The sequence below is a fragment of the Pseudoxanthomonas sp. UC19_8 genome, assembly GCF_042700505.1.
In the GTDB taxonomy this organism is placed as follows: Bacteria; Pseudomonadota; Gammaproteobacteria; order Xanthomonadales; family Xanthomonadaceae; genus Pseudoxanthomonas_A; species Pseudoxanthomonas_A winnipegensis.
The window spans coordinates 4128074-4238639 of the sequence record NZ_CP170559.1 but is presented as its reverse complement, the minus strand read 5'-3'; the positions used below and the strand labels follow the sequence as shown (position 1 = coordinate 4238639).

General features: G+C 70.9%; 98 protein-coding genes and 7 pseudogenes (2 of these 105 cut by a window edge). 41 read left to right on the top strand and 64 right to left on the bottom strand.

Going from position 1 to position 110566, the window contains the following annotated elements; genetic code table 11:
* Positions 1-905 carry the 3' portion of a YeiH family protein gene (locus ACFJIT_RS18645; protein ID WP_379654556.1) on the top strand. The gene continues 151 nt to the left of window position 1, outside the view, so only the last 905 of its 1056 coding nucleotides appear in the window; the start codon falls outside the window, past its left edge; its stop codon occupies positions 903-905.
* A 366-nt stretch (positions 906-1271) separates the two neighbouring features.
* On the opposite strand, the gene ACFJIT_RS18640 is transcribed toward ACFJIT_RS18645, so the two are convergent.
* The 6 genes from ACFJIT_RS18640 to ACFJIT_RS18615 form a co-directional block, all read right to left on the bottom strand.
* Entirely contained in the window at positions 1272-2351 is a 1080-nt protein-coding gene (locus ACFJIT_RS18640; protein ID WP_379654555.1) for an acyltransferase family protein, read from the bottom strand.
* Between the two features lie 16 nt (positions 2352-2367).
* Complete coding sequence (nagA, locus tag ACFJIT_RS18635; RefSeq protein ID WP_131659170.1) at positions 2368-3513, bottom strand: N-acetylglucosamine-6-phosphate deacetylase; 1146 nt, start codon at positions 3511-3513, stop codon at positions 2368-2370.
* A complete protein-coding gene (locus ACFJIT_RS18630; protein WP_379654554.1) occupies positions 3510-4553 on the bottom strand; it encodes an SIS domain-containing protein in 1044 nt (347 codons plus the stop codon). Before ACFJIT_RS18630 ends, nagA begins: the two co-directional genes overlap by 4 nt.
* 4 nt (positions 4554-4557) lie before the next feature.
* On the bottom strand, positions 4558-5616 hold the full coding sequence (locus ACFJIT_RS18625) for a LacI family DNA-binding transcriptional regulator (RefSeq protein ID WP_130521697.1): 1059 nt from the start codon (positions 5614-5616) through the stop codon (positions 4558-4560).
* Between the two features lie 41 nt (positions 5617-5657).
* Positions 5658-6935: a sugar MFS transporter gene (locus ACFJIT_RS18620; RefSeq protein ID WP_306995193.1), complete on the bottom strand. Its 1278-nt coding sequence runs from the start codon at positions 6933-6935 to the stop codon at positions 5658-5660.
* 91 nt (positions 6936-7026) lie between these two features.
* Entirely contained in the window at positions 7027-7782 is a 756-nt protein-coding gene (locus ACFJIT_RS18615; protein WP_130521695.1) for a GntR family transcriptional regulator, read from the bottom strand.
* A 345-nt stretch (positions 7783-8127) separates the two neighbouring features.
* On the opposite strand from ACFJIT_RS18615, the gene ACFJIT_RS18610 reads away from it, so the two are divergent.
* The 3 genes from ACFJIT_RS18610 (at position 8128) to ACFJIT_RS18600 (ending at position 14349) form a co-directional block, all read left to right on the top strand.
* Entirely contained in the window at positions 8128-9120 is a 993-nt protein-coding gene (locus tag ACFJIT_RS18610) for a glucokinase (RefSeq protein WP_379654553.1), read from the top strand.
* A gap of 157 nt (positions 9121-9277) precedes the next feature.
* Positions 9278-11935, top strand: coding sequence for a TonB-dependent receptor (locus ACFJIT_RS18605; protein ID WP_379654552.1), 2658 nt, complete (start codon positions 9278-9280; stop codon positions 11933-11935).
* A gap of 119 nt (positions 11936-12054) precedes the next feature.
* The gene (locus ACFJIT_RS18600; RefSeq protein ID WP_379654551.1) at positions 12055-14349 is read left to right on the top strand and encodes a beta-N-acetylhexosaminidase; all 2295 of its coding nucleotides are present in this window, start codon (positions 12055-12057) and stop codon (positions 14347-14349) included.
* Between the two features lie 225 nt (positions 14350-14574).
* Here ACFJIT_RS18600 and ACFJIT_RS18595 read toward each other — a convergent pair whose 3' ends face one another.
* Together ACFJIT_RS18595 and ACFJIT_RS18590 are read right to left on the bottom strand one after the other, a co-directional pair.
* A complete protein-coding gene (locus ACFJIT_RS18595; RefSeq protein ID WP_379654550.1) occupies positions 14575-14970 on the bottom strand; it encodes a VanZ family protein in 396 nt (131 codons plus the stop codon).
* Positions 14967-16148 carry a class I SAM-dependent methyltransferase gene (locus tag ACFJIT_RS18590; protein ID WP_130521690.1) on the bottom strand — a complete coding sequence of 394 codons (1182 nt, stop codon included), beginning with the start codon at positions 16146-16148 and terminating at the stop codon, positions 14967-14969. Before ACFJIT_RS18590 ends, ACFJIT_RS18595 begins: the two co-directional genes overlap by 4 nt.
* A 354-nt stretch (positions 16149-16502) precedes the next feature.
* Here ACFJIT_RS18590 and ACFJIT_RS18585 point away from each other — a divergent pair, with 354 nt between their 5' ends.
* On the top strand, positions 16503-17342 hold the full coding sequence (locus ACFJIT_RS18585; RefSeq protein WP_130525202.1) for a 20S proteasome subunit A/B: 840 nt from the start codon (positions 16503-16505) through the stop codon (positions 17340-17342).
* Positions 17343-17390: 48 nt separating this feature from the next.
* Here the strand turns inward: ACFJIT_RS18585 and ACFJIT_RS18580 are convergent, their stop codons facing one another.
* Positions 17391-18332, bottom strand: a complete 942-nt coding sequence (locus ACFJIT_RS18580; RefSeq protein WP_379654549.1) for an alpha-E domain-containing protein — start codon at positions 18330-18332, stop codon at positions 17391-17393.
* Positions 18332-19777, bottom strand: a complete 1446-nt coding sequence (locus ACFJIT_RS18575; protein ID WP_131659174.1) for a circularly permuted type 2 ATP-grasp protein — start codon at positions 19775-19777, stop codon at positions 18332-18334. The genes ACFJIT_RS18580 and ACFJIT_RS18575 overlap by 1 nt, the downstream gene beginning before the upstream one ends.
* Positions 19778-19940: 163 nt before the next feature.
* Here ACFJIT_RS18575 and ACFJIT_RS18570 point away from each other — a divergent pair, with 163 nt between their 5' ends.
* Entirely contained in the window at positions 19941-20690 is a 750-nt protein-coding gene (locus tag ACFJIT_RS18570; protein ID WP_379654548.1) for a pteridine reductase, read from the top strand.
* 92 nt (positions 20691-20782) lie between these two features.
* Here the strand turns inward: ACFJIT_RS18570 and ACFJIT_RS18565 are convergent, their stop codons facing one another.
* The 9 genes and pseudogenes from ACFJIT_RS18565 to rhlB form a co-directional block, all read right to left on the bottom strand.
* The gene (locus ACFJIT_RS18565; protein ID WP_379654547.1) at positions 20783-20908 is read right to left on the bottom strand and encodes a hypothetical protein; all 126 of its coding nucleotides are present in this window, start codon (positions 20906-20908) and stop codon (positions 20783-20785) included.
* A gap of 30 nt (positions 20909-20938) precedes the next feature.
* On the bottom strand, positions 20939-21064 hold the full coding sequence (locus ACFJIT_RS18560; RefSeq protein ID WP_379654546.1) for a hypothetical protein: 126 nt from the start codon (positions 21062-21064) through the stop codon (positions 20939-20941).
* 30 nt (positions 21065-21094) lie between these two features.
* Positions 21095-21220: a hypothetical protein gene (locus ACFJIT_RS18555; protein ID WP_379654545.1), complete on the bottom strand. Its 126-nt coding sequence runs from the start codon at positions 21218-21220 to the stop codon at positions 21095-21097.
* A 30-nt stretch (positions 21221-21250) separates the two neighbouring features.
* On the bottom strand, positions 21251-21655 hold the full coding sequence (locus ACFJIT_RS18550; RefSeq protein ID WP_379654544.1) for a 2-amino-4-hydroxy-6-hydroxymethyldihydropteridine diphosphokinase: 405 nt from the start codon (positions 21653-21655) through the stop codon (positions 21251-21253).
* Entirely contained in the window at positions 21652-22008 is a 357-nt protein-coding gene (gene folB, locus ACFJIT_RS18545; protein WP_130525206.1) for a dihydroneopterin aldolase, read from the bottom strand. The genes ACFJIT_RS18550 and folB overlap by 4 nt, the downstream gene beginning before the upstream one ends.
* A gap of 5 nt (positions 22009-22013) precedes the next feature.
* Entirely contained in the window at positions 22014-22856 is an 843-nt protein-coding gene (locus ACFJIT_RS18540) for a response regulator (RefSeq protein WP_130521684.1), read from the bottom strand.
* A gap of 14 nt (positions 22857-22870) precedes the next feature.
* Positions 22871-23836 (bottom strand): permease-like cell division protein FtsX, encoded by a 966-nt coding sequence (gene ftsX, locus ACFJIT_RS18535; protein WP_379654543.1) that lies wholly within the window; start codon positions 23834-23836, stop codon positions 22871-22873.
* 37 nt (positions 23837-23873) lie between these two features.
* Positions 23874-24560 (bottom strand): cell division ATP-binding protein FtsE, encoded by a 687-nt coding sequence (gene ftsE, locus ACFJIT_RS18530; protein WP_130521682.1) that lies wholly within the window; start codon positions 24558-24560, stop codon positions 23874-23876.
* A gap of 135 nt (positions 24561-24695) precedes the next feature.
* Positions 24696-26485 (bottom strand): annotated as a pseudogene (rhlB, locus tag ACFJIT_RS18525) (ATP-dependent RNA helicase RhlB).
* 226 nt (positions 26486-26711) lie between these two features.
* Here rhlB and trxA point away from each other — a divergent pair.
* Both trxA and rho read left to right on the top strand, forming a co-directional pair.
* The gene (gene trxA, locus ACFJIT_RS18520; protein ID WP_130521680.1) at positions 26712-27053 is read left to right on the top strand and encodes a thioredoxin TrxA; all 342 of its coding nucleotides are present in this window, start codon (positions 26712-26714) and stop codon (positions 27051-27053) included.
* 756 nt (positions 27054-27809) lie between these two features.
* Positions 27810-29046: pseudogene (rho, locus tag ACFJIT_RS18515) on the top strand (transcription termination factor Rho).
* An 875-nt stretch (positions 29047-29921) separates the two neighbouring features.
* Here the strand turns inward: rho and ACFJIT_RS18510 are convergent.
* Entirely contained in the window at positions 29922-30794 is an 873-nt protein-coding gene (locus ACFJIT_RS18510; RefSeq protein WP_379654542.1) for an energy transducer TonB, read from the bottom strand.
* 160 nt (positions 30795-30954) lie between these two features.
* Here ACFJIT_RS18510 and ACFJIT_RS18505 point away from each other — a divergent pair, with 160 nt between their 5' ends.
* A complete protein-coding gene (locus tag ACFJIT_RS18505; protein ID WP_130521677.1) occupies positions 30955-32778 on the top strand; it encodes a monovalent cation:proton antiporter-2 (CPA2) family protein in 1824 nt (607 codons plus the stop codon).
* A gap of 14 nt (positions 32779-32792) precedes the next feature.
* On the opposite strand, the gene ACFJIT_RS18500 is transcribed toward ACFJIT_RS18505, so the two are convergent.
* From ACFJIT_RS18500 to ACFJIT_RS18490, 3 genes and pseudogenes are all read right to left on the bottom strand, one after another.
* Positions 32793-33149, bottom strand: coding sequence for a tRNA-binding protein (locus ACFJIT_RS18500; RefSeq protein WP_379654541.1), 357 nt, complete (start codon positions 33147-33149; stop codon positions 32793-32795).
* 37 nt (positions 33150-33186) lie between these two features.
* A pseudogene (locus ACFJIT_RS18495) lies at positions 33187-36572 on the bottom strand (ankyrin repeat domain-containing protein).
* The gene (locus ACFJIT_RS18490) at positions 36565-36825 is read right to left on the bottom strand and encodes a YcgL domain-containing protein (RefSeq protein WP_379654540.1); all 261 of its coding nucleotides are present in this window, start codon (positions 36823-36825) and stop codon (positions 36565-36567) included. The pseudogene ACFJIT_RS18495 and the gene ACFJIT_RS18490 overlap by 8 nt, the downstream one beginning before the upstream one ends.
* 178 nt (positions 36826-37003) lie before the next feature.
* Here ACFJIT_RS18490 and ACFJIT_RS18485 point away from each other — a divergent pair, with 178 nt between their 5' ends.
* The 4 genes and pseudogenes from ACFJIT_RS18485 to ACFJIT_RS18470 all read left to right on the top strand — a co-directional run bounded on the left by ACFJIT_RS18485 (position 37004) and on the right by ACFJIT_RS18470 (position 41414).
* Entirely contained in the window at positions 37004-38197 is a 1194-nt protein-coding gene (locus tag ACFJIT_RS18485; RefSeq protein WP_379655807.1) for a beta-ketoacyl-[acyl-carrier-protein] synthase family protein, read from the top strand.
* Entirely contained in the window at positions 38194-38979 is a 786-nt protein-coding gene (locus ACFJIT_RS18480) for a beta-ketoacyl synthase chain length factor (protein ID WP_379654539.1), read from the top strand. Before ACFJIT_RS18485 ends, ACFJIT_RS18480 begins: the two co-directional genes overlap by 4 nt.
* Positions 38976-39789, top strand: a pseudogene (locus ACFJIT_RS18475) (glycosyltransferase family 2 protein). The gene ACFJIT_RS18480 and the pseudogene ACFJIT_RS18475 overlap by 4 nt, the downstream one beginning before the upstream one ends.
* Before the next feature lie 2 nt (positions 39790-39791).
* Positions 39792-41414 (top strand): NAD(P)/FAD-dependent oxidoreductase, encoded by a 1623-nt coding sequence (locus tag ACFJIT_RS18470; RefSeq protein WP_379654538.1) that lies wholly within the window; start codon positions 39792-39794, stop codon positions 41412-41414.
* 313 nt (positions 41415-41727) lie between these two features.
* Here ACFJIT_RS18470 and fabG read toward each other — a convergent pair whose 3' ends face one another.
* From fabG to ACFJIT_RS18425, 9 genes are all read right to left on the bottom strand, one after another.
* The gene (fabG, locus tag ACFJIT_RS18465) at positions 41728-42474 is read right to left on the bottom strand and encodes a 3-oxoacyl-ACP reductase FabG (protein ID WP_379654537.1); all 747 of its coding nucleotides are present in this window, start codon (positions 42472-42474) and stop codon (positions 41728-41730) included.
* Positions 42475-42690: 216 nt separating this feature from the next.
* Positions 42691-43134 carry a phosphotransferase gene (locus tag ACFJIT_RS18460; protein WP_379654536.1) on the bottom strand — a complete coding sequence of 148 codons (444 nt, stop codon included), beginning with the start codon at positions 43132-43134 and terminating at the stop codon, positions 42691-42693.
* Complete coding sequence (locus ACFJIT_RS18455; RefSeq protein ID WP_379654535.1) at positions 43127-45487, bottom strand: MMPL family transporter; 2361 nt, start codon at positions 45485-45487, stop codon at positions 43127-43129. The genes ACFJIT_RS18460 and ACFJIT_RS18455 overlap by 8 nt, the downstream gene beginning before the upstream one ends.
* Entirely contained in the window at positions 45484-46164 is a 681-nt protein-coding gene (locus tag ACFJIT_RS18450; protein ID WP_306995138.1) for a LolA-related protein, read from the bottom strand. The genes ACFJIT_RS18455 and ACFJIT_RS18450 overlap by 4 nt, the downstream gene beginning before the upstream one ends.
* Positions 46058-47041 carry an acyltransferase gene (locus ACFJIT_RS18445; RefSeq protein WP_379654534.1) on the bottom strand — a complete coding sequence of 328 codons (984 nt, stop codon included), beginning with the start codon at positions 47039-47041 and terminating at the stop codon, positions 46058-46060. The genes ACFJIT_RS18450 and ACFJIT_RS18445 overlap by 107 nt, the downstream gene beginning before the upstream one ends.
* Positions 47038-47319 (bottom strand): hypothetical protein, encoded by a 282-nt coding sequence (locus ACFJIT_RS18440; protein ID WP_340649829.1) that lies wholly within the window; start codon positions 47317-47319, stop codon positions 47038-47040. The genes ACFJIT_RS18445 and ACFJIT_RS18440 overlap by 4 nt, the downstream gene beginning before the upstream one ends.
* An 8-nt stretch (positions 47320-47327) precedes the next feature.
* Entirely contained in the window at positions 47328-48080 is a 753-nt protein-coding gene (locus ACFJIT_RS18435; protein ID WP_379655806.1) for a lysophospholipid acyltransferase family protein, read from the bottom strand.
* Positions 48081-48206: 126 nt separating this feature from the next.
* Complete coding sequence (locus tag ACFJIT_RS18430; protein WP_379654533.1) at positions 48207-48935, bottom strand: ketosynthase; 729 nt, start codon at positions 48933-48935, stop codon at positions 48207-48209.
* A 23-nt stretch (positions 48936-48958) separates the two neighbouring features.
* A complete protein-coding gene (locus tag ACFJIT_RS18425; RefSeq protein ID WP_130521821.1) occupies positions 48959-49228 on the bottom strand; it encodes a phosphopantetheine-binding protein in 270 nt (89 codons plus the stop codon).
* Between the two features lie 233 nt (positions 49229-49461).
* Between ACFJIT_RS18425 and ACFJIT_RS18420 the strand changes: the two genes are divergently transcribed.
* Both ACFJIT_RS18420 and ACFJIT_RS18415 read left to right on the top strand, forming a co-directional pair.
* A complete protein-coding gene (locus ACFJIT_RS18420; protein ID WP_379655805.1) occupies positions 49462-50745 on the top strand; it encodes an NAD(P)/FAD-dependent oxidoreductase in 1284 nt (427 codons plus the stop codon).
* A gap of 9 nt (positions 50746-50754) precedes the next feature.
* Positions 50755-51757, top strand: a pseudogene (locus ACFJIT_RS18415) (pteridine-dependent deoxygenase).
* A gap of 380 nt (positions 51758-52137) precedes the next feature.
* On the opposite strand, the gene ACFJIT_RS18410 reads toward ACFJIT_RS18415, so the two are convergent.
* From ACFJIT_RS18410 to ACFJIT_RS18400, 3 genes are all read right to left on the bottom strand, one after another.
* Positions 52138-53160: a hypothetical protein gene (locus ACFJIT_RS18410; RefSeq protein ID WP_379654532.1), complete on the bottom strand. Its 1023-nt coding sequence runs from the start codon at positions 53158-53160 to the stop codon at positions 52138-52140.
* Positions 53157-54494, bottom strand: a complete 1338-nt coding sequence (locus ACFJIT_RS18405; RefSeq protein WP_379655804.1) for an AMP-binding protein — start codon at positions 54492-54494, stop codon at positions 53157-53159. The genes ACFJIT_RS18410 and ACFJIT_RS18405 overlap by 4 nt, the downstream gene beginning before the upstream one ends.
* A 79-nt stretch (positions 54495-54573) precedes the next feature.
* Positions 54574-55920, bottom strand: coding sequence for an AMP-binding protein (locus ACFJIT_RS18400; RefSeq protein ID WP_379654531.1), 1347 nt, complete (start codon positions 55918-55920; stop codon positions 54574-54576).
* Positions 55921-56081: 161 nt separating this feature from the next.
* Between ACFJIT_RS18400 and ACFJIT_RS18395 the strand changes: the two genes are divergently transcribed.
* The 3 genes from ACFJIT_RS18395 to hemF are packed head-to-tail and all read left to right on the top strand — an operon-like array spanning position 56082 to position 60056.
* A complete protein-coding gene (locus ACFJIT_RS18395) occupies positions 56082-58460 on the top strand; it encodes a prolyl oligopeptidase family serine peptidase (RefSeq protein ID WP_379654530.1) in 2379 nt (792 codons plus the stop codon).
* Positions 58457-59059, top strand: a complete 603-nt coding sequence (locus tag ACFJIT_RS18390) for a hypothetical protein (protein ID WP_379654529.1) — start codon at positions 58457-58459, stop codon at positions 59057-59059. The genes ACFJIT_RS18395 and ACFJIT_RS18390 overlap by 4 nt, the downstream gene beginning before the upstream one ends.
* Before the next feature lie 31 nt (positions 59060-59090).
* Positions 59091-60056: an oxygen-dependent coproporphyrinogen oxidase gene (gene hemF, locus ACFJIT_RS18385; protein ID WP_379654528.1), complete on the top strand. Its 966-nt coding sequence runs from the start codon at positions 59091-59093 to the stop codon at positions 60054-60056.
* A gap of 225 nt (positions 60057-60281) precedes the next feature.
* On the opposite strand, the gene ACFJIT_RS18380 is transcribed toward hemF, so the two are convergent.
* On the bottom strand, positions 60282-60767 hold the full coding sequence (locus ACFJIT_RS18380; protein WP_130521815.1) for a DUF421 domain-containing protein: 486 nt from the start codon (positions 60765-60767) through the stop codon (positions 60282-60284).
* A 189-nt stretch (positions 60768-60956) separates the two neighbouring features.
* Between ACFJIT_RS18380 and ACFJIT_RS18375 the strand changes: the two genes are divergently transcribed.
* The 4 genes and pseudogenes from ACFJIT_RS18375 to ACFJIT_RS18360 all read left to right on the top strand — a co-directional run bounded on the left by ACFJIT_RS18375 (position 60957) and on the right by ACFJIT_RS18360 (position 65089).
* Positions 60957-61655 (top strand): HAD-IB family phosphatase, encoded by a 699-nt coding sequence (locus ACFJIT_RS18375; RefSeq protein ID WP_379655803.1) that lies wholly within the window; start codon positions 60957-60959, stop codon positions 61653-61655.
* Between the two features lie 35 nt (positions 61656-61690).
* Positions 61691-63098 (top strand): annotated as a pseudogene (locus ACFJIT_RS18370) (aspartate aminotransferase family protein).
* 51 nt (positions 63099-63149) lie between these two features.
* Positions 63150-64214 (top strand): GNAT family N-acetyltransferase, encoded by a 1065-nt coding sequence (locus tag ACFJIT_RS18365; protein ID WP_379654527.1) that lies wholly within the window; start codon positions 63150-63152, stop codon positions 64212-64214.
* On the top strand, positions 64211-65089 hold the full coding sequence (locus tag ACFJIT_RS18360; protein WP_379654526.1) for an arginase family protein: 879 nt from the start codon (positions 64211-64213) through the stop codon (positions 65087-65089). The genes ACFJIT_RS18365 and ACFJIT_RS18360 overlap by 4 nt, the downstream gene beginning before the upstream one ends.
* Positions 65090-65109: 20 nt before the next feature.
* Here ACFJIT_RS18360 and ACFJIT_RS18355 read toward each other — a convergent pair.
* The 7 genes and pseudogenes from ACFJIT_RS18355 to polA form a co-directional block, all read right to left on the bottom strand.
* Positions 65110-66313: pseudogene (locus tag ACFJIT_RS18355) on the bottom strand (DegT/DnrJ/EryC1/StrS family aminotransferase).
* Positions 66297-66695: a DMT family transporter gene (locus ACFJIT_RS18350; protein WP_379654525.1), complete on the bottom strand. Its 399-nt coding sequence runs from the start codon at positions 66693-66695 to the stop codon at positions 66297-66299. Before ACFJIT_RS18350 ends, ACFJIT_RS18355 begins: the two are co-directional and overlap by 17 nt.
* A complete protein-coding gene (locus ACFJIT_RS18345; RefSeq protein WP_379654524.1) occupies positions 66692-67054 on the bottom strand; it encodes a hypothetical protein in 363 nt (120 codons plus the stop codon). Before ACFJIT_RS18345 ends, ACFJIT_RS18350 begins: the two co-directional genes overlap by 4 nt.
* Positions 67051-67917, bottom strand: coding sequence for a carboxylesterase (locus ACFJIT_RS18340; protein ID WP_130561742.1), 867 nt, complete (start codon positions 67915-67917; stop codon positions 67051-67053). Before ACFJIT_RS18340 ends, ACFJIT_RS18345 begins: the two co-directional genes overlap by 4 nt.
* An 82-nt stretch (positions 67918-67999) precedes the next feature.
* Positions 68000-69424, bottom strand: a complete 1425-nt coding sequence (locus ACFJIT_RS18335; RefSeq protein WP_130561741.1) for a sensor histidine kinase — start codon at positions 69422-69424, stop codon at positions 68000-68002.
* Between the two features lie 17 nt (positions 69425-69441).
* Positions 69442-70131 carry a response regulator gene (locus ACFJIT_RS18330; protein ID WP_379654523.1) on the bottom strand — a complete coding sequence of 230 codons (690 nt, stop codon included), beginning with the start codon at positions 70129-70131 and terminating at the stop codon, positions 69442-69444.
* A 969-nt stretch (positions 70132-71100) separates the two neighbouring features.
* Positions 71101-73866 (bottom strand): DNA polymerase I, encoded by a 2766-nt coding sequence (polA, locus tag ACFJIT_RS18325; protein WP_379654522.1) that lies wholly within the window; start codon positions 73864-73866, stop codon positions 71101-71103.
* A 119-nt stretch (positions 73867-73985) separates the two neighbouring features.
* Here polA and ACFJIT_RS18320 point away from each other — a divergent pair, with 119 nt between their 5' ends.
* Positions 73986-74297 (top strand): DUF2782 domain-containing protein, encoded by a 312-nt coding sequence (locus ACFJIT_RS18320; protein ID WP_130561758.1) that lies wholly within the window; start codon positions 73986-73988, stop codon positions 74295-74297.
* 152 nt (positions 74298-74449) lie between these two features.
* Here the strand turns inward: ACFJIT_RS18320 and ACFJIT_RS18315 are convergent, their stop codons facing one another.
* Positions 74450-75511 carry an acyltransferase family protein gene (locus ACFJIT_RS18315; protein ID WP_379654521.1) on the bottom strand — a complete coding sequence of 354 codons (1062 nt, stop codon included), beginning with the start codon at positions 75509-75511 and terminating at the stop codon, positions 74450-74452.
* 587 nt (positions 75512-76098) lie between these two features.
* On the opposite strand from ACFJIT_RS18315, the gene ACFJIT_RS18310 reads away from it, so the two are divergent.
* Both ACFJIT_RS18310 and ACFJIT_RS18305 read left to right on the top strand, forming a co-directional pair.
* Positions 76099-77778, top strand: coding sequence for a GMC oxidoreductase (locus ACFJIT_RS18310; RefSeq protein WP_379654520.1), 1680 nt, complete (start codon positions 76099-76101; stop codon positions 77776-77778).
* Positions 77779-78031: 253 nt separating this feature from the next.
* A complete protein-coding gene (locus ACFJIT_RS18305) occupies positions 78032-78925 on the top strand; it encodes a ketopantoate reductase family protein (RefSeq protein ID WP_379654519.1) in 894 nt (297 codons plus the stop codon).
* Between the two features lie 9 nt (positions 78926-78934).
* Here ACFJIT_RS18305 and ACFJIT_RS18300 read toward each other — a convergent pair whose 3' ends face one another.
* From ACFJIT_RS18300 to ACFJIT_RS18285, 4 genes are all read right to left on the bottom strand, one after another.
* A complete protein-coding gene (locus ACFJIT_RS18300; RefSeq protein ID WP_130521653.1) occupies positions 78935-79171 on the bottom strand; it encodes a hypothetical protein in 237 nt (78 codons plus the stop codon).
* A 208-nt stretch (positions 79172-79379) separates the two neighbouring features.
* A complete protein-coding gene (locus tag ACFJIT_RS18295; RefSeq protein WP_379654518.1) occupies positions 79380-79610 on the bottom strand; it encodes a hypothetical protein in 231 nt (76 codons plus the stop codon).
* Positions 79611-79749: 139 nt separating this feature from the next.
* A complete protein-coding gene (locus ACFJIT_RS18290; RefSeq protein WP_379654517.1) occupies positions 79750-80847 on the bottom strand; it encodes a DUF1615 domain-containing protein in 1098 nt (365 codons plus the stop codon).
* A gap of 266 nt (positions 80848-81113) precedes the next feature.
* Entirely contained in the window at positions 81114-81698 is a 585-nt protein-coding gene (locus tag ACFJIT_RS18285; RefSeq protein WP_130521651.1) for a phosphatase PAP2 family protein, read from the bottom strand.
* Positions 81699-81841: 143 nt separating this feature from the next.
* On the opposite strand from ACFJIT_RS18285, the gene ACFJIT_RS18280 reads away from it, so the two are divergent.
* Together ACFJIT_RS18280 and ACFJIT_RS18275 are read left to right on the top strand one after the other, a co-directional pair.
* Complete coding sequence (locus tag ACFJIT_RS18280; protein WP_379654516.1) at positions 81842-82963, top strand: NAD(P)/FAD-dependent oxidoreductase; 1122 nt, start codon at positions 81842-81844, stop codon at positions 82961-82963.
* Positions 82964-83030: 67 nt separating this feature from the next.
* A complete protein-coding gene (locus tag ACFJIT_RS18275; RefSeq protein WP_130521649.1) occupies positions 83031-83420 on the top strand; it encodes an MAPEG family protein in 390 nt (129 codons plus the stop codon).
* A gap of 12 nt (positions 83421-83432) precedes the next feature.
* Here the strand turns inward: ACFJIT_RS18275 and ACFJIT_RS18270 are convergent, their stop codons facing one another.
* Positions 83433-84272 (bottom strand): DUF1932 domain-containing protein, encoded by an 840-nt coding sequence (locus ACFJIT_RS18270; protein WP_379654515.1) that lies wholly within the window; start codon positions 84270-84272, stop codon positions 83433-83435.
* Positions 84273-84491: 219 nt separating this feature from the next.
* The gene (locus tag ACFJIT_RS18265) at positions 84492-85055 is read right to left on the bottom strand and encodes a hydrolase (protein WP_130521647.1); all 564 of its coding nucleotides are present in this window, start codon (positions 85053-85055) and stop codon (positions 84492-84494) included.
* On the opposite strand from ACFJIT_RS18265, the gene ACFJIT_RS18260 reads away from it, so the two are divergent.
* The 3 genes from ACFJIT_RS18260 (at position 84973) to ACFJIT_RS18250 (ending at position 87497) form a co-directional block, all read left to right on the top strand.
* Positions 84973-85734, top strand: a complete 762-nt coding sequence (locus ACFJIT_RS18260) for a TetR/AcrR family transcriptional regulator (protein WP_379654514.1) — start codon at positions 84973-84975, stop codon at positions 85732-85734. The genes ACFJIT_RS18265 and ACFJIT_RS18260 overlap by 83 nt on opposite strands.
* A gap of 118 nt (positions 85735-85852) precedes the next feature.
* Positions 85853-86572 carry a hypothetical protein gene (locus tag ACFJIT_RS18255; protein ID WP_306995089.1) on the top strand — a complete coding sequence of 240 codons (720 nt, stop codon included), beginning with the start codon at positions 85853-85855 and terminating at the stop codon, positions 86570-86572.
* Positions 86573-86924: 352 nt separating this feature from the next.
* Positions 86925-87497, top strand: coding sequence for a DUF2058 domain-containing protein (locus ACFJIT_RS18250; RefSeq protein ID WP_130532400.1), 573 nt, complete (start codon positions 86925-86927; stop codon positions 87495-87497).
* A gap of 12 nt (positions 87498-87509) precedes the next feature.
* On the opposite strand, the gene ACFJIT_RS18245 is transcribed toward ACFJIT_RS18250, so the two are convergent.
* Both ACFJIT_RS18245 and ACFJIT_RS18240 read right to left on the bottom strand, forming a co-directional pair.
* Positions 87510-87890, bottom strand: coding sequence for a VOC family protein (locus ACFJIT_RS18245; protein ID WP_130521643.1), 381 nt, complete (start codon positions 87888-87890; stop codon positions 87510-87512).
* Positions 87891-87952: 62 nt separating this feature from the next.
* Positions 87953-88855 carry a cyclase family protein gene (locus tag ACFJIT_RS18240; protein WP_379654513.1) on the bottom strand — a complete coding sequence of 301 codons (903 nt, stop codon included), beginning with the start codon at positions 88853-88855 and terminating at the stop codon, positions 87953-87955.
* A gap of 90 nt (positions 88856-88945) precedes the next feature.
* Here ACFJIT_RS18240 and ACFJIT_RS18235 point away from each other — a divergent pair, with 90 nt between their 5' ends.
* Together ACFJIT_RS18235 and ACFJIT_RS18230 are read left to right on the top strand one after the other, a co-directional pair.
* Positions 88946-89788 (top strand): helix-turn-helix transcriptional regulator, encoded by an 843-nt coding sequence (locus tag ACFJIT_RS18235; RefSeq protein ID WP_379654512.1) that lies wholly within the window; start codon positions 88946-88948, stop codon positions 89786-89788.
* 247 nt (positions 89789-90035) lie between these two features.
* Positions 90036-91028 (top strand): MBL fold metallo-hydrolase, encoded by a 993-nt coding sequence (locus tag ACFJIT_RS18230; RefSeq protein WP_379654511.1) that lies wholly within the window; start codon positions 90036-90038, stop codon positions 91026-91028.
* Positions 91029-91217: 189 nt separating this feature from the next.
* On the opposite strand, the gene ACFJIT_RS18225 is transcribed toward ACFJIT_RS18230, so the two are convergent.
* Together ACFJIT_RS18225 and ilvD are read right to left on the bottom strand one after the other, a co-directional pair.
* Positions 91218-91568, bottom strand: a complete 351-nt coding sequence (locus ACFJIT_RS18225) for a hypothetical protein (RefSeq protein ID WP_379654510.1) — start codon at positions 91566-91568, stop codon at positions 91218-91220.
* Between the two features lie 488 nt (positions 91569-92056).
* Positions 92057-93895 carry a dihydroxy-acid dehydratase gene (ilvD, locus tag ACFJIT_RS18220; protein WP_379654509.1) on the bottom strand — a complete coding sequence of 613 codons (1839 nt, stop codon included), beginning with the start codon at positions 93893-93895 and terminating at the stop codon, positions 92057-92059.
* 162 nt (positions 93896-94057) lie between these two features.
* Between ilvD and ACFJIT_RS18215 the strand changes: the two genes are divergently transcribed.
* From ACFJIT_RS18215 to ACFJIT_RS18205, 3 genes are read left to right on the top strand one after another with little or no spacing between them, the layout of a single operon-like run.
* A complete protein-coding gene (locus ACFJIT_RS18215; protein WP_130521638.1) occupies positions 94058-94594 on the top strand; it encodes a DUF1190 domain-containing protein in 537 nt (178 codons plus the stop codon).
* A 1-nt stretch (position 94595) separates the two neighbouring features.
* Entirely contained in the window at positions 94596-95774 is a 1179-nt protein-coding gene (locus tag ACFJIT_RS18210; RefSeq protein ID WP_379654508.1) for a glutathionylspermidine synthase family protein, read from the top strand.
* 50 nt (positions 95775-95824) lie between these two features.
* Positions 95825-96262, top strand: a complete 438-nt coding sequence (locus ACFJIT_RS18205) for a hypothetical protein (protein WP_379654507.1) — start codon at positions 95825-95827, stop codon at positions 96260-96262.
* 232 nt (positions 96263-96494) lie between these two features.
* On the opposite strand, the gene ACFJIT_RS18200 is transcribed toward ACFJIT_RS18205, so the two are convergent.
* The 6 genes from ACFJIT_RS18200 to ACFJIT_RS18175 form a co-directional block, all read right to left on the bottom strand.
* Positions 96495-97796: a DUF58 domain-containing protein gene (locus ACFJIT_RS18200; protein WP_379654506.1), complete on the bottom strand. Its 1302-nt coding sequence runs from the start codon at positions 97794-97796 to the stop codon at positions 96495-96497.
* Positions 97797-98028: 232 nt separating this feature from the next.
* Positions 98029-99015 carry an AAA family ATPase gene (locus ACFJIT_RS18195; RefSeq protein ID WP_379654505.1) on the bottom strand — a complete coding sequence of 329 codons (987 nt, stop codon included), beginning with the start codon at positions 99013-99015 and terminating at the stop codon, positions 98029-98031.
* On the bottom strand, positions 99012-100172 hold the full coding sequence (locus tag ACFJIT_RS18190) for a DUF4350 domain-containing protein (protein ID WP_379654504.1): 1161 nt from the start codon (positions 100170-100172) through the stop codon (positions 99012-99014). The genes ACFJIT_RS18195 and ACFJIT_RS18190 overlap by 4 nt, the downstream gene beginning before the upstream one ends.
* Positions 100169-101680 (bottom strand): DUF4129 domain-containing protein, encoded by a 1512-nt coding sequence (locus ACFJIT_RS18185; RefSeq protein ID WP_379654503.1) that lies wholly within the window; start codon positions 101678-101680, stop codon positions 100169-100171. Before ACFJIT_RS18185 ends, ACFJIT_RS18190 begins: the two co-directional genes overlap by 4 nt.
* Complete coding sequence (locus ACFJIT_RS18180) at positions 101670-102671, bottom strand: stage II sporulation protein M (protein ID WP_286575745.1); 1002 nt, start codon at positions 102669-102671, stop codon at positions 101670-101672. Before ACFJIT_RS18180 ends, ACFJIT_RS18185 begins: the two co-directional genes overlap by 11 nt.
* Positions 102668-103384 carry an RDD family protein gene (locus ACFJIT_RS18175; RefSeq protein ID WP_379654502.1) on the bottom strand — a complete coding sequence of 239 codons (717 nt, stop codon included), beginning with the start codon at positions 103382-103384 and terminating at the stop codon, positions 102668-102670. The genes ACFJIT_RS18180 and ACFJIT_RS18175 overlap by 4 nt, the downstream gene beginning before the upstream one ends.
* A gap of 134 nt (positions 103385-103518) precedes the next feature.
* On the opposite strand from ACFJIT_RS18175, the gene ACFJIT_RS18170 reads away from it, so the two are divergent.
* Positions 103519-103785, top strand: coding sequence for a YkgJ family cysteine cluster protein (locus ACFJIT_RS18170; RefSeq protein WP_379654501.1), 267 nt, complete (start codon positions 103519-103521; stop codon positions 103783-103785).
* 2 nt (positions 103786-103787) lie between these two features.
* On the opposite strand, the gene ACFJIT_RS18165 is transcribed toward ACFJIT_RS18170, so the two are convergent.
* Both ACFJIT_RS18165 and ACFJIT_RS18160 read right to left on the bottom strand, forming a co-directional pair.
* Positions 103788-104681, bottom strand: coding sequence for a DUF2167 domain-containing protein (locus ACFJIT_RS18165; RefSeq protein WP_379654500.1), 894 nt, complete (start codon positions 104679-104681; stop codon positions 103788-103790).
* An 82-nt stretch (positions 104682-104763) separates the two neighbouring features.
* Complete coding sequence (locus ACFJIT_RS18160) at positions 104764-105306, bottom strand: gamma carbonic anhydrase family protein (RefSeq protein ID WP_130532013.1); 543 nt, start codon at positions 105304-105306, stop codon at positions 104764-104766.
* Between the two features lie 75 nt (positions 105307-105381).
* Here ACFJIT_RS18160 and xth point away from each other — a divergent pair, with 75 nt between their 5' ends.
* Complete coding sequence (gene xth, locus ACFJIT_RS18155; RefSeq protein WP_130521613.1) at positions 105382-106149, top strand: exodeoxyribonuclease III; 768 nt, start codon at positions 105382-105384, stop codon at positions 106147-106149.
* 100 nt (positions 106150-106249) lie between these two features.
* Here xth and ACFJIT_RS18150 read toward each other — a convergent pair whose 3' ends face one another.
* Positions 106250-106501 (bottom strand): GlsB/YeaQ/YmgE family stress response membrane protein, encoded by a 252-nt coding sequence (locus tag ACFJIT_RS18150; RefSeq protein WP_130521611.1) that lies wholly within the window; start codon positions 106499-106501, stop codon positions 106250-106252.
* Between the two features lie 212 nt (positions 106502-106713).
* Here ACFJIT_RS18150 and ACFJIT_RS18145 point away from each other — a divergent pair, with 212 nt between their 5' ends.
* From ACFJIT_RS18145 to ACFJIT_RS18130, 4 genes are read left to right on the top strand one after another with little or no spacing between them, the layout of a single operon-like run.
* Positions 106714-107361 carry a 4'-phosphopantetheinyl transferase family protein gene (locus ACFJIT_RS18145; RefSeq protein ID WP_379654499.1) on the top strand — a complete coding sequence of 216 codons (648 nt, stop codon included), beginning with the start codon at positions 106714-106716 and terminating at the stop codon, positions 107359-107361.
* A gap of 11 nt (positions 107362-107372) precedes the next feature.
* A complete protein-coding gene (rsmG, locus tag ACFJIT_RS18140) occupies positions 107373-108011 on the top strand; it encodes a 16S rRNA (guanine(527)-N(7))-methyltransferase RsmG (protein WP_379654498.1) in 639 nt (212 codons plus the stop codon).
* Positions 108012-108066: 55 nt separating this feature from the next.
* Entirely contained in the window at positions 108067-108867 is an 801-nt protein-coding gene (locus ACFJIT_RS18135) for a ParA family protein (protein WP_130532011.1), read from the top strand.
* A complete protein-coding gene (locus ACFJIT_RS18130) occupies positions 108867-109766 on the top strand; it encodes a ParB/RepB/Spo0J family partition protein (protein ID WP_130521603.1) in 900 nt (299 codons plus the stop codon). Before ACFJIT_RS18135 ends, ACFJIT_RS18130 begins: the two co-directional genes overlap by 1 nt.
* A 332-nt stretch (positions 109767-110098) precedes the next feature.
* On the opposite strand, the gene ACFJIT_RS18125 is transcribed toward ACFJIT_RS18130, so the two are convergent.
* Positions 110099-110566, bottom strand: the end of a protein-coding gene (locus ACFJIT_RS18125) for a serine hydrolase (protein WP_379654497.1). 1032 nt of this gene lie beyond the right edge of the window; only the last 468 of its 1500 coding nucleotides appear in the window; its start codon lies off the right edge, out of view — the gene reads right to left on this strand; it ends in the stop codon at positions 110099-110101.

The following is a 110566-nucleotide window of genomic DNA, read 5'->3' as shown; positions in this document are numbered from 1 at the left end:
TGACGCTGGCGATCGTGCTCGGCATCGTGCTGGGCAACAGCGTGTTCCCGGCCGTGGCCGCGCAGGCCGGGGCCGGCGTGGACCTGGCCAAGGGCACGCTGCTGCGCGCCGGGATCGTGCTCTACGGCCTGCGCGTGACCTTCCAGGATCTGATGGGCGTGGGCCTGGCCGGGCTGGCGATCGATGTGGCTGTGGTGGCCGGCGTGTTCGGCGCTGCGACGTGGTTGGGCACGCGCGTGCTCAAGCTGGATCGCCAGAGCGCCATGCTGATCGGCGCCGGCAGCGCGATCTGCGGCGCGGCCGCGGTGCTGGCCACCGAGCCGGTGCTCAAGGCGCCGGCGCACAAGGTGTCGGTCGCGGTGGCCACGGTGGTGGTGTTCGGCACGCTGAGCATGTTCGTGTATCCGCAGCTGGCGCCGTATCTGCCACTGGATGCGCATGCCTACGGGCTCTACGCGGGCTCGACCATCCATGAGGTCGCCCAGGTCGTGGTAGCCGGCCGCGCCGTCGGCGAGGCGGCGGCGAACGCGGCGGTGATCGAGAAGATGCTGCGGGTCATGCTGCTGGCGCCATTCCTGCTGGCCCTAGGCGCGTGGCTGCGCCGCGGCCAGGCACGCGCCGATGCCGGGGCGATACCGCTGACCATTCCCTGGTTCGCATTGGGCTTCGTGGCGGTGGCCGGCTTCAATTCGCTGCAGCTGCTGCCGCCGTCCGTGGTCGCGGTGGCCAACGGCCTGGACACGCTGCTGCTGGCCATGGCGATGGCGGCGCTGGGGCTGCGCACGCAGTGGGGGGCGATCCGGCAGGCCGGGGCCAGGCCGCTGCTGCTGGCCGCGCTGTTGTGGGGGCTGTTGCTGGTAGGCGGCTATGCGCTCAATCGTGGGGTGATGTTGCTGTTGGCATAGCAGTGGCTTGCGCAGCCGCGGTTGGCTTCGGCTGTTCCCGCTTTTGAGCAGACGCGGGCAAGTGTGGGAGCAACGCGCTTGCAGCGCGCCAAGTGCAAAGCTTTCGCGCCTGCGGCGCGACTTCCTTTTGTCTTGTCAAAAGGAAGCAAAACCGCTTCTCGCCGGGACGCACGCCGATGCTGCGCATCGGTCCCCTGCGCTCCTCGCAAAGCAGGGCATTTATCCCCTTTTAGGGACGGCGCCCAAACTCGCTTCGCTCAAACAGGGCGCCTCTTCGGCCCTGCTTTGCTGCGGTGCTCGGCGTGCTTTACGGCTCAGACAGGTAAAGCAAGTGCAAAGGCAGAGGCAAAGACCACTGCGTCGCCGCTACACCTTGATCACGATCCCCTTCCGCTCCATCGCCTTCGCAATGCCCCACCACAGCCCGGTGAACACCAGGCCGAACGCCAGCGATGGCGCATACGGCCCGAACTTCGGCGTCATCCAGCCCGCGAATCCGATCCGGTAGATCGCCTCCCACACCCCCACCGCATACAGCAGCAGGAACATCAGCGCCGAGCCTGCGTAGACCGTGATCGCGTTGATGCCCAGCGACCGGCCCAGCGCGGGCCAGCCGTGGCGATCGATGAGTTGATGGAACAGCCACAGCACGGCCATCGCCCAACCTGCCGTCCACAGCACGAACGAGGGCGTCCACAGGTTCTTGTTCCAGGGCAGCACGGCAGACCACAGCCAGCCGACCATCAGCCCGGCCAGGGCGCCGGGCAGCAGGCGATGGGCGCGGGCACGGCGCAGCCAGCCGCCGGCGTGCAGGCCCAGTAGGGTGGTGACGATGGACGGCAGCGTGGACAGCAAGCCTTCGGGGTCGTGGCCGCGGCCGGTGGCCGGATCGAGCTCGTACACCAGCGGCCCCAGCAGCGCGGTATCCACGCGGCTGGCCAGATTGGTCCACGGCGCATAGCCGCCGCCGAAGGCCAGCAGCGCCCAGTAGCCCAGCAGCAGCCCCGCGGCCAGCAGGCCCAGCCAGGCGCGCGACCTGGGCAGGGTGGCCAGCCAGCCAACCACGAAGAAGCAGATCCCGATCCGCTGCAGCACGCCCCACGGGCGGAAGTGCGGCTTGTCCAGCAGCCACCACGCCACCAGGTTGATCGCCAGGCCAATGCCGATGATGCGCAGCGCGCGCACGGCGATGCTGCGGCGGATCGGCGCGGGATCGGCGCCGGCCTCGATGCGCGGCACGATCCCCAGCGCGATCGACACGCCGACGATGAACAGGAAGAACGGGAACACCAGATCGGTCGGCGTGCAGCCGCTCCACTCCGAGTGCAGCAGCGGCGCATACACATGCGCCCAGTCGCCCGGGTCGTTGACCAGCAGCATCAAGGCCACCGTCAGTCCGCGCAGGGCGTCGACCGAGGCGAAACGGCGGGTGGCGGGGGCGTTCATGGCGCTGCAGTGTCGCTCAGAGCGAGGGCTTCCCGCCAATCCAGGTCTCGACCACGCGCAGGTCCTCGTCCAGCGCGACCAGGTCGGCGCGCAGGCCCTCGGCGATCGCGCCGCGCTCGTGTTCCAGCCGCAGGAACTGCGCCGGGTACAGCGTCGCCATGCGCAGCGCCTCCTCCAGCGGCAGGCCGAGCAGGTGCACGGCGTTGCGCACCGCGCTGGCCATGTCCAGCGCGGAACCGGCCAGCGAGCCGGCGGCGTTGCGCACCACGCCGTCGACGGCGGTGATGGTCTCGCCATACAGGTCGAAGCTGGGGCGCTCGTCGCCGACCATCGGCATGGCGTCGGTGACCAGCACCAGCTTGCCGCGCGGCTTGGCCGCCAGGGCCACGCGCAGCGAGGCCGGGTGCACATGCACGCCATCGACGATCATCCCGCACCAGCTGTGCGGATCTTCCAGCGCCGCGCCGACCGCGCCGGGCTCGCGGCCCTGCAGCGGGCTCATCGCGTTGTAGAGATGGGTGAAGCCGCGCAGGCCGGCGTCCAGCCCGGCGCGCACCTGTTCGTAGCTGGCCGCGGTGTGCCCGGCCACCACGATCGCCCCGCGCGCGACGAGCGCGGCGATGCGTTCGGGGCCGATGGCCTCCGGCGCCACGGTCATCAGGGTCAGGCCGTTGTCCAGCGCGGTGACCATGGCGATCTCCTCGTCGCCAGGCACGCGGAACTGCTGCGCGTCGTGGGTGCCCTTGCGCGCCGGCGCCAGGTACGGCCCTTCCAGGTGGATGCCCAGCACGCCGTCCACGCCGTCGGCGATGGCCTGGCGCGTGGCGGCGATGGCCGTGTCCATGACCTCGGCGCGGTCGCTGATCAGGGTCGGCAGGAAGGCGGTGGTGCCGTACCTGCGATGCGCGCGGCCGATGCGGTCGATGCCTTCGGCCGTGGGCGTGTTGTTGAACAGCACGCCGCCGCCGCCGTTGACCTGGATGTCGATGAAGCCCGGCGCCAGCCAGGCGCCACCAAGATCGCGCAGATCCTCGGTGAAGGCCTTGGCGCCGGCGCGGTCGGTGATCGCGGCGATGCGGCCGTCGCGCACCACCACGGCGCCGTCCTCGATCAGGCCCTGCGCGGCGAACACCCGCGCGTTGACCAGGGCAAAGATGCTCATACGGTTTCGGTGACCTTGTTCAGATGCGGCGGCACGTCCGGGTTGTGGCCGCGCGCCAGGGCCAGGGCGTTGATCGCCTTGTAGAAGCTCTGGATGGTCAGCAGCGGCGCGCACGCCGGATGAGGCACATCCACCAGCGGCAGGTCGCCATCGTGCGTGGCGGCCACCCACACCTGCGCGCCGCGTGCGCGGAACTCCCCGGCCAGCGTCAGCATGCCTGCCTCGGTGCCGTCGGGCTGGGCGAAGCACAGCACCGGGAAGCCAGGGCCCACCAGCGCCATCGGCCCATGCTTGACCTCGGCCGAGCTGTAGGCTTCGGCATGCAGGCCGCAGGTCTCCTTGAACTTCAGCGCCGCCTCCTGCGCCGCGGCCAGACCCAGGCCGCGGCCGAGCACGAACAGGTTGTGCGCATCGACCAGGCCCTCGGTGACGCTGGACCAGTCCGCGTCCCAGGCCTGGCGCAGCGCGCCGGGCAGCGCGTCGAGCGCGGCCAGCAGCGCTGCGTCCTGCGACCAGTGCGTGGCCAGCTGCAGCAGCGCGGCCAGCGAGGCCAGATAGCTCTTGGTCGCCGCGACCGACTTCTCCGGGCCGGCGCACAGCGGGATCACCACCTCGGCCAGCTGCGCCAGCGGCGAGTCCTCCACGTTGACCAGCGCCACCACGCGCGCGCCGGCGGCCTTGGCCGCCTCGGCGTTGCGCAGCAGGTCCGGGCTCTTGCCGGACTGGGAGATGACGATGAACAGCGCGCCGGCCAGCTGCAGCGGCGCGCCGTAGACCGAACCGATCGATGGCGAGGCCGAGGCCGTCACTACGCCGAGCTGGGTCTCGAACAGGTACTTGCCGAAGGTCGCGGCATGGTCGGAACTGCCGCGCGCGCAGGTGGCCACGAACGGCGGGGGGTTCTGCCTCAGCGACTGCGCCAGCGCCACCACCGTGGCGTGATTGCGGGCGAACTGGGCGGCGACCACCTGCGCGGTGGAGGCGGCTTCGTTGTACATCAAGGTGTCGGCCGGGGCCGGCAGCGAAACGTCGGACGTCATGGGATCAGGTCTTGGACTCGGCGCGCGAAGGGCGCATGGGAGCGGTGGAACCGCGCACGACCAGCTGCGGCGTGAAGCCCTGGTTGTGCATGGCGATGGGGGAATCGTCGTAGGCGTCCTGGCGCAGGCGCGCGATCAGCAGGCGCGCGGCGTGCTTGGCGATGTCCTCGGTGGCCTGCTTGGCCGTGGTCAGCGCCGGCCAGGACTGCTTGGAGAACGGGCTGTCCTCGAAGCCGGCGATGGACAGGTCGTAGGGCACGTTCATGCCGGCCGACTTGGCCGCGGCCAGCACGCCGGCGGCGATCTCGTCGTTGGAACCGAAGATCGCCGTGGGCGGCTCGCGCAGCGCCAGCAGGCGGCGCGCACCGCGGAAGCCGTCGTCGAAGGTGTAGTCGCCCGGCACCACCAGATGCTTGTCCAGGGTGATGCCGTAGTCCTTCAGCGCCTGCTCGTAGCCGGCGTAGCGTTCGGTGGACGAGCGATGCGCCGGCCCGCCCATCAGGAAGCCGATGCGCTGGTGGCCCAGCTGGATCAGATGCTCGGTGATCTCGTAGGCCGCGTCGCGGTCGTCCACGTAGACGCACGGCGGGCCCTCGCCCGGGTCCTCGGTGGCGGCGATGATGCGCACCAGCTGCACGCCGCGCGCGGTGAGCGTGGCGATCAGCTCGGGCCGCTCGGACATCGGCGCGGTCAGCACCAGCCCGGCCAGGCGCGAGCGCTGCACGAACTCGGCCAGCTCCTCGGCCAGCAGCGGCGAGGTCGAATCGCAGGGCTGGATCTGCAGGCCGAAGCCGGTCTCGCGGCACGCCGCCAGCACGCCGTTCTGCACGCCGATGATGTGGTACGGGTTGGGGTTGTCGTAGACCAGGCCGATCACGAACGGCGTGCCGCTGCGCAGGTTGCGCGCGGACGGATCGGGCTCGTAGTCCAGTTCGGCGATGGCGCGCAGCACGCGCTGGCGCGTGGCCTGCATGACCGAAGGCTCGTTGTTGATCACGCGCGAGACCGTCTTGAGCGAGACCTTGGCCCGCTCGGCGACGTCCTTGATGGTGGGTCGGCGCATGTGCTGGTTCCTGCGTCAGTCCGGAAGAAGGGGCGGCGGGCTCAGCGCGATCCGGCGCCGTGACCGACGCGGTAGCCGCGCACGGCGAAGAACAGGATGTACAGATAGCAGGGCACGGCCAGGCACGCGAACACCACCTGGAAATCGGCGTGCTGCTTGAGGATGGCGAAGCCCTGCGAGAGCACCGCGCCGCCGGCGATGCCCATCACCAGCAGCGCCGAGCCGGTCTCGGTGAAGCGGCCCAGGCCCTTGATCGCCAGCGGGAAGATCGCCGGCCACATCATCGCGTTGGCGAAGCCCAGCGCGGCCACGAAGCCCACCGACACATAGCCGTGGGTCAGCAGCGCGCCCAGCGCGAACACCACGCCCAGCACCGCCGACATCGCCAGGTAGGCCTGCTGCGAGAGCAGGCGCGGGATCGCCACCAGCCCGGCCAGATAGCCCAGCAGCATCGCGCCCAGGGTGAAGGAGGTGAAGAACTTGGTCTCGTCGAGCGGCAGGCCGAAGCCGTTGCCGTAGGTGCCGATGGCATCGCCGGCCAGCACTTCCACGCCGACATAGCAGAACAGGCACAGCACGCCCAGCAGCAGGTGCGGGAACTGGAAGATGCTGCCGCGCGCCACACCGCTCCTGGCGGCCACCTCGGCGTTGGCCTCGCTGCCGCGCAGCTCGGGCAGCGGCGAGAACAAGATGCCCAGCGCTACCACCACCAGCACGCCGGCCATGGCCAGGTACGGGCCGTGGATCTTGGCGGCGAACGCGTCGAGCAGCTGCTCCTTGGTGGCAGGGTCGGCGGCGGCCACCTGGGTGGCGATGTCGCCCACGCCGTGCAGCACCAGCGAGCCGATCACGATCGGCGCCAGGATGCCGGCCACCTTGTTGCAGATGCCCATCAGCGCGATGCGGCGCGCGGCGGTCTCGATCGGCCCTAGGATGGAGATGTAGGGATTGACCGCCGTCTGCAGCATGGCCAGGCCGCCGCCGATCACGAACAGCCCCGACAGCGCGCCGGCGTACCAGCGATGGGTGGAGAACTGGCCGAACATCGCCGCGCCCACCGCCATCAGCCCAAGGCTCAGCGCCAGGCCCTTCTTCATGCCGGTGAGCTTGAGCACCGCCGCCGCCGGCAACGCCAACAGGAAATAGGAGATGTAGAAGACGAACACCACCAGGAACGCCTTGACCTCATCCAGGTCGAAGGCCAGCTTGACGAAGGTGATCAGCGGGCCATTGATCCAGGTGAAGAACCCCATGATGAAGAACAGCAGGCCGGTGATGGCCAGCGAGGTGGCGAAGCGTTTGCTCTGGTCGGACGACATGGACGCGCAACTCCGAAGGTTCGATGGTGAGAGCGTGCTGGGTGGATGACACCCGCCGCGCCCCGGACACGCCCGGGCGCGGCGGACGGGTTCAACGTCGCAGTTCGGCGACGAAATCGTAGAAATCGTTGTGGCAGTAGGTGTGGCTCAACTCGATGGCGCTCCCGTCGCGGCCATAGCCGACCCGCACCACGTGCAGGATGGCATCGCCCTGCGCCATGCCCAGGTGCTCAGCCATCGCCGCGCTCAGGTTGACCGCGCGGAAATACTGCAGCGCGCGCACGACCGGCGTGCCCTGCGCATCCAGGTGGGCATAGAGCGAATCGCCCATGGACAGCGGCTCGGGCAACAGCCGCTCCGGCACGATCGTGTGCTCGTAGGCCATGACCCGCTCGTCGGCGCTGCGCAGTCGCGTGAGCGAGGCGACCTGCGCGTCCGGCGAGAGCCCCAGGCGCAGGATCTCCTCGCCCAGCGCCGGGCGCACGCGCCGCTCCAGCCAGCGGCTGCCCGGCTGGTAGCCCTTCATCCGCAGGGTCTCGCTGAAGCTGGTCAGGCCGCTGAGCGGATGGGTGATCTGCGAGGTGACGAAGGTGCCGGCGCCCTGCCGGCGCACGACCAGGCCCTGCTCGACCAGCGCATCCATGGCCTGACGCAGCGTGACGCGAGACACCTTCAACCGCTCGCACAGCACCCGCTCGGCGGGGAGCGCTTCGCCCGGCTTCCACTGCTCGCCCCGGATCGCATCGATCAGCTGGGCGGTGAGCTGCAGGTACAGCGGGGTGGGCGCCTTGGCGTCCAGCGCGATCGCGCGCAGCCGCGGGTCGACCACGGGCTTGGCGCGCGCCATCAACCTGCGACCTGCGGCGGTGGATTGAAATTCATTGGGTCCAATTTAAAACCAATTTTTCGGAAGTCCGCAAGCCCGACGCTCGCTTCTCCGGCACGGGCGCGCGCCGAAACGGAGAAGAGAGCCCGTCATTTCAGGGCTTCTGCGCAGCGCGCGTGGCATCGAATCGCCCCGAAATCACGCCGCGGCGCAGCAATACCACTGATTTGAAAAACTTGCTCGCCCCCTGTTGACATCGTTGTCATCGCCAAGGGAGACTCACCGCAAGCCACGGTGGTCTGTGAAATCGCCGTGACGCCATGGGGGCAGTTCGTGGAAGCAGATCTCGCACCGCTGAGCCATCGTGTGTTGAACGGCGCATCGCCCTTCATCGCGGCCGACGTGGGCGGCACGCATGTGCGCCTGGGCCTGGTCCGGCCGACCGGACACGACCTGCAGCCGGTCGAGATCCTCAGCTACCGCAAGTACGCCTGCGCCGATTACGGCGGGCTGGCCGAGATCATCGGCAACTTCCTCGATGGCCTGGACGGCCCGCGCGTGCGCCGGGGCGTGATCGCCAGCGCCGGCTTCCCGCTGGAAGACGGCACGGTGATCACCGCCAACTTGCCCTGGCGCCTGTCCCCGCGCGAGATCCAGGGCACGCTGGGCCTGGACGATCTGCGCCTGGTCAACGACTTCGAGGCCGTGGCCTATGCCGCCGCGCTGGTCGGCGACCAGGAAGTGCTGCGCCTGACTGGCCCGGCCACCGTGTCCGAGCGCGGGCCGACGCTGGTGCTCGGCCCCGGCACCGGCCTGGGCGGCGCGGTATGGATCCCGACCGGACGCAGCGCCACCGTGCTGGCCACCGAAGCCGGCCAGGCCGCGCTGAGCGTGGGCACCGAGCTGGAGATGCGCCTGCTGGCGCAGATGCTGAAGAAGCAGCCGCACGTGCCGGTCGAGCACGCCCTGTCCGGCCCCGGCCTGCTCAACCTCTACCGCACGCTGTGCGAGGTGCGCGGCGTGGCGCCCGAGCATTTCGCGCCCAACGCGGTCACCGCCGCGGCCGGCCACGACCCGCTGGCGCGCGAGGCGCTGGAGGTGTTCTGCGGCCTGCTGGGCAGCACGGTGGGCGACATGGCCCTGCTGTACGGCATCACCGGCGGGGTCTACCTGGCCGGCGGCATCCTGCCGCGCATCCGCGAGTTCCTGCTGCAGAGCAGCTTCGTCGAACGCTTCCTCAACAAGGGGCCGATGCGAGCGGCGCTGGAGCGCATTCCCGTGCGACTGGTCGAGCACGGGCAGCTGGGCGTCCTGGGCGCCGCCAACTGGTACCTCGGCCAGACACAACAACCGCACTGACGTCCTTCGCACGCCGCCCTTTGGCGATCGCGCTGGACGGGACATTCGGCATCCGCATCACCTTGTCGTCCTTGAACACTGCTCGTTTTTCGCACCGCACCGATGTAAGGCCTGGCAGCCCACTGCCACAACCCAACTTCTAGACCGGGGAAGCATCATGACCTGCAAGAAATCCCTCCTCAGCGTGGCCATCCTGACCAGTCTGAGCTTCGCCGCTCAGGCCCAGCAGACCGACAGCAGCCAGACCGCCACCGACCTGGACACCGTCAAGGTCGTCGGCATCCGCGGCAGCCTGGAGCAATCGCTCAACACCAAGCGCGACGCCAGCTCGCACGTGGAAGCCGTCAGCGCCGAAGACATCGGCAAGCTGCCCGCCAAGAACGTGGCCGATACCCTGCGCGAACTGCCGGGCGTGAACATCGCCTCGTCCTCGGCCAGCGAAGGCGCCTTCGACGAAGCCGACCGCGTGTCCCTGCGCGGCACCAGCCCCAGCCTGACCCAGACCACCCTCAACGGCCACGGCATCGCCACCGGCGACTGGTTCGTGCTCTCGCAGGTGCAGACCGTCGGCCGCAGCGTCAGCTACTCCCTGCTGCCCTCCGAGATCGTCGACCAGGTCGTGGTGCACAAGTCCTCCGAGGCCAAGCTGGTCGAGGGCGGCGCGGCCGGTTCGGTCGACATCATCACCCGCAAGCCGCTGAACTTCGACAAGCCGCTGACCCTGGAAGGCTCCTTCGGCGCGGTCTACTCCGACCTGCCGGGCGACACCAAGCCGCAGTTCAGCGGCCTGCTCAACTGGAAGAACGACGCCGACACCTTCGGCATCCTGGTCCAGCCGTTCTACGAGAAGCGCAGCCTGCGCCGCGACGGCCAGGAAGTGGTCGGCGGCTACGGCACCGCCACGGTCGGCGGCCAGAGCGTGCTGTATCCCAACCTGATCGGCGCCACGCTGTTCACCCAGGAGCGCGAGCGCCAGGGCGGCACGGTCGACCTGCAGTTCAAGGCCTCCGACGACCTGACCTTCGACCTCAACGGCTTCTACTCGAAGATGAAGGCGGACAACTACAACCGCAACTTCATGATCTGGGGCAGCCAGTTCGTCGGCGCCCAGACGCCGGACAGCTACACCGTCAACAAAGGCGTGCTGACCAGCGCCAGCTACACCCCCAACGGCACCACCCCGTACGGCGTGTACGACATGATCTCGCGCCCGGGTGCCGAGTCCTCGACCAACTACGTCGCGCTCAACGCCGACTGGCACGTCAACGACAGCGTGGCGGTGAAGTTCGAGGCCGGCAGCAGCCACGGCGTGGGCAAGAGCCCGCATCAGAACGTGCTGGAGACCGGCATCTCGCCCACTGGCGGCACCGTCGGCTGGCAGATGCACGGCATCGGCAGCGTCATCGACGCCTCGCTGGGCACCGGCAACACGCCGACCACCCAGGTGCCGTCGGCCGGCTGGATCTTCGGCGACCAGGGCATCGAGGTGAAGGACAAGGAGAACTGGTTCGCCGCCGACAGCAGCTGGACCAACACCGAAGGCGTGTTCAGCTCGCTGGACTTCGGCGTGCGCTACACCGAGCACGAGCGCCACAACGACTTCGATATCGGCCAGGGCCCGCTCAACGGCATGCCGCCGCTGTCGGCGCTGCCGACCACCGGCGGTTCCTACCCGAGCGACTTCGGCGACGGCATCGGAGGCAACCTGCCGAGCGGCATCTGGTACTACACGCCCGGCCAGCTGGCCGCGATCGACGCCGCCTACGCCAACCGCGACCCGGTGACGCGCTTCAACTGGCAGAACGTCTACGGCGTGAAGGAAAACAACGGCGCGGTCTACCTGCAGGGCAACTTCGAGGGTGAGCGCTGGAGCGGCAACATCGGCGTGCGCTACGTCAGCACCTCCAGCACGGTGCGCTACAACCAGGGCGTGGCCGCCACCATCCCGGGCGCGATCACCGGCTCGGCCTTCGGCGCCTACCTGCCGATCGAGGCCAAGAACAGCTACAGCAAGCTGCTGCCCAGCGCGAACTTCAAGTTCGACTTCAGCGACGACCTGGTCGGCCGCGTGGCCGCGTCCAAGACCCTGACCCGCCCGGATTACTCGGCGCTGGCCGGCTCGCTGTCGCTGGATGACCTGACCCACACCGGCAGCGGCGGCAACCCCTACCTCAAGCCGCTGGTGTCGACCAACTTCGACCTCTCCCTGGAGTGGTACTTCATGCCGCGCGGCCTGCTGGCCGCCAGCGCCTTCTACATGAAGATGAAGGACTACATCGACGTGGGCGGCTCGCAGACCATCCAGTACAAGGACCAGCAGGCCAGCTTCGACCAGGGCACCGACGTCTACGCCAACTACCAGGTCACCGTGCCGGTCAACACCGACGCCAAGGTCAAGGGCGTGGAGCTGACCTACCAGCAGCCGATCGGCGAGCACTTCGGGACCAGCATCAACTACACCTACACCGATGGCGACACCGACACCGGCACGCCGATGTTCGGCACCTCGAAGAACACCTACAACGTGGCCGGCTATTTCGAGAACGACCTCTTCAGCGCGCGCGTGTCCTGGAGCTACCGCGACAGCTTCTACGCCGGCGCCAGCCGCGCCACGCCGTTCTACCAGGACGACTTCGGCACGCTGTCGGCCTCGCTGGGCTGGAAGTTCAACGACCACCTCTCGCTCAGCCTGGACGGCCTGAACCTCAACAACCCCAAGGCCAAGTACTACACCGACAGCACGGTGGGCTTCCTTCCCTACGCGGTGTACTCCAACGGGCGCCAGTACTACCTCAACCTGCGCGCCAAGTTCTGATCGGCGCCAAGTTGTTGCATGCTTGACCCTTGAACGGGCCCGGACATGTCCGGGCCCGTTCACTTTTCGGCGGATCGCGCCCCGGCGCGGTCCCATGTCACGCACGAGGTGTTCAGAAGATGTCCCTGCCCCGCCGTCTTGGTCCTGTCCTGCGCGCCGCCGCCCTGCTGCTGGCCCTGGCCGCGCCCGCCGCGCTGGCCGCGCCGCTGCCGCTGATTCCCGCCCCGCAGTCGGCCGTGGCCGGCCAGGGCCGCTTCGCCCTGGCCGCCGGCATGCGGGTCGGGGCGCAGGGCGAGCCCGCGCGCCAGGCGGCCGAGCAGTTCATCGACCTGCTGCACAACAGCGGCGGCCCGGCGCTGGAACTGGCCGAGGAAGGCGAGGCGGCGCAGGCCCCGATCCAGTTCGTGCTCGATCCGGCCGCCGGCCCGGCCGAGGGCTACCGCCTGCAGGTCACGCCCGAGCGCATCAGCATCCGCGCCGCCGACGGCGCCGGCCTGTTCTACGGCGGCGTCAGCCTGTGGCAGCTGCTGCCGGCCGGCAAGGGCGCCACCGGCCTGGCCGCGGTGGACATCACCGATGCGCCGCGGCTGAAGTGGCGCGGGCTGATGCTCGATTCGGTGCGCCATTTCCAGAGCGTGGAAGAGGTCGAACGCCTGCTCGATGCGATGGCGGTGCACAAGCTCAACACCTTCCACTGGCACCTGGCCGACGACCAGGGCTGGCGCATCCAGATCGACCAGTACCCGCTGCTGACCCAGGTCGGCGGCTGCCGCATCCCGCTGGGCGAGGCGGGCGTGGGCGAGGACGGTCAGCCGATCCAGGAATGCGCCTTCTACACCAAGGAGCAGATCCGCGCGGTGGTGCGCTACGCCGCCAAGCGCCACATCACCGTGGTGCCGGAGATCGACATCCCCGGCCACGCCACCGCCGCCATCGCCGCGTATCCGGAGCTGGGCGTCGACCGGCCGCAGCTGCAGGTCGCCAACGGCGCGGGCGTGTATCCCAACCTGTTCAATGCCGACGAGGCCACGCTGACCTTCCTGGAGAACGTGCTGGGCGAGATGCTGCCGCTGTTCCCGGGCACCTTCTTCCACATCGGCGGCGACGAGGCGGTCAAGGATCGCTGGAAGGCCTCCAAGCACATGCAGGCGCGCATCAAGCAGCTAGGCCTGAAGGACGAGGAGGCCCTGCAGGGCTGGATGATCGATCGCCTGGGCACCTGGCTGGCCCAGCACGGCAAGCGCATCATCGGCTGGGACGAGATCCTGCTGGGCGGCCCGCTGCCCGAGGGCGCGGCGGTGATGTCCTGGCGCGGCACCGAGGGCGGCATCGAAGCGGCGCGCAAGGGCCACGACGTGGTCATGACCCCGGCCTCGCACCTGTACCTGGACTACCTGCAGACCGCCTCGCCGGCCGAGCCGCCGGGCCGGCCGCTGCAGATCCCGCTGCAGAAGCTGTACGCCTTCGACCCGGTGCCGGCCGAGCTGGACGCCAGCCAGCGCCAGCACATCATCGGCGTGCAGGCCAATGTCTGGACCGAGCACATGCACAACTTCGCGCGCGTCGAACACGCGGTGTTCCCGCGCCTGGCGGCGCTGGCCGAGGTCGCCTGGTCGCCGCAGGCCAGCCGCAACTTCGAAGACTTCAAGGCGCGCCTGCCCAACCTGCTGGCGCATTACCGCGCGCTGCACATCGGCTACGCGCGCACGCCGTTCCAGGTGCTGTTCGACACCCAGGCCAACGACGCCGGCACCCAGGCCACGGTGGCCCTGTCCGACCCGCTGGGCTATCCCGACATCCGCTACACCCTGGACGGCAGCGTGCCGGCGGCCGACTCGCCGGCCTATACCGTGCCGTTGACCGTGCCGGTGCCGACCACCGTGCAGGCGGCGGTGTTCTTCGACGGCAAGCCGCTGGCGCCGCCGACCGTGCTGGGGCTGACCACCGAGGCCCTGCGCACGCGCAGCGACGAGCAGTTGGCCATGTGCACCGACCAGCTGATGCTGCGGCTGGAGGACGACGGCCCGCGCGAAGGCGCGCGCGCGGTCTTCAACGTGGACATCTTCAACCCGTGCTGGCTGTGGAAGGGCGCGCCGCTGAGCGGCATCGGCAAGGTGACGGTGCGCGCCGGGCGCATGCCGTACTTCTTCGAGCTGGCCCACGATGAGTCCAAGCGCAAGTTCAAGCCGGCCAGGACACCCTATGGCGAGCTGGTGATCCGCAACGGCTGCGACGGCCCGACCCTGGCCAGCCTGCCGCTGCCCAAGGCGCCGGCGGCCGACGGCTTCCTGACCCTGGAGGCGCCGCTGACCAACGCGCCGGCCAAGGCCGACCTGTGCGTGTACTTCACCGGCGACACGCGTCCGGAGATGTGGGTGCTGGATCGGATCACGCTGCAGCCCGCCGCGCCTTAAGGCGGCGGCGCTGCCGCCGCGGCGGAGCGAGCTCCGGGCGAGCCCTTCGCCACGGTAGGGCTTCCGAACCGCCGAGGCAACGGTGCTCGGCGGGAGCGACTGTGCCCAAAATCTCGCACCAGCCTGCCTGTAGAGCGGAGCTTGCTCCGCTGAGGCCTTCCCCGCGAACCGAACGAAGAGCAGCGGAGCAAGCTCCGCTCTACAGGTGGGAGCCTTGCTTTTTAGTTAGCGGCGCGGGAACAAGCGCAGCAGCAGATCGCGCGCCGGCGTCCTGGCGACCAGCAGGCCCAGCGCCACGCCCAACGCATCGGCCAGCGCATCGAAGGCATCTGGCGTGCGATCGACGGTGAACCAGCCCTGCAGGAACTCGATCAGCACCCCCAGCATCACCAGGCCTGCCCCGGCGCGCAGCAGCGCGCGCCGCGTGGCGAACAGCTGCACCGCGCATACGGCCAGCACGAAGAACGCGCTTGCATGCTGCAGCTTGTCCACGCCCGGCGCGACCTGGGGAATGTCATCGCCCGGCAGCAGGCAGGTGGTCACCACCACCGCCATCGCCAACACCCACAGGCCGACCCAGAAGGCCGGCCAGCGCAGCGGCTTCAGGGCCGGCGCGCTCACAGGCGCCACGTCAGATCGCCGGTGAGGAAGGCCGCGTCGAAGTTGCAGTCGCGCGCGAAGCCCATGCACTGGAAGCGCTCGCCCATCTCGTTGGGCAGGGTGAGCTTCTTGAACGCATTGCGCAGGCGCAGCGCGCCGGCCTCGTCGGCCTGCGCCTCGGCCTCGGCCAGGCGGTCCATCAGGCCGTTGCCGAGCAGGAAGCCGGCCTGCGTGGCATAGCCGGCCAGTTCGAAGCCGGCCCCGGTGCCGGCCTCGGCCAGCGCGGTGAAGTCCACCGACGCGGTCAGGTCCTGCAAGCCCGGCCAGCGGAAGACATCGCCATGCATGCGATGCCGGTAGAACGCCCGCAGCGTGCCGCTGCTGCGCTGGTCCAGGTAGTACTCCTTGCGCGGATAGCCGTAGTCGCAGAACAGCATCGCGCCGGACTTCAGGCCGCCGATCACCGCCTGCACCCAGTACGGCAGCTGCGGCAGCAGCTCGGAGCGGTAGCCGTCCTCGAACAGCACATCGCGATAGCGCTCCACGTGGCGCACCGCCGCGGCCAGCAGCGGATCGGCCGGCCGGTCGGTGGTGACGAAGGCGCCCTGCCCGTCCAGCGCCACATGCTCCTCGAACACCTCGCCCTCGCGCAGCACGAAGCGCGGCGTGGGCAGCGCATCGATCACCTCGTTGGCGAACACCACCCCGTTCCAGTCCTCGCCCGGCGGACCATCCAGCCATTCCACGCAGTCGAATACCGGCGGGATCAGGCGCTTGCCCAGGCGTTCGCGCTGGCGCTGGCGCAGGTCGGCGCTGGGCTCCAGGATCCAGTACTTGTCCGGCATCGCGTCCAGCTGCAGCAGGCGCTTGAGCATGACCTCGGCGAACGCGCCGCTGCCGCCGCCGATCTCCAGGAAGCAGGCCTGCGGCCCCAGCTGCTGCAGCACTGGCGCCAGCGCCCCGGACACGGCCGCGGCGAACAGCGGCCCCAGCTCCGGCGCGGTGACGAAGTCGCCGGCCTCGCCGAACTTGGCCGCCCCGGCGCTGTAATAGCCCAGCCCCGGCGTGTACAGGCAGCGCTCCATGAAGCGCGAGAACGGGATCGAACCGCCGGAAGCGGCGATTTCGCCGCGGATCAGCGCGGCCAGCTGCTCACTGTGCGCCAGGGCGTCGGCATCGGGCGTCGGCAGGTCGGTCATGCGGAAGGGAGGGCCTGATGGGAGAGATCGGCCATGGTACCTGCCCGGTCCTGAGGGCCCGCCCACACGCGGGCCGATGCTGTCCGCAGTTCGTCCGCCTGCGACCTGGTCGTTGCTGGGGTGCGCATCCGTCACGGTGCTGTCTTGACGTTGCTGACTGCGAAGCGCAACGGCGGATGGGCGCCTGCGTCGACGCAGATCGAGGCGATCGCCCGTCGCATCAGGCGTGGAGATGCCCGTGAAGACCGCGACCTGCACATGAAACGCACTGGTTCCTCGTGCAACCACCGCGCGGCCCTAGCCAGCACCGGCGGGGCTGCCTATGATCGTGAAGCCTATTTCCCCGGTTTCCCCATGACCTATTGCGTCGGCATCGAAGTGGACGAAGGCCTGGTCTTCGCAGCGGACACCCGCACCAGCGCATCGTTCGACGATGTGCGCGTCTACCGCAAGATGCATGTGTTCGAGTATCCGGGCGACCGGGTGTTCGTGCTGCTCTCGGCCGGCAACCTGGCCACGACCCAGCTGACCATCTCGCGGCTCAAGCGCGACGCCGAGGATCCGGACTGCACGCGCAGCCTGCGCACGTTCAAGCATCTGTTCGAGGTGGCCGAGTACGTGGGCGAGGTGCTGGTGGCCAGCCAGGCCGCGGTGACCGACCAGGCCCAGCAGAGCGGCGTCAGCGTGCAGTCCACGCTGGTGCTGGGCGGGCAGATCGCCGGCGAGCGCCCGGGCCTGTACATGGTCTATCCGCTGGGCAACTGCATCGCCACCTCGCCCGAGACGCCTTACCTGCAGATCGGCGAGTCCAAGTACGGCAAGCCGATCCTGGACCGCATCCTGCGCCCCGGCACCACGCTGGAGGACGCGGCGCGCTGCGCGCTGGTCTCGCTGGATTCGACCATCCGCTCCAATCTGTCGGTGGGCATGCCGCTGGACATGGCGATCATCCGCGCCGGCGATCTGCGGATCAGCCAGCAGCTGCGCCTGGAAGCCGACACGCCGCTGTACGCCGAGATCCACGACACCTGGTCGCGCAAGCTGGAAAACGCCGTGCGCACGCTGCCGCGCTTCCCCTGGGAGCCGCCGCGCGCAGGCGACGAGGCCGAGGAACGCGGCCCCGCGCCGGTCACCGCCCCGCCGCGGCGCATGGCGGCGCGCCTGGATCCGGGCGACGAGGCCGGGCAGCAGTAAGCGTAGCGAAGAGAGTCGAAGCAGCGCACTAGGCGCTGCATTCACTCCTCAGTTGTAGAAGTAGCCCTCGACGATGGCCTGATGCAGATCGCTCAGGCGCGTCTGGATATCGTCCATGAACGAGGCCGGATTCTGCGCGGCCAGCCACACCGGATCTGCGTTGCGGGTCATGCCGACCACGCGGTTGAGATGACGGTCCACGCTCGGGCGCGGGGGCATGGTCGGCAGCACGTGCTGGGCGCGGGTCAGGCAGAACTGCACGCTGCGCGGAAATTCGGTGTTCTGCAGCAGGAAGCGCAGCGCATGCTCGCCGGTGACGCGCTGGCGGATATGGCGGCGATACATCTGGTAGGCGGCCAGCGAGCGCAGCACCGCCATCCACTGCATGTTGCGGAAGGCCTCGCGGTCTTCCTCGGTGCGCGGTGTGATCAGGCCCGAGGCGCCGGCATCGATGATGCGCGTGGTCATGTCGGCCTGTTCGATACCGGTGCCCAGGCGCAGGAACTGGTAACCGATGTCGCGGCTGACGTTGGCCGACAGCAGGCCGGAGACCTTCAGGCAGCCATCGACGGTGCGGTTGATGAACTCCTCGCGGTAGCGCCGCTGCAGCGCGCGCTCGCCGCTGGCGCCCACGTACAGGTGCAGATCGTTGACCGCCTCCCACACCTCCTGCGGCAGCGCATCGCGGATGCCGCGCAGGATCTCGCGCGCCTGGGTCAGGGTGACGCGCAGCGAGGACGGATTGAGCTCGTCCAGCAGCAAAAAGCGCACCACCTCGGCATCGGCCACATCGGTGCCGGCGTCGGGATGCAGCGCGTTGAACACCTCGCCGGCGCCGACCGTGTCGATCATCGGCCGCCAGGTGAAGCGCACCGAGCGCGGCAGGTCCAGCTGCAGCATGCTGCCCACGCCGACCAGGCGCGCGGTGTTCTCCGCGCGGCGGATGTAGCGGCTGAACCAGTACAGGTTGTCTGCGACGCGCGAGAGCATCAGGCGTCCCCCTCCTCGTCGACCACCCAGGTGTCCTTGGCGCCGCCGCCCTGCGAGGAATTGACCACCAGCGAGCCGGGCGTCATGGCCACGCGCGTCAATCCGCCGGTGGTCACGTAGGTGTCCTGGCGCGAGAGGATGAAGGGGCGCAGGTCCAGGTGTCGCGGCGAGGGGCCTTCGTCGGTGACGATCGGCGCGGTGGACAGGTTGAGCGTGGGCTGGGCCATGTAGTTGCGTGGATCGTCCTGGATCAGCCCGCGGAACTTCTCGCGCTCGGCCGCGCTGGCGCGCGGGCCGATCAGCATGCCGTAGCCGCCGGACTCGTTGGCCGGCTTGACCACCAGCTGGTCCAGGTGCTCAAGCACGTACTTGCGATCGGCCGCGTCGTGGCACAGATAGCTGGGCACGTTGGGCAGGATCGGCTCCTGGTCCAGGTAGTACTTGATCATCTTGGGCACGTAGGCGAAGACCACCTTGTCGTCGGCCACGCCGGCGCCCGGCGCATTGGCCAGCGCCACCTTGCCGGCGCGCCAGCTGCGGATCAGGCCCGGCACGCCCAGCATCGAATCGGGGTGGAACACCTCCGGATCGATGAACAGATCGTCCACGCGCCGGTAGATCACGTCCACGCGCTGCGGGCCGTACACGGTGCGCATGTAGGTGCAGTCGTCGTCGGCGACGAACAGGTCCGAGCCCTCGACCAGCTCGATGCCCATGGCCTGGGCCAGATAGGCGTGTTCGAAGTAGGCGCTGTTGAACACGCCCGGCGTCAGCAGCGCGATCACCGGCGCATCGCCCGGGCGCGGCGACAGCGCGGCCAGGGTCTCGTAGAGCTGGCTGGGGTATTCGTCCACCGGCAGGATCGAGCTGGTCTCGAACAGCTCCGGGAACACGCGCTTGGCCACCATGCGGTTCTCCAGCATGTAGCTCACGCCGGAGGGGATGCGCAGGTTGTCCTCCAGCGCGTACAGCGTGCCGTCGGCATCGCGCACCAGGTCCGAGCCGCAGATGTGCGCCCACACGCCAAGCGGCGGGGTGATGCCCACGCACTGCGGACGGAAATTGACCGAGTCGGCCAGCAGCATCGCCGGGAACACCTTGTCCTTGACGATCTGCTGCTTGCCGTAGATGTCGCCGATGAACAGGTTCAGCGCCTGCATGCGCTGCTTGAGGCCGGCTTCGGTGACCTCCCACTCGCGGCGCGGGATGATGCGCGGGATCAGGTCGAAGGGCAGCGTGCGGTCGACGTTGCGGCCATCGGAATAGACGGTGAAGGTGATGCCCATGACCCGGGCGGTGACGTCGGCGGCCAGCTGGCGCTCGGCCAGTTCGCGCCCCGAAAGCCCCTCCAGGTACTCGACCAGCCGGCGCGCGGCGGGGCGCGGCTGGCCATCGGCCTGGATCAGCTCGTCAAACGTGGAAGTCCGATACTTCGCCCAGTCCATTCGCTCCGTTCCGATGCCCTTGCAGCCAGCGGAAAGCGGTCGCGACAGGGTTCTTCGGCAACATGCCCGCAAACCATGACCGGCGTCAAGCAATGCCAGCGGCGCGCTCGGCAGTCCGGCGCGGCGGCCGGCGATGCCACAATCGCGGTTCGTCCTCGCCGCGATGACCGCCATGTCCGACCAACCCCGCGTCGCCCTGATCACCGGTGCCGCCAAGCGCATCGGCGCGGCCATCGCCCGCGCCCTGCACGCCGACGGCTACGCGCTGGGCCTGCACTACCGCGCCTCGGCGCCGCAGATGCAGGCGCTGGTCGATGAGCTGGAAGCCGCGCGTCCGGGCAGCACGCTGATGCTGCAGGCCGAGCTGGCCGACACCGAGCGGCTGCCGGCACTGGTCGAAGACACGGTGCGGCGTTTCGGCCGGCTCGACGCCCTGGTCAACAATGCCTCGGCCTACTACGCCACGCCGATCGGCACGGCCACGCCGGCGCAGTGGGACGCGCTGTTCGCCTCCAACGCGCGCGCGCCGTTCTTCCTCTCCCAGGCGGCCGCGCCGCATCTGGCGGCCAGCGGCGGGGCAATCGTGAGCATCGCCGACATCTATGCCCAGCGCCCGCTGCCCGAGCACACGCTGTACTGCATGGCCAAGGCCGCGCTGGTGATGATGACCCAGTCGCTGGCGCGCGAGCTGGGCCCGCGGGTGCGGGTCAACGCGATCGCGCCGGGCAACATCCTGTGGTCGGAGAACCCGACCAAGGCCGAGACCGAGGCCCTGCTGCGCGAGCGCGTGCCGCTGCAGCGCCAGGGCGCGCCGGAGGACATCGTCTCGGCGGTGCGCTGGCTGCTGGACGGCAACGCCTACATCAACGGCCAGGTGGTGGCGATCGACGGCGGGCGCTCGGTGTTCGTGTAGCGCGAGGCGTGGAAGCAACCGTGTAGAGCGGAGCTTGCTCCGCTGCTCTTCGGCCGGATCATCGGGAAAGCCCCAGCGGAGCGAGCTCCGCTCTACAGGTGGGAGCCGCGCGGCTGATCCAGCACGTCCTGCATCAGGTCCAGCAACAGCGCATGGCCCAGCTTGCGGTCGTCGCGTCGTAGAGCGGAGCTTGCTCCGCTGCGCTTCGGCCGGATCATCGGGAAAGCCCCAGCGGAGCAAGCTCCGCTCTACAGGGGGGAGCCGCGCAGCTGATCCAGCACGTCCTGCATCAGGTCCAGCAACAGCGCATGCCCCAGCTTGCGGTCGTCGCGTCGTAGAGCGGAGCTTGCTCCGCTGCGCTTCGGCCAGATCATCGGGAAAGCCCCAGCGGAGCAAGCTCCGCTCTACAGGGGGGAGCCGCGCAGCTGATCCAGCATGTACTGCATCAGGTCCAGGAACAGCGCATGCCCCAGCTTGCGATCGTCGCGTTGTAGAGCGGAGCTTGCTCCGCTGCGCTTCGGCCGGATCATCGGGAAAGCCCCAGCGGAGCAAGCTCCGCTCTACAGGTGGGAGCCGCGCAGCTGATCCAGCACGTCCTGCATCAGGTCCAGGAACAGCGTATGCCCCAGCTTGCGGTCGTCGCGCCACAGCACGATGCCGTGGCCGTCGCACTCGCAGGCCAGATCGATGTCGATCACGCAATCGGCCGCATTCGGCGTGCGGCCCAGCGCGGCCTCGATCTGCTTGAGCCGCGCCGGCAGCGCCTCGCGCATCAGCGCGGTGGCCAGCACCACGGCCTGGTTGTGGAAATGGCGCGCATCGCCGGCGCTGATGCTGGGCCCGCTGACCCGGCGCGAGGCCGCCTCGATCAGGCCCTCGACCGCCAGCGATTCGATCGCCCGTTCCAGCACCAGCGGCGAGGCCAGGCTGGTGCCGAGCAGCAGCACGTAGCGGTGGGTCTTCATGCGGCGTGGCGCACGATGCGCACGCCCACGCCACGCGCGGCCGGCACGGCCTGCGGCTTGGTCACGCGCAGGGCGACGGTGCGGATCGGAAACGCGCGCAGCAGCTGCGCGGCGATGGTCTCGGCCAGCGCCTCGACCAGCGCGAAGGCCGAGCCGGCGCAGAGCTGCTCGATGGTCTGCGCCACCACCGCGTAATCGACCGTGTCGCCCAGCGCATCGCTGCTTCCGGCCGCGCGCGTGTCCATGGTCATCTCCACGTCGAACACCAGCGGCTGCGGGCCGGTCCGCTCGAAGTCGTACACGCCGATCAAGGCCTGCGTCCGCAGCCCGTCGATGAAAACCACATCGTCCATCGCGCTCATGCGTCCACGCGCCCGCCGGCCATGCGCGCCAGCCGCAGCTGGAACAGCACCTTGGTCACCAGCAGGCGTTCCTCGATCGGCTTGAGCACCAGGTCGTTGGCGCCGTCGCGCAGCAGCTCGGCCTGGTTGTCGCGGTTGCTGTCGCCGGTCATCACCAGGATGGGCAGGCGCCGCTTGCCGTAGCCGAAATCCACGCGCACACGCTGGACGATGTCCACTCCGCTCAGCTCGCCCTTCAGGGTCACGTCGGTCAGCACCACGTCGAAGCGGATATCGGACAGGCCCAGCGACTCGGCGGTCAGCAGGCCGAAGGCATCCTCGGCGCGCAGCACGTGGACCACCTTCAGCCCATGCCGCTCGAGCATGCGCGTGGTGGTCTCGGCCACCACGCGGCTGTCCTCGACATAGAGCACGGTCGAGCCGGGCACCGGCTCGGGCTGCACGTAGCCGTGGATGAAGGCGGCCAGGGCTTCGTGGCCCAGCGCCTTGTCGAAGTAATCTGTGACGAATTCGGTGAAGCGGCGCTCCTCCAGATGCTGCTGCGCCTCGCCGGAGACCACGATCACCGGCACATAGGCCTGGCCGGCGGATTCGCGCACCGCGCGCGCCACCTCCAGGCCGCTGCCGCTCTTGAGCGACAAGGCGGTGGTGACCAGGTCGACCGGCCCCTTGGCCAGCGCCTCGCGCGCCTCGGCCAGGGTCGCGCAGCCGACCACCTCGACCTGCGGCAGGTCGCGCTTGAGCACATCGGCGATCAGCTTGCGCACCATCTTGGAGCCGTCCACCACCATGACCCGTGGCGCGTCGCTGATCAGGTGCCGCAAGTCTTGGGGGGCCATAAGCGCGGGGGCGGTCAGGTGTCGGTCGGGCGGGTCTGGCGCAGGTAGTGCCCGGTCACCCACCAGGCCCCCAACCAGCCGATGATCAAGGCCGCCACCAATACCAGACCAGCGCGCGCCGGGTCCAGCCCGTCCAGCGCGAAGCGGCTGCCATAGCTCTGCGCCAGCGCCTCCAGCGGCGCGCGCAGGGCGGCCCCGGCCACCAGCACCAGGCCCAGCGCCAGCACCCCGGCGCCCAGGCCGTACCAGGCGCCCAGATAGAGGAAGGGCCGACGGATGAAGCCGTCGCTGGCGCCCAGCAGCTGCAGCACGCCGATCTCCTCGCGCCGCGACTGGATGTCCAGGCGCACGGTGTTGCCCACCACCAGCGCCGCGCCCAGGCCGAACAGCGCCGCCAGCACCCACACCAGGCGCGTGCCGAAGCGCAGCCAGCCGTCCAGGCGCTGGCGCCAGACCGCGTCGTGCTGGACCACGTCGGCCTCGGGCAGCTGCTCCAGCGCCTGGGCCAGCGGCGCGTCGTCGCCGCTGGGGATCACCACCAGCTGCGCCGGCAGCGGGTTCTCGTCCAGCGCATCGATGGCCGCGTCCAGCCCGCTGAGCTTGCGGAAGTCGGCCAGGCCCTGCTCGGGCGTGCGCAGGTCCACGCGGGCCACGTCCGGGCGCGCACGGACCTCGTCGGCCAGCGCGCGAACGCGCTCGGGCGAGGTGTCGCGCTTGAGGAACACGTCCACCTGGCGCGAGGCCTGCACGCTGCCGGCGAAGTGCTGCACGTTGCCCAGCGCCAGCCACAGGCCCAGCGGCAGGGCCAGGGCCACCGCCATCACGCCGATGGTCAGGGCCGTGGACCAGGGCCGGCGCAGCGCGCGGCCCAGGCTGGAGACGAAGCTGTACAGGTGCTGGTCCAGCCAGATGCCCACGCCCGAGCGCGGGCCGTCGACGCGGCGGTTGGGTTCGATCTTCGGGCCCGGTTGGTCGCTCATGCGCGCCCCCCTACGAAACTTGCGGACATCATGTCGGTCACTCGGCCAGGTCGTCGGGGCTGATGTCGTCCATCAGCCGGCCATGGTCCAGGATCAGCACGCGCTTGCGCATGCGCTTGATCAGCGCCAGGTCGTGGCTGACCACCAGCACCGAGGTGCCGCGCTCGGGCATGGAGGCGAACAGCGACATGATCTCCGCGGCCAGGGTCGGGTCGAGGTTGCCGGTCGGTTCGTCGGCGACCAGCAGGCGCGGCTCGGACACGATCGCCCGGGCGATGCCCACGCGCTGCTGCTCGCCGGCCGAGAGCTGGGTCGGCAGCGCGCGCTCGCGATGGCCCAGGCCCAGGCGGGTCAGCACCTCGCGCACGCGCTTGCCGATGTCGCCGCGGCGGTCGCCACGCAGGATCAGCGGCAGGGCCACGTTCTCGGCCACGGTGCGGTCGGTGAGCAGGCGATGGTCCTGATGCACCGCGCCGACATGGCGCCGATGCAGCGGGATCTGGCGGCCGCGCACCTTGAGCAGGTTGCGCCCGTCGAACACCACCGCGCCGCGGCTGGGCCGCTCGCTCAGATGCACCAGCCGCAGCAGCGTGCTCTTGCCGGCGCCGGAGTGGCCGGTGACGAACAGCATCTCGCCCTCGCCCACCTCGAAGCTGACATCGGACAAGGCCTCGTGGCCCCCGGGATAGAGCTTGCTGACGTTTTCGAAGCGCAGGACGGTCATGGCGCGATTATGCCCGCGCGACGCGAAGAACGAGTGCGTGACCCGTGGAGCGGGAAGCGGAGCGAGGAACGCGCGGCGGCGAAGCGGTCGCAGCGCCGATGCGCTGCGCGCTGCTCCACCCGCGTTCCTCTCGCGTCAGCCGCCGACCAGCGACTTGATCTTGCGGCCCAAGCGGGTCAGGAACGAGTCGTTACCGGCGGCCGACGCGGCGGCCGGGGCCGGCTTGGCCTTGGCGACCGGCGCGGCGGCCGACGGCTCGGGCTTGGCGCGCGGCGCGCGCGGGCCAGCGGCGCCGTTGCCGGAGCTGGCCGAGGGCGGCGTCGCGCCTTCGGCGCCTTCGACCGGACGGCCGTGGCGGCGACGACGGCGCTTGCGCGGGCGCTTCTCGCCCTGCGGCGCGTTCGGATCGTGCGGCACCTCGACGTCTGCGACAGCGGCCGGCACGGCGCGGGGCGCCTCGGCCAGCGGCGTGTCGGCGACCGGCGCAACGGCCGCCTCGCCTGCCACCGGCTCGCTGCGCGGACGGCGCGGCGGACGCGGGCCGCGGCTGCCGGCGCCATCGCGGGTGCCGGAGCGACCGCCCTCACGCGGACCGCTGCGCCCACCGCCGCCGGAGCCGGAGCGCCCACCACCGCGACGCGCCTCGTCGGCGGCCTTCTGCTCGCGCGCCTCGCGGAAGATGGCGCTGACGCTCTCGGCCTCCTCGCCGTCCTCGCCGGGCGGCAGCGGCGCGCGCTCGGGGCGCGGCAGCGCGGTCAGCAGTTCGGCGGTGACCGGCTCGACCGGGATCTTCTGCTCGATGTAGGCCTCGATGTCCGGCAGGCTCATCGCGTAGCGCTCGCAGGCGAAGCTGATCGCATCGCCCTCGGCGCCCAGGCGCGCGGTGCGGCCGATGCGGTGCACGTAGTCCTCGGCGTCGAACGGCAGGTCGTAGTTGTAGACGTGGCTGACGCCGTCGATGTGCAGGCCGCGCGCGGCCACGTCGGTGGCCACCAGCAGCTCCAGCTGGCCGGCCTGGAAGCGCTTGAGCAGGGTCTCGCGCTTCTTCTGCGGCACATCGCCTGACAGCACGCCGACGCGGTAGCCGGCGCGCTCCAGCGCCCGGGCCACGCGTTCGACGAAGGCCTTGGTGTTGACGAACACCATGGTGCGCGCGCCCTCGCTGCGCGACAGCAGGCCCAGCAGCAGCGGGATCTTCTCGTCGTCGGCCGGCAGGTACATGCGCTGACGCACGCGCGCGGCGGTGACCGTCTCGGCCTCGACGACCAGCTTCTCCGGCTCGTTCATGTGCTCGTAGGCCAGCTCCAGCACGCGGTGGCTGAGCGTGGCGCTGAACAGCAGCGTCTGGCGCGTGGTGCGCTCGGGCATGCGCCGCAGCAGGAAGCGGATGTCCTTGATGAAGCCCAGGTCGAACATGCGGTCGGCCTCGTCCATCACGCACACCTCGCAGGCATGCAGGGACACGACCTTGTGCTGCTTGACGTAGTCGATCAGGCGGCCCGGGGTGGCGATGATGATGTCCACGCCCTGCTGCAGCAGCTCGCGCTGCTTGTCGTAGTCCACCCCGCCGTAGACCAGCGCGAAGCGCAGGCCCAGCGACGAGCCGAACTTGACCGCGTCCTTGTGGATCTGGATGGCCAGCTCGCGGGTGGGCGCCATGATCAGCGCGCGCGGATCCTCCGGCTTGCGGTCGGCCAGGGCCGGCCGGGTCAGCAGGCGGTTCATCACCGCCACCAGGAAGGCCAGCGTCTTGCCGGTGCCGGTCTGGCCTGGCCGGCCACGTCGCGCCCGGCCAGCGCCACCGGCAGGGTCAGCGCCTGGATCGGCGTGCAGCGGGAGAAACCGGCCGCTTCCAGCCCGGCCAGCAGGTCCGGATGCAGGGGAAAGGAGTTGAAGGTGACGTCGGTAAGAGGCTTGTCGCTCATGAATTCTCTTTACGCCGGGGCACGGGCCGACGGCGGGATGAAGGGGGCGGAGAAGTCCGCTTGCATCGCCGGCAACCCGGTCGCACACTGGCGCCCTCGATGCCGGGTGGCGCGGCCGCCCCCTAGAGCATGCAGGGCTTGATCGGGCCGCGAAACACCCCATTTTACCGCATCCGGCGGCCATCTTCCGGCCCCGCACCGCGAAACCTCCCACGGAGACCCCCTGATGAGCGACAAGGTGACCCACGTCGGCGACGCCGATTTCGACGCTGCCGTACTGCAGTCCGATGAACCCGTTCTGGTCGATTTCTGGGCCGAATGGTGCGGTCCGTGCAAGATGATCGCCCCGGTCCTGGACGAGCTGGCCAACGCCTACGAGGGCCGCCTGAAGGTGGTCAAGCTCAACGTCGACGACAACCGCGCCACGGCCATCAAGTATCACGTGCGCAACATCCCGCTGCTGCTGCTGTTCAAGGACGGCCAGGTCCAGGCCACCCAGGTCGGCGCCGTCGGCAAGGGTCAGCTGACCCAGATGATCGACAAGGCCATCGGCGCCCAGGCCGCCTGATGCCCCGCCCCGCGGCCTCCCGCGGGGCCTGAATCCGCTGCAAACCGACGCCGGGACGCGCTTGAAGCCGTTCCGGCGCGGTGTTAAGGTCAAGATATCCGGCGCTTGGGGTTCTCGCGCCGCACCCCTTCTGCAACACCACCCACCGTCACTCCAACAGCCGCCCGCGCCCTTTGTGCCGCCGGCAGGCTCGCAACCTCTTAAGCGAGGAATCGCCCTTTGTCCGACAGCAACGAAACCGGCGTCGCCACCGCCGAGAAGCGCGTGCGCAAGCCGCGCGTGAGCAAGACCCCCAAGCCCGACGCCATCGCCCAGCCCGACCTGGCCCTGGACAGCGCACCGCCTGCGCCCAGGCCCGCCCCGGCGCCGGAAGCCAGCGCGCCCGCCCCGTCGGCGCCGCCCGCCGCCCCGGCTGAAGCCAGCGCGCCGCGCAACGAAGGCGGCGGCGACGGCGCCCCGAGCGAGCCCCGGCAGGCCCCGCAGGGCCAGCAGAGCGGTGAGGCCAACGGCAACGGCCAGCACAACAATCCGCAGCGCTTCCAGAACAACAATCAGAACAACCAGAACGGCCAGCAGCAGGGCCAGGGCAACAACCGGCGCGAGCGCTTCCGCAACCGCCGCGACCGCGAGCGGGGCCGCAACGACCGCTACAACGACGGTCTGCCGCAGGACGCCGCCAGCGAGACCTTCGTGCCGCGTCCGCACCCGCAGGTGCCCGAGGGCTTCCCGCAGTACTCGCTGAGCGATCTGAAGAAGATGCCGGCGCACAAGCTGATCGAGATCGCCGACCAGCTGCAGATCCAGGAAGGCGTGGCCCGCGCCCGCAAGCAGGACGTGATCTTCGCCCTGCTCAAGGTGCTGACCCGCCATGGCGAGGGCGTGGCCGCCGACGGCGTGCTGGAGATCCTGCCCGACGGCTTCGGCTTCCTGCGCGCGGCCGAGGCCAGCTACCTGGCCGGCCCGGACGACACCTATATCTCGCCCAGCCAGATCCGTCGCTTCAACCTGCGCACCGGCGACCACATCTCCGGAACGCATCCGCTGGCCCAAGGACGGCGAGCGCTACTTCGCGCTGAACATCGTCGACACCATCAACGGCGAGCCGATCGAGGCCAGCAAGGGCAAGGTGCTGTTCGAGAACCTGACCCCGCTGTTCCCGCGCAAGCGCTTCCACCTGGAGCGCGGCAACGGTTCGTCCGAGGACATCGCCGGCCGCATCCTCGACCTGATGGCCCCGCAGGGCAAGGGCCAGCGCTCGCTGATCGTCTCCCCGCCCAAGGCGGGCAAGACGATGATGATGCAGCAGATCGCCACGGCCATCACCACCAACCATCCCGACGTGCACCTGATCGTGCTGCTGATCGACGAGCGTCCGGAAGAAGTGACCGAAATGCAGCGCACCGTGCGCGGCGAGGTCATCAGCTCGACCTTCGACGAGCCCGCCGCCCGCCACGTGCAGGTCGCCGAGATGGTGATCGAGCGCGCCAAGCGCCTGGTCGAGCACAAGAAGGACGTGGTGATCCTGCTCGACTCGATCACCCGCCTGGCCCGCGCCTACAACAACGTGGTGCCGTCCTCGGGCAAGGTGCTCACCGGCGGCGTGGACGCCAACGCCCTGCACCGCCCCAAGCGCTTCTTCGGCGCGGCGCGCAACGTGGAGGAAGGCGGCAGCCTGACCATCATCGCCACCGCCCTGGTCGACACCGGCAGCGCGATGGACAAGGTGATCTACGAAGAGTTCAAGGGCACCGGCAACTCGGAAATCCACCTGGATCGCCGCATCACCGAGAAGCGCGTCTACCCGGCCATCGCGGTCAACCTCTCCGGCACCCGCCGCGAGGACCTGCTGATCGAACCGGAGCTGCTGCAGAAGATCTGGATCCTGCGCAAGCTGCTGCACCCGATGGACGAAATCGCCGCGATGGAGTTCATGCTGGACAAGATGAAGAACACCAAGTCCAACGACGAGTTCTTCAGCTCGATGAAGCGCTGAACCGCGCTTCTCGCAGCCCAACGAAAAGCCCCGCATTGCGGGGCTTTTTGTTTTTCTCGCACCGATGTGCGGGAATGACTTCAGTGTGCGTGGTCGGTAAAGCCGGCTTCGGTGAGCAGCCTCGACCCGGGCGGGCGCGGCTCCGCGAGCGTGCAGATCAGGACTTCTTCCAACGAAGGCATTGAGCAAGCGCTCTGCCTCCTCCCTTTCGCCGCAGGCGAAGGGGAGGGCTGGGGTGCGGTGCTCTTGCTTCGGCGGCTTGCCCGGTAAAGCCTCGACCCCTCCCCATCCCTCCCCTGCGCTGCGCGCAAGGGAGGGGGCCTCAAGTCGATGACTTCCCGTTACTGGTCGGGTTGTGCGCGCGGAGAGGTTCGACGCCCCGCAGACCGAAGCCTCGTGACCTGAAGCGCGCGGCAGCGGGCCGGCGGGCGGGGGCCGCGACTAGCGAGGCAGGACGCCGAGCGCCCGAATCAGGGCAGGATGCCCTGATTGAGGGATAAGCGGCCCCCGCCCGCCGGACCGCTGCCCTTCCGAAGTCGCAACGCTCAACTGCAACGCAACCTCAGGTTCGCGAGCAGAACCGGTTCTTGGTGTTCCGAGCGAAAGTCCCTGGGTTCCCGCGTTCGCGGGAACGACGGTAGTGGGTAGGTACGGCAGGGAAAAGCGCCCCCCTCCGAAGCCGCAAAGCCCAACTGCGACGTGACCTCAGCTTCGCGAGAAAAACCTGCTCTTCGTGCTCCGAGCGAAAGCCCCTGGGTTCCCGCGTTCGCGGGAACGACGATAGGAGGATGTAAGGCGGGCAGATGACCCGCTTGAGGGGAAAGCAGACACCGCCCGCCAGAGCGGTGCCCACACGACGCGGGAGCGCGCCCGCGCTAGCCCTGGCCGAGCTCGGTGCGCAGGCGGATCGCGCCTTCGCCGACCGGGGCGAGCGTGCCGGACTGGGCGGCATCGACGTCCTGGGCGCGGGCCAGCTCGGGGCGCAGCCACGGCGCCGGCATGTGCGGACCGGGAATATAGGGCTCCCAGGTGCCGTAGCCGGGACGCTGGCGCGCGAGCGAATAGTCGATCGGCACGCGCGAGGTCCAGCCGCCCTCCGGATGCTTGGGATCGTTGGCGGAGGGCGTGAACTGCCAGGCCCGCGTGGCGGCGATGGCCGACTGCTCCAGCACCTTGCGCCAGCGCGCCATCTCGCGCCCGTTGGCCAGCACGCGCAGATTGGTCTGCTCGGCGAACGCCTGCTGGACCTTGCCGTCCGCGCCGACCTTGATTAGCAGAAAGACCGTGCCCGACACGTTGGACGCCGCGGCCACCGCCGGATAGGCCGGCGGCGGCATCTTCTGCTGCTTGAGCCAGGTCGCATCGACCTCCTCGTCCTGGTCGCCGGTGAAGGACGCGCTGCGGATGCTCAGCACATAGTTGCCATCCTCACGCTTGTACGCCACCAGGCGGATGCGCATGCGCGAGCGCACCTCCGCCGGCTTGCCCGCGACCAGGATCGGCTCGAACTCCCAGCTCGGCACCGCACGGTCGATCAGCTGCGTCACGTCGCCCGACAGCTTGTCCGGCCGATCGATCTGGAACGCCTTGACCTTGCCGTCGCTGGCGATGCGGATGTCGCCGGTCACGACGAGGCTGGATTCCAGCGTCTCCCTGACTTCGCCACGGGTCTGCGCGAACGCGGCATTCCCCACGGTCGCAAGCAGCGCACTGCACAAGAAGGCCGCGAGTCTGACGATGATGCGCATGGTCGATCCCTGTCCACGATGAGGCGCCGAGCTTGCCGCCCCGGCGCAGCGGCGGCAAGTGCCTTCCGGCCCGCCGGCGCCATGACAGTGCAGCCCCACGCGCGCGGCCGGTCCGAGGCGCGCGGCGGCGCATAATGGAAGGGGCGCAAAGGGAGTTTCGATGAACGACGGCGGTCTGCAACTTGCGCTGGTGTTCCTGCTGGCCGGCGTGGTGGCCGTGCCGGTGTTCAAGCGCCTCGGGCTGGGCGCGGTGCTGGCCTATCTGGTCGCCGGCGCGCTGCTGGGCCCGCATGGCTTCGGCTTCGTGCGTGATGCCGAGCGCATCCTCAACGCCTCGGAAGTCGGCGTGGTCATGCTGCTGTTCGTGATCGGCCTGGAGCTCTCGCCCTCGCGGCTGAAGGTGATGCGCAAGCCGGTGTTCGGCACCGGCGGGCTGCAGGTGCTGCTGACCACGCTGGTGCTAGGCGCGCTGTGTCTGTGCCTGGGCCTGAGCTGGAAGAAGGCGCTGGTGATCGGCATGGGTCTGGCGCTGTCCTCCACCGCGGTCAGCCTGCAGCTGCTGGCCGAACGCAAGGCCCTGGCCACCGACTACGGCCGCACCGGCTTTGCGGTGCTGCTGTTCCAGGACCTGGCCGCGATCCCGCTGCTGGTGGCGATCCCGCTGCTGGGCGGGGCCAAGAACCAGACCCTGAGCTGGGCCACGGGCCTGGAGGCGATCGGCGCGATCGTGCTGGTGGCGCTGTTCGGCCGGCTGGCGCTGCGGCATCTGTTCCGCATCGTGGCGCGTACCCGGATGCCCGAGGTGTTCACCGCCAGCGCGCTGCTGGTGGTGCTGGGCACGGCCTGGCTGATGCAGCTGGCCGGGCTGAGCGCCGGCCTGGGCGCGTTCCTGGCCGGCGTGCTGCTGTCCGACTCCGAGTTCCGCCACGAGCTGGAATCGCAGATCGAGCCGTTCAAGAGCCTGCTGCTGGGCCTGTTCTTCATCGCCGTGGGCATGTCCATCGACATCGACCGCGTCCGCGCCGAGCCGCAGATCATCGCCGCCGGCGTGCTGACCCTGCTGCTGGTCAAGGCCGGCGTGCTGCTGGCGCTGGGCCGCTGGCAGGTGCGCCTGAGCTGGCGCGCGGCGCTGAAGCTGGGCGCGGTGCTGTGGCTGGGCGGCGAGTTCGCCTTCGTGGTGTTCAACCAGGCCGCGCAGGCGGACCTGCTGAGCGGGCAGCAGCGCGACCGGCTGGTGGCGATGGTCGGCCTGTCGATGGCTGCCACGCCGCTGCTGCTGATCGCGGCCAGCCGCTGGCTGGACCACGCGCCGGCCGCGCCCAAGCGCGCCTTCGAGGAGGTCGAGGACCTGCAGCCGCGCGTGCTGATCGCCGGCATGGGCCGCTTCGGCCAGATCGTCGCGCGCCTGCTCACCGCCCAGCGCGTGTCCTTCGTCGCGCTCGAACACAGCGCCGAGCAGGTAGACACCCTGCGCCGCTTCGGCAATGCGCGGCTGTTCTACGGCGACCCCACCCGGCCCGACCTGCTGCGCGCGGCCGGCGCGCAGCACTGCAAGGTGTTCGTGGTGGCCATGGACGATCCGGACACCAACATCCGCTGCACACGCCTGATCCGGCGTATGTACCCGGCCGCCACGGTGCTCAGCCGGGCGCGCAACCGCCAGCACGCCTGGCGGCTGATGGACCTGAGCGCCGAGCCCTTCCGCGAGACCTTCGGCTCCAGCCTGGAAATGGGCGAGCGAGTGCTGACCGCGCTGGGCGTGGACGAGGAAGAAGCCGCGCGGCAGGCGCAGCGCTTCCGCGCGCACGACGAGAAGCTGCTGCGCGAGCAGTACCTGGTCTACGACGACGACGCGGCGCTGATCCAGACCGCGCGCGATGCGCGCCGCGACCTGGAAAAGCTGGTCGCCGCCGACACGGCGCCGCCCGCGACAGCGGACGCCCAGACAGCTACGACGACGGAAAAACCGGCGGCCAGCGACTGAGGCCGCGCCGGCGCTCAGCCCAGGCGCGCGCCGTTGGGCACCGGGCGCTCCAGCGTGGTGATCACCACGCCCTCCTCTGTGTAGGCGCCGGTCAGCAGGAACTGCGACCGGAACGGCCAGATCTGCTTCTCGGGGAAGTTCAGCACCGCCACGATCTGTCTGCCGACCAGGTCCTCGGGCGCATACAGGCTGACGATCTGCGCGCTGGTCTTGCGCTGGCCGTAAGGGCCGAAGTCGGCCCAGACCTTGTAGGCCGGCCGGCGCGCCTCGGGGAAGGGCTCGACCTTGAGGATGGTGCCGGCCACCAGCAGCACTTTTTCGAAATCGGCCCAGGTGATGGGGGCAGCATCGGCGGCGGGCGCGTCGGACATCGGCGAGGATCCAGGGGTGGGAAGCGGTGCGCCGCCTTCAGCGCGGATCGCGCAGGAAGCGCGCGATCGGCGCGCCGGCGCCGGGCACCACGGTCGGCGCCAGTTCGCCGGCCACATCGACGAAGCCGCGCATGATCGCGATATCGCGCGGGATGCGGTTCAGCGCATCGCGCTGGGCCGGGTCGGCGCCGGCGCGCAGCAGGCGCTGGACCACGCGCAGCAGGCCGTGCAGCGCGGCCAGATGCAGCGGGCCGAAGCCGCGCGGATCGCGCACGTCGAGCGCGACGTTCTCGTCGAGCAGGCGCTCCAGGCCGGCCAGGATCACGTCCTCGTCGCAGGCGGTGCCCGGCTCGGCGCGCGCGCCCAGCAACAGCAGCAGCGGCGTGACCGTGCCGCCGTCGGGCCCGTCGGGCTGGGCGCCGGCCAGCAGCAAGGTGTCCAGCAGCGCCAGCAGGCGCGGCCGGTCGCGGGCGATGAAGCCGAACAGCCCCGCGCAGTGCAGCGCGGTCAGGCCCTGCGCATCGACCGCGTGCACGTCGGCCCCGGCGGTGAGCAGGCGCGCGGCGACATCGGGCAGGCCCAGCGCGGCGGCCAGCATCAGCACGCTGACCTCGCCGGGCAGGCGATATTCGATGCTGGCGCCGGTATCGAGCAGGGCGCCGACGATCGCGGTCTGGCGCATGCTCACCGCCGCCGACAGCGGCGTGGCGCCGGTGCGCGCAGGGCGCTGCGGATCGGCGCCGCGCGCCAGCAGCAGGTCGACCACCGCGCCGTGGCCGCCGCCGGCTGCGCGCAGCAGCGCGCTGCAGCCCTGCGCGTCCTGCGCGTCCACGTCGAAGCCCAGGTCGAGCAGGCGGCGCACCGCGTCGGCGTCGCCGGCCTTGGCCGCGGCCGGCAGGTCGGCCGGCTGCAGCGCGCGGCGCGGCAGCGGCCAGACGCGCCAGTCCAGCCAGTCGGCCAGGTCGCGGCGGCCGGCCGACAGGGCCACGCCCAGCGGGGTCTGGCCGTCGGCGGCGCGCGCGTCGGGCGAGGCGCCGGCCGCGATCAGGCGCCGCACCATCGCCACATTGCCCAGCGCGGTCGCCAGGTGCAGCGCCGACATGCCGCGCGCGTCGCGGGCCTCGCGGTCCACGCCGAGGGCGAGCAAGGCCTCCACCAGCGCCGGCCAGTCCAGCCGCACGGCCAGAGGCAGCGCGCGGTCGCCGCCGGGCGCGGGGGCGAAGGGATCGGCGCCGCGGGCCAGCAGCTCCAGCGCCATTGCGGCCACCTCCGGCCGGGTGCGCGCATCGGAGGCGCCGGCAGGCGGCCAGGAAGCGCGCCAGCCCGGCGCTGCCGGCGGGCGAGAGGCCGGCGTCGAGCAGGACCCGGATCACCGGCAGCGCCGCCGGTCCGCGCGCCATCGCCGCCAGCAGCGGCAGGTCGCCGCGCACGTCGGGCTGTTCGCCCGAGGCGCCGTGGCGCAGCAGCCAGGCCACCGCATCGGCCTGCGCCTGCAGGGCCGGGGCATGCAGCAGGCTGCCCAGCTCCTGCGGCGAGCACAGCCGCACCAGCGCGTCCAGGCCGCGCCGTTCGCCGCGCTCAAGCGCTTCGCGCAGCAGGCCCAGCGGCGACTGGTCCGGCCGCGGGGCGTGGGTGTCGGCCGCCGAGACGGCGGTCGGCAACGGGTACTCGGGATCGAGCTGGGAGACCAGGGCCCAGCGCCCGGCCGCGGCGGCCAGGTCGGCGGCGCGGTGGCCGGCCAGGTCGCGCCGTTCGGGGTCCACGCCCAGTTCCAGCAGGCGCTTGACCACCGCGGGCACGACCTGCTCGGCGGTGCTGGCCAGCAGCAGCGCGTTGCGGCCACGGGCATCCACCGCGGCCAGGTCGGCGCCGGCAGCGGCCAGGGTGTCCAGCGCGGCGACGCGGCCGCTGCGCGCGGCCTCCAGCCACGGCGTGGCGCCGGCTTCGTCGCGCGCATCGACGCTGGCGCCGGCGGCGAGCAGCGCGGCCAGGATCTCGGCATGGCCGGCCAGCGCGGCCTCGTGCAGGGCGCTGCGGCCGTGCGCGCCGCGCGCATCGACCTTGGCCTTGTGCTTGAGCAGCAGCTGCACGCCGGCCGCGTCGTCTTCCTCGGTGGCGGCAGCGGCCAGCAGCACCGGCTGCCCGCCGGCGGGCTCGGGGCGGGCGCCGCGTTCGAGCAGGAACTTGGCCAGGCGCCAGTTGCCGGCGACGCAGGCGATGCCCAGCGGGGTGATGCCGTCGTGGTTCAGGGCGTCCAGCTCGGCGGCGGCGTCGCGCAGCAGCGCGGCCACGCCGGGGTCGGAGCTGCGCGCGGCGTGGTGCAGCGCGGTGTTGCCTTCGCGGTCGGCCTGGCGCGGGTCGGCGCCGTTGGTCAGCAGCGTGGTGACCGCGTCGGGGCGGCCGTGCCAGCTGTCGCGGGTCGCCGCCAGCAGCGGGGTCATGCCGGCGTGGGCCTGGTTGAGGTCGATGCCCTTGGCGATCAGGGTGCGCAGCAGGCGCAGGTCGGGCAGCACCGCGGCCAGCACGGCCAGGCTGCGCTGGTCGCGCGCGTCCGGCGGCGGCAGGGCGCGCGGGTTGGCGCCGGCCTCGATCAGCTCCAGCGCGCGCTCGACCCGGCCGCTGCGCGCGGCCTCGTACAGCGCCGCCTCCTGGGCCGGACCCGCCGCGGCGGGTGCCGGCGTGGCGCGCGGCGCGGCGGCCGGTGCCGGGGCGGCCGTGGGGCGCGCGGCAGGCGCAGGCGCCGGGGCGAAGGACGGCGGCGTCTTCTGCGCCGGTCGGGCGGCGGGCTTGGCCGGCATGTCCAGCACCGGCAGGCCACCGGCGCGGGTGGCGCGCTGCAGGCCGGCATGCAGCAGCGGCAGGGCCAGCGCGTAGACGATCGCGCCGGCCGCGCGCAGGGTGCTGGGCCACAGCGCCGGCCAGGCGCAGGCTCAGCCCGCCGCCGATGGCCAGCGCCACGGCCGCGGCCACGCCCAGCCCGCGCCAGTCGCCGACGTCGCGGTCGGCCATCGCCCGCCACTGGCGCGACAGCGCGCCGCCCTCGCGTTCGACCGCCAGCCACAGCGGCCAGGCCCGCCACACGCCGATCAGGCAGACGCCGACCACCGCACTCAGGCCCAGCGCCGCGCCCAGCGAGCCACCGCTGCGCAGCGCCTGCAGCGGCCAGGCCAGCAGCGCGGCCGCGAGGGCGAAACCCGCGCCCCACACCGCCAGCAGCGGCAGCAGATCGCGCTTGAGGAAATCGCGCCGCGCCGGTGCGCGCGTGCGCGCCTGCCAGGACACCGCCAGGGCCAGCGCCGGCTGGGCCAGCAGCGCGCCCACCGCGGCAACCGGTCCGCCGAAGAAGGTCAGTGCGGCCAGGGCAAGGCCGGCGAGCAGCGCCACCAGCGCCGCACGGATCGGCGGACGGACAGGATCAGGCATCGGGCATCGGATCCTGGATCGCCGCCAACGGCGGGAACTGCAGATGGAAGCCCTGGCTGGCCAGGTTCTGCCGCACCACCGCGATGTCCTCGCGCGCCAGCTTGCGCTCGGGGCTCAGGGTCACTTCCAGCACGAAGGCCAGCTCGCCCAGCTGGGCGCGCACCGGCGCGGGCAGACGGGCGAAGTCGTCGCGCGCTGCCAGGTACAGGTACGTGTCGGCCTTGCGCAGGCTCTTGTAGACGAACGCATGCATCCGGTTGTGCGCGAATCCGATTGATCAGGAAAGTCGCAACGATTGTGCGGCAAAGCCCGCAGTGGCGAAACCCGAACCTGAAACGCCACCTGCGCGTGCACACGGTCACGCCAAGGCCGCTGGCTATACTCGAACGCCATCGACTGACACAAAGCTCTGGATGCCGTCCCCGTCCCGCATGACGCCCCTGGCGATCACGGCCTATACCGCCACCACCGCCCTGGGCCATGGCCGCCAGGCGCAGGCGCAAGGCCTGGAAGCGCGCCGCAGCGGCCTGCGGCGCAACGACTTCGGTCCGACGCCGCGCCTGGACTGCTGGATCGGCCGCGTCGACGGCGTCGAGGACGTCGTGCTGCCGCCTGAGCTGGCGCAGTGGGACTGCCGCAACAACCGCCTGGCCTGGCTCGCCCTGGGCCAGGACGGCGTGCTCGACGCGGTGCAGGACGCGGCAGGCCGCTACGGCGCGGCACGCGTAGCGGTGGTGATCGGCACCTCGACCTCCAGCATCGGCGCCAGCGAGGAGGCCTACACCCGCCTGGAGCAGGACGCCGAAGGCGAGCGCTTCCCCGACGACCTGGCGCGCCCGATCGTGCACACGCCGCACTCGCTGGGCGACTTCGTCCAGCACGCCACCGGCCTGGCCGGGCCCTGCGTGACCGTGGCCACGGCGTGTTCGTCCAGCGCCAAGGTCTTCGCCCAGGCCGCGCGGCTGATCCAGGCCGGGCTGGTCGATGCGGCGCTGGTGGGCGGCGTGGACACGCTGTGCGGCAGCGTGCTGTACGGCTTCAACGCCCTGCAGCTGGTGTCGAAGAATCCGTGCATGCCTTTCGATGCCCACCGCGACGGGCTGTCGCTGGGCGAGGCCGGCGGCTTCGCCCTGATCGAACGCGCGGACCAGGCGCAGGCCGGCCTGCAGCTGCGCGGCTACGGCGAATCCAGCGATGCCCACCACATGTCCGCCCCGCATCCGGAAGGCCTGGGCGCGCAGCTGGCGATGGCCGATGCGCTGGCCCGGGCCGGCATCGAGCCCGCGCAGCTGGACTATCTGAACCTGCACGGCACCTCCACGCCGGCCAACGACACGGTCGAGGCGATCGCGGTGGCCAAGCTGTTCCCCGACGGGTTGCACGCGGCCTCGACCAAGGCCTGGACCGGGCACACGCTGGGCGCGGCGGGCATCGTCGAGTCGGTGTTCGCGCTGATCGCGCTGGACACCGGCTATCTCCCCGGCACCCTCAACGCCCACACGCCCGATCCGGCGTGCGGTCCCCAGATCCGTTTCGCGCCCGAGCGGCGCCCGGTGCAGTACGCCATGAACAACTCCTTCGGCTTCGGCGGCAACAACTGCGCGCTGGTCTTCGGCCGCGCATGAGCGCCCCGGTCCTGAATGCCCGCGTGGCCGGCATCGGCTTCTGGTGCCGCGGCCTGCCGTCCTGGGACGCCGCGCAGGGCTATGCCCGCGGCGGCGCGCTGCCGCCCGACGCGCCGGCCAAGCCGGCCCCGCAGCTGCTCGCGCCCAACGAACGCCGCCGCGCCCCGGAAACGGTGGCCGTGGCCCTGGAAGTGGCGCTGGCCGCATGCCAGGCCGCCGGCCGCGACCCGTCGGCCCTGCCCTCGGTGTTCACTTCGACCCACGGCGATCTGGCGATCACCGACTACATGTGCCGCCAGCTGGCCAGCGACCCGACCGGCATCTCGCCGATCCGCTTCCACAACTCGGTGCACAACGCCGCGGCCGGCTACTGGACCATCGGCGCCGGCACGCATGCGCCGGCCACCGCGATCAGCGCCTTCCACGGCAGCTTCGCCCAGGGCCTGCTCGAAGCGCTGACCCAGCTGGCCACCGGCACGCCGGAGGTGCTGCTGGTGGGCTACGACAGCCAGTCGGTGGGGCCGCTGGGGCGCATCTCGCACAGCCAGGGGCTGCTGGGCGCTGCATTGGTGCTCAGTGCGCAGGGCGAAGGCCTCGCCCTGCTCGCCGCGCTGGGCACCGGCGGCGTCGACCGCGCGCCGGCCGGCCCGCTGGAAACCCTCGCCGCCGGCAACGCGATGGCGCCGATGCTGCCGCTGTTCGACGCCCTGGCCCAGGGCGCCGCGCGCTGCCACCTCGACGCCGGCCACGGCGCGGTGCTGCAGGTGGAGATCGTCCGATGAGCACGCTGACCATGGACGACGTGGCGGTGGTGATCCCCGCGCTCAACGAGCGGCTGCGCATCCGCGAAGTGGTCGAGGACGCGCTGGCGGTGTGCCCGCGGGTGATTGTGGTCGACGACGGCTCCGACGATGGCACCAGCGACTGCCTGGACGGCCTGCCGGTGACGCTGATCCGCCATTCGCAGCGCCTGGGCAAGGGCGCGGCGCTGCGCAGCGGCTTCGCCGAGGCCGCGCGCCAGGGCGCGCAGGGCGTGCTGACCATGGACGGCGACGGCCAGCACCGGGCCAGCGACTTCCCGCGCATGCTCGAGGCGGCCAATGCCTACCCCGGCTGGGTGGTCAACGGCGCACGCCTGCGCAAGCGCGCCAGCCAGCCGATCATCCGCCGCATCGGCAACGACTTCGGCGACTGGGGCATCGCCTCGGGGCTGCGGCTTCCGCCTGGTCGACACGCAGAGCGGCCAGCGCTTCTATCCGCGCAGCGTGTTCACGCTGGACGGGGTGGAAGGCGAAGGCTTCGTATTCGAGGCGCAGATGCTGATCAGTGCCGCGCGCCGCGCCGGTGCGCGCGTGGTGTCGGTTCCGATCGAGACGCGCTACGCCGGCACCGAGCCGGGCACCTTCCGCAAGAGCCATTTCCGCCTGGTGCGCGACCTGTGCAGGATCACCACGCACGTGGTCGGCCAGGTGCTGCGCCATGGCCGGCTGCTGTCGGTCTATCGCGGCATCCGCGCCACCCGCCCGGTCATCCACGACCCACACGGCGAGTTTGCTAGGGTGCCGGCTCCCTCCCCGGCGGCGGACGCCTGAAGATGAATGCGCGGACCGATGTGGCCATCCTCGGCGGTGGCCTGGCCGGACTGACCCTGGCCCTGCAGCTCAAGGCGCGCGACCCGGCCCTGGCCATCAGCGTGATCGAGCGCCGCGGCCATCCGGTGCGCGAAGGCGCGTTCAAGGTGGGCGAGTCGACCGTGGAGATCGGCGCGCATTACTTCAGCGATGTGCTCGGCTTGCGCGCGCACCTGGATGCCGAGCATCTGCGCAAGTTCGGCTTCCGCTTCTTCTTCTCCGAGGGCCAGTGGCGGATCGACCAGTGCACCGAACTGGGCGTGAGCCAGCTGCTGCCCACCCCCTCCTGGCAGATCGACCGCGGCCGCTTCGAGAACTTCCTCGGCGAGCGCGCGCGTGCGCTGGGCGTGGACTTTATCGACGGGGCCAGCGTGCGCGGCGTGGACCTGGCCTCCGGTGAGGCCGATCACGGCGTGCGCTTCGAACGCGACGGCGCGGCGGCCACGCTGGACGCGCGCTGGGTGGTCGATGCCAGCGGCCGCGCCGGCCTGCTCAAGCGCAAGCTCGGCCTGGCCCAGCCCAATGCGCACCATGCCAATGCGGTGTGGTGGCGCGTGGAGGGCTTCATCGATCCCAACGACTGGTCCGACGATCCGGCCTGGCTGGCGCGCTGCACGCCGCCGGACCGCTGGCGCTCGACCAATCACATGTGCGGACCGGGCTACTGGTTCTGGCTGATCCCGCTGTCCTGCGGCGCCCACTCGCTGGGCATCGTCTGCGATGCCGATGCGCATCCGCTGGAGACGATGAACACCCACGCCAAGGCGATGGACTGGTTGCGCACGCACCAGCCGCGCGTGGCCGCCGCACTGGAGCGGCCCGAGCATGCGCTGATGGACTTCATGTTCCTGCGCGACTTCTCCTACGGCTGTAAGCAGGTGTTCTCCGGCGACCGCTGGGCGCTGACCGGCGAGGCCGGGGTGTTCCTGGACCCGTTCTATTCGCCGGGCAGCGACTTCATCGCCATCGCCAACGGCTACATCACCGACCTGGTCGCGCGCGATCGCGCCGGAGAGGGGATCGCGCCGTACGCGGGCATCTACAACCAGCTCTACAGCGGCTTCTACGAGAACACGCTGACCCTCTACCAGGGCCAGTACCCGCTGTTCGGCGATGCGCAGGTGATGCCGGTCAAGGTGATCTGGGACTACACCTACTACTGGTCGCTGCTGGCGCCGCTGTACTTCGCCGGACGCCTGACCGATGTGCCGCTGCTGGGGCGGCTGCGACCGCTGTTCCAGCGCGGGCGCGCGCTCAATCTGGCCGTGCAGGCCTTGCTGGCCGAATGGGGCCGGCGCAATGCGCCCCACCCTGCTCCGCTGACCGACGGCCGCCTGCTGGACCAGTACGCGATCGACTGGTTCTTCGAACTCAACCGCGCCTTGAACGATACGCTCGATTCCGACGCCCTGGCCGCACGCCTGGCGTCCAACGTCGCACGCATGGAATGGCTTGCCGGCGAGCTCCTGGCCCGCGCCAATGCAGCGCATGTGGACCTGGACGACCATGGCCTGGCGGCCTTGCTGGCCGGCACCGCGCCGCCCATCGCGTCGCTGGAACCCGCCTGGTACGCCGAAGCGGCATAACCCCCGCTGTGGGTTGTGGGTGTGCTGGGTGGTAGCCGTCCTTGTGGCCTTTTCGGCCAATGGCGGCGATTGGGCTCTGCCGGTAAAGCTTCATCGCCACCATTGGCCCAACAGGCCACAAGGGCGGCTCCCACCTGTAGAGCGGAGCTTGCTCCGCTAGGCCTCGCCGATGATCCGGTCGGAACGCAGCGGAGCAAGCTCCGCTCTACAAGGGGCCGCGGCGTGACCTGAGAGACAGTTGCTCCCACAAAAGCGGAGCGCTTCGCTCTCCTGTTTGCCCTGCTTGAGGCCGAGAGCCTATCGGCGGCCCTTCCTACGCCATCCCGCCGTTGACGCCGATCACCTGGCCGTTGATGTAGCCGGCGGCGTCCGAGCAGAGAAAGGCCACCAGCGCAGCGACTTCCTCAGGCTTGCCGGCGCGGGCGGCCGGGACCAGTTGCTTGATCGCCTCGGGCGGGAACTGCGCGCCGATCATCGCGCCCTCGATCACACCGGGCGCGACCACGTTGGCGGTGATGCCGCGGCTGGCCATCTCGCGCGCCAGCGACTTGGTGGCGCCGTGCAGGGCCGACTTGGCCGCGGCGTAGTTGACTTGGCCGCGGTTGCCGATCACCGCCGCGACCGAAGACACGCTGATGACGCGGCCCCAGCGCGTGCGGGCCATTGGCAGCAGCAAGGGCTGGGTAACGTGGAAGAAGCCGTGCAGCGAGACATCGATGACGCGATGCCACTGCTGCGCGCTCATGCCGGCCATCGGCGCGTCGTCATGGATGCCGGCGTTGTTGACCACCACCTGCACAGGGCCGGCTTCCAGCAGGGTGGCGATGGCGGTGGCGCAGGCATCGGCGTCGGCCAGGTCGAAGGCCACGGCCTGCGCGCGTCCGCCGGATTCGGCGATGCGTTGCGCCACAGCCTGGGCGCGCGCGAGGTTGCCGTTGGCATGCACGATCACCTCGAAGCCCGCCGCGCCCAGCGCGGCGCAGATCTCCCCGCCCAGGTCGCCACTGCCGCCGGTCACCAGCGCGCGTCGCGCCGGCGTTGAAGTCGTCGATGAAGTCATACGCGCATGGTAGCAATGCGCTGCATACGGTTTTGGGGGGAGAGTACCTGTCTCTTCACACCACGTCGCGGCCTCCTTGTAGAGCGGAGCTTGCTCCGCTGGGGCCTTCCTCACGAAACGAACGAAGAGCAGCGGAGTCCCCGAAAAGGGGATTGCCACAAGCTCCGCTCTACAGAGATTTGGGAGTTGCTTCTCCCAAGGCCACCGCCCCTCGCGTCAGCCCAGCATCACCGAGGCGCGGCCTTCTGCCAGCAGCGTGCCGGCGTGCAGGATGCGGAAGCCGTACTGCTGGCTGTCGGGCGTGTGCATCAGCAGCTGGGCATGGCCTTCCAGCGCCTGCTCGAGGCCATCGAGCGTGTCCACGTGTAGCTGCACGCCGCGCAGCGCCACCAGCATGCCCGGTCGCACCGGCGCGCCGCTGGCCTGGCCGAGCAGGCCGCCGTGCACGGCCATGGCCTGGGCGCCGTATTCGCACAGGTGCACCGCGTGCAGCCGGCCATGCCGGCGCAGCGGATGGTCGGGCGCACGATGGCCGTGGCTGCGCAGGACCAGCGCCGTGTCGCTCCAGTCCAGCACCTCCTCCCACAGGCACATCAGGCCCTGGTGCGGCACCAGCCGTGCGATCTCCGCGCGCGTGCGCGGCAGCGCAACCTCAGCCATGCGCAGCGGCCTGCGCGCCGGGCGCATCGTCGCCGCGCGCGTGCTCGCGCGAGACCAGCAGCGCCAGCACGAAGTTGAACACCACGCCCATCGCCACGGTCGAACCGATCGCGCGCAGCACCGGGATGCTGGACAGGCCCAGCAGCACGAACACCAGCAGCGTCATCAGGCTGCACACGATCAGCGCGTGCAGGGTGCGGCGCTGGTCGGCCGCATCGTCGCCGGCATGGTCGAAGAACAGCGCGTAGTCCAGGCCCAGCCCGGCGCCGAGGATCAGCGAGATCAGGTGGAACAGGTTGAGCTCCACGCCCGCGCCGCGCAGCACCGCCAGGATCAGCAGCACGCTCAGGCCCATCGGCAGCAGCACGCGCACGATGCGGCGGCGCTCGCGCAGCGCCACGCTGACGGCGATGGCCAGCAGCACCGCGGCCACGCCCATGGCCACCAGCACGCGGTGGTAGGTGAGCACCAGCGTGCGCGAGGCCTCGCGCAGGTCCATCAGCTGCGCGCCCGTGCCGGCCAGCGCCGCGGTGAGCGCGGCCGGATCGCGCAGGCCGCTAAGCGAGACCAGGGCGGTGGTGTGGCCCTCGCCTTCCAGCAGCAGGCCCTGCACGCCCGTGGCCAGCGGCGTGTCGGCCAGGTCCGGCGCGTCCAGCGGCTTGGCGGTGCGCGCCTGCTCCAGGTCGGCCAGGAACGGGGCGAAGACATCGCTGCGGAACGGCAGCCCGGCGGTGGCCTGTTCCAGCATCGCGCGCGCCGCTTCCGGCGCGGGCAGCTGCGCCTGGCGCTTGCGCTGGGTCGCGATGGTCGGCAGATAGCGCGCGGCCATGTCGTAGCTGGCCAGGTTGCCGGCGGCGACCTGCGCGTCCAGGCGCGTGCGCAGGGCGGACGAGGCGGCCAGCGCGGCCTGCCGGTCGGGCGCCTGCAGGCTCAGCACGTACATCACGTCCGGCGCGCCCAGCTCGCTGCGCAGCTCCCCGTCCTGCATCAGCGATTCGCGCGGCACCGGGGTCAGCTTGGACAGGTCGTCCTGCCAGAACGGGGTCGGGCTGGCGACGATCACCACCGCCGCCACCACGGCCAGGCCCAGCAGCGACCAGCGCGGCCGCGGCAGGCGATCGATCAGTACGAACAGCCGCGCCATCAGCCGCGAGTCGGCATAGTCGCGCGGCGAGGGATCGATCAGCGCCGGCAGCAGCAGGCGCGTCAGCAGCGCCGCGCCACCCAGCCCGCAGATGGTGAACACCGCCAGCTGGCGCAGGCCTTCGACGCCGGAGAAGAAGAAGGTCACATACGCGATGCAGGTGGACACCACGCCGGTGGCCAGCGTCGGCCACAGATGGCGCGCGTTGGCGTACGGCGAGAGCCCCGGACGCTGATGGCTGAACAGATGGATCGGATAGTCCTGCACCACGCCGATCAGGGTGAAGCCGAAGGCCAGCGTGATGCCGTGTACCTGCTCGAAGCACAGCATCACCGCGACCATGCCCACCAGGCCGGCGCTGGCCAGCGGCAATACGCCCAGCAGCGGGATCTTCCAGCTGCGGTAGGCGATCAGCAGCAGCAGGATCAGTCCGCCGGTGTCGAGCATGCCGATCCACTGGGTCTCGTTCTGCGTGCGCGTGCTGATCTCCACCGAGAACGCGCCCGGTCCGGTCAGCAGCAGCTGGCTGGTGCTGCCCTTGGCCACCGCCTCGAACGCGGCGCGGATGCCGCCCACCGCCTGCTGCTGGCCGCTGGGATCGAAGCCGCCGGCCACCGTCTCCACCACCAGCAGCGCGCGCTTGCCGGCCTTGTCGAACCACACCCCGTCGATCAGCTGCGGCGTGCTGGCCGGCTGCAGGCGCTGGGCCACGTACAGCAGTTCGAGCGTGGGATCGCGCGGCAGCATCGGCTCGATCATCTCGGCCGCCGGCGAACCCAGGTCCTGCACGCGCTCGGCCAGTTCGGCGTGCAGCGTGGCCGCGTCCAGCGGATGGGCGTCATAGCGGTCGGTCAGCAGGAAGCGGTACGGCAGCCACTTGGCCGGGATCGCATCGCCCGGCGACACGTCGCCGTTGGCGACCATCGAGATCGCCTCGTGCTGGCTGGCCAGGCGCGCGCGCAGCGCCTTGGATTGCGCCGCCAGCGTGGCCTGGTCGCTGCCGGACAGGGCCAGCAGCAGCAGGCGCGAACCCGGGCCTTCGCCCAGCTCGTCCAGCAGCAGCTTCTGCGCCGGGGTGCGCGCCTCGGGCATGAACTTGCGCAGGTCGCCGGACAGCTTGAGCGTGCTGCCGATCCACGCGCCGAGCGCGAGCAGGAGCGCCAGCCAGAGCAGCGCCAGGCCGGTGCGCGCGACGGGCGGCAGACTCACCCGGCGTGGCCGCGGCACAGCGCGGTCAGGGCCGCGCCGTCATCCACGCCCTGGGCCGCATGCGCCGCGCCGGCCAGCAGCGTGCGCTGGGCCTGGCCCTTGGCGTCGGTGGTCTCGATGCAGCGCAGCTCGGCGCCCTGCCCGTAGAGCTGGATGCCGCGCACCGGCACCTTGGCCGCGGTGGCGTCCTTGGGGTCCAGGCGCAGCTGCCAGGCCTGGCGCGTTCCGGTGGCGCTGAGCGCGTAATGCTGCTCGAGCTGGCTGGCATCGCCGCTCAGCAGGGCGCCGAAGCCTTTTTGCAGATCGGCCAGCTCCGGCGCGCGCGCCAGCGAGAAGGTGCGCGTGGCCTTGCCGTCGCGCTCCAGCGTGGCGGTCTGGCCCTTCAGCGTGATCTTCTCGTGGTAGGGCGCGGTGACCTCGCGCACCAGGGTGGTGTCGGCCTGGCGCGCGTAGCGGCCTTCCACGCGCAGCGGCGCCTTGAGCAGGGCCGAGCCGCGCAGTTCGACGAACGGGGTGGAGATATCGCCGCTGCGGGCGATCTTGGACAGGATCCAGGCCGGATCGACCGCGTCAGGCGACGCGGCGGACAGCGGTGCGGCGCTGCACAGCAGCGTCAGCGTCAGCGCCCGGAACCACAGCGGCAGGATCCGGGTCGGGCTTGGTGTTCCAGAAATCATAGAAGTTGAACCAGTTGTAGGGCGCGGCGCACACATGATGCTCCAGCCGCGCGGCATAACCACGGATGAGTGCGCCCAGGGTCGCGGCGCGGTTGCGGCGCGGCACCTCCAGGCCTTCGCTGAAGGTCTCGAACGCCAGCGTGTAGCGCGCGCGGCCCTGGTACAGGCCGAAGGCCAGCACCACCGGCACCTTGAGCACCGCGCCGATCAGCCACGGCGAGGTCGGGAACTGCGCCTGCGCGCCGAGGAACTGCGCCGGCAGGCATGGGTCCTCCGGCCGCGCGCGGTCGACCAGCAGCGCGACCAGGTGGCCTTCGTCGGTGGCGTGCTTGATCGCCATGACGATCGAGGTGCTGTCCTGGCTGGCGTCGATGATGCAGTCGGCCAGGCGCGGGTTGAGCGCGGCCAGCATCTCGGTCATCGCCGGCGCCTGGGCCTTGTCCAGGACCACCTTGACCTGCACGTCCGGGCGCTCCTGGGCCAGCACGCGCAGCGCGTCGAAGCTGCCCAGGTGCGAGCCGAAGATCAGCACGCCGCGGCCCTTGTCCATCTGCGCATGCAGCTGGTCCAGGCCGGTGACGCCAACCTCGAACTCGCCCATGCGCCCGCTCAGCAGGAACACCCGGTCCAGGATCACCGCGGCGAAGGTGTGGATGTGGCGGGCGACATCGCGCCAGCGCACTGGGCGATGGAGCACGCGTGCCAGGTAGGCGCGCGAGGCGCGGCGCTCGGGCCCGCGCACGGCCATGAAGTACAGCGTGATCGGCCACAGCAGCGCGCGCGCCAGGCCGCGCCCGCCGTGGCAGGCGATGGCGCGCAGCACGCGCAGGGCCAGACGGTTGCCGCCCTCGGGGCGTTGCTTCCAGGCCGTGCTCATGCGGCCACCACCTCGCCGCTGGCCAGCACGGTGTCCGCGCGCAGCACGCGGAACTTCCAGCGCGGCGCGGCGCCGTCCAGCTCCACCCGCGCGGTCTGGTCCGGCAGCAGCGGCTGGACGAACTTCACCTGCGGCAGGCGCAGCGCGCCGGGCAACGGGCCGTGCGCGGCGGAGATCGCCTCCAGCACATGGTCCAGCAGCACCACGCCGGGCACGATCGGCTGGCCTGGGAAATGGCCCGGCAGGGCCGGGTGGTCGGACGCGACGGCGAATTCCATGCCCTGGCTCAGATCCGCGGTTCCAGCATCGTGCGCACGGCGTCGTGGACACGCTGGGTGAGCGCCTGGCGGTCCAGCGGGTCGCCGGGCTGGTGCGGGTCGATCGGCGTGCCGATGCGTACCCGGATGGTGCCGGGCCGCACGCGGAACAGGCCCTGCGGCGGCAGCACCTTGCCGCAGCCGTCCAGCGCCACCGGGATCACCGGCACGCCGGCGTCGATGGCGGCCTGCAGCAGCCCGGCCTTGAACGGCGCCAGCTCGCCGGTGCGGCTGCGCGTGCCCTCGGGGAACAGGCACAGGGTCTGCCCGGCGGCCAGCAGCGCGGCCGCCTGGCGACGCACGATCGCCCCGGCGCGACGGCTGTCGCGGTCCAGGAACAGCATGCCGGTGGCGCGCGCGTACCAGTTCACGAACGGCACCTTGCGCATCTCGTCCTTGAGCAGGAAGCGCAGCGGCACCGGCACGGCCATGTACAGCGCGCAGATGTCGATCACCGACTGGTGGTTGGAGACGACCAAATGCGGGCGCGACCAGTCGATGTCCTGCCCGCCTTCGACCACCAGTCTGGCGCCCGCCCCGGCCACCAGCACCGGCGCCCACACGCGCGGGGCCATGCGCAGCAGGCGCGCGACCGGCACGCCCAGCACGTAGAGCAGCAGCACCAGGCTGCACAGGGTGGCCGTCCAGAGCAGCGTGAACGCCAGTTGCAGCAGGTTCCAGGCGCCCCAGGCCAGTTGGCCCAGGGACCTCGACGGCTGCACGTCCATGTTCTCTGTCGAAATGCTCATGGCCGACAGGATACCCGGCCGCCGCGCACTTGGGCGGCGGGATTTTGCGATTTTTTAACGCCACTCCGGACCGCGCCCTTGGGCCGCGCGTGGCCGCCTTCAGCGCAGCACATCGCGCCAGAAGCCCGGCCCCAGCCGCGCCAGCTGGCGCACGAAGTCGACGAAGTTGCGGTACGGCCGCACCGGGAACCAGCGCGCGCGCAGCAGGTACTCGCCCAGGAAGAACCCGCCGATCACCCCGTAGCCGAGCAGGTTGGCGAACAGCGAGGCATGCGCGTCGGAGATCGACCAGGGCGAGGGCCGGCCCAGCTGCGCCAGCACGCCGCCGGGCACCGCGCACAGCGCCAGCACCAGGTTGGCGAGGGTCATGCCGGCCAGCAGCGCGGTCCAGGCCTGGGTCAGGCGCCGGGTGTAGCGGCGCTGGTCGTCGCTGAGCGGCTGCCCGGCCTGCGCGTAGAGCCCCTCGACGATGCGCCCGATCAGCGGCACCCGCCCGGCGCGCAGGCTGCGGCCGAAGAACCAGGCCACCCAGCCGGTGAAGACCACCGGCGGGGCGGTCAGCAGCAGCAGCGCATGCGGCGAGCGCCACAGCGGCACCAGGGCGGCCAGCAGCAGCGCGCCCAGCGCCCAGGCCCACCAGCGCCCCCGGGCGATCGGTTCGATCAGCAGCATCAGCACCAGCGCCGCGCCGGCCAGCACGGCCAGGTCGCTGCGGCCGCTGGCATTGGCCCAGTGCGCCAGCGGCGAATAGACCACGGCCAGCACCAGCGCCGCGCCGATCGCCCAGGGCGCGGCGTCGGCCGGCGCGCCCGGCTCAGGCGCGCGCATGGCGGGCCGGACGGACCGGAGCCTCAGACGGTCCGGTTGGCCTGGACATGGGCCGACAGCGCGCGCAGCGAGGCGAAGATGCGCTGGTTGTCCTCGTTGTCCGAGCGCAGCTGGAAGCCGTACTTCTTGCCGATCGCCAAGGCCAGCTCCAGCGCATCGATCGAGTCCAGGCCCAGGCCGGTGTTGAACAGCGGCGCCTCCGGGTCGATCGCGCCGGCGTCCACGTCCTCTAGGTTCAGACTCTCGACCAGCAGCTGGGCCAGTTCGTGTTCTTCGGGCGTTTGCGCGGACATGCGGCAGCGGTTTCCAGGGCGTTGAAGGTGCGACACGATGGTGCAAAGGACGGCCGCGCGCAACCTTCGGGCAATGTGGCCGCGCAGGCTATGATGACGCCCTTGTCAGGACTGCCACACGCGAAGGTTCGCGCCGCATGACCCCCGCCACCGCTGCCCAGCCCGCCGCCGATCCCGGCGCCGCCGCGGCCCTGGCCACCGCCCCGACTGGGGCGCCCGACGCCACGCCCGACGTGCTGATCGTCGGCGGCGGCCCGGCCGGCAGCACCGCGGCCATCCTGCTGGCCCGCGCCGGCTGGCGCGTGACCCTGCTGGAGAAGGACCACCATCCGCGCTTCCACATCGGCGAATCGCTGCTGCCGATGACCATGCCGCTGCTGGAACGGCTGGGCGTGCTGGAGGACATGCGCGCGATCGGCACGCTCAAGCTCGGCGCGGACTTCCCCGACGAGCAGGGCGGCTACAACACCTTCAAGTTCGCCCGCGCGCTGGACGCCAAGAGCCCGTTCGCCCTGCAGGTGCCGCGCGCGGACTTCGACCGGATCCTGTTCGACAAGGCCCGTAGCGAAGGCGTGGACGCGCACGAGGGCACGGCGGTGACCGGCGTGGCCTTCGAGGGCGAGCAACCCGTGGTGCGGGTGCGCCAGAACGGCGCCGAGCTGACCCTGCGCCCGCAGTGGCTGCTGGACGCCAGCGGCCGCGACGCCTTCCTCGGCGGCCGGCTCAAGCTCAAGCGCAAGAACCCGCGCCACCAGTCGGCCGCGGTGTTCAGCCACTTCCGCGGCGTGGCCCGGCGGCCCGGCGAGGACGCGGGCAACATCAGCATCTACCGCCATGCGCACGGCTGGATGTGGCTGATCCCGCTGCCGGACGATGTGATGAGCGTGGGCGCGGTGTGCTTCCCCGACTACCTCAAGACCCGCAGCGGCGATCTGGAAGGCTTCCTGCGCCAGACCCTGGCGCTGAACGACGAAGTCGCCCAGCGCATGGCCGGCGCCCAGCGCGTGGCCCCGGTCCACGCCACCGGCAACTACGCCTACGAATGCACGCGCATGAGCGGCCCGCGCTGGCTGCTGCTGGGCGATGCCTATGCCTTCGTCGACCCGATGTTCTCCTCCGGCGTGTTCCTGGCCATGCACAGTGCAGAACAGGGCGCGGCGATGGTCGATGCCGCGCTGCGCGCGCCGCGGCAGGCCACGCGCCTGCGCCGCCGGCTGCAGCGGCGGCTGGACGCCGGCCTGGACGAGTTCAAGTGGTTCATCTACCGCTTCACCTCGCCGACCATGCGCCACCTGTTCGCCAACCCGCGCGACGTGCTGGAGGTCGAATCGGCGGTGGTGGCGATGCTGGCCGGCGACGTGTTCGACAGCCCGCGCGTGCTGCGCCGGCTGCGCGTGTTCCGCCTGATCTACGCCGCGCACGTGGCGATCATGGTGCCGGCCGCCCTGCGCGCCTGGCGCAGGCGGCGACGCCAGCTGGCCGAGGGCTTTACCGGCGACACACTGCAGGCCGATTAAACTGATCGCGTGAACTCGCTCTCCGCTTCCGTGCCCCTCGACGCGTCCACCCTGACGGTGGACTACCTCCACGACACCACGCCGCAGGCGCTGCTGGCCGACGACCGCGTGCTGGCGGTGTTCGGCTTCGGCCCCGACGCACCCGTCGACGACGATCCGCGTTACCTGCGCGTGCCGCTGGCGCCCTACGGCGCGGCGCCGCTGGAGGTCTGGCGCAGCACCCGCCCGGTCGTGCGCGGGCGCGATGGCGCGATCGCCTCGGGGCAGCGACGGGACCCTGCAGTTCGGCGCGATCCAGATCGACGAGGTCGACGGCGACATCGAGACCGCCGCCGTCCAGGCCTATGCGCAGCTGTCCGGCTTCGTGCCCGACAGCGCCACCCCGCACCTGCTGCGCGTGTGGAACTACCTGGACGACATCACCGAAGGCGAAGGCGACGCCGAGCGCTACCGCCACTTCTGCGTGGGTCGCGCGCGTGGCCTGGGCCGCTTCGACACCGCGCAGCTGCCGGCGGCCACCGCGATCGGGCGCGTCGATGGCCGCCGCACCCTGCAGGTGTACTGGCTGGCCAGCCGCGAGCCGGGCACGCCGGTGGAGAACCCGCGCCAGGTCAGCGCCTATCGCTATCCACGCCAGTACGGCCCGCAGCCGCCGAGCTTCGCCCGCGCCATGCTGCCGCCGCCGTCGGTGCACGCTCCGCTGCTGCTGTCCGGCACCGCCTCGGTGGTCGGCCACCAGAGCCTGCACGGCGACTCCACCGCCGCGCAGCTGGAGGAGACCTTCGCCAACTTCGACAGCCTGCTGGCCAGCGCGCGCCGGCACCGGCCGACGCTGCCGGCCCAGTTCGACGCCAGCACCCGGCTGAAGGTCTACGTGCGCGACGCCGCCGAGCTGCCCCTGGCCGCCGACCTGCTCGCCCAGCGCCTGCCGGCCTCGGTGCCGCGCCTGATCCTGCACGCGGCCGTGTGCCGCCGCGACCTGCGCATCGAGATCGACGGCGTCCACGGCTGAGCGCGCCGTCGCCGCCATTGACCGAAGAGCCACCACGGTTCTCCCACCTGTAGAGCGGAGCTTGCTCCGCTGGGGCTTTCCCGCGAACCGAACGAAGAGCAGCGGAGCAAGCTCCGCTCTACACCGAGGCCGCGACCGGGTCAGGAGTCGCGTCGACTTTCGACCCAAACCCATCCCACGAAACGCGCGAGGCAGCGGGCCGGCGGGCGGTGTCCGCGCCGAGCGAGGCAGGATGCCGAGCGCACGAGTCGGGGCAGGATGCCCCGACCGAGGGAAGAGCTGCCACCGCCCGCCGGACCGCGGCCCTTCCGAAGCCAGCGCGCTCAAGCACCCAGGTCGCTCAACCGGGACAGAGGCCTTTAAAAGCCCTCGCCAAAAGCTCAATCACCGCAAAGCTTCGGCGTCACATCAGGCACGCCGCCATCGGGCGAGAACGGCAGACCGCCTTCCTCGGGCGCGGGCGCGCTCCAGTCCTGCTGCCACTGACGCGCCAGGGCATCGGCCTGCGCGAGCTGGGCAACGGACATGTTGCCCCGCAGCCAATCGATGTTGCGCTGGAGCGCGCCGGCGCGGAACCGCTGCATCGGCGCCTGCGCCTGCGCGGACTGCGTGCTGGCCAGCGCCTGCTGCGCCCGCAGATAGAGCGCCAGCGACTTGCTCGGATCCGGCGTCACCACCTGCGCCAGATACGTGCGCCGGCCGGTATCGCGTTGCGGCGAATACGCACCGGCCAGCGCCATCGTGGCCTGCAGACTGCCGCGCTCGGCCGCCTGCAGCGCCAGCCCTTCGGCCTCGTTGCGATAGATCTGCAGCTGCGGCAGCACCTGGAGCGTGTCGCGGGTGCGGAACGCGTTGCCGACCGCGTACTGCGTCAGCGCCGGCAGACTGCCGCCCAGCGCCGCATCGCGCCACAGGCCCGCGCGCTGGGCCGGCGACATCGCCGGCACCCCCTCGCAGCCTTCCGAATCCTGCAGCAGCTGCTGGCCGCGCGCGAGGGACGTGCGCTCCATGTTCTCCTGCGCCCTGGCGCGCCGCGCGGGCTCCATGCCCTCCAGCATGCGCTGCTGCTGCCGGGTCATGTCGTCGAACTGCGCCAGCTGCAGGCGCACGCGCTCGCACTGCTCCAGCTCGGCCGCGAGCCGGCAGGCCGCGCGCGCATCGCCGTTGCCGGCGCGCCGCTTGAGATCGTCGAACACCAGCCGCAGCGGCGTGCCCGTCGCCGGCAGCGGCGTGGTGCTGACCGGCAGCGCGCTGACGGTGGGCGTGGAGGTAGCGGGCGCGGCGGTCTCGGGCACGGGCACGGCGGCCTGCGTCGGCTCGGGCCTGGCGCGCAACGCCCACCACCCCAACCCCGCGAGCGCCGCGGCGAGCGCGACACCGGCAATCACCGCAGCCGGTTTCATGTCGCCTCCCCGAGCAGGCGCAGCACCTCGGCGCGCGGCAGCTTGCCGGTGTCGGTGCGCGGCAGCGCCTCGACGAAGCGCACCCGCCGCGGCAGGAACACCGGATCCATCGCCCCGCGCAGCGCGGCCAGCAGATCGCCCTCGGACAGGCCCAGCGCCACCACCAGCGCGGCGATGCGGCGCACCTTGCCGGGGCTGTCGAGCTGCACCATCACGCCATCGCGCACGCCGGGCACCGCGCGCAGGCGGCGGGTCAGGTCGGCCAGCGAGGCGCGCTTGCCGGCGATCTCCAGCAGATCGGCCTGGCGCCCGTGCACGATGAAGCGCCCGTCGCCGAGCACCTCGGTCAGGTCGGCCAGCGCCACCGGCTGGCGCAGATGCGGCGCGGCGATCAGCGTGCCGTCCGGCTGCGGCTGCACGCTCACCCCGGGCAGCGGGGTCCAGGCGCGTTCGATGGCGGTGCGGCGCCTGGCGAAGATGCAGGTCTCGGTCGAGCCGAAGATCTCGCGCACCTGGCCGCCGAAGCGCGCCTCGGCCTGGCGCGCCAGCGCCTGTTCCAGCGGCGCAGTCGCCGAGACGCAGCCGGCGATGGCCGGCAGCGACACGCCCGACTCGACCAGGGCGCGCAGGTGCACCGGCGTGGTGATCAGCATGCGCGGCGCGGGCACGTCGGCCAGCGCGCGCGCCACATCCTGCGGGAAGAACGGGCGCGCCCCGTGCAGCACCGCCTCGGTCAGCAGCGGCACCATCACCGACTGCTCCAGGCCGAACATGTGCTGGGCCGGCACGGTGGCGACGATGCTCGGCCGCGCGCCGTCCCACAGGTCGGCCATCGCCGCGACCAGCTGCGCGGTGCTGGCGCGGAACTGCGCCAGCGTCTTGGGGAAGGCCTTTGGCGCACCGGTGCTGCCGGAGGTGAAGGCCACGGCGAAGACCGCGTCCTCATCGACCTCGGGCACCGGGCCGTCGGCCTCGTCCAGCACCTCGGGCAGGCGCCAGTAGTGCGGCGGCGCGACGGCCAGCGCCTGGTCGCCCAGCGCGTAGGTCGCCGGCTGCCGAGCCATCACCTCGTCCACCACCGCCGGCGCGCGCGAGGGCGGCAGCAGGGTGACCTGCCCGCGCAGGGCCACCGCGCACAGGGCGACCATGAAGCGGTAGCGGTCCTCGCACAGGTTGACCGCATGGGTGCCGGCCGGCAGCCGCGCCGCCAGCGCACGCACCTGCGCGTGGAAGGTATGCAGCGCGATGTCGCGCCCGCCCGCGTGGGCGATCACCCGCCCGGGCGTTCCGGCCCCCAGCGCGCAGCGGCCTGCCGGGCGAGGCAGGGTTTCGATGACAGCCGACATGGCGTGGTGTGAGGTCCTCGTGCGTGACGCGCGCAGCCTGCCGGGCGCGTCCTGATGCGTCCTTGAATCAGTACTCCAGCAGGCGCAGCGCGGCATCGCGCGGCAGCTTGCCGGTCTCCCCGCGCGGCAGCGCGGCGACGAAGCGGATGCGCCGCGGCAGGAACACCGGGTCCATCGCCGTGCGCAGCTGCGCGAGCAGCTCGGTCTCGTTCATGCCCGGGGCGACGACCAGCGCGGCGATGCGGGCCACGCCCATCTCGTCGGGCGCCAGCTGCAGCACCGCGCCGTCGCGCACGCCGGGCACGGCCTGCAGGCGGCGGGTCAGATCGCCCAGCGAGGCGCGCTTGCCGGCGATCTCGAGCAGGTCGGCCTGGCGCCCGCGCAGGTGGAAGCGACCGTCGGGCTCGACCTCCATCAGGTCGGCCAGCGGCACCGGCTGCGGCAGGTGGCGCGCGTGCACCAGGGTGCCATCCGGCTGCGGCTGCACCCAGACGCCGGGCAGCGGGGTCCAGGCCGTGTCCAGCGCGGTGCGGCGCTTGGCGAAGATGCAGGTCTCGGTCGAGCCGAAGGTCTCGCGCAGCTCGCCGCCGAAGCGCGCCTCGGCCGCCTGCGCCAGCGCCTGCTCCAGCGGCGCGGTGGCCGAGACATAGCCGGCGATGGGCGGCAGCGACACGCCCGACTCGACCAGCGCGCGCAGGTGCACCGGCGTGGTCACCAGCACGCGCGGGGCCGGCATCTGCGCCAGCGCGCTGGCCACGTCCTGCGGGAAGAACGGCTTGCCGCCGTGCACGCAGGCGTCGCTCATCAGCGGCATCACCACCGACATCTCCATGCCGTACATGTGCTGCGGCGGCACGGTGGCCACCAGGCTGGGCGTGGCCTGGCCCCACAGGTCGGCCACGGCGCTGAGGTTCTGCGCGTTGCTGGTGCGGAAGGCCGCCAGGGTCTTGGGGAAGGGCTTGGGCGCGCCGGTGCTGCCGGAGGTGAAGCCGATGCAGACCACCGCGTCCTCGGGCACCTCCGGCACCGGGCCGTCCAGGTGGCCCAGCGTGCCGGGCAGGCGCCAGTAGCCGGCCGGGGCCGGGTCGATGGGCAGGTCGCCCAGCGCGTAGGTGTCGGCATGGCGGTCCATCACGTCGGCCACCACCGCCGGCGCGCGCGAGGACGGCAGCAGGGTCACCTGCCCGCGCAGGGCCACCGCGCAGAACGCCACCAGGAAGCGGTAGCGGTCCTCGCACAGATTGACCGCGTGGCGCCCGGCCGGCAGCTGCGCGGCCAGCGCGCGCACGTGGCCGTGGAAGGTGGCCAGATCGATGGCCGCACCGCCGCTGCGGGCGATGATCCGCGTGGGCGCCCCGAGGCCCAGCGGGCACAGGCCGGCGCGCTGCGGCGCGGATTCGACGACGGCTGACATCAAGACATTCCCCTGGCTGCACCCCGGTCCTGGTCGCCGGGCGAACGGTACTGTCGCCGCTGGGGCCCGCCCGGGCAAGTCGCCGTGACCTTGGTCCGATGCGCCCCGCGCGATGCCGCTGCTACCCTTCGCGGCTCTTTGTCGTCGAGAAGCGCCTGTTCATGCGCCTGCCCGTTGCCGTCCTGTCCTGCCTGCTGCTGTCGCCCGCCGCGCTGGCGCAATCGCCCACGCCGCTGACCATCGAACAGGTCATGGCCGACCTGGACTGGATCGGCCCGCCGGTCGAGGCGCCGCGCTGGACCTGGGACAGCCATGGGGTGGAATACGACCTCAAGCGCAACGGCTCGCCGATCCGCGACACCTTCCGCCAGGAGCTGGGCGCCAGCGCCGCCACGCGCGTGTCCGACGATGCGCGCGACACCCTGGGCGCGCCGGATGCCATCTACGATGCCAAACGCCAGCGCCAGGCCTTCATCCGCAACGGCGATGTGTTCGTGCGCAACCTGCGCAGCGGCGCGCTGACCCAGCTCACGCGCACGCTGGAGGACGAAAGCCAGCCGCAGTTCGCCAGCGACGGCGCGCTGGTGTGGCGGGTCGGCCAGCAGTGGTTCCGCTGGAACGGCACCGCCGTGGCCCAGGCCGCCCAGGCCAAGGCCGAGGACGATCCGGACAAGGCGCCCGAGGCCGACGTCCTGCGCGAGCAGCAGCTGCGCACCCTGTCCACCCTGGCCCGCGACCGCGAGCAGCGCGAGGCGCTGCGCCGCCAGGAGGCCGCCTGGCGCAAGGCCGACCCCAGCCGCGCGCCGGCGCCGGTCTACCTGGGCAAGGACGTGCAGATCAGTCAGACCGCGCTGTCCCCGGACGGGCGCTGGCTGCTGGTGGTCACGCAGAAGAAGGGCGCCGACGCCGGCCAGGCCGGCGAGGTCCCGCATTACGTCACCGAATCCGGCTACGCCGAGCAGCAGGAGGCGCGCACGCTGGTCGGGCGCAACTCGCCGATCCCGCAGGCGCTGTGGCTGGCCGACATGGCCAGCGGCACGGTCAAGCCGCTGAGCCTGGACACCCTGCCCGGCATCGCCAACGACCCGCTGGCCGAGCTGCGCAAGGCCGCCGGCAAGGAGCCGCTGAAGGGCAACCGCGCCGTGCGCGTGGAAAGCGACGGCGACGCCAGCGGCGCGGCGATCCACTGGAGCGCCGACTCGCGCAATGTCGCCCTGCTGCTGCGCGCCACCGACAACAAGGACCGCTGGATCGCCAGCGTGGACCTGGACAACGCGCGCCTGCAGGTGCGCGACCGCCTCACCGACCCGGCCTGGATCAACTGGAGCTTCAACGAGTTCGGCTGGCTGCCGGACAACCAGACCCTGTGGCTGCTGTCCGAGGCCAGCGGCCATTCCCAGCTCTATACCCAGCGCGGCAGCGAGAGGACCAAGGCACTGACCAGCGGCGCGTGGGAGGTGTCCGCGCCGCAGGTGGCGGCCGATGGCGAGGGCTTCTTCTTCCTGTGCAACCGCGCCGCGCCGGGCCGCTACGAGGTCTGCCGGACCGAACTGAAGACCGGCAAGGTGGCCGAGGTCACCGCGCTGGATGGCGGCGTGGAGGCCTTCAGCCAGTCGCCGGACGGGCGCTCGCTGCTGGTCCAGTACTCGGCCAGCTATCTGCCCAGCCAGCTGGCGGTAGTGCCGGCCGGCGGCGGCCAGGCCAAGGTGCTGACCGACACGCGCACGCCGGCGTTCAAGGCGGTGAGCTGGATCCAGCCGCAGCTGGTACAGGTGCCCTCGCGCCACGGCGCTGGTGCGATCTGGGGCAAGTTCTACGCACCGGCGCAACTGGTGCCGGGCAAGCGCTATCCGGTGGTGATGTTCGTCCACGGCGCCGGCTATCTGCAGAACGCCATCGCCGGTTATCCGCCCTACCCGCGCGAGCAGATGTTCCACAACCTGCTGGTGCAGCGCGGCTATCTGGTGCTGGACCTGGACTATCGCGGCAGCGCCGGCTACGGCCGCGACTGGCGCACGGCCATCTACCGCAACATGGGCCATCCGGAGCTGGACGACTACCTGGACGGCCTGGAATGGCTGGTGCGCGAGCACCAGGGCGACCGCGACCGCGCCGGCATCTACGGCGGCAGCTACGGCGGCTTCATGACCTATATGGCGCTGTTCCGCGCACCGGGCACGTTCAAGGCCGGCGCCGCGCTGCGCCCGGTGGCCGACTGGATGCAGTACAACCACGAGTACACGTCCAATATCCTCAACACGCCGGACATCGACCCGCAGGCCTATCGCGTCTCCTCGCCGATCGAGTACGCCGCCGGGCTGCAGGACCGCCTGCTGATCGCGCACGGCATGATCGACGACAACGTGTTCTTCAAGGACTCCATTGACATGACCCAGAAGTTGATCGAGCTGCACAAGGACAACTGGTCCATCGCGCCCTACCCGCTGGAGCGCCACGGCTTCACCCGCGCCGACTCCTGGCTGGACGAGTACAAGCGCGTGCTCAACCTGTTCGACGACACGCTCAAGCCCACGCCATGAGCGCGCCCGTCCCGCCGCCGCTGCCAGGCGCCGCGCCCTCGCCCCGCAGCGGGGCGCAGGGCTTCGTCACCGTGCTGGCCTGGATCACCCTGGCCCTGGCCGCGGTCGGCCTGGCCTACGGCGCGCTGCAGATGGCGATGGCCGGCCTGGTGTCCAGCCCGGCCTATCTGCAGCTGTTCGAGCCGGCCGGCCCGATGCCGCCGCTGATGCGCTGGATGCTGACCCATTACTTCGAGATCGGCCTGGCCGAGGCCATCGCCTCGCTGCTGCTGGCCTGGCTGGGCTGGGGCCTGCTCAAGCGCCGCGAATGGGCGCGCCTGGCCTTCATCGCCTACCTGGCGCTGGGCACGCTGGTTACCTACGGCTCGCTCTGGTACGTGCCGGCGATGACCGAGGCGTCGCTGGCGATGCAGCCGGGGCTGGGCGGCGCCGGTGGCGCGCTGCCGCCGGAGCTGGCAGGCCTGAAGACCGCCGCCATGATCTTCAGCGTGATCGTGGCGCTGGTGTTCACCGCGCTGCACGGGGCGATCATCTGGAAGCTGTGCACGGCGCCGGTGCGGGCGCAGTTCGGCAGCGCGCCGACGACGCGCCCGCGCTGAGCGCCACGAAGCGGCCCGTACACTTGCGCGCATGACCGACATCCCCAGCATCGACCTCGTCCGCGACTATCTGGCCGGACTGCAGGACCGCATCTGCACCGCCATCGAGGCCGCCGACGGCCAGGCCCGCTTCGTCGAGGATCGCTGGACGCGCGAGCCTCCAGCCGACGCCGCATCCGGAGCCACTGGCCCCTCCCTGGGCGGCGGCGGGCGCACGCGGATCCTGCGCGACGGCGCCGTCTTCGAGCAGGCCGGCATCGGCTTCTCCGACGTGTCCGGCAGCCGGCTGCCGCCCTCGGCCTCGGCCGCGCGGCCCGAGCTGGCCGGCGCCTCGTGGCGCGCGGTCGGCGTGTCGCTGGTGTTCCATCCGCGCAATCCGCATCTGCCCACCACGCATGCCAACGTGCGCCACTTCCGCGCCGAGCGCGACGGGCAGACGGTGGCGTGGTGGTTCGGCGGCGGCTTCGACCTGACGCCGTTCTATCCGGTCGATGCCGACGTGCTGCACTGGCATCGCACCGCGCGGGCGCTGTGCGCGCCCTTCGGCGGCCAGGCGCGCTACGAGGCGCACAAGCGCTGGTGCGACGAATATTTCTTCCTCAAACATCGCGGCGAGACGCGCGGCGTCGGCGGGCTGTTCTTCGACGATCTGCAGGACGACTTCGACGCCGACTTCGGCTATCTGCGCGCGGTCGGCGACGGTTTCCTCGAGGCCTATCTGCCGATCGTGGCCGCGCGCCGCGACACGCCCTATGACGAACGCGAACGCGACTTCCAGCTCTACCGGCGCGGGCGCTATGTGGAGTTCAACCTGGTCTACGACCGCGGCACGCTGTTCGGCCTGCAGAGCGGCGGGCGCGCCGAATCGATCCTGATGAGCCTGCCGCCGCTGGTGCGCTGGGAATACGGCTTCACTCCCGAGGCCGGCAGCGACGAGGCGCGCCTGGCCGACTATCTGCGGCCGCGCGATTGGTTGGCGGAGCTCGATTCCCGCTGACCCCGTGCGAGCCGCCCTTGTGGCCTTTGCTTCAATGGCGGCGATGAGGCTCTACCGTTCGGGCTCCACCGCCACCACTGACCGAAGAAGCCACAAGGGTGGCCTCTCCGTAGAGCGAAGCTTGCTCCGCTGCTCTTCATTTGGTACGTGGCGAAGGCACCAGCGGAGCAAGCTCCGCTCTACAAGATTTGTGGGGACAGGTGCGCCATGGAATGCATCAAGCCGCTACCCCGACTTGCCCTCGCGGGTCTCGATGGTGATGTGACCGTTGGTTTCCAGGATCGCCAGGCGGATGTCGCGCTCGTGCTCGCAGCCGGACTGGCGCATGGCCTTCTTGAAGTCCGACTCGGCCACCAACTGCTTGCGCAGCACCTCGGCGAAGACCTTGCCGTCGCGGGCCAGCACCGTGGCATGGCCCTCCACCAAGTGGCGAAAGCGCATCGAGCGCGCCGAGCCGAAGGCCACCAGCCAGTTCAACGCGATCAGCGTGGAGGCCATGATCAGCGCGCCGGTCAACGAGTTGTCGCCGCCGTTGATGCCGTTCTGCACGGCATTGCCGATCAGGATCAGCAGGATCAGATCGAACGGGGTGAACTGGCCGATGGCGCGCTTGCCGGAGATGCGCATCAGCACGGTGACCATCACATAGATCACCACCCCGCGCAGCACGAAGTGCCACCACGGCGCGGACAGGTCGAACAGATCGTGCATCGGGGCGGCATCGCAGGTGGCAACGGCGGCGTTATCACACGTGCGCCCCGCATCGGCAAGTGAAGAACCGGCGCCGTCCCAACGCCGGCTGAAGCGCGCGGCGACGGAAAGCCCTCGGAAAGGTCCGCTGCCTAACGTGGCGCCACCTCGAACCACGCACCAAGTCCCATGTCTCTTCGTTCCGTTCCCCTGCGCTGGACCGTGCTGTGCGACTTCGACGGCACCATCGGGCTGCGCGACACCATCGACACCTTGCTGCAGCGCTTCGGCCGTCCCGGCTGGGAGGCGCTGGAGGACGACTGGCTGGCCGGTCGCATCGGCTCGCGCGCCTGCATGCGCGGCCAGGTCGCGCTGCTGGACATGGATGCGGCCCAGTTCGAGCAGCATCTGTCGGGCCTGGACATCGATCCGGCCTTCCCCGCCTTCGCCGCGGCGGTGGCCGCGCGCGGCTGGCCGCTGGAGATCGTCAGCGACGGCCTGGATCTGCCGATCCGCCTGCTGCTGGCCCGCGAGGGCGTGGCGCCGCTGCCGCTGTACGCCAACCGCTTCCATCCGGTCGGGCAGCGCCGCTGGAACCTGGAATCCCCGCACCAGGCGCCCAGCTGCGGCGCCGGCACCTGCAAGTGCGCGCGCGCCGCGCAGGCGCGCCGTCACACGCCAAGCGGTCAGGTACTGCTGGTCGGCGACGGCACCTCGGACTTCTGCGTGGCCGGCCGCGCCGACTACGTGTTCGCCAAGCGCAAGCTGATCGCCCATTGCCGCGACCACGCGCTGGCGCACAGCGCCATCGAAGGCTTCGCCGAGGCGCTGGCGCTGCTGCCCGCCCTGGAATCCGGCGCACTGACCCGCCACGCCCCGCTCGTTTCTCCCGCCGTCGCCATCGCGTGACGCGGCTTCCCCTCCTGCTGCAAACGGACACTGCCATGAACCTGCTCCACACCCTCGCCCCGGCGCTCGAGGACGACGCCCAACTGCTGGCCGACGAGGCCCGCTACAGCTCCTTCGGCGATACCGTGCACTACGTCGATCCGCCCAAGGTATTCCACCGCTGCGAAGGCAGCTACATGTTCGACAGTGGACAGACGCCGTATCTGGATCTGCAGATGTGGTACTCGGCCTGCAACTTCGGCTATTCCAACAAGCGCCTCAACGACGCGCTCAAGCACCAGATCGACACCCTGCCGCAGGTCGCCAGCCAGTACCTGCACCCCACCCGCATCCAGCTGGCCAAGACCATCGCCCAGGATGTGGAAGGCAAGTTCGGCCTGCCTGGCCGCGTGCACTTCAACGTCGGCGGCGCGCAGGCCATCGAGGACTCGCTCAAGCTGGTGCGCAACTACAAGAACGGCAAGAGCCTGATGTTCGCCTTCGAGGGCGGCTACCACGGCCGCACCCTGGGCGCCTCCAGCATCACCTCCAGCTACCGCTATCGCCGCCGCTTCGGCCACTTCGGCGAGCGCGCGATGTTCATCCCCTTCCCCTATCCCTTCCGCCGGCCCAAGGGCATGAGCCCGGAGGAGTATTCGGACCACTGCGTGCGTCAGTTCGCGCGCCTGTTCGAGACCGAATACAACGGCGTGTGGGACCCCAAGGTCGGCCAGGCCGAATACGCGGCCTTCTATGTCGAGCCGATCCAGGGCACCGGCGGCTACGTGATCCCGCCGCAGAACTTCTTCCGCGACCTGAAGAAGGTGCTGGACCAGTACGGCATCCTGATGGTGGTCGACGAGATCCAGATGGGCTTCTGGCGCACCGGCAAGCTGTGGTCGATCGAGCACTTCGGCGTGACCCCGGACGTGCTGGTGTTCGGCAAGGCGCTGACCAACGGCCTGAATCCGCTGTCCGGCCTGTGGGCGCGCGAGGAGCTGATCAACCCGACCATCTTCCCGCCGGGCTCGACCCATTCCACGTTCAACTCCAACCCGCTGGGCACCTCGCTGGGGCTGGAAGTGATCCGCATGGGCTACGAGATGGACTACGAGCGCACCGTGCCGGAGAAGGGCGCGCACTTCCTGGACGGCCTGCGCGAGCTGCAGAAGCGTCACAAGGAGATCGGCGACGTCGACGGCCTGGGCCTGGCGCTGCGCGCGGAGATCTGCGAGGCCGACGGCTTCACGCCCAACAAGGCGCTGCTGGACCGCATGGTGGACATCGGCCTCGGGCGGCGAGCTCACGCACAAGGGCAAGCCGATCGGCCTGGTCCTGGACGTGGGCGGTTGGTACAAGAACGTCATCACCCTGGCGCCCTCGCTGAACATCACCCACGAGGAGATCGACCTGGCCATCGCCCTGATCGACCAGGCGCTGACCAAGGCCAAGCAGACCGTCTGATCCCCCACCGGCACCGGCCGCCTGCAGCGGTCGGTGCTTCGCGGAGCCGCCATGTACTCCTGTACCCAGCTCGAGCCCGATGCGCTGCTCGACAGCTTCCTGGCCCATCCGCCGCCTGGTTTCCAGGTCGAACGTCTGTCCAGCGGCCTGCCGCTGTTCCGTGCCCGCCTGGATCTGCTGACCACCGCCGACGATGCGCTGCGCCGGCGCGTGACCGGCCTTCCCGGCTATCGCCACTGGCGCCGCTGTCTGGAATGGCCGGCCTGTTTCATCGGCTGCACCGCCACCGAATACGCGCCATTGCCGCTGAGCGGCAGCGTGGAGGCGTTGGCCGACGAGGTGCTGGCGCAGGCGCGGCGCGCGCCGCTGCTGATCGTCAAGGATCTGCCCGACGACTCGCCCCTGCTCGGCCTGCACGGCAACCGCCGCGCCCAGGCCTTCGCCCAGGCGCTGGCCGAGCGCGGCTTCGTGCTGATGCAGGGCATGCAGCTGGCGTGGGTGCCGATCGACTTCGCCGACGAGGACGCCTATCTGGCGCGCCTGTCCTCCGGCCGCCGCCGCGACATCCGCCGCAAGCTGCGCTCGCGCGCCGACCTGCGCATCGAATGCCTGCCCACCGGCGCGCCGTGCTTCGACGAGCAGCACACGCTGGCGAGCTATTACGCGCTGTATCTCAACGTCTACGCGCAGAGCCAGATCCACTTCGACCAGCTCGACCGCGCCTTCCTCGACGGCCTGCTGCGCGACGGCGGCAGCGGCGGGCGCGTCTTCGCCTACTACCACGATCAGGCGCTGATCGGCTGGAACCTGTGCTACGAGCACGCCGGCATGCTGGTGGACAAGTACATCGGCCTGGCCTATCCGCAGGCGCGCCAGCACAACCTGTACGCGGTGAGCTGGATGCACAACCTCGAACACGCCCGCCGCCAGGGCCTGAGCCACTACGTGGCCGGCTGGACCGATCCGGAGATCAAGCGCTATCTCGGCGCGCGCCTCACTCCCACCCGGCACGCGGTGTATCCGCGCAATGCCCTGCTGCGCGGCCTGCTGCGCCGGCATGCGCACCGTTTCGAACACGAAGCCGGCAGCGTGCCGCAGGCCGAGGTGGCCGGATGAGCGCACCGCTGGTGCTGGACCTGGACGGCGCGGTCGGGCTGCTGCCGGGCGCGCGCGTGCTGCCGCTGCGCGCCTGGCAGGACGCGGTGCGCTTTGGCTGCGGCGTGGCCACGCTGGAACGGCTGGCCCGCGAGCTGCAGCCGGCGCTGGAGAGCGCGCACGGCACGGTGATGCTGGGCAGCGGCGACTTCCATCATCTAACCTGGCCGCTGGTGCGGCAGACGGCGGCGCGTCACGGCGGCCCGCTGCAGGTGGTGGTGCTGGACAACCATCCGGACAACATGCGCTACCCCTTCGGCGTGCACTGCGGCTCCTGGGTGCGGCGCGTGGCGGCCCTGCCGCAGGTGGCGCGCGTGCACATGGTCGGCCTGTGCTCGGCCGACGCCGGCACGCGCCATTGCTGGGAGAACGTGCTCGGCCCGCTGCGCGGCGGTCGCGTGCACTACTGGTGCCTGGGCGTGGACACGCGCTGGGCGCGTGCGCTGGGCTGCGGCAAGGCCGTGCACGGCTTCGCCGACAGCGCCAGCCTGCTGGACGCCTTCGCCGCACGCGCCGACGCCGCACTGCCGGTCTATCTGTCCATCGACAAGGACGTGTTCGGCGAGGACGTGGCCCGCACCAACTGGGACCAGGGCCGCTTCCAGCTGGCCGATGCGCGGCGCCTGATCGACGAACTCTCCGCGCCGATCGTCGCCAGCGACATCACCGGCGAGATCTCGCACCATCGCTACCGTCAGCCGTTCAAGCGCCTGCTCTCCGCGCTGGACGGCCAGCAGCCGCCCGATCCGAATGTCCTGCCCCTATGGCAGGCCGGCCAGCACGCCCTGAACGCGGCGCTGCTGCCCCTGATCGCCGCCGCCTCGGTCGCGGCCTGACAGCCCGCGTCGCGCCGCGCCTACGTCGCGCCTTGGCGCAGGACGTCGAGAATGCGCGCGCGTGCGACCTCATCCAGCCAGGGGCCGTTGCCGATGGTCAGGCTGCACGCGGCCAATGCGCGCGCCTGCGGCACCTCGGCCTGCGGCACGCAGTCGCGCAGATAGGCGTAATCGGGCAAGGCGTGGATGAACATGCGGCTCACGCCCAGGCCGGCGGTCCACAGCCGCGCGAGCACCGCGTCGCGGCGCGTGCGGTCGGGCAGGCGCAGCCACAGCACCGGCCAGGTGCCGTGTTCGCCGGGGCGGTCGTCGTAGACCTGCACGCCGGGCACGGCTTCGACGGCCTGCTTCCAGGCCAGGGCGCGATCGCGCGCAGCGTGCAGGAAGGCCGGGAGCCGAGCGCTGGCATGCACGCCGACCATGCGCCGCCAGGCGCCGACGCGGTGCAGCGGTATCTCCGGCCCGAACACATCGCCCACCGCCGCTTCCGGATCGCCGCGCTCCAGCGCGCGTCGCAGCGGCAGGCCATAGGCCAGGGCCAGCGCGCGCGGCCGGTAGGCCAGCGCCAGGCCCAGCAGCTCGGCGCTGCGACGCAGCTCCCAGCCTGCGTTCGATGGCACCCGTGCGGCTTCCTCTGCCAGCAGCGCGCGCAGTGCCGGATCGGCGCTGACCAGCAGGCCGCCCTCGTACAGCGACAAGCCCTTGCCCGCGGCCAGGCTGAAGAACCCGATGTCGCCCCGCAGGCCCACACTGCGCCCGTCCACGCGCGCGCCCAGGGCCTCGGGCCGCGTCCTCGATCACCCAGGCGCCGCAGGCGCGCGCCGCGTCCAGCGCGTCGGCGACATCGGCCACGCGACCGGCCAGGTGGGTGGGCAGCACCGCCAGCGTGCGCGGCCCGCACAGGCCGCGCAGCGCAACCGGATCGAGATCGAAGTGTCCTGCGCGCAGCTCGCCCAGGCGCAGCCGCAGCCCGCAGGTCTGCACCGCGATGGCCACCAGCGGGCAGGTGTAGGCCGGCACCACGACCTCGTCGCGCGTCGGCGCCAGGCGCCGCAGCGCGCGCAGGGCCAGCACCAGCGCCGTGGTGCCCGAGCAGGTCAGCAGCGGCGCGGGCAGATCGAACAGCTGCGCCAGCCGCGCTTCCAGCCCGGCATCGCCGGGCAGCAGGTCGGTCCAGCGCAGCGGCAGCCCCGCCGTGGGCGGCAGTTCACGTCGCGGCAGCACCGGCGATCTCGGCGGTCTGGGTTTCGGCACGCGCCAGGCAGGCCACGCCGGCCAGGATCAGCGCCGCCCCCACCAGGTGCAGCAGGGTGATCGGCTCGCCCAGCAGCCAAGCCGAGACCAGCAGCACGCTGACCACTTCCAGATGCGAGGCGGCGAAGGCCGGGCCGATCGGCGCGCGCTCCAGCAGCGTCATCCAGGTGAAGAAGGCGCCGATGTAACCCAGGATCGCGCCATAGATCCACGGCTGGCCGAACAGCCGCTGCAGCCAGGGCAGGCCCCATTCCAGCGGCAGGGCGTGATCGCCGGCGAGCTTGAAGCTCAGCTGCGCCAGCGTGTCGAACGCCATCAGCAGCGGAAAGCCGAACACATACGGCCGTTTCATCCGCCCACTCCCACCACCGCCACGCCCAGTCCGATCAGGCCCATGCCGGCCACGCGCAGCGGCGTCAGCCGCTCGCCGAAGAACAGCCGCCCGGCCAGCATCAGCGCCAGGATGTTGACCGAGCCCAGCAGCACGCCGCGCGACAGCGGCACCAGCGACAGGAACGCCGCCCGGGCCAGGAACTCCACTACATAGCAGGCGATGCCCAGCCACAGCCACGGCCGTGCCAGCCGGTGCCGCCAGCGCGCCAGCGTCTGTGCGGCCTCACCGCCATCGACCGCCGCGGCCTTGAAGGCCAGCTGGCCGGCGGTATCCACCACCACGGTCAGCAGCCACAGCAGGGCCACCGCCAGACTCATGCCAGCGCCTCGTACCGGTACGGCGCATCGACGCTCGCCCGCGGCGCCGCTTCCGGCTGCGCGAGACGCTGGAAGAATTCCACCGTGCGCTCGGTCAGCAGGCGCCGCTGCCGGTCCAGGGTCAGCATGTGATAGCTCTCGTGCATCGGCAGGAACTCGGTCGGCCCGGACACGCCGTCCAGCACCCACTGCGCATTGCGCAGGCTGGCCACGTCGTCCTCGGTGGCATGCGCCACCAGGCAGGGCGCGGTGACCTGGGGCAGATGCCGGCGCACCCGCGCCGCCAGCGCGCGCAGCTCGGCCAGCGAATGCCAGGGGTTGCCCGGCAGCCCGGCCACGCTGCTGTCCGCGCCCTGCATCGCCGCGCTGATCTGCGCGCGCAGGCGCTCGTCGCGCAGGCCGAACGGCGGCTCCTCCATGAACATGCGGTCGCGACCGATACCGGTGGCCTTGAACAGCGGCAGAAGGAAGGACAGGTGACGCGTCCACGGGATGTTCCAGCCGTCGTAGACGAAGGTCGCGCCGTACACGCCGACGCCCGACACCAGCTCGGGGCGCTGGCTGGCCAGCTCCAGCGACAGCAGCGCGCCCATCGACAGGCCGGCCACGAAGATCCGGTCCACCTTCGTCGCCATGGCGTCCGCGGCCTGCTCGACGCTGGCATACCAGTCTCGCCAGCCGGTGGCCATCAGGTCGTCCAGGTCGCCGCAGTGGCCGGCCAGCTGCACGCCGTGCACGGTGAAGCCGGCGCGGTGCAGGCCGGTGCCGACCCGGCGCATCTCGGCCGGCGTGCCGGTCAGGCCATGGATCAGCAGCACGCCGTTGCGGCCACCTTCGAAGAAGAATTCGCTTGAACGGATCACGTGCCACCTCACTGAAGAGGCCGGCAGGGTGTCACGCGAGGTTTTCCGCTGGCTTTCGTCCGCGCCGGGGCGGCGGCGGGGTTTACGCCAGGTTGTGCTTGCCCAGGTCGGCCGCCGTCTCCGGCCGCGCCGCTGCGGGGAAGCGCACCTCCACCCGCAGCCCACCCTGCGCGCCGCGCAGGAACGCCACCTCGGCCTGGTGGTGGCTGGCGATGCCCTGCACGATCGCCAGCCCCAGGCCTGTGCCCTCGCCGCCGGTGCCGGGCACGCGGAAGAAGCGCTCGCCCAGCCGCGCGCGCAGCGCGTCGGGCACGCCCGGGCCATCGTCTTCCACGCTCAGGATCACCCGCGCCTGCTCGGCCGAGAGGCCGACGGTGATGCTGCGACCCTTGCCGGCATAGCGCAGGGCGTTGTCGATCAGGTTGTCGAGCAGTTCCTGCACCCCGCGCGCTTCGCCGACGATCGCAGGCACTGGCGTCTCCGGGGGCTGGTAGCCCAGGTCCAGCCCGGCATCGAGCGCCTCGGGCACGCGCGCGGCCACCGCGCGCGGCACCAGCCGGTCCAGGGCCAGCGGCTCATGCATCTCCTCGCGCGGATGCGGCGCCTGCGCGCGGCTCAGCGCCAGCAGCTGGTTGGAGGCCCGCGCCGCACGCGCGGTCTGCGCCAGGATGTGGGCCAGCGACTGCTGCAGCTGGGCCGGATCCTGCGCCGTCATCGCCCGTTCGGCATGCAGCTGCAGGCCCGCCAGCGGCGTGCGCAGCTGGTGGGCGGCGTCGGTGATGAAGCGTTCCTGCAGGGAGATCGCGCCGCGCACGCGCACGAACAGGGCGTCCAGCGCGCGGGTCAGCGGCAGGATCTCGCGCGGCACGTCGGGCTCGGTCACCGGCGCCAGGGCCTGCTCGCGTTCGGCCAGACGCCGGGTCAGCGGCGCCAGCAGGCCAAGCCCGCGATCCACGCCGACCCAGACCAGCACCAGCACCACGGCGATCAGGCCGGCCTGCAGCGGCAGTGTCATCAGCAGCACGTCGCGGGCGCTGCGGTGGCGCTCGCGCAGGGTCTCGGCGACCGTCACCCCCAGCGTGTCGCCGGCCTCGTACGGCGAGGCCAGGCCGACGGTCGCCATGCGCAGATGATGCTCGTCGTGGAAGCCCTTGTAGAGCACCGGCTTGGTCCCCGGCACCGGCATCCGCGTGTTGCCCAGGCCGCTGTCGCCGTAGAGCAGGCCGTGGCGCCGGCTGATCACGGCGAAGTAGTTGGGCCCGTTCGGGTCGTAGCGCAGCAGGAACTGCGCCTGCTGGGACAGTGCGTGCGACTGCGGCTCGCGCCGCAGCAGCTCGGCCAGGGTGACCGCGTCGTCGGCCAGGCTGCTGTCGTGCGCGCGGTTGGCGTAATGCAGCGCCACGCGATAGGTCAGCCCGGCATCGAGCGCCAGCAGCACCAGCATGGGCACCGCCAGCCACAGCACCAGCCGCCGGCGCAGGCTGGGGTGCGGGCTAGGGCCGGCCATCGGTCCCCCTGCAGGCCCTAGGCGTCATCGCCTGTGTCCTGTTGCTCCTGCAGCAGGTAGCCCAGACCGCGGATGGTGCGCACGCCCACGCCGCTGCCCTGCAGCTTGCGGCGCAGGCGATACATGGCGATGTCCAGGCCGTTGTCGCTGATGTCCGCATCCCAGCCGCACAGCACTTCGACCAGCTGAGCGCGGCTGGCGACCCGGCCGGTACGCGTGGCCAGTGCGCCGAGCAGGCCGAATTCGCGGGCGGTCAGCTCCAGCGGGTCGTCGCCGATCCAGGCGCGGTGGCCGGCCAGGTCCAGGCGCAGCTGGCCCAGGCGCAGTACGGGCGCGCCCTGGCTGACCATGCGCCGCAGCAGCGAACGCACCCGTGCTTCGAACTCCTTCAGGGCGAAGGGTTTGACCAGATAGTCGTCGGCGCCCAGGTCCAGCACCTGCACGCGATCCTCCAGCCCTTCGCGTGCGGTGATCACCAGCACCGCGGTGGTCGCCGCGCGGGCACGCATGCGCTGCAGCACCTGCACGCCATCCATGGGCCCCAGCAGGCCCAGGTCCAGCACCAGCAGCTGGTACTCGGTGTCGCGCAGCGCCAGATCGGCGCGGGAACCATCGGCCAAATGATCCACCGCATGCCCCTGCTGGCGCATGGCCGAGACCACGGCCTCGGCGATGGCCGCATCGTCCTCGACGATCAGGACGCGCATGACGGACGGGACAGCAGAAGAGAAGGGAACGGCGACATGCGCACCACACCACGAAGCGGCTCAACCGGAAGGCGCGAAGTGTCGCCGAAAACCTGTCGCGCCGGTCAGGTCTTTGGGGTTGCGGGCAGGAAGGCGTTTCGACTCCGTAAGGGCAGCGCGTCAGGTCACAGGGCTTTGGCTTGAGCCCCCTCCCTTGCGCGCAGCGCAGGGGAGGGATGGGGAGGGGTCGGGGCTTTACCGGGCAAGCCGCCGAAGCAAGAGCACCCCACCCCCTCAGTCGCTAGTTCGCGACTTCGAGCTCCCCTTCGCCTGCGGCGAAAGGGAGGGGGCAAAGCGCTTGATGGATGCCTTCGTGCCGTAAGAAGTCCTGATCCATTCGCCGCAGAGCGTCGGCCCGGGCAGGCGAGCGGCGAGCGCGCCAGGGATGGTCCGCGGCGGCGAGTCCGCCGTCGAGGGCTGACCGAGCCGAGGAGTCGCGCGCGACCGGGTCGAGGCGGGTTGGCGAAGCAGGCTTTTCGGGCAGGCGCGCGTGGCGACGGCGGGTTGGTGCGACCGCACGCCGACGACCGGGCATAAAAAAGCCCCGCGGAGCAGGGGGGCTCGGCGGGGCCAGGGTACGGGAGCCTGGGGAGGGGCTCTTCGTACCAGAGATCGGCCCCAGGGGATGGGGGGCGATCCGCGACAGACCTTGCATCTGTCGAGGGCTATGAAAGCACTCCCAACATGGATAGATCGTGAAGGATCCAGTTAAAAACCCGTTGAATTTAGGGGATATTCAGATCATAAACTGGTCAGTTCTGAAATTAATTTCTCGTTATCTCGAAAATCACGATGTAACTGGCTGTTTCGCAAGCATTGCGTAGGCCGCAACGCGGTGCTGGCGGCCTGGATTACGGGTTTTATTGCGCCGTCTGACACAAAGACGCTATACGCGCCAACGTCCACTTCGCAACACACCCGCACAGCCAATCAGTGCGCCTCGTCCCAGTTGTCGCCGACGCCACAATCGACTTCCAGCGGGACGGCCAGGGTCGCCGCGCCCGCCATCAGGCTGCGCGCCTGCGCGGCGAGGGTCTCGACGAAGTCGGCCTCGGCCTCGAACACCAGTTCGTCGTGCACCTGCAGGATCATCATGGCGCGCTCGCGATGGTCGGCGAGCCACGCGTCCACCCTGACCATCGCACGCTTGATGATGTCCGCCGCGGTGCCCTGCATCGGCGCATTGATCGCCGCGCGCTCGGCGCCGGCGCGCTGGCCCTGGCTGCCGGCGTTGATGTAGTCCAGATACAGGCGGCGGCCGAACACGGTCTCGACATAGCCCTGCTCGCGCGCCTGCTGGCGGGTGGCCTCCATGTAGTCGCGCACGCCCGGATAGCGGCTGAAGTACAGGGCGATGTAGTCCTGCGCCTCGCCGCGGCCGATGCCCAGCTGGCGCGCCAGGCCGAAGGCGCTCATGCCGTACATCAGGCCGAAGTTGATCGCCTTGGCGGCGCGGCGCTCGTTGGGCGTGACCTGGTCGATGCTGCGGCCGAAGACCTCGGCCGCGGTGGCCCGGTGCACGTCGGCGCCGGATTCGAACGCGCCGACCAGGCCGGGATCGCCGGACAGGTGGGCCATGATCCGCAGCTCGATCTGCGAGTAGTCGCAGGCCACCAGCTTGCGTCCGGGCGGGGCGACGAAGGCGCGGCGGATGCGGCGGCCGTCCTCGGTGCGGATCGGGATGTTCTGCAGGTTCGGATCGGACGAGGACAGGCGCCCGGTCGCCGCGCCGGCCTGGTGGTAGCTGGTGTGCACGCGGCCGGTCTGCGGATGGATCATCTCCGGCAGCTTGTCGGTATAGGTGCTACGCAGCTTGGCCAGGCCGCGGTACTCCAGGATCACGCGCGGCAGCTCGTGCGCCTCGGCGATGGCCTCCAGCGCTTCTTCGTTGGTCGAGGGCTGGCCCTTGGGCGTCTTGACCACCGCCGGCAGGCCCAACTCGTCGAACAGCAGCGCCTGCAGCTGCTTGGGCGAATCCAGGTTGAAGCTGCGCCCGGCCAGTTCGGTCGCCTTCTGCTGGGCGGCGAGCATGCGCTTGGACAGGTCGGCGCTCTGGCGGCGCAGCTCGTCGGCATCCACGCGCACGCCGTTGGCCTCGATCCGCGCCAGCACCGGCACCAGCGGGATCTCGATGTGGCGATAGACCGAATCCAGCGCCGGCTCGGCGGCCAGCTTGGGCGACAGCACCTGGTGCAGGCGCAGGGTGATGTCGGCGTCCTCGGCCGCGTAGCGGGTGGCGTCCTCCAGGGACACCTGCGAGAACGGGATCTGCTTGGCGCCCTTGCCGCACACATCCTCGTACTTGACCGTGTCGTAGCCCAGGTAGCGCTTGGCCAGGCTGTCCATGTCGTGGCGGGCGCTGCCGGAGTTGAGCACGAAGCTCTCCAGCAGGGTGTCCTGGGTGTAGCCCTCCACTTCCACGCCGTGGCGGCGCATGACATGCAGATCGTACTTGCCGTGCTGGCCGATCTTCTCCACGTCCGCGTCGGTCAGCAGCGGGCGCAGCGCCTCCAGCGCATCCTGGCGCGGCAGCTGCACCGGCGCACCCGGATAGTCGTGGCCCAGTGGCAGGTAGGCGGCCTTGCCCACTTCGGCGGCGAAGCTCAGGCCGATCAGGTTGGCCTGCATCGGGTCCAGGCTGTCGGTCTCGGTGTCGAAGGCGAAGCGGCCGGCGATCTTGAGGGTGTCGATCCAGGCATCGAGCTGCTCGGTGGTCAGCAGCGTCTCGTATTCGCCAGCGGCCGACAGCGTCGGATCGAGATCGGGCGCGGCAGCCGGCGCAGGCGCGGCGCTGAAACCCGTGCCGCGCGCCTTCCCAGGTTCTTTTTCCGCGATCGGCACCGACACGCTGCCGCCGTCCAGGTCCTTCAGCGCCTGGTTGAAGCCATAGCGCGCGTAGAGCTCGCGCAGTTCGTCCACGTGCTGCTCGCGCAGCGCCAGGTCCTGGGCGGCCACTTCCAGCGGCACGTCGGTGCGGATGGTCACCAGCGCGCGGTTGAGCGGCAGGCGCTCCAGCGCCGCGCGCAGGTTGTCGCCGATCTTGCCCTTGATGCTGCCGGCGTTGGCGATGACGTTGTCCAGGGTGCCGTACTCGGCCAGCCACTTGGCCGCGGTCTTGGGGCCGCACTTCTCCACGCCGGGCACGTTGTCCACCGTATCGCCCATCAGCGAGAGCAGGTCGACGATCTGGTCGGCGCGCACGCCGAACTTGTCCATCACCGCCGCGTCCGAATCCATCCGGCTGCCGCTCATGGTGTTGACCAGCTCCACGCCCGGGCGCACCAGCTGGGCGAAGTCCTTGTCGCCGGTGGAGATGGTCACCTGCAGGCCGTCGCGGCAGCCCTGCACGGCCAGGGTGCCGATCACGTCATCGGCCTCCACCCCTTCCACGCGCAGGATGTCGATGCCCAGCGCGTGGACGATCTTCATCATCGGCTCGACCTGCGCCCGCAGGTCATCGGGCATGGCCGCGCGGTTGGCCTTGTACTCGGGGTACAAGTCGTCGCGGAAGGTCTTGCCGGGCGCATCGACCACGAAGGCGACGTACTCGGGCCGCTCCTTCAGCGTGGCGCGCAGCATGTTGACCACGCCGAACAGCGCGCCGGTCGGTTCGCCGGCCGCGTTGCTCAGCGGCGGCAGCGCGTGGAAGGCGCGGTAGAGGTAGCTGGAGCCGTCGATCAGTACGAGTCTTGTCATGCGCAGATTCTACGCCGCGCCCCCGCGTCACCGGCCGTCACCCGGCAGCACGCGCGCAGGCGGATAATCGGCGCGGTTCCCACCTGCGAGATGCCGCCATGAAGCGCCTGATGCCCGTCCTGACCTGCCTGCTGCTGAGCGGCGGGATCCTGCTCACCGGCTGCGCCAGCGGCGGCGGCGCGCGCCACGGCGGCCAGGACCTGACCGAGATGGACCTGCCCGACGCCGATGTGGCCGTGCGCACCGAGGACAACGGCGACGTCATCCAGGAGTACCGCGTCGCCGGCGCCCTGCGCATGGTCAAGATCACCCCGAGCCGCGGCCCGGCCTACTACCTCTACGACGACAACGGCGACGGCAGACTGGACCGCTCCAGCGATCCCAACCGCGGCGACATCTCGCCGGTGTACTGGAAGCTCTACGGCTGGTGAGGTGGCGGCGTGGGGCCGCTAGGTGCGGCTGGCACCGAGCACCCTCTCCCATATCGTCGTTCCCGCGAAAGCGGGAACCCATGGACGTTCGGCTTCTCGCTTGAAAGGCACGGGGTCCCCGCATGCGCGGGAACGACGGACTGTCGGCCGTCCTAGCGCGTCTCCGCAGCCTCTTCGACCGAGGCCGCCTTGCGCCTGGCACCACGCTCCATCCACGCCCTGCGCAACCCGCGCGTGACCGGACGTTCCAGCCAGCGATAGCTGGCCAACCCGACCAGCGCGCTCACCCCCAGCGCGGTGAGCAGATAGCCGGTCAGCTGCAGCAGCCCATGCAGCGGAATGCGCGCCCACAGCGCCTGCACCAGCAGCAGCGCCAGCACGGTATGGGTGAGGTAGATCGAGTAGCTGGCATCGCCCAGCCGCTCCAGCAGCGGGTGGCGCGGTGCGCGCGTGCCCAGCCCGATCGCACCGGCCACGACCGCCACGCCGCACACGATCCGGCCCACCAGCGCCAGCCCCTCCTCCGACAGCGCGGGCAACAGCAGCAGCCCCGCCAGCCCGGCCGGCAGCAGCCAGCCCGGCAGACGATCGGCATGGCCGCGACGATAGAGCACGCCCAGCCAGAGGCCGCACAGGAATTCGAGCAGCAGCGGGCTGGTGTAGGTGCGCGCCAGCGGGCTTTCGGGCTCGCCCAGCGCGCCCGCCGCGACCAGCACCAGGATCAGCGCGGTCGGCACCGCCACCACGCGCCTGAGCACGATGCCGACGCAGAACAGCGCGTAGAAGAACATCTCGAAGTTCAGCGTCCAGCCCACGGCCAGCAGCGGATACAGCTCGCCGTGCTTGTCCGGGCTCGGGTGCGGAATGAACAGCAGCGACTGCAGCAGGTGCGACAGTTCGGTTGCATCCAGGCGCGCCTGGTGGCGCAGCAGTTCGATCGCCAGCAGCGCCAGGGTCGCGATCCAGTACAGCGGCACCACCCGGATCACCCGCTTGCCGATGAACTCGCGCCAGCGTTCGTCGCGCGCGGCCACGTACATGATCAGGCCGCTGATCACGAAGAAGACGTCCACGCCCGAGGCGAACGCCTCGTAGTGCGCCAGCGGGTTCCACAGCCAGGGAATCGGGTTGCGCGCATGGTGCAGGACGACCATCAGCGCGGCCACGGCCCGCAGCGACTGGATGGCGGCCAGGCGGTCCTTGTCCGATCCCATGCGGCTTCATTCGGGCGGCGCCCGCGTGGGGCAGGAGCACCGGATCCTGACACGATGGTCATGAAGCAAGGCCGTGTGCGATCGCGGATCGTGACAGGGGCCGCAGTTGAGCTGGCTCAGGGTGATCGGGGAATTGGCCCGTTGGCGAGGGGCGATGCAAAAGCAAAGGCGACCCCACCCCAACCCTCCCCTTCGCCTTCGGCGAAAGGGAGGGGCAGATCTTGAAGGCTCATGCGCTCGGCGTGATCGCGGTTTGGCTTGAGGCGATGCGCCCCATGCCGCTAGCTGGATGCCACCGGAGCACCCCTCCCCTTTGCGTGCAGCGCAAGGGGGAGGCTGGGAGGGGGTTTGCTTTTGCTTTTGCACTTGCTCGCTGTTGGCGAGGGGCGAAAGCAACATCAACGGCAGCAGCCCCTCCCCCTCAGTCGCTGGCTCGCGACTTCGAGCTCCCCTTCGCCTTCGGCGAAAGGGAGGGGGCAAGACCGTGGCCAGCTGACTGTCCTGTCAGGCGTCTTGCCCGCGTTGTCTGGGGGGAAGGACGCCTCCGGCGCCCGGATTCGACCGTCTGATCGACAGGATGTGCGTTCATGTTCGTTGATGCCAAGGCGCTGCCCCGCGGCGCAACTGTTCGCTCCCACGTCTGCATCGTCGGTGCCGGCCCCGCCGGCATCGCCGTGGCCACCGCGCTGCGCCACTGCGGCCTCAAGGTCACCCTGCTGGAAAGCGGCGGCCTGGACGAAGACCACGCCGCCCGCGGCCAGCCGGCCAGCACCTCGGTGTTCGACGGCCACCAGGGCATCTGGACCACGCGCCGGTTTGGCGGCAACGCCAACCGCTGGCTGGTCGACGCGGGCACAGGTGCCAACCACCTGCGCCTGACCACGCTCAGCGCGGTCGATTTCGAGGCGCGGCCGTGGCTGCCCGACAGCGCCTGGCCGCTGTCCATCGCCGAGCTGGCGCCGTTCTATGCGCGCGCCCAGCAATGGTTCGAGCTGCCGCCGTGGCACTACGGCCCGGGCTACTGGGAAGGCGCCGATGCGCCGCGCCTGCCGCTGCAGGGCAGTGGCCTGCGCACCAGCATGTTCCACTTCGCCGACAAGGAGGTGGTGCTGAGCGGCCAGCGCGAGCTGATCGGCGCCTCGCGCGACATCACCTGCTACTACAACGCGACCGCCGCGCGCCTGCAGCTGGATGTGTCGAGCGGGCGCGTGCGCGCGGTGCACGCCCTGGCGCAGCCCGGTCATGCGCTGGTGTTCGAGGCCGACACCATCGTGCTGGCGCAGGGCGGCCTGGCCACGCCGCAGCTGCTGCTGGCCTCCGACGATGTGCTCGCCGACGGCATCGGCAACCAGCACGGGCTGGTCGGGCGTTACTTCATGGACCATCCGCTGGTCTTCGGCGGCACCTTCACCCCGAGCTCGCGCAAGCTGATCGACCGCATGGCGCTGTACGACCTGCGCCGCGTCGATGGCACCTCGGCCATGGGCCATCTGCAGCTGACCGATGCCACCCTGCGCGGCGAGCCCAGCGTCAACCTCAGCACGATCCTGTTCCCCCGGCGCAGCATGTCGCGCCGGCGCGAGATCGGCTTCCGCGCCTCGCAGCGCGTGCGCGAGGCGCTGCGCCGCAAGCAGCTGCCGCGCAAGCGCGACCTGGTGGCCGCGGCGTTGGGCGTCGACGGCGTGCTGCAGCAGTACAACGACCGCCTGCGCCGCCCGATCTCGCACCTGGGCGTGGGCGGCTGGTCGCGCCAGGGCGAGCCGAGCCACCGTCTGGACCACTTCGAGGTGCTGCACCAGGTCGAGCAGCCGCCGCGCTACGACAACCGCGTGCGCCTGGGCCAGGAGCGCGACGATCTGGGCAACCGCCTGATCGAGATCCAGTGGCGCTGGCACGATCAGGACATCGCCCTGGTCCACCGCAGCCAGGACATCGTGGCGCGCGAGCTGGCGCGCAGCGGCCTGGGCACCTTCCACATCCGCCGGCCGATGGAGATCAAGACCACCTCCACCACGCATTTCCTGGGCACCACGCGCATGCACGACGACCCGCGCAGCGGCGTGGTCGATCGCGAGGGCCGCGTGCACGGCGTGGAGAATCTATACGTCACCGGTTCGTCGGTGTTCCCCAGCGGCGGCTACGCCAACCCGACCCTGACCATCGTCGCGCTATCGCTGCGCCTGGCCGAACGGATCCGCAACGAGGCCGGCGTTGCCGCGCCGCTGATCGATCTTCCCAGCGGGACGCGGCGCGCGCCGATTGGCTAGCGGGCATGGCGGGCGCTGAGCCGAGTGCGGGCCCGCCATGAAGCAGTCGATCACGCGTTGCGCGTCTCGCTGACGCGGCATGGCGCTTGGCGCTCACACCGCGGGAACCCAGCGCCTTTCGCACGATCCCGAAGGTGCCAGCGACATCGCGCTCCCACCCCCGCGGGAACAACAGGTTCCGAGCACCGCGCTTACCTCACCCCGCGACACGCTCTAAAGTCCGTGGCTTTCCCATGAACTGAAGGAGGCCGCGATGCGTATCGCGGTGATGGGCGCCGGCGCAGTCGGCTGCTACTACGGCGCCATGCTGGCGCGCGCCGGCCACGCGGTGACCCTGATCGGCCGGGCGCCGCTGGTCGAAGCGGTGCAGGCCCATGGCCTGCGGCTGGAGTCGGCCGCGTTCGATGGCGTGGTCGCGCTGCAGGCCAGCACCGCCGCCGCCGCGGCTGCCGAGGCCGAGCTGGTGCTGTGCTGCGTGAAGTCCGGCGACACCGAGACGGCCGGCGCCGCGCTCGCGCCCTGGCTCGCGCCGCAGGCCCAGGTGCTCAGCCTGCAGAACGGCGTGGACAATGCCGCACGCCTGGCGCAGGCGCTGCAGCATCCCGTCATCCCCACCGTGGTCTACGTCGGCACCGAGATGGCCGGCCCGGCGCATGTGCGCCACCACGGCCGCGGCGAACTGGTGATCGGCGCAGGGGCGACCAGCGCCGCGCTGGCCGCGATGCTGACTGAGGCCGGCATCCCGAGCGAGGTCTCGGACCGCGTGGCCGAAGCGCTCTGGGCCAAGCTGGTGATCAACTGCTGCTACAACGCGCTGTCGGCCATTTCCCAGCAGCCCTACGGCCTGCTGGTGCAGGTGCCGGGGATCAAGGACACCATGCGCGCGGTCTTCGACGAATGCACGGCGGTGGCCGCGGCCGCGTCCATCACGCTGCCCGACGACCTGTGGGACGCCACGTACGGCCTGGCACGCAACATGGCCGGCCAGCGCTCCTCCACCGCGCAGGACCTGGCGCGCGGCCGGCCCAGCGAGATCGACCATCTCAACGGCGCCGTCGTGCGGCTGGGCCGGGAACATGGCATCGCCACGCCGGTCAACCACACGCTGTGGAGCCTGGTGAAGCTGCTCGAGGCCGCGCCGCGCTAGCGGCGTCGGTCAGGGTGCGCGGCGATACACCGCCGCGTTGATGCACGAGAGCACGCTGATGATGAACCAGCCGAAGGGCAGCAGCGACAGCGTGATCAGCCAGGTGATGACGAAGGCCACGCAGCCGGTCAGGAACCACAGCACCGCCGAGATCAGCCGCCCCTGGAACAGCTGGCCCAGTCCCGGGATGAAGAAACTGCAGATGGCGGCGATGACGTTGCCTGCCGAACCCTGTCCTGCGCTCATGGGGATGTCCTGGAGTCCGATGCGGATCGATTGACCGCGATGCTCACCGCGCACGGCCGCCGCGCCCAGTGACGAAGGTCATGCGCCTGGAGCACGGGATCGGGGCGGCCCAAGCAACCCGTCGTTCCCGCGAACGCGGGAACCCAGCGCCTTCGACTTCTGCACGAATCCGCAAAGCTCGGCGCTTTCGCGGGCCCGCGAGCGGCGCCTAGTCCGCCACCGCGATCCGCATCCCATGCGGCGCCAGCATCGCATTCACGCGCGCGGTCAGGTCCAGCTCCGGCGGCGCGCATGTCTCGATCTCGTCCAGCCGGAGCATGAACGCATTCCAGAAATCGCCCGGCGCCGGGTGCGCGGCCACCAGCGCAGGCAGGGCCTGTTCCAGCGCCTGGAGCATGGCTTCGAGCTGCGGCGGCATGTCAGTCGGAAGCGCGGTCATGGCGAGCTTGCGCAGGCGCGTGGTGCGACTGCGCGGCGGTGGCGAAAGGGGTCCGGCTCATCTTACGGCGCCCGGTAACGCGGCCACCCGCACCCAACGCCAGCCTGTCCGCTTTCGCTGACCGATGCGCGCCCGGCGCTCAGCGGCGCATGCACCGCTGCCAGCGCGCGTTGACCCGGTCGGCGAACCAGGCGGTGGTCAGCTGGCGGGTGATCTTGGGGCTCTCCAGCCGGATGCCGGGCAACACCGCGCGCGGCAGCGGCCGACCGGCCGCCGCGTCGCCCAGGGCGAACACGCGTGCATACAACGCGCTGTCCTCGAACGCCAGTGTGTCACCCTGCTGCAGCGCGCGGCGGATCTGGCCCTCGTCCATGTCCAGGCGTGCGCCCAGTGCGCGCACCGCGCGCTCGGTGGCGCCCGGATCGTCCATGCCCGCGCCGGGCCGCAGCAGGTCGCCGTCCAGGGCCAGCTTGATGCCCGTGGCGCGACTGACCGCGGCCTGGAAGGCGGCGTTGCGGCTGGCGTACCAGCCGGCGTTGAAATCGGCGAAGCGGTACAGCAGCGCGTCGTAATGCGCCGGATAGCCCAGCAGATGGGCGGTGCCGAAATACAGCCCACCGCGCCGGGTGAACACCTCGTGGCGCACGCCGGCCTGCAGCGGATACGGATAGCCACGCGTGCGCGTCTGGGCGAAGGCGATGCTCACCTGCATCGGCCCGCCGGTGCGGACCGGGTTGAGCCCGCCGAACAGCTTGCCGCCCAGCGGCACCATGCCGACGAAGTCCTCGTACAGCTCGCTGAGCTGGCGCTCGGTGCGCACCGCCGCCAGGCGCTGGGCGTAGCTGCGCCCATCGGGCGAGGTGATGCGCAGCGCCGCATCGACCAGCAGGCCCGGCACATGCAGCGCCGCCGCGCGGCGGTCGATCTCGCCGCGCGCGATCGCCGGCAGGCCGGGCACCGGCGGATCGGCCTGGTAGGTGGATTCCTGCTCGGTCACCGCCAGCACCGCGCAGACGTGTTCGGGGCTGGCGTCGATGCCCTGCGCGGTCAGCGCCACGTAGACGTCGTCGGCCCAGCCTTGCGCATCGGGCAGCGTGGCCGGCAGCTTGCGCACGATCTCGGCGCGCACCGCATCGGGGTTGCGCTGCGGCGCCTTGGGTTGGGTCGCGCAGCCGGCCAGCAGCAGGCAGAGCAGCCCTGAGGCGGTGCGGATCGTGTCGAGGCGGCGCGGCGGCATGGCGCGCATGCTGCCATGCGCGCGTCCCGGTGCGCGTCACGGGCATCGAAAGGATGGCGAAGCCGCATGCAGGGCGTGCATGCGCAGCGTCGCTCGCGCGCGCACACCTTGCACCCGGCGGCTCCGCACCTCGAAAAACTCGCTCACTCACTACCGTCGTTCCCGCGAAGGCGGGAACCCAGCGGCTTTCGCACACCGCCTCGATGCCATCGGGTTTCCGACCTGCCCGCAAGTCGCCCGCTCCCGCCCCGAAGCCCCCGACAGCCCTACCCCCGGATCCGCCAGGCGATATGCGACAGCACGCGCTCGGCCGGCACGTTAGGCACCAGCCACACCGCGAAACCGGCGACCATCGCCGTGCCCACGACCCAAGGCGCCGCATGCGGCGGCAAGGCCAGCTGGGCGCGCCAGCGCCCCAGCATCCAGCCCGAGGCGGCCAGGCCCAGCCCCAGGCCGACCACGATCTCCGCCGGCGTGTGGCGGAAGCTGAGCACCCGCGCCACCGCCACGGCCACCGCCAGCGCCACGCCGATCAGGGTGGACAGCAGGCGCGTCGTCGGCGCGGCATGCGCGGCCAGCAGATAGCCCAGCACCGGATACAGCATCGCCGCCAGCGCGCTGTGGCCGCTGATGGTGAAGAAACCGACGCTGCGCCAGTCCACACCGAAGGCCTTGTAGGCCAGCTTGGACACCACGATCGCGCCGCCCAGCGCCACCAGCGTGGCGGCCCATGCCACGGCCAGACGCGGATTGCGCCCCCACCACAGCCCGCCCAGGACCAGCATGACCGGGACCAGCAGCCGGCTGTCGCCCATCCAGTTCAAGGCAGTGCTGAGCGGCGATGGCGTCATGCGAAAAGTCCGGCGGAGAGGCGACACCCCACACTACGGCAACCGCACCGAACCCAGGCCGCGTCCCGAGCGGGCCGTAATTGCCGTGTGGTGGGAGGTGCACGCCCGGCGCGCACGGCATCGAATCAATCTGGAGTGGCGGTATGGAGCGTGTGGACAGCGTGGTGATCGGCGCCGGCGTGGTCGGCCTGGCGGTGGCGCGGGCGCTGGCGTTGGCCGGGCGCGAGGTGCTGGTGCTGGAGGCCGAGTCGGCGATCGGCACGGGCACCAGTGCGCGCAACAGCGAGGTCATCCATGCCGGCCTGTACTACCCGCACGGTTCGCTCAAGGCGCGGCTGTGCGTGCAGGGCCGCCAGCAGCTGTACGCCTTCTGCCAGCGCACCGGGGTGGCGCATCGCCGCTGCGGCAAGCTGATCGTCGCGGTGGACGATGACCAGTGCGAAGGGCTGGCGCAGATCCGCCAGCATGCCCTGACCAATGGCGTGAGCGACCTGCGCGAGCTCGAGGCGGACCAGGTGCGCGCGCTGGAGCCGGACCTGCACGCCGTGGCCGCGCTGCTCTCGCCCAGCACCGGCATCATCGACAGCCACGGCCTGATGCTGGCCCTGCAGGGCGAGGCCGAGGCGCAGGGCGCGCTGCTGGCCCTGCGCGCGCCGGTGAGTGCCATCGCCTGCGAAGACCAGGGCTTTGCGATCGAGGTCGGCGGCGACAGCCCGATGCGGCTGCACGCCGACCTGCTGGTGAACAGCGCCGGCCACGGTGCGCCGGTGCTGGCCGCCGCCATGCGCGGGCTGGCCCCGGCGCATGTGCCGCAGGCGTGGTTCGCCAAGGGCAGCTATTTCAGCCTGGCCGGGCGCACGCCGTTCACGCATCTGGTCTATCCGCTGCCCGAGCCCGGTGGCCTGGGCACGCACCTGACCCTCGACCTGGCCGGCCGCGCGCGCTTCGGCCCGGACGTGGAATGGGTGGATACGCTCGACTACACGCTGGACCCGCGCCGCGGCGAGCGCTTCTACGCCGCGATCCGCCGCTACTGGCCCGGCCTGGCCGACGGCGCGCTGCAGCCGGCCTATACCGGCATCCGGCCCAAGATCAGGGGGCCGGGCCAGGCCAACGCGGACTTCCGCATCGACGGACCCGCGCACCACGGCATCGCCGGGCTGGTGAACCTGTTCGGCATCGAATCGCCGGGCCTGACCTCCGCGCTGGCCATCGCCGACCACGTCTGCGCGCTGCTGGAACTGACCGAGCCGGTCGCCGCCTGAGCGCCCGGCCCCTTCACGCGTCGATGCGGGACACTGCGCTCCCTCTCCGAGCAAGCCGAGCCACCCCATGCCGATCGAACTGAAGCTGCTGGCCTGGTCCATCCTGCTGGGCCTGGCCTATGTGCTGCTGGCCGCCGCCCTGGTCACCGCCAAGCGCGGCGTGGCCTGGAACGCCGGCAACCGTGATGCCCCGGTCGAACCGCTGCGCGGCCCGCCCGCGCGGGCGCAGCGGGCCAGCGCCAACTTCCTGGAGACCTTCCCGTTCTTCGCCGCCGGCGTGCTGGCCGTGGTCGCCCTGGGCCGCACCAGCCCGCACACGGCGCTGGCCGCGCAGCTGTACTTCTGGGCGCGGCTGGCCTATCTGCCGGTGTACGTGATCGGCATCCCCTACCTGCGCTCGATCATCTGGGTGGTGTCGCTGTGGGCGATCCTGCAGATGGTGTGGGCGCTGCTGTAGGCGCGCGCGCTTTCAGGTGGCGGGGAAGGCGCGCAGCACCGCGGCCGCCTCGCCTGCGCCATCCAGATCGTCGGCCAGCGCGCGGCAGTGCGCGGCCAGCGCGGTGTAGATCCCGGCCTCGGGCCGTTCCGGGCCGATGAAGGCGGCGATCTCCTCCATCTCCGGCGCCCAGCGCCGCGCCTTGGGCAGCAGGTCCGGCAGCGCATGGTCCAGCTGCGCCAGCAGCGCAGGATGGGTCTGCCCCAGCGCCGCGCGCAGGGCCTCGCCCGCATCGTGGCGCTGCGCGGCCAGGGCCATGGCGGCGCCCAGCAGCGCCACGCCCTTGTTGATCCCGGCGTAGGCCATCTTCAGCGCGCTGGCCGCGCCGACGCCGCCGCGCAGCGTGCGTGCCTGCAGGCCATGGGCCTCAAGCAGGTTGGCCAGCTCGGCCGCGTCGTCGGACAGGTAAATCGTCGGGCCGGGCGCCTCGCCCTTGGGCGGAAAGCCGAGGATGCAGCCGTCGACGAAGCGCGCACCCGCCGCCTCGATCACCGCCTGCACCTGCACTGCGGTGTCGGGGTTGATCGCGTTGAGGTCGACGAACACCGGCGGCCGCGCCACGCCCTGGCACCAGCCCGCGAACTCCCGCGCCAGGGGCATCGCCTGCGCCGGCGGCACCACCGACAGGAACCAGCGCGCCTGCATCAGCTCGCCGGTGGCCACCACGCGCAGGCCGGCGGCTTCGGCGCGCGCCCGGCTGGACGCGCTACGACCCTCCAGCGCGGCGAGCACCGGCACGCCGTGTGCCACCAGGCGCGCGCCAAGCGCCGCACCCATGGCGCCGGGCGCCACCAAGGCCAGGGGATCGGTCATCGCACGCGCTCGCTCGCTCGCCGGAAGATGCCGCACATCCTGCGCCTGGCCGTCGGCCTCGCCCAGCGACGCCGCGCCGGAACGTCCCGCCAGGAGGAACGTCCGGCTGCCGCGATTCCGCTGCGAACCGTGATCCGTCATGGCCCTCGGTATCCGGACTCGCCATGGGGCGCCGCGTTCCCCAGCGCGGCTCCCCATGGGCCAGTGCTCGCGATGCCGCTAAGCCTGCAGCTGCAGCGCGTCGCTGGGGACGATGCGCGCCACGCGCGGCAGCACGTGTTCGAGCGTCATCCGGTGCAGTTCCTCCGAGACGCTGGCGCACAGATCCGGCGCGACGACCACAGCGAAGCCCAGCTCCCAGGCATGGCGCGCGGTGGACTCGACACCGAAGTTGGTGGCGATGCCGCCCAGCACGATGGTGTCGATGCCGCGGCGGCGCAGCTGCTGCTCCAGGCTGGTTCCGGTGAAGGCGCCCCACTGACGCTTGGTCACGCGCAGGTCGCCGGGCTGGACCAGGCCGTCGTGCAGCTGCGACCAGTCGGCCGGCAGCGGGCCGCCGCCGAGCGGCCGGTCGACCGGCTGGTGCGGCGCATCGACCATGTCCGCGCCGAAATCGACATTGAGCAGCACGACCTGCGCGCCGGCCTGGCGGAAGCGGGCCGCGGCGGCGCGGCCGCGGGCCGCGACTTCCTCGCCACTGATGGGCTGCAGCGGCATGGCGGTGATGCCGTGCTGCAGATCGATCAACACAAGCGCCGTACGGCGCGGGGACAGCGTCAACATGGGGATCTCCAGGGGACAGGAAACACAACACGAAGTGGGTGGGCTAAAATGCGAGGATCGACTCGCATATGAGAATTGTGAGGATGCCCTCGCAAAAGTCAACCCAGGCCATCGCCCCCAAGCGCCAGCGCGGCCGCGATCGCGTCGCGGCGATCCTGAAGCGGCCACCCAGCTGTTCATCGACCAGGGCGCGGCGGTCACCATGACCGAGATCGCGGCCCGCTCGGGCACGGCGATCGGTTCGCTATACCGGTTCTTCCCCACCCGCGATGCGCTGGTGGCCACGCTGCTGGAGCGCTATACCGAGGACCTGTACCGGGCGCTGACCGAACTCGAGGCACGCGCCGCCACGCTGGCGCCCGACGCGCTGGCCGATGCGCTGCTCGGCCTGGCCCTGGACCGCAAGGCCGAACGCACCGCCGCGCTGGTCCTGGTGGAGATCACCGGCGACGAGGCCTTACGCGCGCGGCTGCGCGAGGACATGCGCCAGGGCGTGGCCGACATCCTGCGCCAGGCCGGCACCGTGCCTGCGGCGCAGGCTTCGGCCGCGGCCGAAGCGGTCGTCCTGCTGATCAAGGCGGCCGGCAGCCTGGCCCTGCAGCCCGGCAGCCAGGCCGCGCTGGACGAACTGCGCCAGCTGTTGCGCCACTACCTGGAGCAGCGCAACCGGTCGCGCTGATCCGCTCGCCGCGTCGTGCCCGGTTTTGCCATCTACAGACAACCGGACAACAACTTTTTAATCCCGTTCCCGGTCATGATGCGCGCTTGCTCGCGGCATCGCGCCGTGGAGGGAAGTGATGAAGTTACGAGTCGCCGCGTCCGCCCTGGTGCTGCTGTGCGCCGCCTGCAAACCCGCTGCCACGCCCGAACCGACCGCACCGCCGCCGGTGTCCGAGCCGGCGCCCGCCGAGTGCAAGGCCAACGCCGATTGCGAGCAGGGCGAGATCTGCAGCAACGGCAACTGCACCGCCTCCAGTGCCGGCGCCAACCCGATCGCGCCCGGCGCGCCGGGCGCTTCGGCCCCGACCCTGCCGCCGCAGGACAACGTGCCCCAGCCCGTGCCCTCGCAGGCCGGGCCGCCGGCGATGGCCTCGGTCGGCGACCTGGTGCCGGGCGTGCCGACCTGCAAGGCCGGCGATGGCCGCACGCCGATCCCGGTGTGGAAGCCTTCGGTCACGCCGGACAACGTCGTCGGCAGCGCGCCGCCGCAGGAAGACCATCAGGTGGTCGTGCTCGACCTGGAGTCGCTGCACGAGCCCAAGTGCAACGACAAGGACAGCAACCTGTTCACCGTAGCCTCGAGCGGCGCGCCGGAAGAGGCGCTGCGCATCGGCGTGCGCGGCAACACGCAGGAGATCGACGGCGTCTGCCACCTGACCGGCCTCTACCGCACCGAGCTGCTGCCGGCCAAGCAGGGCAAGCGCGGCAAGACCGAGCCGGCCAGGATCGAATTCACCGCCGAGGACGCCTCGGGCATCGCCTCGTCCAACCGGTATTGCGTGCAGGCGGCGCCTTGAGGGGTGGCGATGCCGGGCTTGGCGTTTGCTGAGGCATCGCCGGCCCGCGGGTTGCCCGTCATCAGGCACGGCTTTTGTCCTTGAGGGAAGGACTCAAGGCGGGGAAGAACCCGAAAATCCGTCGTTCCCGCGAAAGCGGGAACCCATGGACGTTGCTCGACCTGCACGGAGTCCCTGGATCCCCGCGTTCGCGGGGATGACGGTGGTTGGGTGGCCTGTGATCTGTCACAGCGCGCGCTAGGCGCACAGTGAGCCTTTCGCGAAAGCGGCGCCGCCGCTCGGCACGCCCGCGATGCCGCACACAACCCAGCGCTACACTGCGCGCCCGACGTTCCCACGACACGCTCCACCCATGCGCAATCCCCTGCAGGAACAGCTGCTCAAGGCCGGCCTGGTCAAGAAGGGCAAGGCCGACCAGATCGCCCGCGACCAGGTCAAGGCGCGGCTGGCCAAGGGCCAGGCCAAGCCGCCTGCCGATGCGGATCGGGTCGATGCGGCCCGGCTGCAGGCCGAACGCGCCGAGCGCGACCGCGCCCTGGCCGCCGAACGCAATGCGCAGGCCAAGCGCCAGGAGCTGCAGGCGCAGATCCGCCAGATCGTGGACACGCACAAGGTCAAGCGCGGCGGCGAGGTCGAGTACCGCTTCAACGACGGCAAGGCGATCCGCACCGTACTGGTCGACACCGCGCTGCGCGCCCAGTTGGCCAATGGCGCGCTGGTGATCGTGCGCCATGGCGAGGGCGTGGAACTGATCCCGCGCGCCGCCGCGCAGAAAGTGTACGAACGCGATGCATCGTTCGTGCTGCTCGACCATGGCCGCAAGGAGGGCGAGGCATCGGCCGCCGCGGCGGACAACGCCACGCCCGCTGGCGACGACTTCTACGACCAGGACCGCTTCAAGGTGCCGGACGACCTGATGTGGTGAGGTACACGGCGGTCACTGACCCGCCGGCGGCTCCCACAGCTCGACCTTGTTGCCTTCCGGGTCGATGACCCAGCCGAACTTGCCCTGCTCGGAAGACTGCGTTTCGTCGGACACGTGGCAGCCCTCGCCGCGCAGCGCGACCAGCAGCGCGTCGAGATCGGCGACGCGGAAGTTGACCATGAAGGACGCGGTGCCAGGCGACATGTAGGTCGTGTCGGCGGCGAACGGGCTCCACAGCGTCATGCCCGGCGCGCTGCCCTCGCCGCCCCAGTTGAAGATGGCGCCGTTCCAGTCGGCCACCTCCAGACCGAGGTGATCGCGATACCAGGCGGCCAGTGCGGCCGGATCGCGTGCCTTGAAGAAGATGCCGCCGATGCCCGTGACTCGCTTCATGGCGCTGCCTGTATGGGTGATGGCGGATTCTTGGGCACAGGCGTGAATGAAGCAAGCGCGCCTCAACGCACGCGCACGCCCTTGGCCGCATCCCAGTGCAACGGCTTGTCCGAGCGCGGCAGCGGCGCATCGCGGCGCGGATCGGCGGCCACGCCGTGCGGCCAGTCGGGTGGGCAGATCGCGGTGAAGCTGGCGTAGCCGCCGGTGCCGCCCTTGAACCTTGGGAAGCCGATCGCCACCAGCGCGCCGACTTCCGGCACCTGGTCCAGGTGCGCCACGCCTTCGGCCTGGGCGTAGCCGTGGTGCATCAGCCAGGCCTCGCCTTCCAGCTTGGGGCTGTCGTCGGTGTCCAGCGGCTCGTGCCCGTGCAGCAGGATGTGGCGCTGTTCGTGCAGGAACTTGAGCGCCGGCAGCGACACGCCCGGGAAGCGCTCCTGTTTGGCCAGCGCTGGATCCGGCCAGCGCCTGGACCAGTCCGAGCGCACGAACACCACCGCGCCTTCCGGGATGTGGCCATGGCGCCGCTCGAAGGCCTCGATGTCGGCCACGCTCAGCGCATAGCCGGGGTTGCGCTGGACCTGCTCGACGATGGAGATCACCACCAGCGGCCGCAGCGTGTAACTGGCCGGCAGCTCGTCGATGGATGGATATTCCGGCGCCCAGTGCGCGGGCGGATCGAGCTGGGTGCCGAGCTGGTCGGTGGCCAGCGTGTAGCGCGTGGCCTCGAAACCGTCCTTGGCGTAGGTGTAGGCATGGCCATCGGCCGGGTCGCGGGCCGGTTCGAACGTCGAAGGTCCGAAGCCATGCCAGACCGGGATGTCCGGCGCGATCACATGCGAGAGCGACACGTACTTCACGCCCTTGAGCTGCTGGGCGTAGACGTCCCAGAGGCGGGTGTCGTCGGCGTGCGCCGGCGGGGCGGCAGCGATCAGGCAGGCGATCAGCAGGCAGGGCAGGCGCGGCATTGGGGGCTCCGTGGGCGTGGGCGTCGTGGACATCCTGCCCGCTCGGCGGCGTACATTCGAGCCACGCGCCGCGCGTACCATGCCGGGGCCATGAACCATGCCCTGCCCCCGCGACAGACCCTGCTGGCCGACCTGGCCACGCTGGCCGACTGCGCGCGGGCCGAAGGGTTCGCCTGCATCGCCGCGCGCCGCGAACATGGCGCCCAGTCGGTGGACATCCCCGGGCCGCAGGTGGCGATCCTGCTGCAGGGCCGCAAGCAGGTCAGCACCGCGACGCAGCTGCTCGCGTTCGAGCCGGGCGATCTGTTCCTGACCACCCGGGCCTGCCGCATCGATGTGATCAACACGCCCGATGCCGCCAGCGGCCTGTACCTGACCGCGGTGATTCCCCTGTGCGTCGAGGTGCTGGAGGCCGCGCGTTTGCTCTGGGCCGAACCCCTGCCCCAGCCCGGCCAGGCCCTGGCGCGATTGCCCATCGAGGACTTCGCCACGGCCCTGCCGCAGTGGCGCCAGGCGCTGGCCGAAGGACGCTACGCCGAAGCCCGGCTGGTGCTGGCGGGCATGGTGGTGGCGCTGTGCCGGCGCGGACACGGCAGCCTGCTGCTGCCACCCGAGCCGACCCTGGCGGCGCAGGTGCAGGCGCTGGTGGCCGACCAACCGGAGCGCGACTGGCAGTCGCGCGATGTCGAGCAGGCGCTGTCGCTCAGCGGGGCCACCCTGCGCCGCCGCCTGGCCGCCGAACGCACCTCCCTGCGCCAGCTCATCGTCGAGGCGCGCCTGGCGCGTGCGATGGAACTGCTCTACACCACACGCTGGCCGTTGAAGACCGTCGCCGCCCGCGTGGGCTACCGTTCGGCGCGCAGCTTCAGCCAGCGCTTCCAGCAGCGCTACGGGCTGGACCCGGCGCGCATCGGCAACCAGCTGCCGGACTGAACGCTGCCACGGCGTTCGCCTGCTCGCCCGTCCATGCGAGGGCTGCGTGAGCCGCCCGGCGCGTATGCGCTGGCCGCGATGCGCAAGGCTGCGCGTCCGCCGCGCGCACAGGCCATGCCGCTGCGCTCGCGATAGCGCGCGGAACACGTGATGAGCGTTGCGCGCAGCGGGTTGAGCGATTCGCGCGCGCCTCCTCTCCCAGCATGTGTCCAGGGCGCCAGCCGGCGCGCATCCCTGGAGATACCGCATGACCCTGTTCTCGCCACGTTTGCTGCTCGCCGCGGCCCTGCTGAGCGCGGGCGGCGCCTGTGCCGGTGCCGCGCATGCCGCCGCAAGCGATACGCCCACCACGCAGGTACCCGGCTATTACCGCCAGCAGATCGGCAGGCTGCGGGTGACCGCGCTGTTCGACGGGACCGTGGCCTTGCCGCGCCAGCAGTTGCTCGGCATCGACGCCGGCAACATCACCCGCCTGCTGGACGGCCGCTACGTGCCCGAGGACGGCAAGGGCCTGCAGACCGCGGTCAACGCCTACCTGGTGCAGGACGGCACCCATCTGACCCTGGTGGACACCGGCACCGCCAACTGCTTCGGCCCCGGCCTGGGCCAGGTGCTGAGCAATCTGCGCGCGGCCGGCGTGGACCCGGCGCAGGTGGACGACATCCTGCTCACCCACGCCCACCCCGACCACCTGTGCGGCGTGCTCGATGCACAGGGCCAGGTGGCTTATCCCAACGCCACGCTGTGGCTGACCCGCGCCGATGCGGCCTACTGGCTCGATCCCGCGTCCGAGGCCCAGGCGCCGCAGCCGCTGCGCTTCGCCTTCCCGCTGGCCCGCAAGGCCGTGGCGCCCTATCAGGCCCAGGGACACCTGCGCCTGTTCGCGCCGGGCGACGCGCTGCCGGGCCAGGTGCAGGCGATGGATTCGCACGGCCACACGATCGGCCATGTGTCCTATCTGTTCGACGGCGGCGCCGGGCAGCGGCTGCTGGTGTGGGGCGACATCGTCCACTACCACGCCGTGCAGTTCGCCCAGCCGCAGGCCTCCTACGAAGCCGACAGCGATCGCGCCGCCGCCATCGCCGCGCGCCGACGCCTGATGCGCCAGGCCACCGACGCCGGCTGGTGGGTCGCCGGCGCCCACCTGCCCTTCCCCGGCCTGGGCCATATCCGCAGCGAAGGTCAGGCCTTCGCCTGGGTGCCGGCGGAGTTCAGCCCGCTGCCGCCGGCGACGCCTTGAAGCAGCCGCGAGCCCTCGCCGCAGAAGCCACAAGGGCACCCCCTGTAGAGCGGAGCTTGCTCCGCTGGAGCTTTCCCGAGATCCGATCGAAATGCAGCGGAGCAAGCTCCGCTCTACACGGCTCCCCTGATTCGCCAGGACTGGCGCGTGCGCCGGGGAGATACGGTTCCGGACCTCAATGCTGCTCCATTATCCGACGTTCGAGTTGAAGCGTGAGCCCAAATACACCAGCGCCGCGAACACGGCGATGACCGCAACAAGCACAATCGTCACCCACTTGGTGATCAATCGCAGATCCGGATTATCCAGCGCACGCTCGAACCCCGCCGCGTCCACCGACACCACCGGCACGTGCCTAGAATCATGGAGGATCCGACGGGCATCGTCTGCCTGTTCGTTGATGCATACGAACAGCACCCATTGCTTCCCCATGCGGCTTCCTTCCACCTGGGTTTGGAGGGTGGGAATGCCCTTGGACCTGAGCAGATGCCGAAGCTCGGCGAGCTTTTCAACGTCATAGAAGCGGCCGATGAATTCCACGAGGGTGCCCTGTGTGTGGTGAGGCGGACCACCAGCAGCTTGGCTCTGGTCTTATGGCGGCGCTATGGCTGGAGATAAATGACTGGCCACAGAAGTGTCAGGGCAGCGAAAGCAATGAAGGGATATGAGGCGATCCTGGACTTTGCCAAGGAGGCGCAGGCAAGAAACCATGGCCCAAACGCGAGCGGACCGATAAGCGCGAAACCCAGCTGTGACGGGATCAGAAAGACGATTGCCAGACAAGCCAAAAGGCCAACGCCAGCGCAGGTAAACAGTCCATTTCGATGTCGCCGCAGCCCTTCGAAGAAGTGTTCCAACATCTGCACGGCGTCTCCTCGCGATGGGAACCGGCCAAACATGATACGTGTGGCGAAATCTTGCATCATGCTGGGTCAACCAAACACCTGAATCAAGGGCTGACCCGCAACGCCGACAGGTGACGACGCCAGCGCCCAGTCAGGAGGTAGATGGGCAGCACCGCGTCTTTCTCACCCGTCCAGCAGGGCCTTGTCGCGCACGGCGCCCTTGTCGGCGCTGGTGGCGAGCAGGGCGTAGGCCTTCAGCGCGGTGCTGACCTTGCGCGGGCGCGGCTGGGCCGGCTTCCAGCCCTTGGCGTCCTGCTCGGCGCAGCGGGCGGCGAGTTCCTCGTCGGTGACCAGCAGGTTGATGCCGCGGTTGGGGATGTCGATCAGGATGCGGTCGCCGTCGCGCACCAGGCCGATGGCGCCGCCGGCGGCGGCCTCGGGCGAGGCGTGGCCGATGGACAGGCCGGAGGTGCCGCCGGAGAAGCGGCCGTCGGTGAGCAGCGCGCACTGCTTGCCCAGGCCCTTGGATTTCAGATACGAGGTCGGGTAGAGCATTTCCTGCATGCCGGGGCCGCCCTTGGGGCCTTCGTAGCGAATCACCACCACGTCGCCGGCCTTGACCTCGTCGCCGAGGATGCCCTTGACCGCCGCGTCCTGGCTCTCGAACACCTTGGCCGTGCCTTCGAACACGTGGATGGATTCGTCCACGCCGGCGGTCTTCACCACGCAGCCGTCGCGGGCGATGTTGCCGTAGAGCACGGCCAGGCCGCCTTCGGCCGAATAGGCGTGCTCGACGCTGCGGATGCAGCCCTGCGCGCGGTCCACGTCCAGCGACGGCCAGCGCGTGGCCTGGCTGAAGGCGATCTGGGTCGGGATCCCGGCCGGCCCTGCCTTGTAGAAGGTCTGCACGGCCTCGTCCTGCGCGGTGGTCACGTCCCACTTGGCGATGGCCTCGGCCAGCGTCCGCGCATGCACGGTGGGCACGTCGGTGTGCAGCAGCCCGCCGCGCGCCAGTTCACCCAGAATCGCCATGATCCCACCGGCGCGATGCACGTCTTCGATGTGGTACTTCTGCGTGTTCGGCGCGACCTTGCACAGCTGCGGCACCCGGCGCGAGAGGCGGTCGATGTCGCGCATGTCGAAGGGCACCTCGCCCTCCTGCGCGGCGGCGAGCAGATGCAGGATGGTGTTGGTCGACCCGCCCATGGCGATGTCCAGCGTCATCGCGTTCTCGAAGGCCTCGAAGGTGGCGATGCCGCGCGGCAGCGCGGTGGGATCTTCGGCACCGTACCAGCGGTGGCACAGCTCGACCGCGGCCACGCCGGCGCGCTTGAACAGCGCCTCGCGGTCGGCATGGGTGGCCACCACGGTGCCGTTGCCCGGCAGCGACAGGCCCAGGGCCTCGGTCAGGCAGTTCATCGAATTGGCGGTGAACATGCCGCTGCACGAGCCGCAGGTCGGGCAGGCGCTGCGCTCGACCGCGGCGACCTGCTCGTCCGTCGCGTTCGGATCGGCCGCCATCACCATCGCATCGATCAGGTCCAGCTTGTGATCGGCCAGCCGGGTCTTGCCGGCTTCCATCGGCCCGCCGGAGACGAACACGGTCGGGATGTTGAGGCGCAAGGCGGCCATCAGCATGCCCGGGGTGATCTTGTCGCAGTTGGAGATGCACACCAGCGCGTCGGCGCAGTGCGCGTTGACCATGTACTCGACCGAGTCGGCGATGATCTCGCGGCTGGGCAGCGAATAGAGCATGCCGTCATGGCCCATGGCGATGCCGTCGTCCACCGCGATGGTGTCGAACTCCTTGGCCACCCCGCCCACGCGCTCGATCTCGCGCGCCACCAGCTGGCCCAGGTCCTTCAGGTGCACGTGGCCGGGCACGAACTGGGTGAAGGAGTTGGCGATGGCGATGATCGGCTTGTGGAAGTCGGCGTCCTGCATGCCGGTGGCGCGCCACAGCGCGCGGGCGCCGGCCATGTTGCGGCCGTGGGTGGAGGTCCTGGAGCGGTACTCGGGCATGGCGGTCGGTCTTGAGCGAGCGCGAAGGCTGGCGTGCGGCGGAAAGCCGGCATTTTCCCCCCGTTTGCTCCGTTGCTGCTGCAACTGACCGTTCAGCCATGTAGGACCAGCCGCCCGGCACTGCAGGCATCATGGGCCATCGCCCGCCCAGAACGGACCCCGATGAAACGCTCCACCACCACGCGCCTGCTGCTGATGGGCGCCGCGCCCCTGCTGTTCACCGCCTGCCAGAACGAGCCGGAGGTCCGCCAGGGCCTGTACACCACCGTCGAGGCCTGCACCCGCGAGACTGGCGACGCGGCCAGCTGCAAACAGGCCTTCGACAGCGCCCAGAAGCAGTCGGCCGACCAGGCGCCGCGCTACGCCACGCGCGAGCAGTGCAAGGTGGACTGGGGCGAGGACCGCTGCGCCGAGCAGCGCGACAGCCAGGGGCACTCGTTCATCGGGCCGCTGATGGCCGGCTTCTTCATGTCGCAGATGCTGAACAACCGCGCCGGCTTCAACGCCGCGCCGGCCTACCAGAACCGCGACAACGGCTGGCTGCGGCCCACCCCGGGCGCGCGGCCGGACACCTCCGGCGCGTTCCGCACCGGCACCCCCGGCATGACCCCGATCAACGCCACGCCCAACCGCGCCGTGACCGTCAGCCGCGGCGGCTTCGGCGCGCGCAGCAGCGGCCGCGCCAGCTTCGGCGGCTGACATGCGCCGCATCGCCATCACCCCGCGCGGCGACTGGCGCGCGCAGGCGGCCGAGTGCGGCTTCGACTTCCACACCATCGACGGCGCGCCGTACTGGGACGAAAGCGCTTACTACGCCTTCACCCTGCGCCAGATCGAGAACGACCTGGAGGATCCCAGCGCCGAACTGCACGCCATGGCGCTGGACCTGGTGGACGACATCGTGCGCGACGCGCAGCTGCTCGAACGCCTGGCGATCCCGCAGTTCGCCTGGTCCTGGATCGCCGAGAGCTGGCAGCAGCGCCAGCCGCATCTGTACGGCCGGCTGGACCTGGCCTACGACGGACGCGGGCCGGCCAAGCTGTACGAACTGAACTACGACACGCCCACCTCCCTGTTCGAGGCCGCGTTCTTTCAGTGGCAATGGCTGGAGGACCAGCGCGCCGCGCAGCGGCTGCCGGCGCAGGCCGACCAGTTCAACTCGCTGCACGAGGCGCTGGTGGCGCGCTTCGGGCAGATCGCCCCCGCCCTGCCCGGCCCGCTGCGCTTTGCCGCCGTGCGCGACTCCACCGAGGACCGCGGCACGGTCGCCTATCTGCGCGACTGCGCGGCCCAGGCGGGGCTGCTCAGCGAGTTCGTCGCCATCGAAGACATCGGCCTGTCCGAGGACGGCCGCTTCACCGACCTGGACGACGGGGTGATCGGCACGCTGTTCAAGCTCTATCCGCTGGAGGACCTGCTGGCCGAGGAATTCGGCCGCGCCCTGCCGGCCTCGGGCCTGCAGCTGCTGGAACCGGCGTGGAAGGCGGTGCTGAGCAACAAGGGCCTGCTGCCGCTGCTGTGGCAGCGCCACCGCGGCCATCCCAATCTGCTGGAGGCGCATTTCGACGACGGTGCGCCGCTGCGTGCGGGCCGGGTGCGCAAGCCGCTGCATTCGCGCGAGGGCGCCAACATCGTCCTGCACCTGGCCGACGGCGGCTGGCAGGAAAGCGACGGCCCCTATGCCGGACCGTGCATCGTCCAGGCCGCCCATCCGCTGACCGCCTTGGACGGCCGCTATCCACTGATCGGCAGCTGGGTAATCGGCGATAGCGCCTGCGGTATCGGCATCCGTGAGGACGACACCCGCATCACCCGCGACAGCGCGCGCTTCGTGCCGCACGCGATCATCGATGAGGCGCCCGGGGTGTTCTACGCCTGAGCGCGGCGGCAGACTGAGCGCGTTGGAAGGCGATACAAGGACGAAGCCTGATGCGATTCCTGAAATCCCATGCGCTGTTGATCGCGAGCGTGCTGCTGTACGGCGTTTCGCTGTTCCTGCCCGCCCTGTACGGCGGCGGCTCGTACCTGGTCGGGCTGGTGCTGCTGATCTTCGGCGCGCTTCCTCTGGCCGATTCCTCCTGTTTCGCCTGGCTGGCGAATGGCCTGTACGCCGCGGCGCTGATCGCCTACCTCATGCGCCGCACGCGCGTAGTCCTCGTCCTGAGTCTGCTCGCATTCGGGGTGGGACTGGACACCGTGCGCGTGGACCGCTTTCCGCTGGACGAAGGCGGAATGAACGTCATGCGCCAGGCCTTCGGCGAAGGCTTCTACGTCTGGGAAGTGAGCTTCCTGCTGCTGGCCGCCTCGGCTGCCATGCCGCTGCTGCGTGCGCGCAGGAACCAGCCGCCGCCCTTGCCGCCGGTGTAACGAAGCACTTGGTCGCGACGGGCGGGTGCGATCTTCGATAAGGCGCCTGGGGTAAGAGCGATGCAGCCACCCGCTCTTTGTGGGAGCCGCCAGGGCGGCGATGGGCTTGCCCGGGTAAGCCTCATCGCCGCCATGGCGGCTCCCACCTGTAGAGCGGAGCTTGCTCCGCTGCGTTTCGGCCGGATCGTTGCGAAGCCCCAGCGGAGCAAGCTCCGCTCTACTCACTCCTGCCTCAAAGCAGCCCCTCGCGCTTGACCGCCAGATAGCGCTCAACCAGCGCGCCGGGCAGCTGCGCGGTGGTCAAGTCCAGCACCATCACGCCGTGGCCGCGCAGGGCCTCGTGGGCGGCGGCGCGCTGGTCGAGGTAGCGGGCCACCGCGCCGGCCTGGATGGCGCCGGACAGGTCGGTGACCTCGGCCTCCAGCGCCTGGTCCAGTTCGGCCTCGCGCAGGCTGGCCACGCACACCAGGTGCCGGCGACGCAGCAGGTGCACGGCGGCCAGCAGGTCTTCGATGTCCTCGTCGCGCACGTTGGTCACCAGCATCACCAGCGCGCGGCGGCGCTGGCGTGCGGACAGTTCGCTGGCCATCGCGAGGTAGTCGCAGGCGGTGGCCGAGGGCTGCAGGTCGTAGGCGGCGCGCAGCAGGGTGTCGATGCCGGCCATCCCGCGCCGCGGCGGCACCCAGCGCGGCTGCTCGCCGGTGGACAGCAGGCCGGCGGCATCGCCCTGGCGCAAGGCGAGGTAGGCCACCACCAGCGCGGCATTGAGCGCATGGTCGAAATGCGCCAGCCCGTCCTCGCGCGCCAGCATGCGCCGGCCGGTGTCCAGCACCAGCACCAGCTGCTGGTTCTTCTCGTCCTGGTATTCGCGCGAGATCAGCTTGCCCGCGCGCGAGGTGGCCTTCCAGTCGATCTGGCGCAGGCTGTCGCCGACGCGGTACTCGCGCATCTGGTTGAAGTCGGTGCCTTCGCCCCGGCGGCGCTTGAGATGCGCGCCGACCAGCCGCGAGGCTTGGTCGGCGCTGAACAAGGCCAGCCTGGCCAGCGGCGCGAAATCCGGATACACGCGCACCGCCTGCGGCGCGCCGACCACGCGCGCCTGCTTCCATAGCCGCAGCGGCGAGGCCAGGCGCAGCTGCACGCCGGCGAACCAGGCATCGCCGCGCGCGATGGGGCGCAGCGTGTAGGCGAAGGTGGCGGTGGCGTCGCGCGCCAGGCGCAGCGCGCGCGGCAGGCCCTGCGAGGGCCAGGCGCCCGGATGCAGGTCGAACACCTCCACGCGCTGCGTCCGCCCCGGGGACGCCAGCGTCAGCTGCACCTCGCGCGGCAGGTCCAGCGCCAGCGCTTCGGGAACGCGGCGCTGCACCTGCGGCGCGGGCAGCCGCCACAGCAACAGCGCATCGAGCAGCGCCAGTCCGGCGATCGCCACCCCGATGCCCTGCCAGGCCGTCAGCGGCAGCTCGGCGAACAGCACGGCGAGCCCGGACAGGCCCCAGGCGCACAGCAGTGCGATCAGTGGCGCGGCGGGTCTCATTGCAACCGTGCCGCCATGAGCGCCCGCTTGGTGGGAGCCGCCATGGCGGCGATGAGGCTTTCCCAGTAAGGCCCCTCGCCGCCATGGCGGCTCCCACCTGTAGAGCGGAGCTTGCTCCGCTGGGGCTGTCCCGATGATCCGGCGGAAACGCAGCGGAGCAAGCTCCGCTCTACAAGGAGGCGGCGAGGTGAGTGGGACAGACAGGTGCTCCCACGATGGTGCGAGGTCACCCTCACTTGCGCGGCGCCTCGACCTTGGCCAGCAGCGCGGCCAGCACGTCGTCGGGCGACTGGCCCTCGATCTGCAGTTCCGGCGCAAGCGCGATGCGATGGCGCAGCGCCGGCAGCGCGACCTCGCGCACGTCGTCGGGAATCACGAAGTCGCGCCCGCCCAGCACCGCCTGCGCGCGCGCCGCGCGCACCAGGGCGATGCTACCGCGCGGCCCAGCGCCCAGCGCGATGCCCGGCCAGCTGCGCGTGGCGGCGGCCAGGCGCACGGCGTAGTCGATCACCTGCGCGTCCACCTGCACCTGCGCGGTGGCGCGCTGCAGCGCGACCACATCGCTGGCAGAGGCCATGCAGCGTACCTGGCTCAGGTCGAAGTCGGCGGCGGTGCGGCCGGTGGTGATCGCATCGACCATGCGCTTCTCGTCCTCCAGCGCCGGGTAGTCGATCAGCACCTTCAGCAGGAAGCGGTCCAGCTGCGCCTCGGGCAGCGGATAGGTGCCCTCCTGCTCGACCGGGTTCTGCGTGGCCAGGGTGAGGAAGGGCGGCGCCAGCGGGAAGGACTGGCCCTCGATGGTCACCTGCCCTTCCTGCATCGCCTCCAGCAGCGCCGACTGGGTCTTGGCCGGCGCGCGGTTGATCTCGTCGGCCAGCAGCAGGTGGGTGAACACAGGCCCGCGGCGAATCTCGAAGCGCTGCGTGCCCGGGTCGAACACCGCATGGCCCGACACGTCGCTGGGCATCAGGTCCGGGGTGAACTGCACGCGGGCGAAATCCAGCGACAGCGCCTGCGACAGCGCGCGCACCAGCAGGGTCTTGCCCAGGCCCGGCACGCCTTCGATCAGCACATGGCCGCCGGCCAGCAGCGCGATCAGGATCTGGTCCAACGGCTGCGGCTGGCCGATGAACGCCCGCGCCACTTCGGCGCGCACCGCGGCCACACGTTCGGCGATGCCATCGAAGGCCGGCGGCGCGGCCTGGGGAAACTCGCTCATAGTCGTTGCCTCATGAACATCAGCAGGGAAATGCGGTCGGCGAACTCGCGGCGCTCGCGGTCCGTGGGCGATTGCAGGGCGCGCGCCATGCGCGCGGCCGGCAGGTCGAAGCGTCGCGCCAGCGCGTCGGCCTGGGCCGCACCGGTCAGCGCGGCCGCCACCGGATCGCGGCGGCGCAGCCGGGTGAGGAAGGCCTTGCGCGCGGCGGCATGCAGCAGCACGCCGCGCCGATAGCGATAGAGGTGCTCGCCGCTGGCGCGCACGTGTTCGAGCAGCGAGCGGCGCGCGGGCGCCGGCGGCGGCGGCAGCGGCCCGAAGCGCTGCGCCCGCAGCGTCATCCAGGCCAGCAGCGCCAGCAGCAGCGGCGCCCACACCGGCCAGCCGCGTTCGAGCACGGTGCGCCACAGCGACGGCATCCGCGTGGCGTAGACCAGGTGCATGGTGCCGTGGCCGTAGTTGGGCGCCAGCACCTGCCGCGCGAGCGCCTGATGCGTGGGCGCGCGCAGGCCGCTGCCATCGTCGCCGCGCCGCACCGGCCCACCGTTCTGCAGGAAGTCCACGTCGGCCAGCACGTCCACATAGCCCTGGCCGCGCGCCAGGCGCGCGTAGACATAGCCGTCGCGCAGGTTGCCCCAGGCCAGCACCGGCTGCACGCCCTGGAAGCTGAAGCGTCGCGCGCCGCAGAACTCCACATGCGGCGGCTGTCCCCGCACCTGGAAGGGCGCGCAGTCGCCGACCGCCATCGGCGTCAGCCGCAGCGCCTCCAGCAACGGCATCGATTCGTGCAGCCCGAAGGCCGGGCCCGGCGGCGTGCGCACCACCAGGTGGCCGCCGCGCGCCACCCAGTCCAGCAGTGCACTCGCGCGCGCGGCATCGAGATAGCGCGGGTCGTCCAGCAGCACCAGCGTGTCGCGCCGGCCCAGCTGGGCGATCTCCAGATCGAAGCGCGGCCGCGCATCGACGCGCACCCCATCGGCGCGCAGCGCCTGCTTGAGGACATAGAGCGGATTCCACGCCGCCTCGCCGGCCGGCGGAAGGTCGACGCGGTACGCCACCCGTTCGTAGGTGTGCACGAACCACGCCACCAGCACGAACAGCACCGTGCCGCTGGCGAGCGCGATCAGGCCCGGCTTGGCGCCGCGCGTGCTCTGGCTCATGCCGGCCACCGGTAGCGCGTCTGCAGGGCAGCGATAAGCGCCTCGAACTCCTCGGCCTGCGGCAGGCGCTGTGCATAGGCCGCGTACTGCCACACGCGCACCATGCGTGCGAACAGGCCGCGGTCGGCCTCCTCGGGCTGGCGCTGCGCCGCGCGCAGGCACTGCGCCTCGGTCGCGCCCGGCGGCAGCACCACGCCGGCACGCTCGGCCATCGCCTCGACGCTGGCGCGATACAGCAGGGCCAGCGCATGGCGCGGCTGTCCCTGCGCCCACAGCCGGCGCGCGCTGGCGGCGATGTCCGGCGGCAGGACCTGCGGCAGCTCGACCACGCCGGGGGTGACGGGCGCCGGCACCGGCCGCGGCGTGCGCACGCCGCGCATCCAAGGCCACCAGTGGCGCGCGCTGGCGAGCAGGAACACCAGCAGCAGCCCGAGCACGATCCACAGCCCCCATTCGCCGATGAAGGCCAGCACGCGCTGCAAGCGTTCCAGCCAGCTCATGTCCAGCTTGGGCGGCTCGGCGATCTCGGGCGGCCGGCGGCGCTGCCAGGTGTGGTCGGTGCGGTGACGATCAATCAGCGGGTCGCGATAGGCCTGCACCACCGCGCGGCGGAAGCGCGCATCGTCCACGCGCTGGCCTTCGAACACCTGTTCCACACCGGGTGGTGGCGCCTCGCTGGCCGACTCCGGCTGCTGCGCGCGCAGCGGCGCCACCCCGACCAGCGCCAGCAGCAACACCAGCGGCGCGGCGGCGGCCAGCAGGCGCCGGCGCAGCCGGCGGAAGGCGATCTCCACGTCCCAGGCCTCGATCTGCGTGCGCCGGTTGAGGTACAGGCCGAAGCCGGCGCCGACGAAGAACGGCTCCACCGCGCCGATCGCGATCCAGAAGAACGCGTTGAACCCCAGCTGCGCCCACAGCGGCGGATCGGACAGCATCGCCAGCCCGGCGCGCGCGGCCTGCGGCAGGTAGTCGATCGGCACGAACACGGCCACCATCGCCACGCAGGCCAAAGTCAGTGCCAGCTGGAACCCCAGGAACACCAGCGTCAGCACCAGCGCGTTGCCGTAGAGCGTGGCGCCCAGCACGCGGCGACGCGCACGCAGGCGTGCGCCGTGTTCGCCCTCCAGCGTCTCGATCGGCAGGAACAGGCTGCGCGCGCCGCTGAAGCGCCGCCAGGTCAGATAGCCCAGCATCGGCCGCCAGCCCCAGCGCAGCTGCGCGGCCAGGGTCTGGCGCGTGGTCGGCACCTGTCCGAACACGCCGCGCGAGATCACATACAGCGGCACGCGGTCGAACAGCGGCTTGATCCACCACAGCACCAGGCAGGAGGCCAGCGGCGAGGACAGCGCCCACGCGCCGGCGTTGACCAGGGCGAACACCGGCAGGGCCAGCCACAGCCACGGCTTCCAGATCGCGCCCGCGTGCCGGCGCACCAGCGCGGTGCCCAGCTCGACCGCCTCCCAGGGCGAGCGCGCGCGCAGCTCGACGGTGAGCTGCTCAGCGCGCATCGCGATCCGGCTCCGCGCCGCCGCGGCCACCGCGCCACAGCCACACGATGACGCCGGTCCACAGCACCGCGGCCACCGCGTACTTCACCGGATGCGGAATGCTGGCCACCGAGGACCAGAACGCCTCGATGAAGGCCGCCACCAGCAGCATGAAGGCCACGCCCAGGCACAGCCGCGCGCCGATCGCGCCGGCCTGCACCAGGGCCTGCCCGCGCGTGCGCCGGCCCGGCGCCAGCCAGCTCAAGCCCAGCTGCAGGCCGGCACCGCCGGCGATCACCAGGGCGGTCAGCTCGAACGCGCCGTGCCCGCACACGAAGCTCCACAGCGGCCCGCCCGAGCCGATGCGCGTGAGATGGCCGAACAGCGCGCCGATGGTCAGCCCGTTGCTCACCAGCACCACCAGGCTACCCACGCCCACCACCAGCCCGCTGGCGAAGGTCTGCAGGCCGATGCCGATGTTGTTGCGGATATAGACGCCGAACATCATCCAGTCGCTGCCGCTGTCGCGGCCGATGCGCGGGTTGGACGGGTCGTACATGCGCTCCATCGCCGCCACCATCCGCGGGTCCATGAGCGCATGGATCAGCTCGGGCCGGAACTGCAGCAGCACGGTCATGCCCACCAGCGGCACGCCGAACAGCGCCAGCGCCACCCACATGCAGCGCGCCTGGCTGCGCACCAGCCGCGGGAAGCCGGCCATCAGGAACTCCAGCGCCGTGCGCCAGCGCAGCGGCGGGGTGCGGTAGAGCACCTGGTGGCCCTGTTCCATCAGCGTCTGCAGGCGGCCGGTGACCTGCGCGCTGTAGCCGCGCCGGCGCGCCAGCGACAGCTGCTGGGCGATGCGCCGGTAGCGCTGGGGCATGGCCTCATCGCCCAGCGCGCCGGTGTTGCGCGTGTCCTGCGCCCGGCGCGCATCGGCGCGCGTGCGCAGCCAGTCCTCCAGCTCCTGCCACTCGCGCTGGTGGCGCGCGACGAACTGCTCCTGCCTCATCGCCGCCCCAGCAGCCAGTTGGCCATGCCGAACAGGCGCAGCACGCCGGCCGGGCCGCGCGCGCCGGTGAGCGGTTCGAGCAGGTCGGCCAGTTCGACCTGGCGCTCGGGCGTGAGCTGCGTCGCGCGTTCGCCGAAGGCGACGATGGCGGCCTGCTCGGCGGGCCGCAGCGTGGCGCGCGGCACCACCACCGCGTTGACCGGTGCCGACGCGGGCGGTTCGGCGTGTTCGGCATGGATGACCAGGGTGCCGGCGGCCAGGTCGCCCAGCCGGCGCGCGGACGGATCGATCAGGCTCACCACCAGCCCGGCGGCGTAGCCGAAGGGCAGCATGTCCACCACGCGCAGCAGGTTGCGGGTGATCGCGGCCGGCCAGCCGATCGGCGCACCGTTGGCCAGCACCACGCGCAGGCGCATCGCGCGCTTGCCCAGCGTCTGCCCGTGCCACAGCGCCTCGAGCACGATCATGTAGCCCCATTGCAGCAGGAAGGCGGCGACCAGGCTCAGGCCATCGCCGAACTTGCCCAGCAGGCTCAGCACCATGATGGCGGCGAACATCATCCCCACGCGCACCACCAGGTCCACGCCCCAGGCCACCGCGCGCGGCACCGGCCCGGCCGCGGGCAGCTGCAGCGACACGCCCTCAGGCGTGACCACCTCGCGCACCGTATCGAGCACCACGGCCGGCGCGGCCCCCTGCGCGATGGCCGTCATCGAATGTCCCGTTGAAGCACCCGCGCCTGCCTGTCCATGCCTGCCGTCATCCCTGCCCCGGCCAGACTGTAACGAGCGCCGCGCGACTTGCCCACCCTGCCGGTCGGCCTGCCCGGAAGGCCTACACTGCGCCGATGTCCACCTCCGCCCCCTGCCGCAGCGGCTGCGCCGCCTGCTGCATCGCGCCGTCGATCAGCTCGCCGATTCCCGGCATGCCGCAGGGCAAGCCGGCCGGCGTCCCCTGCGTGCAACTGGACGAAGCGCTGCGCTGCCGGCTCTTCGGCCGGCCCGAGCGTCCGGCCGTCTGCGCCAGCCTGCGCCCGCAGCCGTCGATGTGCGGCGCCTCGCGCAGCGAGGCGATGACCTTCCTCAACGCGCTGGAAGCGGCCACGCGGCCCTGATCTCAGCGCACCGTCGCCGAGGCCTTGGCCTTGCGCGAGGCGAAGAACTTCCTCACCGCCGCGGCCGCCGCGACCACGCCCAGGAACAGCAGCTTGCCGAACTTGGCCAGGACCAGGCCCAGCTTGGCCAGCAGGCCGGTCTTGGCCGCCAGGCCGCCGCCGATCAGCGCGGCCACGCCGTAGGCGGCGACCTTGTCGGTGGACGGGTTGTGGTCGGCATAGCGCGCGCCGGCGTCGAACTCGGTCATCGGCAGCAGCTGCTGCATGCCGGCCTGCACCTTCGGCAGCTCGTCCATCGCCGAGACCGCGTTGAGGCTCAGGTAACCGTGGCGGCCGAGCACGCGGATGTCGTAGTTGAGCGTGTGGCTGGGTTGGCCGTTGAAGGCCAGCTCCTTGGCCCAGTACAGCTTCTTGGCTCCGGCGTCGTAGCGTGGCGGCACCGCCCAGCCCACCAGGTCGACGCGGCCATAGCCGGCCTTCTCGCGCTCGGCGTTGGCCTCGCGCGTGCCCTCCTGCATGTTCTTGAGCAGCTCGTCGTAGTTGATCTTGGACGCGTCGGCGTCGGAGACGTAACCCTCGTCGTCGTAGGTCACCACCACCGCCCAGCTGTCCTGCTCGTCCAGCCCCGGATGGGTGGGCACCACCATGCCCAGCACGGTGTCGTCCTGCGGATTGCCCCACAGCTGCTCGAGTACCTTGCGGGCGTCAGACTGGTCCAGATAGCGGAACTGCGTGCCCAGGTTGAAGTGCGCGTGGGCCGGGCCGACCTCGATCTGGCCACTGCGGAAGTGCAGGCTGTCGATGAGCTGCTGGGCCTGTTGCCCGTCCTCGGCCAGCACCGGCAGGGCCAGTCCCATCAGGCACGCGACCGCCAGGCCGCGAAGCGTCGTCCGCATCGTCTTTCCCCTTCGTCCATGTGGGCATCCCCATGCCCGGGGCGCCGAGTGTCGCCCGAGTCACCGCTGGCTGACAACCCGGTCAGCCGTTGTCCTGCCCCAGGTACTGGTCCTTCAGCCGCACGTAGTGCTGGGCCGAATACAGCAGGCCTTCGATGTCCTTGTCCGACAGCTGCCGCACCGGGCGCGCCGGATTGCCGACCCACAGTTCGCCGCTGCCAACCCGCTTGCCCGGGCCGACCACCGCGCCGGCGCCGATGAAGGCGTGATGCTCGACGATCGCGCCATCGAGCACGCACGCGCCCATGCCGATCAGGCAGGCATCGCCGATGGTGCAGGCGTGGATGATGGTGCCGTGGCCGACGGTGACATCGTCGCCGATCAGGGTCGGATAGCCGCCCTTGTTGTACGGGCTGTGGTGGCTGACGTGGACGATGGTGCCGTCCTGCACGTTGGTGCGCGCGCCGATGCGCACATGATTGACGTCGCCGCGAATCACCGTGCCCGGCCAGACCGACACATCGTCGCCCAGCTCGACATCGCCGATCACCGTGCACGCCGGGTCGACGTACACGCGCTGCCCCAGCACGGGGCGCTTGTCCAGGAAAGGGCGCAGGTTGCTCATCGGCGCAGTGTAACGGTCGGCTCCCGCGGCGGGCCTGGGTTAGGCTGTGCCGCCCTCGCCGCCGCGCCGTCGCCCATGAAGATCGCCAGCTGGAACGTCAACTCGCTCAACGTGCGCCTGCCGCACCTGGAACAATGGCTGGCCGAGTTCGGGCCGGACGTGGTCGGCATCCAGGAAACCAAGCTGGAGGACCACAAGTTCCCCGATGCGGCGCTGGCCGCGGCCGGCTACCGCAGCGTGTTCGCCGGGCAGAAGACCTACAACGGCGTGGCGCTGCTGGCGCGCGGGGCGATCGAGGACGTGCAGATCGGGATCCCCGGCTTCGAGGACGAACAGAAGCGCGTGATCGCCGGCACCATAGGGGGCGTGCGCGTGATCAATCTGTACGTGGTCAACGGCCAGGACGTGGGCACCGACAAGTACGGCTACAAGCTGCGCTGGCTGGAGGCAGTACGCGAATGGATCAAGGCCGAGCTGGCCGTGCACCCGCAGCTGGTGGTGCTGGGCGACTTCAACATCGCCCCCGACGCGCGCGATGTGCACGATCCGGAGGTCTGGAACGAGACCCACATCCTCACCTCGGCCGCCGAGCGCGAGGCGCTGCAGGCGCTGCTCGGCCTCGGGCTGCACGATGCCTTCCGCCTGCACAGCGAGGAGGCCGGCGTTTTCAGCTGGTGGGACTACCGGATGGCCGCATTCCGCCGCAACCTGGGGCTGCGCATCGACCTGACCCTGGTTTCCGATGCGCTCAAGCCGCGCGTGACCGCCGCCGGCATCGACCGCGCCCCGCGCAAGCTCGAACGGCCCAGCGACCACGCCCCGGCCTGGGTGGAGATCGCCTGACCGGCGCCCATGGCCACACTGCGCCCAAGAAAAAACCCGGGCAGGGCCCGGGTCTTCTCGCTTCCTGGCTGGCGCGCGCCGCGCGCCAGCACGGCTGCGCTTAGCGCACGCTCTTGCGGGTGAACAGGTTCACGATCGCAAGCAGGATCACCGCGCCGAGCAGCGACCACAGGAAGGTGCCGACGGTGATGGCCTGGTTGATGCTGCCGCCGCCCAGGAAACCGGCGATGGCCGCGCCGACGATGCCGACGACGATGTTCAGGATGATGCCCTGCTGGGCGTCACGACGCATGATGATGCTGGCGAGCCAGCCAACGACGCCGCCCACAATCAGCCAAATGATGATGCCCATGATGCTCTCCTCGATTCGTAGGGTGAAAAGCCCCGTCGCGGGGGTGGGACGATTTGGCGGCCGCAGGCGTGAAACCGTCGTATACGACCGACGTCCGGCTCGTGCCAAACCCCTTGAAAATCAGGGTCGCGCGGGTCGCTGCGCGCCGCGGCCTTCACAGGCGCAGGGCTGGTTCTCCGACGAATCTCCATCGCATGGCCTGTCGCATGCACATGGCTGAACCGAGCGAAACGTTTTTCCTGCAGCGCCGCATCGGGCCGCTGCAGGTGTGGTGGACCTCGCATCCTGCGCGCGGTTCGGGCGAGCCGGTCGCGCGTCCGCTGCTGGCGGCGTGGTTCGACACCGCGCCCGGGGCGCTGCCGCTGCAGCGCGATCCGCGCGGGCGCCCGCGCCTGGAAGGCGCGCTGGCCGCGCATGATGTCGGCTGGAGCCACAGCGGCGATGCGCTGCTGCTGGCGACCGGGCCTCGGGTGCAGTTGGGCGTGGATGTCGAGCGCCTGCGTCCGCGTCCGCGCGCGCTGGAGCTGGCCGAGCGCTTCTTCGCCCCCGCCGAGACCCAGGCGCTGCGCGCACTGCCCGAGCATGAGCGCACCGGCGCGTTCCTGCGCCTGTGGTGCGCCAAGGAAGCGCTGCTGAAGGCGCACGGGCATGGCATCTCGTTCGGACTGGAGCGGCTGGCGTTCGCGCCCATCGGCGGCCTGGACGCGCTGGACGCCGCGCCGCTGCGCCTGGTCGCCTGCGATCCGCGCCTGGGCGCGCCCTCGGACTGGACCCTGCACCAGTGGCAGCCGCACCCGCACTACCTGGCGGCGATGGCCTGGCGCGCGGCGCCGGACGGTGCGGCCCCGGGCCTGCGATAAAATCGCCGGCGATGACCCACGATTCCCTCCCCGCCGGCCTGGACGCGCCGCTGCGCGACGGGCTGGCCGACCTCGGCCTGTCCACCGCGCTGGCCTCGCCGCTGCTGGCCTATCTGGCCCTGCTGGTGCGCTGGAACGGCACCTACAACCTCACCGCCGTGCGCGACCCGCGGCAGATGGTCACCCGCCACCTGCTCGATTCGCTGGCGATGCACCGTTTCGTCTCCGAGGGCACGCTGGCCGACCTGGGCACCGGCCCCGGCCTGCCCGGCATCCCGCTGGCCATCGCCCATCCGCGCCTGCAGGTGACCCTGGTGGAGAGCAACGGCAAGAAGGCGCGCTTCCTGCGCGAAGCCGTGCGCCAGCTGGGGCTGACCAACGCCAGCGTGGCCGAGAGCCGCGCCGAGGCGCTGGATCGCCCGGGCGCGTTCGATCGCCTCACCGCCCGCGCGCTGGACACGCTGGCCGGCATCGTCGAGGTCGGCGGCCACCTGCTCAAGCCCGACGGCCTGCTGCTGGCGATGAAGGGCGTGATGCCGCACGCCGAGATCGCCGCCCTGCCCGCCGGCTGGCGGCTGGTGGACGCCGCGCCGCTGACCGTGCCCGGCCAGGACGGCGAGCGTCACCTGGTCACGGTGGGACGCGCCTGACCGAAACCCGCATAATCCCCCGTTCCTTTCCCATTCCCCCAGGACACGCCCTCGCATGGCCCGCATCGTCGCCATCGCCAACCAGAAGGGGGGCGTGGGCAAGACCACCACCGCCGTGAACCTCGCCGCCGGCCTGGCGCGCACGCCGCAGCGCGTGCTGCTGGTGGACCTGGATGCCCAGGGCAACGCGACCATGGGCAGCGGCGTGGACAAGCGCCAGATCGAGGCCTCGGCCTTCGAGGTGCTGCTGCGCGAATGCGAGGCGCGCGCGGCGATCGTGCGCACGGCCGAGGACTTCGACCTGCTGCCGGCCAACATCGACCTGACCGCCGCCGAGATCCAGCTGATGGACCAGCCCGAGCGCGAGCAGCGCCTGAAGTCGGCGCTGGAGCCGCTGCGCGCCGACTACGACTGGATCCTGATCGACTGCCCGCCGGCGCTGTCGCTGATGACGCTCAACGCGCTGACCGCCGCCGATGCGGTGCTGGTGCCGATGCAGTGCGAGTACTACGCACTGGAAGGCCTGTCTGCGCTGATGGACACCATCAGCGCCATCCGCGGCCGGCTCAATCCGAAGCTCGAGATCGAAGGCGTGCTGCGCACCATGTTCGACGTGCGCAACAACCTGGCCAACGCGGTCTCGGCCGAACTCACCGAACACTTCGGCGACAAGGTGTTCCGCACCATCGTGCCGCGCAACGTGCGCGTGGCCGAGGCGCCCAGCCATGGCCAGAGCATCGTCGGCTACGACCGGACCTCGCGCGGTGGCGTGGCGTATCTTGGCCTGGCCGGTGAACTGATCCGTCGCCAGCAGGAGCGCATGCGTGCTCCGCTTCCCCCCATGGAGACCTATTGATGTCCGCCGCCCCGAAGAAGCGCGGCCTGGGCCGCGGCCTGGAAGCGCTGCTCGGCCCCAAGGCCGCCGAGACCGCACCGGCCGAGGCCCAGCCTGGCGAAGTCCTGCGCAACGTGCCCGTGGGGCAGCTGCAGCCGGGCCGCTACCAGCCGCGCATGGCGATGGACCCGGCCAAGCTGGACGAACTGGCCGACTCGATCAAGGCCCAGGGTGTGATCCAGCCCATCGTCGTGCGCCAGCAGGACGATGGCCGCTACGAGATCGTCGCCGGCGAGCGCCGCTGGCGCGCCTCGCAGCAGGCCGGCCTGGCCGAAGTGCCGGTGGTGGTGCGCGAGCTGGACGATCGCACCGTCATCGCCATGGCGCTGATCGAGAACATCCAGCGCGAGGACCTCAATCCGCTGGAAGAGGCGCAGTCGCTGCAGCGGCTGATCAACGAATTCTCGCTGACCCACGGCCAGGCCGCCGAGGCCGTCGGCCGTTCGCGCGCGGCGGTGTCCAACCTGCTGCGCCTGCTGGAGCTGCCGCCGGCGATCCGCGCGCTGCTCGAGGCGCGCCGGCTGGAAATGGGCCACGCCCGCGCGCTGCTCACCCTGTCGCCGGAGCTGGCCAGCAAGCTGGCCGCCGAGGCCGCCGACGAAGGCTGGTCGGTGCGCGAGGTCGAACACCGCGCCTCGCAGTTCGCCGCCGGCCGCGTGCCGGTCAGCGGCAAGAAGAAGCCGGCCCGGGCCGTGCCGCAGGCGGATATCGCGTCCCTGCAGAACGAGCTGTCCGAGACGCTGGGCACGACCGTGGCCATCGCGCACGGCCGTAACGGCCGCGGCAAGCTGGTGATCCACTACACCGATCTGGACACGCTGGAAGGCGTGCTGGAGCGGCTGCGGGGCAAGCGGGACTGAGCCGCACAGGAAGGGCAGCGCCGAAGCACCGCCTTCATGCCGTCATTCCCGCGAAAGCGGGAATCCAGGGACGTTGCGCTCATCGCTTTTGCTGCTGCGGTTGAAGGCGTGAGTGCAGGCAATGGGTGGCCGCCGCAGCTGCGAGCTCCCGGCGGAGCTTGCCTGGATGACGAACTGCAGTCCGAGCCCGAGCACCCTGCAAACCGTCGTTCCCGCGTAGGCGCGAACCCAGCGCCTCGATGCTTCCCTGCGGAAGTCCCTCGATTCCCGCCTTCGCGGGAATGACGGTGCGATGTCCCGGGATGGTGGAGTGATGGCGGGTGTCCGGCCGCTCACTCCCCCTGCAGCTGCGCAAGACGCTGGCGCAGGCGCCTGGACTCGGGCTTCAGCGCGATCATCTTCTGCAGCTGTTCGATGGCCGCCTGGCGGTTCCCCGTTTCGCGATAGACATCGGCCAGGCTGTCCAGAGCGTCCAGCGAGCTGGGATGGATGCGGGCGTTGAACGCCAGCACGGCCACGGCCTTGTCCGCCGCCTTGCGCTTGAGCAGCTCGCCGGCGACCTGTTCCAGCGGCTGACCCGGGAAGTCGTAGCGCTGCGGGACCGCCTTCCACTGCTGATCGAGCCAGCGCGCGATCTGCGCCGCATCCAGGCTGTCGGCCTGCTTGTACAGGTCCCAGTGCACCGACATGCGCAGCATCGGGCGCGGCTTGCCCGCCAGGATGGCTTCCACGGCGTCGCGCGCCGCCTCGACGCTGTCGTCCTGCGCATTGTTGGTCAGCATCACGATCTGGATGCCCTG

Bases quoted from the DNA above. Each gene is read 5' to 3' on its own strand.
- ACFJIT_RS18590 (WP_130521690.1), bottom strand. From the start codon at position 16,148: ATGACCGACCTGCCGACGCCCGATGCCGACGCCCTGGCGCACAGTGAG.
- ACFJIT_RS18585 (WP_130525202.1), top strand. From the start codon at position 16,503: ATGACCTATTGCGTCGGCATCGAAGTGGACGAAGGCCTGGTCTTCGCA.
- ACFJIT_RS18335 (WP_130561741.1), bottom strand. From the start codon at position 69,424: ATGGCCGGCCCTAGCCCGCACCCCAGCCTGCGCCGGCGGCTGGTGCTG.
- ACFJIT_RS18130 (WP_130521603.1), top strand. From the start codon at position 108,867: ATGTCCGCCGCCCCGAAGAAGCGCGGCCTGGGCCGCGGCCTGGAAGCG.
- ACFJIT_RS18550 (WP_379654544.1), bottom strand. From the start codon at position 21,655: ATGAAGACCCACCGCTACGTGCTGCTGCTCGGCACCAGCCTGGCCTCG.
- ACFJIT_RS18570 (WP_379654548.1), top strand. From the start codon at position 19,941: ATGACCGCCATGTCCGACCAACCCCGCGTCGCCCTGATCACCGGTGCC.
- ACFJIT_RS18270 (WP_379654515.1), bottom strand. From the start codon at position 84,272: ATGACCGATCCCCTGGCCTTGGTGGCGCCCGGCGCCATGGGTGCGGCG.
- ACFJIT_RS18565 (WP_379654547.1), bottom strand. From the start codon at position 20,908: ATGATCCGGCCGAAGCGCAGCGGAGCAAGCTCCGCTCTACGACGCGAC.
- ACFJIT_RS18315 (WP_379654521.1), bottom strand. From the start codon at position 75,511: ATGGGATCGGACAAGGACCGCCTGGCCGCCATCCAGTCGCTGCGGGCC.
- ACFJIT_RS18195 (WP_379654505.1), bottom strand. From the start codon at position 99,015: ATGAGCGAGTTTCCCCAGGCCGCGCCGCCGGCCTTCGATGGCATCGCC.
- ACFJIT_RS18350 (WP_379654525.1), bottom strand. From the start codon at position 66,695: ATGAAACGGCCGTATGTGTTCGGCTTTCCGCTGCTGATGGCGTTCGAC.
- ACFJIT_RS18390 (WP_379654529.1), top strand. From the start codon at position 58,457: ATGAGCGCGCCCGTCCCGCCGCCGCTGCCAGGCGCCGCGCCCTCGCCC.
- ACFJIT_RS18510 (WP_379654542.1), bottom strand. From the start codon at position 30,794: ATGCGCATCATCGTCAGACTCGCGGCCTTCTTGTGCAGTGCGCTGCTT.
- ACFJIT_RS18190 (WP_379654504.1), bottom strand. From the start codon at position 100,172: ATGAGCCAGAGCACGCGCGGCGCCAAGCCGGGCCTGATCGCGCTCGCC.
- ACFJIT_RS18555 (WP_379654545.1), bottom strand. From the start codon at position 21,220: ATGATCCGGCCGAAGCGCAGCGGAGCAAGCTCCGCTCTACAACGCGAC.
- ACFJIT_RS18505 (WP_130521677.1), top strand. From the start codon at position 30,955: ATGAACGACGGCGGTCTGCAACTTGCGCTGGTGTTCCTGCTGGCCGGC.
- ACFJIT_RS18395 (WP_379654530.1), top strand. From the start codon at position 56,082: ATGCGCCTGCCCGTTGCCGTCCTGTCCTGCCTGCTGCTGTCGCCCGCC.
- ACFJIT_RS18255 (WP_306995089.1), top strand. From the start codon at position 85,853: ATGAAGTTACGAGTCGCCGCGTCCGCCCTGGTGCTGCTGTGCGCCGCC.
- ACFJIT_RS18330 (WP_379654523.1), bottom strand. From the start codon at position 70,131: ATGCGCGTCCTGATCGTCGAGGACGATGCGGCCATCGCCGAGGCCGTG.
- ilvD (WP_379654509.1), bottom strand. From the start codon at position 93,895: ATGCCCGAGTACCGCTCCAGGACCTCCACCCACGGCCGCAACATGGCC.
- ACFJIT_RS18245 (WP_130521643.1), bottom strand. From the start codon at position 87,890: ATGAAGCGAGTCACGGGCATCGGCGGCATCTTCTTCAAGGCACGCGAT.
- ACFJIT_RS18295 (WP_379654518.1), bottom strand. From the start codon at position 79,610: ATGACCGCGCTTCCGACTGACATGCCGCCGCAGCTCGAAGCCATGCTC.
- fabG (WP_379654537.1), bottom strand. From the start codon at position 42,474: ATGACTTCATCGACGACTTCAACGCCGGCGCGACGCGCGCTGGTGACC.
- trxA (WP_130521680.1), top strand. From the start codon at position 26,712: ATGAGCGACAAGGTGACCCACGTCGGCGACGCCGATTTCGACGCTGCC.
- ACFJIT_RS18145 (WP_379654499.1), top strand. From the start codon at position 106,714: ATGGCTGAACCGAGCGAAACGTTTTTCCTGCAGCGCCGCATCGGGCCG.
- ACFJIT_RS18265 (WP_130521647.1), bottom strand. From the start codon at position 85,055: ATGTTGACGCTGTCCCCGCGCCGTACGGCGCTTGTGTTGATCGATCTG.
- folB (WP_130525206.1), bottom strand. From the start codon at position 22,008: ATGGACGATGTGGTTTTCATCGACGGGCTGCGGACGCAGGCCTTGATC.
- ACFJIT_RS18210 (WP_379654508.1), top strand. From the start codon at position 94,596: ATGCGCCGCATCGCCATCACCCCGCGCGGCGACTGGCGCGCGCAGGCG.
- ACFJIT_RS18360 (WP_379654526.1), top strand. From the start codon at position 64,211: ATGAGCGCACCGCTGGTGCTGGACCTGGACGGCGCGGTCGGGCTGCTG.
- ACFJIT_RS18160 (WP_130532013.1), bottom strand. From the start codon at position 105,306: ATGAGCAACCTGCGCCCTTTCCTGGACAAGCGCCCCGTGCTGGGGCAG.
- ACFJIT_RS18440 (WP_340649829.1), bottom strand. From the start codon at position 47,319: ATGGAATTCGCCGTCGCGTCCGACCACCCGGCCCTGCCGGGCCATTTC.
- hemF (WP_379654528.1), top strand. From the start codon at position 59,091: ATGACCGACATCCCCAGCATCGACCTCGTCCGCGACTATCTGGCCGGA.
- ACFJIT_RS18460 (WP_379654536.1), bottom strand. From the start codon at position 43,134: ATGGCTGAGGTTGCGCTGCCGCGCACGCGCGCGGAGATCGCACGGCTG.
- ACFJIT_RS18425 (WP_130521821.1), bottom strand. From the start codon at position 49,228: ATGTCCGCGCAAACGCCCGAAGAACACGAACTGGCCCAGCTGCTGGTC.
- ACFJIT_RS18410 (WP_379654532.1), bottom strand. From the start codon at position 53,160: ATGAAACCGGCTGCGGTGATTGCCGGTGTCGCGCTCGCCGCGGCGCTC.
- ACFJIT_RS18260 (WP_379654514.1), top strand. From the start codon at position 84,973: ATGGGCTGCAGCGGCATGGCGGTGATGCCGTGCTGCAGATCGATCAAC.
- ACFJIT_RS18150 (WP_130521611.1), bottom strand. From the start codon at position 106,501: ATGGGCATCATCATTTGGCTGATTGTGGGCGGCGTCGTTGGCTGGCTC.
- ACFJIT_RS18170 (WP_379654501.1), top strand. From the start codon at position 103,519: ATGTCCACCTCCGCCCCCTGCCGCAGCGGCTGCGCCGCCTGCTGCATC.
- ACFJIT_RS18575 (WP_131659174.1), bottom strand. From the start codon at position 19,777: ATGGACTGGGCGAAGTATCGGACTTCCACGTTTGACGAGCTGATCCAG.
- ACFJIT_RS18300 (WP_130521653.1), bottom strand. From the start codon at position 79,171: ATGAGCGCAGGACAGGGTTCGGCAGGCAACGTCATCGCCGCCATCTGC.
- ACFJIT_RS18305 (WP_379654519.1), top strand. From the start codon at position 78,032: ATGCGTATCGCGGTGATGGGCGCCGGCGCAGTCGGCTGCTACTACGGC.
- ACFJIT_RS18600 (WP_379654551.1), top strand. From the start codon at position 12,055: ATGTCCCTGCCCCGCCGTCTTGGTCCTGTCCTGCGCGCCGCCGCCCTG.
- ACFJIT_RS18490 (WP_379654540.1), bottom strand. From the start codon at position 36,825: ATGCATGCGTTCGTCTACAAGAGCCTGCGCAAGGCCGACACGTACCTG.
- ACFJIT_RS18560 (WP_379654546.1), bottom strand. From the start codon at position 21,064: ATGATCTGGCCGAAGCGCAGCGGAGCAAGCTCCGCTCTACGACGCGAC.
- ACFJIT_RS18470 (WP_379654538.1), top strand. From the start codon at position 39,792: ATGAATGCGCGGACCGATGTGGCCATCCTCGGCGGTGGCCTGGCCGGA.
- ACFJIT_RS18445 (WP_379654534.1), bottom strand. From the start codon at position 47,041: ATGAGCACGGCCTGGAAGCAACGCCCCGAGGGCGGCAACCGTCTGGCC.
- ACFJIT_RS18185 (WP_379654503.1), bottom strand. From the start codon at position 101,680: ATGCGCGCTGAGCAGCTCACCGTCGAGCTGCGCGCGCGCTCGCCCTGG.
- ACFJIT_RS18175 (WP_379654502.1), bottom strand. From the start codon at position 103,384: ATGACGGCCATCGCGCAGGGGGCCGCGCCGGCCGTGGTGCTCGATACG.
- ACFJIT_RS18135 (WP_130532011.1), top strand. From the start codon at position 108,067: ATGGCCCGCATCGTCGCCATCGCCAACCAGAAGGGGGGCGTGGGCAAG.
- ACFJIT_RS18500 (WP_379654541.1), bottom strand. From the start codon at position 33,149: ATGTCCGACGCGCCCGCCGCCGATGCTGCCCCCATCACCTGGGCCGAT.
- ACFJIT_RS18285 (WP_130521651.1), bottom strand. From the start codon at position 81,698: ATGACGCCATCGCCGCTCAGCACTGCCTTGAACTGGATGGGCGACAGC.
- ACFJIT_RS18480 (WP_379654539.1), top strand. From the start codon at position 38,194: ATGAGCGCCCCGGTCCTGAATGCCCGCGTGGCCGGCATCGGCTTCTGG.
- ACFJIT_RS18615 (WP_130521695.1), bottom strand. From the start codon at position 7,782: ATGGCGCGCGCCAAGCCCGTGGTCGACCCGCGGCTGCGCGCGATCGCG.
- ACFJIT_RS18580 (WP_379654549.1), bottom strand. From the start codon at position 18,332: ATGCTCTCGCGCGTCGCAGACAACCTGTACTGGTTCAGCCGCTACATC.
- nagA (WP_131659170.1), bottom strand. From the start codon at position 3,513: ATGAGCATCTTTGCCCTGGTCAACGCGCGGGTGTTCGCCGCGCAGGGC.
- ACFJIT_RS18430 (WP_379654533.1), bottom strand. From the start codon at position 48,935: ATGCGCGCGCCTGAGCCGGGCGCGCCGGCCGACGCCGCGCCCTGGGCG.
- ftsX (WP_379654543.1), bottom strand. From the start codon at position 23,836: ATGAGCGACCAACCGGGCCCGAAGATCGAACCCAACCGCCGCGTCGAC.
- ACFJIT_RS18485 (WP_379655807.1), top strand. From the start codon at position 37,004: ATGACGCCCCTGGCGATCACGGCCTATACCGCCACCACCGCCCTGGGC.
- ACFJIT_RS18400 (WP_379654531.1), bottom strand. From the start codon at position 55,920: ATGTCAGCCGTCGTCGAATCCGCGCCGCAGCGCGCCGGCCTGTGCCCG.
- ACFJIT_RS18275 (WP_130521649.1), top strand. From the start codon at position 83,031: ATGCCGATCGAACTGAAGCTGCTGGCCTGGTCCATCCTGCTGGGCCTG.
- ftsE (WP_130521682.1), bottom strand. From the start codon at position 24,560: ATGACCGTCCTGCGCTTCGAAAACGTCAGCAAGCTCTATCCCGGGGGC.
- ACFJIT_RS18180 (WP_286575745.1), bottom strand. From the start codon at position 102,671: ATGAGGCAGGAGCAGTTCGTCGCGCGCCACCAGCGCGAGTGGCAGGAG.
- ACFJIT_RS18345 (WP_379654524.1), bottom strand. From the start codon at position 67,054: ATGAGTCTGGCGGTGGCCCTGCTGTGGCTGCTGACCGTGGTGGTGGAT.
- ACFJIT_RS18240 (WP_379654513.1), bottom strand. From the start codon at position 88,855: ATGCCGCGCCTGCCCTGCCTGCTGATCGCCTGCCTGATCGCTGCCGCC.
- ACFJIT_RS18230 (WP_379654511.1), top strand. From the start codon at position 90,036: ATGACCCTGTTCTCGCCACGTTTGCTGCTCGCCGCGGCCCTGCTGAGC.
- ACFJIT_RS18625 (WP_130521697.1), bottom strand. From the start codon at position 5,616: ATGCGCCGACCCACCATCAAGGACGTCGCCGAGCGGGCCAAGGTCTCG.
- ACFJIT_RS18605 (WP_379654552.1), top strand. From the start codon at position 9,278: ATGACCTGCAAGAAATCCCTCCTCAGCGTGGCCATCCTGACCAGTCTG.
- ACFJIT_RS18200 (WP_379654506.1), bottom strand. From the start codon at position 97,796: ATGAGACCCGCCGCGCCACTGATCGCACTGCTGTGCGCCTGGGGCCTG.
- ACFJIT_RS18365 (WP_379654527.1), top strand. From the start codon at position 63,150: ATGTACTCCTGTACCCAGCTCGAGCCCGATGCGCTGCTCGACAGCTTC.
- ACFJIT_RS18205 (WP_379654507.1), top strand. From the start codon at position 95,825: ATGCGATTCCTGAAATCCCATGCGCTGTTGATCGCGAGCGTGCTGCTG.
- ACFJIT_RS18380 (WP_130521815.1), bottom strand. From the start codon at position 60,767: ATGCACGATCTGTTCGACCTGTCCGCGCCGTGGTGGCACTTCGTGCTG.
- polA (WP_379654522.1), bottom strand. From the start codon at position 73,866: ATGACAAGACTCGTACTGATCGACGGCTCCAGCTACCTCTACCGCGCC.
- ACFJIT_RS18290 (WP_379654517.1), bottom strand. From the start codon at position 80,847: ATGCCGCCGCGCCGCCTCGACACGATCCGCACCGCCTCAGGGCTGCTC.
- ACFJIT_RS18235 (WP_379654512.1), top strand. From the start codon at position 88,946: ATGAACCATGCCCTGCCCCCGCGACAGACCCTGCTGGCCGACCTGGCC.
- ACFJIT_RS18250 (WP_130532400.1), top strand. From the start codon at position 86,925: ATGCGCAATCCCCTGCAGGAACAGCTGCTCAAGGCCGGCCTGGTCAAG.
- ACFJIT_RS18215 (WP_130521638.1), top strand. From the start codon at position 94,058: ATGAAACGCTCCACCACCACGCGCCTGCTGCTGATGGGCGCCGCGCCC.
- ACFJIT_RS18640 (WP_379654555.1), bottom strand. From the start codon at position 2,351: ATGAACGCCCCCGCCACCCGCCGTTTCGCCTCGGTCGACGCCCTGCGC.
- ACFJIT_RS18280 (WP_379654516.1), top strand. From the start codon at position 81,842: ATGGAGCGTGTGGACAGCGTGGTGATCGGCGCCGGCGTGGTCGGCCTG.
- ACFJIT_RS18620 (WP_306995193.1), bottom strand. From the start codon at position 6,935: ATGTCGTCCGACCAGAGCAAACGCTTCGCCACCTCGCTGGCCATCACC.
- xth (WP_130521613.1), top strand. From the start codon at position 105,382: ATGAAGATCGCCAGCTGGAACGTCAACTCGCTCAACGTGCGCCTGCCG.
- ACFJIT_RS18450 (WP_306995138.1), bottom strand. From the start codon at position 46,164: ATGATTTCTGGAACACCAAGCCCGACCCGGATCCTGCCGCTGTGGTTC.
- rsmG (WP_379654498.1), top strand. From the start codon at position 107,373: ATGACCCACGATTCCCTCCCCGCCGGCCTGGACGCGCCGCTGCGCGAC.
- ACFJIT_RS18540 (WP_130521684.1), bottom strand. From the start codon at position 22,856: ATGGCCCCCCAAGACTTGCGGCACCTGATCAGCGACGCGCCACGGGTC.
- ACFJIT_RS18630 (WP_379654554.1), bottom strand. From the start codon at position 4,553: ATGACGTCCGACGTTTCGCTGCCGGCCCCGGCCGACACCTTGATGTAC.
- ACFJIT_RS18165 (WP_379654500.1), bottom strand. From the start codon at position 104,681: ATGCGGACGACGCTTCGCGGCCTGGCGGTCGCGTGCCTGATGGGACTG.
- ACFJIT_RS18310 (WP_379654520.1), top strand. From the start codon at position 76,099: ATGTTCGTTGATGCCAAGGCGCTGCCCCGCGGCGCAACTGTTCGCTCC.